Origin of the sequence: Herbaspirillum autotrophicum (assembly GCF_001189915.1) — a bacterium.
In the GTDB taxonomy this organism is placed as follows: Bacteria; Pseudomonadota; Gammaproteobacteria; order Burkholderiales; family Burkholderiaceae_D; genus Herbaspirillum; species Herbaspirillum autotrophicum.
On record NZ_LFLS01000001.1, the window covers coordinates 1 to 115343 of the forward strand.

Annotated in this window: 99 protein-coding genes and 6 tRNA genes (1 of these 105 running past the window's edge); 49 read left to right on the top strand and 56 right to left on the bottom strand. The window is 58.7% G+C overall.

Annotation, left to right across the window (positions count from 1 at the left end):
* Window positions 1–198 precede the first annotated feature (198 nt).
* The 3 genes from AKL27_RS00005 to AKL27_RS00015 all read left to right on the top strand — a co-directional run bounded on the left by AKL27_RS00005 (window position 199) and on the right by AKL27_RS00015 (window position 4103).
* Window positions 199–1239: a MerR family transcriptional regulator gene (locus tag AKL27_RS00005; RefSeq protein WP_050460534.1), complete on the top strand. Its 1041-nt coding sequence runs from the start codon at window positions 199–201 to the stop codon at window positions 1237–1239.
* Between the two features lie 19 nt (window positions 1240–1258).
* A complete protein-coding gene (locus AKL27_RS00010; RefSeq protein WP_050460535.1) occupies window positions 1259–2710 on the top strand; it encodes a carotenoid oxygenase family protein in 1452 nt (483 codons plus the stop codon).
* A 175-nt stretch (window positions 2711–2885) separates the two neighbouring features.
* Window positions 2886–4103: an HNH endonuclease gene (locus AKL27_RS00015; protein ID WP_050460536.1), complete on the top strand. Its 1218-nt coding sequence runs from the start codon at window positions 2886–2888 to the stop codon at window positions 4101–4103.
* Between the two features lie 104 nt (window positions 4104–4207).
* Here AKL27_RS00015 and AKL27_RS00020 read toward each other — a convergent pair whose 3' ends face one another.
* On the bottom strand, window positions 4208–6049 hold the full coding sequence (locus AKL27_RS00020; protein ID WP_083438779.1) for a TRAP transporter large permease: 1842 nt from the start codon (window positions 6047–6049) through the stop codon (window positions 4208–4210).
* A gap of 26 nt (window positions 6050–6075) precedes the next feature.
* Entirely contained in the window at window positions 6076–7140 is a 1065-nt protein-coding gene (locus AKL27_RS00025) for a TRAP transporter substrate-binding protein (protein WP_198155837.1), read from the bottom strand.
* Window positions 7141–7384: 244 nt separating this feature from the next.
* On the opposite strand from AKL27_RS00025, the gene AKL27_RS00030 reads away from it, so the two are divergent.
* The 4 genes from AKL27_RS00030 (at window position 7385) to AKL27_RS00045 (ending at window position 11248) form a co-directional block, all read left to right on the top strand.
* Window positions 7385–8305, top strand: coding sequence for a LysR substrate-binding domain-containing protein (locus tag AKL27_RS00030; protein ID WP_050460538.1), 921 nt, complete (start codon window positions 7385–7387; stop codon window positions 8303–8305).
* A gap of 314 nt (window positions 8306–8619) precedes the next feature.
* Complete coding sequence (locus AKL27_RS00035) at window positions 8620–9987, top strand: NAD(P)H-dependent oxidoreductase (protein WP_050460539.1); 1368 nt, start codon at window positions 8620–8622, stop codon at window positions 9985–9987.
* 8 nt (window positions 9988–9995) lie between these two features.
* The gene (locus AKL27_RS00040; RefSeq protein WP_050460540.1) at window positions 9996–10337 is read left to right on the top strand and encodes a putative quinol monooxygenase; all 342 of its coding nucleotides are present in this window, start codon (window positions 9996–9998) and stop codon (window positions 10335–10337) included.
* On the top strand, window positions 10334–11248 hold the full coding sequence (locus AKL27_RS00045) for an NAD(P)-dependent oxidoreductase (RefSeq protein ID WP_050460541.1): 915 nt from the start codon (window positions 10334–10336) through the stop codon (window positions 11246–11248). The genes AKL27_RS00040 and AKL27_RS00045 overlap by 4 nt, the downstream gene beginning before the upstream one ends.
* A 93-nt stretch (window positions 11249–11341) precedes the next feature.
* On the opposite strand, the gene AKL27_RS00050 is transcribed toward AKL27_RS00045, so the two are convergent.
* From AKL27_RS00050 to AKL27_RS00070, 5 genes are all read right to left on the bottom strand, one after another.
* Entirely contained in the window at window positions 11342–11917 is a 576-nt protein-coding gene (locus AKL27_RS00050) for a carboxymuconolactone decarboxylase family protein (RefSeq protein ID WP_050460789.1), read from the bottom strand.
* Window positions 11918–12123: 206 nt separating this feature from the next.
* The gene (locus AKL27_RS00055; RefSeq protein WP_050460542.1) at window positions 12124–12366 is read right to left on the bottom strand and encodes a hypothetical protein; all 243 of its coding nucleotides are present in this window, start codon (window positions 12364–12366) and stop codon (window positions 12124–12126) included.
* A 111-nt stretch (window positions 12367–12477) separates the two neighbouring features.
* On the bottom strand, window positions 12478–12960 hold the full coding sequence (locus AKL27_RS00060) for a GNAT family N-acetyltransferase (RefSeq protein ID WP_050460543.1): 483 nt from the start codon (window positions 12958–12960) through the stop codon (window positions 12478–12480).
* A gap of 41 nt (window positions 12961–13001) precedes the next feature.
* Window positions 13002–13574: a manganese efflux pump MntP gene (gene mntP, locus AKL27_RS00065; RefSeq protein ID WP_050460544.1), complete on the bottom strand. Its 573-nt coding sequence runs from the start codon at window positions 13572–13574 to the stop codon at window positions 13002–13004.
* A 308-nt stretch (window positions 13575–13882) separates the two neighbouring features.
* On the bottom strand, window positions 13883–15064 hold the full coding sequence (locus AKL27_RS00070; protein WP_050460545.1) for an MFS transporter: 1182 nt from the start codon (window positions 15062–15064) through the stop codon (window positions 13883–13885).
* A gap of 94 nt (window positions 15065–15158) precedes the next feature.
* Here AKL27_RS00070 and AKL27_RS00075 point away from each other — a divergent pair, with 94 nt between their 5' ends.
* The 4 genes from AKL27_RS00075 (at window position 15159) to AKL27_RS00090 (ending at window position 24883) form a co-directional block, all read left to right on the top strand.
* Window positions 15159–16040 carry a LysR family transcriptional regulator gene (locus AKL27_RS00075; protein ID WP_050460546.1) on the top strand — a complete coding sequence of 294 codons (882 nt, stop codon included), beginning with the start codon at window positions 15159–15161 and terminating at the stop codon, window positions 16038–16040.
* Between the two features lie 102 nt (window positions 16041–16142).
* A complete protein-coding gene (locus AKL27_RS00080) occupies window positions 16143–21953 on the top strand; it encodes an alpha-2-macroglobulin family protein (RefSeq protein WP_050460547.1) in 5811 nt (1936 codons plus the stop codon).
* Between the two features lie 122 nt (window positions 21954–22075).
* The gene (pbpC, locus tag AKL27_RS00085; RefSeq protein WP_408609744.1) at window positions 22076–24271 is read left to right on the top strand and encodes a penicillin-binding protein 1C; all 2196 of its coding nucleotides are present in this window, start codon (window positions 22076–22078) and stop codon (window positions 24269–24271) included.
* 150 nt (window positions 24272–24421) lie between these two features.
* Window positions 24422–24883: a hypothetical protein gene (locus tag AKL27_RS00090; RefSeq protein ID WP_050460549.1), complete on the top strand. Its 462-nt coding sequence runs from the start codon at window positions 24422–24424 to the stop codon at window positions 24881–24883.
* A gap of 113 nt (window positions 24884–24996) precedes the next feature.
* Here the strand turns inward: AKL27_RS00090 and AKL27_RS00095 are convergent.
* Window positions 24997–25081: transfer RNA gene (locus tag AKL27_RS00095), tRNA-Leu, on the bottom strand.
* Between the two features lie 225 nt (window positions 25082–25306).
* Between AKL27_RS00095 and AKL27_RS00100 the strand changes: the two genes are divergently transcribed.
* Entirely contained in the window at window positions 25307–26380 is a 1074-nt protein-coding gene (locus AKL27_RS00100; protein ID WP_050460550.1) for an FUSC family protein, read from the top strand.
* Window positions 26381–26407: 27 nt separating this feature from the next.
* On the opposite strand, the gene AKL27_RS00105 is transcribed toward AKL27_RS00100, so the two are convergent.
* Window positions 26408–26959 carry an NADPH-dependent FMN reductase gene (locus tag AKL27_RS00105; RefSeq protein WP_050460551.1) on the bottom strand — a complete coding sequence of 184 codons (552 nt, stop codon included), beginning with the start codon at window positions 26957–26959 and terminating at the stop codon, window positions 26408–26410.
* A 399-nt stretch (window positions 26960–27358) separates the two neighbouring features.
* A tRNA-Leu gene (locus AKL27_RS00110) sits at window positions 27359–27443 on the bottom strand.
* Between the two features lie 291 nt (window positions 27444–27734).
* Between AKL27_RS00110 and rnr the strand changes: the two genes are divergently transcribed.
* From rnr to cysE, 3 genes are all read left to right on the top strand, one after another.
* Window positions 27735–30245, top strand: coding sequence for a ribonuclease R (rnr, locus tag AKL27_RS00115; protein WP_050460552.1), 2511 nt, complete (start codon window positions 27735–27737; stop codon window positions 30243–30245).
* A gap of 6 nt (window positions 30246–30251) precedes the next feature.
* Window positions 30252–30989 (top strand): 23S rRNA (guanosine(2251)-2'-O)-methyltransferase RlmB, encoded by a 738-nt coding sequence (rlmB, locus tag AKL27_RS00120; RefSeq protein ID WP_050460553.1) that lies wholly within the window; start codon window positions 30252–30254, stop codon window positions 30987–30989.
* Window positions 30990–31149: 160 nt separating this feature from the next.
* Window positions 31150–31899, top strand: a complete 750-nt coding sequence (gene cysE / locus AKL27_RS00125) for a serine O-acetyltransferase (RefSeq protein ID WP_050460554.1) — start codon at window positions 31150–31152, stop codon at window positions 31897–31899.
* 79 nt (window positions 31900–31978) lie between these two features.
* Here the strand turns inward: cysE and AKL27_RS00130 are convergent, their stop codons facing one another.
* From AKL27_RS00130 to AKL27_RS00150, 5 genes are read right to left on the bottom strand one after another with little or no spacing between them, the layout of a single operon-like run.
* Window positions 31979–32791, bottom strand: a complete 813-nt coding sequence (locus AKL27_RS00130; RefSeq protein ID WP_050460555.1) for a UDP-2,3-diacylglucosamine diphosphatase — start codon at window positions 32789–32791, stop codon at window positions 31979–31981.
* 7 nt (window positions 32792–32798) lie between these two features.
* Complete coding sequence (locus tag AKL27_RS00135; RefSeq protein ID WP_050460556.1) at window positions 32799–33287, bottom strand: peptidylprolyl isomerase; 489 nt, start codon at window positions 33285–33287, stop codon at window positions 32799–32801.
* Window positions 33288–33320: 33 nt separating this feature from the next.
* Entirely contained in the window at window positions 33321–33887 is a 567-nt protein-coding gene (locus tag AKL27_RS00140; protein WP_050460557.1) for a peptidylprolyl isomerase, read from the bottom strand.
* Window positions 33884–35116: a L,D-transpeptidase family protein gene (locus AKL27_RS00145; protein WP_050460791.1), complete on the bottom strand. Its 1233-nt coding sequence runs from the start codon at window positions 35114–35116 to the stop codon at window positions 33884–33886. Before AKL27_RS00145 ends, AKL27_RS00140 begins: the two co-directional genes overlap by 4 nt.
* 29 nt (window positions 35117–35145) lie before the next feature.
* Window positions 35146–36369 (bottom strand): L,D-transpeptidase Cds6 family protein, encoded by a 1224-nt coding sequence (locus AKL27_RS00150; protein WP_157056730.1) that lies wholly within the window; start codon window positions 36367–36369, stop codon window positions 35146–35148.
* A gap of 269 nt (window positions 36370–36638) precedes the next feature.
* Here AKL27_RS00150 and cysS point away from each other — a divergent pair, with 269 nt between their 5' ends.
* The 4 genes from cysS (at window position 36639) to tilS (ending at window position 41211) form a co-directional block, all read left to right on the top strand.
* Window positions 36639–38057 carry a cysteine--tRNA ligase gene (cysS, locus tag AKL27_RS00155; RefSeq protein WP_050460558.1) on the top strand — a complete coding sequence of 473 codons (1419 nt, stop codon included), beginning with the start codon at window positions 36639–36641 and terminating at the stop codon, window positions 38055–38057.
* A 5-nt stretch (window positions 38058–38062) separates the two neighbouring features.
* On the top strand, window positions 38063–38716 hold the full coding sequence (locus AKL27_RS00160; RefSeq protein ID WP_050460559.1) for a DNA-3-methyladenine glycosylase family protein: 654 nt from the start codon (window positions 38063–38065) through the stop codon (window positions 38714–38716).
* A gap of 90 nt (window positions 38717–38806) precedes the next feature.
* A complete protein-coding gene (locus tag AKL27_RS00165; protein ID WP_050460560.1) occupies window positions 38807–39787 on the top strand; it encodes an acetyl-CoA carboxylase carboxyltransferase subunit alpha in 981 nt (326 codons plus the stop codon).
* Window positions 39784–41211, top strand: a complete 1428-nt coding sequence (tilS, locus tag AKL27_RS00170) for a tRNA lysidine(34) synthetase TilS (protein WP_408609745.1) — start codon at window positions 39784–39786, stop codon at window positions 41209–41211. The genes AKL27_RS00165 and tilS overlap by 4 nt, the downstream gene beginning before the upstream one ends.
* Before the next feature lie 99 nt (window positions 41212–41310).
* On the opposite strand, the gene AKL27_RS00175 is transcribed toward tilS, so the two are convergent.
* The 3 genes from AKL27_RS00175 to AKL27_RS00185 all read right to left on the bottom strand — a co-directional run bounded on the left by AKL27_RS00175 (window position 41311) and on the right by AKL27_RS00185 (window position 42265).
* Window positions 41311–41565, bottom strand: a complete 255-nt coding sequence (locus AKL27_RS00175; protein ID WP_050460561.1) for a hypothetical protein — start codon at window positions 41563–41565, stop codon at window positions 41311–41313.
* 83 nt (window positions 41566–41648) lie between these two features.
* Entirely contained in the window at window positions 41649–41903 is a 255-nt protein-coding gene (locus AKL27_RS00180) for a hypothetical protein (protein WP_050460562.1), read from the bottom strand.
* A gap of 89 nt (window positions 41904–41992) precedes the next feature.
* Window positions 41993–42265: a hypothetical protein gene (locus AKL27_RS00185; protein ID WP_050460563.1), complete on the bottom strand. Its 273-nt coding sequence runs from the start codon at window positions 42263–42265 to the stop codon at window positions 41993–41995.
* Between the two features lie 345 nt (window positions 42266–42610).
* On the opposite strand from AKL27_RS00185, the gene AKL27_RS00190 reads away from it, so the two are divergent.
* The 4 genes from AKL27_RS00190 to AKL27_RS00205 all read left to right on the top strand — a co-directional run bounded on the left by AKL27_RS00190 (window position 42611) and on the right by AKL27_RS00205 (window position 46784).
* Complete coding sequence (locus AKL27_RS00190) at window positions 42611–43246, top strand: LysE family transporter (protein WP_050460564.1); 636 nt, start codon at window positions 42611–42613, stop codon at window positions 43244–43246.
* A gap of 158 nt (window positions 43247–43404) precedes the next feature.
* Window positions 43405–43863, top strand: a complete 459-nt coding sequence (locus tag AKL27_RS00195) for a GNAT family N-acetyltransferase (RefSeq protein WP_050460565.1) — start codon at window positions 43405–43407, stop codon at window positions 43861–43863.
* A 43-nt stretch (window positions 43864–43906) separates the two neighbouring features.
* Window positions 43907–45400, top strand: a complete 1494-nt coding sequence (gene pdxR, locus AKL27_RS00200) for a MocR-like pyridoxine biosynthesis transcription factor PdxR (RefSeq protein ID WP_050460566.1) — start codon at window positions 43907–43909, stop codon at window positions 45398–45400.
* Window positions 45401–45563: 163 nt separating this feature from the next.
* A complete protein-coding gene (locus AKL27_RS00205) occupies window positions 45564–46784 on the top strand; it encodes a benzoate/H(+) symporter BenE family transporter (RefSeq protein ID WP_198155838.1) in 1221 nt (406 codons plus the stop codon).
* Window positions 46785–46886: 102 nt separating this feature from the next.
* Here the strand turns inward: AKL27_RS00205 and AKL27_RS00210 are convergent, their stop codons facing one another.
* The gene (locus tag AKL27_RS00210) at window positions 46887–47180 is read right to left on the bottom strand and encodes a PsiF family protein (RefSeq protein ID WP_050460568.1); all 294 of its coding nucleotides are present in this window, start codon (window positions 47178–47180) and stop codon (window positions 46887–46889) included.
* A 165-nt stretch (window positions 47181–47345) separates the two neighbouring features.
* The gene (locus tag AKL27_RS00215; RefSeq protein ID WP_050460569.1) at window positions 47346–47741 is read right to left on the bottom strand and encodes a lysozyme inhibitor LprI family protein; all 396 of its coding nucleotides are present in this window, start codon (window positions 47739–47741) and stop codon (window positions 47346–47348) included.
* A 185-nt stretch (window positions 47742–47926) separates the two neighbouring features.
* On the opposite strand from AKL27_RS00215, the gene AKL27_RS00220 reads away from it, so the two are divergent.
* The 3 genes from AKL27_RS00220 (at window position 47927) to AKL27_RS00230 (ending at window position 51388) form a co-directional block, all read left to right on the top strand.
* Complete coding sequence (locus AKL27_RS00220; protein ID WP_050460570.1) at window positions 47927–48280, top strand: hypothetical protein; 354 nt, start codon at window positions 47927–47929, stop codon at window positions 48278–48280.
* Window positions 48281–48390: 110 nt separating this feature from the next.
* Complete coding sequence (locus AKL27_RS00225) at window positions 48391–50892, top strand: ABC transporter permease (protein WP_050460571.1); 2502 nt, start codon at window positions 48391–48393, stop codon at window positions 50890–50892.
* A gap of 94 nt (window positions 50893–50986) precedes the next feature.
* Complete coding sequence (locus AKL27_RS00230) at window positions 50987–51388, top strand: group II truncated hemoglobin (RefSeq protein WP_083438755.1); 402 nt, start codon at window positions 50987–50989, stop codon at window positions 51386–51388.
* Between the two features lie 73 nt (window positions 51389–51461).
* On the opposite strand, the gene metC is transcribed toward AKL27_RS00230, so the two are convergent.
* The 7 genes from metC to AKL27_RS00265 all read right to left on the bottom strand — a co-directional run bounded on the left by metC (window position 51462) and on the right by AKL27_RS00265 (window position 58182).
* The gene (gene metC, locus AKL27_RS27440) at window positions 51462–52649 is read right to left on the bottom strand and encodes a cystathionine beta-lyase (protein ID WP_050460572.1); all 1188 of its coding nucleotides are present in this window, start codon (window positions 52647–52649) and stop codon (window positions 51462–51464) included.
* Between the two features lie 72 nt (window positions 52650–52721).
* Entirely contained in the window at window positions 52722–54305 is a 1584-nt protein-coding gene (locus AKL27_RS27445; protein ID WP_050460573.1) for a rhodanese-like domain-containing protein, read from the bottom strand.
* Window positions 54306–54363: 58 nt separating this feature from the next.
* Window positions 54364–54945: a cysteine dioxygenase family protein gene (locus tag AKL27_RS00245; RefSeq protein ID WP_050460574.1), complete on the bottom strand. Its 582-nt coding sequence runs from the start codon at window positions 54943–54945 to the stop codon at window positions 54364–54366.
* A gap of 82 nt (window positions 54946–55027) precedes the next feature.
* The gene (locus AKL27_RS00250) at window positions 55028–55786 is read right to left on the bottom strand and encodes an amino acid ABC transporter ATP-binding protein (RefSeq protein ID WP_050460796.1); all 759 of its coding nucleotides are present in this window, start codon (window positions 55784–55786) and stop codon (window positions 55028–55030) included.
* 58 nt (window positions 55787–55844) lie between these two features.
* Complete coding sequence (locus AKL27_RS00255) at window positions 55845–56537, bottom strand: amino acid ABC transporter permease (protein ID WP_050460575.1); 693 nt, start codon at window positions 56535–56537, stop codon at window positions 55845–55847.
* Between the two features lie 3 nt (window positions 56538–56540).
* Complete coding sequence (locus AKL27_RS00260) at window positions 56541–57227, bottom strand: amino acid ABC transporter permease (RefSeq protein ID WP_050460798.1); 687 nt, start codon at window positions 57225–57227, stop codon at window positions 56541–56543.
* 121 nt (window positions 57228–57348) lie between these two features.
* The gene (locus AKL27_RS00265) at window positions 57349–58182 is read right to left on the bottom strand and encodes a transporter substrate-binding domain-containing protein (protein WP_050460576.1); all 834 of its coding nucleotides are present in this window, start codon (window positions 58180–58182) and stop codon (window positions 57349–57351) included.
* A gap of 290 nt (window positions 58183–58472) precedes the next feature.
* Between AKL27_RS00265 and AKL27_RS00270 the strand changes: the two genes are divergently transcribed.
* Complete coding sequence (locus AKL27_RS00270) at window positions 58473–59348, top strand: LysR substrate-binding domain-containing protein (protein WP_269749164.1); 876 nt, start codon at window positions 58473–58475, stop codon at window positions 59346–59348.
* 472 nt (window positions 59349–59820) lie between these two features.
* Window positions 59821–61308, top strand: coding sequence for a DNA recombination protein RmuC (rmuC, locus tag AKL27_RS00275; protein WP_050460578.1), 1488 nt, complete (start codon window positions 59821–59823; stop codon window positions 61306–61308).
* Here the strand turns inward: rmuC and AKL27_RS00280 are convergent.
* From AKL27_RS00280 to AKL27_RS00305, 6 genes are all read right to left on the bottom strand, one after another.
* A complete protein-coding gene (locus AKL27_RS00280) occupies window positions 61305–62720 on the bottom strand; it encodes a coniferyl aldehyde dehydrogenase (protein WP_050460579.1) in 1416 nt (471 codons plus the stop codon). The genes rmuC and AKL27_RS00280 overlap by 4 nt on opposite strands.
* A 7-nt stretch (window positions 62721–62727) precedes the next feature.
* Window positions 62728–64014 (bottom strand): molybdopterin molybdotransferase MoeA, encoded by a 1287-nt coding sequence (moeA, locus tag AKL27_RS00285; RefSeq protein ID WP_050460580.1) that lies wholly within the window; start codon window positions 64012–64014, stop codon window positions 62728–62730.
* Window positions 64011–64625, bottom strand: a complete 615-nt coding sequence (gene mobA / locus AKL27_RS00290; protein WP_050460581.1) for a molybdenum cofactor guanylyltransferase MobA — start codon at window positions 64623–64625, stop codon at window positions 64011–64013. Before mobA ends, moeA begins: the two co-directional genes overlap by 4 nt.
* The gene (moaA, locus tag AKL27_RS00295; protein WP_050460582.1) at window positions 64625–65734 is read right to left on the bottom strand and encodes a GTP 3',8-cyclase MoaA; all 1110 of its coding nucleotides are present in this window, start codon (window positions 65732–65734) and stop codon (window positions 64625–64627) included. Before moaA ends, mobA begins: the two co-directional genes overlap by 1 nt.
* Window positions 65731–67080 carry a chromate efflux transporter gene (gene chrA, locus AKL27_RS00300; protein ID WP_050460583.1) on the bottom strand — a complete coding sequence of 450 codons (1350 nt, stop codon included), beginning with the start codon at window positions 67078–67080 and terminating at the stop codon, window positions 65731–65733. Before chrA ends, moaA begins: the two co-directional genes overlap by 4 nt.
* 227 nt (window positions 67081–67307) lie before the next feature.
* Window positions 67308–70259, bottom strand: a complete 2952-nt coding sequence (locus AKL27_RS00305; RefSeq protein WP_050460584.1) for an Rne/Rng family ribonuclease — start codon at window positions 70257–70259, stop codon at window positions 67308–67310.
* A 687-nt stretch (window positions 70260–70946) separates the two neighbouring features.
* On the opposite strand from AKL27_RS00305, the gene AKL27_RS00310 reads away from it, so the two are divergent.
* From AKL27_RS00310 to AKL27_RS00330, 5 genes are all read left to right on the top strand, one after another.
* The gene (locus AKL27_RS00310; RefSeq protein ID WP_050460585.1) at window positions 70947–71975 is read left to right on the top strand and encodes an RluA family pseudouridine synthase; all 1029 of its coding nucleotides are present in this window, start codon (window positions 70947–70949) and stop codon (window positions 71973–71975) included.
* Between the two features lie 68 nt (window positions 71976–72043).
* A complete protein-coding gene (locus AKL27_RS00315) occupies window positions 72044–72703 on the top strand; it encodes an HAD-IA family hydrolase (RefSeq protein WP_050460586.1) in 660 nt (219 codons plus the stop codon).
* Between the two features lie 10 nt (window positions 72704–72713).
* Complete coding sequence (locus AKL27_RS00320) at window positions 72714–73097, top strand: Rieske (2Fe-2S) protein (RefSeq protein ID WP_050460587.1); 384 nt, start codon at window positions 72714–72716, stop codon at window positions 73095–73097.
* Between the two features lie 65 nt (window positions 73098–73162).
* Window positions 73163–74161, top strand: coding sequence for a S49 family peptidase (locus AKL27_RS00325; protein ID WP_050460588.1), 999 nt, complete (start codon window positions 73163–73165; stop codon window positions 74159–74161).
* 89 nt (window positions 74162–74250) lie between these two features.
* Complete coding sequence (locus tag AKL27_RS00330) at window positions 74251–75021, top strand: alpha/beta hydrolase (protein WP_198155839.1); 771 nt, start codon at window positions 74251–74253, stop codon at window positions 75019–75021.
* A gap of 18 nt (window positions 75022–75039) precedes the next feature.
* On the opposite strand, the gene AKL27_RS00335 is transcribed toward AKL27_RS00330, so the two are convergent.
* Complete coding sequence (locus AKL27_RS00335) at window positions 75040–75792, bottom strand: SAM-dependent methyltransferase (RefSeq protein ID WP_050460799.1); 753 nt, start codon at window positions 75790–75792, stop codon at window positions 75040–75042.
* A 275-nt stretch (window positions 75793–76067) separates the two neighbouring features.
* On the opposite strand from AKL27_RS00335, the gene AKL27_RS00340 reads away from it, so the two are divergent.
* Entirely contained in the window at window positions 76068–77525 is a 1458-nt protein-coding gene (locus tag AKL27_RS00340; protein WP_050460590.1) for a Ppx/GppA phosphatase family protein, read from the top strand.
* 3 nt (window positions 77526–77528) lie between these two features.
* Here the strand turns inward: AKL27_RS00340 and AKL27_RS00345 are convergent, their stop codons facing one another.
* The gene (locus AKL27_RS00345; RefSeq protein ID WP_050460591.1) at window positions 77529–78350 is read right to left on the bottom strand and encodes a nucleotidyltransferase domain-containing protein; all 822 of its coding nucleotides are present in this window, start codon (window positions 78348–78350) and stop codon (window positions 77529–77531) included.
* 139 nt (window positions 78351–78489) lie between these two features.
* Here AKL27_RS00345 and AKL27_RS00350 point away from each other — a divergent pair, with 139 nt between their 5' ends.
* From AKL27_RS00350 to AKL27_RS00365, 4 genes are all read left to right on the top strand, one after another.
* Window positions 78490–79401 (top strand): LysR family transcriptional regulator, encoded by a 912-nt coding sequence (locus AKL27_RS00350; RefSeq protein WP_050460592.1) that lies wholly within the window; start codon window positions 78490–78492, stop codon window positions 79399–79401.
* A 130-nt stretch (window positions 79402–79531) separates the two neighbouring features.
* A complete protein-coding gene (locus AKL27_RS00355; protein WP_050460593.1) occupies window positions 79532–80728 on the top strand; it encodes an acyl-CoA dehydrogenase in 1197 nt (398 codons plus the stop codon).
* A gap of 9 nt (window positions 80729–80737) precedes the next feature.
* The gene (locus AKL27_RS00360; RefSeq protein ID WP_050460594.1) at window positions 80738–82006 is read left to right on the top strand and encodes a CaiB/BaiF CoA transferase family protein; all 1269 of its coding nucleotides are present in this window, start codon (window positions 80738–80740) and stop codon (window positions 82004–82006) included.
* Window positions 82007–82205: 199 nt separating this feature from the next.
* Window positions 82206–83531, top strand: a complete 1326-nt coding sequence (locus tag AKL27_RS00365; protein ID WP_408609747.1) for an MFS transporter — start codon at window positions 82206–82208, stop codon at window positions 83529–83531.
* Window positions 83532–83611: 80 nt separating this feature from the next.
* Here AKL27_RS00365 and AKL27_RS00370 read toward each other — a convergent pair whose 3' ends face one another.
* Window positions 83612–85270, bottom strand: coding sequence for a peptide chain release factor 3 (locus AKL27_RS00370; RefSeq protein WP_050460595.1), 1659 nt, complete (start codon window positions 85268–85270; stop codon window positions 83612–83614).
* Between the two features lie 241 nt (window positions 85271–85511).
* On the bottom strand, window positions 85512–86987 hold the full coding sequence (locus AKL27_RS00375; protein WP_050460596.1) for a DUF3300 domain-containing protein: 1476 nt from the start codon (window positions 86985–86987) through the stop codon (window positions 85512–85514).
* Between the two features lie 262 nt (window positions 86988–87249).
* Here AKL27_RS00375 and AKL27_RS00380 point away from each other — a divergent pair.
* From AKL27_RS00380 to AKL27_RS00395, 4 genes are all read left to right on the top strand, one after another.
* Window positions 87250–87326: transfer RNA gene (locus AKL27_RS00380), tRNA-Pro, on the top strand.
* Between the two features lie 153 nt (window positions 87327–87479).
* Window positions 87480–87556: transfer RNA gene (locus tag AKL27_RS00385), tRNA-Arg, on the top strand.
* 287 nt (window positions 87557–87843) lie between these two features.
* Window positions 87844–87920, top strand: a tRNA-Pro gene (locus AKL27_RS00390).
* Window positions 87921–88025: 105 nt separating this feature from the next.
* Window positions 88026–88102 (top strand) — tRNA-Arg (locus tag AKL27_RS00395).
* On the opposite strand, the gene AKL27_RS28580 is transcribed toward AKL27_RS00395, so the two are convergent.
* Together AKL27_RS28580 and AKL27_RS00400 are read right to left on the bottom strand one after the other, a co-directional pair.
* The gene (locus AKL27_RS28580; RefSeq protein WP_269749165.1) at window positions 88090–88221 is read right to left on the bottom strand and encodes a hypothetical protein; all 132 of its coding nucleotides are present in this window, start codon (window positions 88219–88221) and stop codon (window positions 88090–88092) included. The two genes, AKL27_RS00395 and AKL27_RS28580, sit on opposite strands and share 13 nt — an antisense overlap.
* Window positions 88222–88281: 60 nt before the next feature.
* Complete coding sequence (locus tag AKL27_RS00400; protein WP_050460597.1) at window positions 88282–90408, bottom strand: TonB-dependent siderophore receptor; 2127 nt, start codon at window positions 90406–90408, stop codon at window positions 88282–88284.
* Window positions 90409–90554: 146 nt separating this feature from the next.
* On the opposite strand from AKL27_RS00400, the gene AKL27_RS00405 reads away from it, so the two are divergent.
* The 5 genes from AKL27_RS00405 (at window position 90555) to AKL27_RS00420 (ending at window position 95372) form a co-directional block, all read left to right on the top strand.
* Entirely contained in the window at window positions 90555–91637 is a 1083-nt protein-coding gene (locus AKL27_RS00405) for a PstS family phosphate ABC transporter substrate-binding protein (RefSeq protein WP_050460598.1), read from the top strand.
* 15 nt (window positions 91638–91652) lie between these two features.
* On the top strand, window positions 91653–92699 hold the full coding sequence (locus tag AKL27_RS00410; protein WP_083438756.1) for a PstS family phosphate ABC transporter substrate-binding protein: 1047 nt from the start codon (window positions 91653–91655) through the stop codon (window positions 92697–92699).
* Between the two features lie 487 nt (window positions 92700–93186).
* A complete protein-coding gene (locus AKL27_RS00415) occupies window positions 93187–93828 on the top strand; it encodes an outer membrane beta-barrel protein (protein ID WP_050460600.1) in 642 nt (213 codons plus the stop codon).
* A 73-nt stretch (window positions 93829–93901) separates the two neighbouring features.
* Window positions 93902–94213: a hypothetical protein gene (locus AKL27_RS26970; protein ID WP_232310850.1), complete on the top strand. Its 312-nt coding sequence runs from the start codon at window positions 93902–93904 to the stop codon at window positions 94211–94213.
* Window positions 94214–94412: 199 nt separating this feature from the next.
* Window positions 94413–95372, top strand: a complete 960-nt coding sequence (locus AKL27_RS00420) for an aliphatic sulfonate ABC transporter substrate-binding protein (RefSeq protein WP_050460601.1) — start codon at window positions 94413–94415, stop codon at window positions 95370–95372.
* 61 nt (window positions 95373–95433) lie between these two features.
* Here AKL27_RS00420 and AKL27_RS00425 read toward each other — a convergent pair whose 3' ends face one another.
* The 11 genes from AKL27_RS00425 to prfB all read right to left on the bottom strand — a co-directional run bounded on the left by AKL27_RS00425 (window position 95434) and on the right by prfB (window position 107579).
* Window positions 95434–97053, bottom strand: coding sequence for a rhodanese-like domain-containing protein (locus tag AKL27_RS00425; protein ID WP_050460602.1), 1620 nt, complete (start codon window positions 97051–97053; stop codon window positions 95434–95436).
* A gap of 39 nt (window positions 97054–97092) precedes the next feature.
* Window positions 97093–97824 carry an ABC transporter ATP-binding protein gene (locus AKL27_RS00430; RefSeq protein WP_050460603.1) on the bottom strand — a complete coding sequence of 244 codons (732 nt, stop codon included), beginning with the start codon at window positions 97822–97824 and terminating at the stop codon, window positions 97093–97095.
* 40 nt (window positions 97825–97864) lie between these two features.
* Entirely contained in the window at window positions 97865–98692 is an 828-nt protein-coding gene (locus AKL27_RS00435) for an ABC transporter permease (RefSeq protein WP_083438758.1), read from the bottom strand.
* Window positions 98693–98694: 2 nt separating this feature from the next.
* A complete protein-coding gene (locus AKL27_RS00440) occupies window positions 98695–99687 on the bottom strand; it encodes an aliphatic sulfonate ABC transporter substrate-binding protein (protein ID WP_050460604.1) in 993 nt (330 codons plus the stop codon).
* Between the two features lie 145 nt (window positions 99688–99832).
* On the bottom strand, window positions 99833–100768 hold the full coding sequence (locus AKL27_RS00445; protein ID WP_157056731.1) for an amino acid ABC transporter substrate-binding protein: 936 nt from the start codon (window positions 100766–100768) through the stop codon (window positions 99833–99835).
* Window positions 100769–101133: 365 nt separating this feature from the next.
* The gene (locus AKL27_RS00450) at window positions 101134–101922 is read right to left on the bottom strand and encodes a MetQ/NlpA family ABC transporter substrate-binding protein (protein ID WP_050460805.1); all 789 of its coding nucleotides are present in this window, start codon (window positions 101920–101922) and stop codon (window positions 101134–101136) included.
* Window positions 101923–101990: 68 nt separating this feature from the next.
* Window positions 101991–102653 (bottom strand): methionine ABC transporter permease, encoded by a 663-nt coding sequence (locus tag AKL27_RS00455; RefSeq protein ID WP_050460605.1) that lies wholly within the window; start codon window positions 102651–102653, stop codon window positions 101991–101993.
* Complete coding sequence (locus AKL27_RS00460; protein ID WP_050460606.1) at window positions 102650–103660, bottom strand: methionine ABC transporter ATP-binding protein; 1011 nt, start codon at window positions 103658–103660, stop codon at window positions 102650–102652. The genes AKL27_RS00455 and AKL27_RS00460 overlap by 4 nt, the downstream gene beginning before the upstream one ends.
* Before the next feature lie 212 nt (window positions 103661–103872).
* Window positions 103873–104511 carry an outer membrane lipoprotein gene (locus AKL27_RS00465; RefSeq protein ID WP_050460607.1) on the bottom strand — a complete coding sequence of 213 codons (639 nt, stop codon included), beginning with the start codon at window positions 104509–104511 and terminating at the stop codon, window positions 103873–103875.
* 283 nt (window positions 104512–104794) lie between these two features.
* Window positions 104795–106345, bottom strand: coding sequence for a lysine--tRNA ligase (gene lysS, locus AKL27_RS00470; RefSeq protein WP_050460608.1), 1551 nt, complete (start codon window positions 106343–106345; stop codon window positions 104795–104797).
* 129 nt (window positions 106346–106474) lie between these two features.
* Window positions 106475–107579 (bottom strand): peptide chain release factor 2 gene (gene prfB, locus AKL27_RS00475; RefSeq protein WP_157056732.1). Its coding sequence is split into 2 segments (ribosomal slippage): window positions 106475–107497 and window positions 107499–107579, totalling 1104 coding nucleotides; the frame shifts between segments, so codons are not numbered across the junction.
* 181 nt (window positions 107580–107760) lie between these two features.
* On the opposite strand from prfB, the gene AKL27_RS00480 reads away from it, so the two are divergent.
* Complete coding sequence (locus AKL27_RS00480) at window positions 107761–109722, top strand: PhoX family protein (RefSeq protein ID WP_083438761.1); 1962 nt, start codon at window positions 107761–107763, stop codon at window positions 109720–109722.
* A 311-nt stretch (window positions 109723–110033) separates the two neighbouring features.
* Here the strand turns inward: AKL27_RS00480 and AKL27_RS00485 are convergent, their stop codons facing one another.
* Entirely contained in the window at window positions 110034–110759 is a 726-nt protein-coding gene (locus AKL27_RS00485; protein WP_083438762.1) for a type II toxin-antitoxin system HipA family toxin, read from the bottom strand.
* A 350-nt stretch (window positions 110760–111109) separates the two neighbouring features.
* Between AKL27_RS00485 and AKL27_RS00490 the strand changes: the two genes are divergently transcribed.
* Window positions 111110–111835 (top strand): hypothetical protein, encoded by a 726-nt coding sequence (locus tag AKL27_RS00490; protein ID WP_157056733.1) that lies wholly within the window; start codon window positions 111110–111112, stop codon window positions 111833–111835.
* Here the strand turns inward: AKL27_RS00490 and AKL27_RS00495 are convergent.
* The 5 genes from AKL27_RS00495 to AKL27_RS00515 form a co-directional block, all read right to left on the bottom strand.
* Window positions 111777–112571 carry an amino acid ABC transporter permease gene (locus tag AKL27_RS00495; RefSeq protein ID WP_083438763.1) on the bottom strand — a complete coding sequence of 265 codons (795 nt, stop codon included), beginning with the start codon at window positions 112569–112571 and terminating at the stop codon, window positions 111777–111779. The two genes, AKL27_RS00490 and AKL27_RS00495, sit on opposite strands and share 59 nt — an antisense overlap.
* A gap of 17 nt (window positions 112572–112588) precedes the next feature.
* The gene (locus AKL27_RS00500) at window positions 112589–113332 is read right to left on the bottom strand and encodes an amino acid ABC transporter permease (protein ID WP_050460610.1); all 744 of its coding nucleotides are present in this window, start codon (window positions 113330–113332) and stop codon (window positions 112589–112591) included.
* Window positions 113325–113957, bottom strand: coding sequence for a cysteine dioxygenase family protein (locus AKL27_RS00505; RefSeq protein ID WP_157056734.1), 633 nt, complete (start codon window positions 113955–113957; stop codon window positions 113325–113327). The genes AKL27_RS00500 and AKL27_RS00505 overlap by 8 nt, the downstream gene beginning before the upstream one ends.
* Before the next feature lie 104 nt (window positions 113958–114061).
* Window positions 114062–114877, bottom strand: a complete 816-nt coding sequence (locus AKL27_RS00510) for an ABC transporter substrate-binding protein (protein ID WP_050460612.1) — start codon at window positions 114875–114877, stop codon at window positions 114062–114064.
* A gap of 148 nt (window positions 114878–115025) precedes the next feature.
* On the bottom strand, window positions 115026–115343 hold the 3' end of the coding sequence (locus AKL27_RS00515) for a LysR family transcriptional regulator (RefSeq protein ID WP_050460613.1). Its footprint extends 630 nt past the window's final position; only the last 318 of its 948 coding nucleotides appear in the window; its start codon lies off the right edge, out of view; it ends in the stop codon at window positions 115026–115028.

Consider the following 115343-nt stretch of genomic DNA (forward strand, 5'->3'; position numbering starts at 1 on the left):
CGCCTGCGCGGCTCACGGCGGGGCTCGAAGGGATTCGCTTGCAAGCGAATCGGCGGCCCGCAGAATGTGGGCGAGCCCCATCATTCTCCGTCCATGCAAATCCCCTCGAATGCAAATCTTTCTGCATATTCATTTCAAATCCCCTTGACCCTCTCGTAACGTCACAGTCTATGATCGCTGCAACTGGAGGAGCGAGACATGCAGTTCAAGATTGGCGAGTTGGCGCGACGTAGCGGACTGAGCGTACGCGCGCTGCGACATTACGATGACATCGGTTTATTGAAACCGTCGGCACGGGCCGCGAGCGGATACCGCCTGTATGGCGCCGAAGACATCGCGCGTTTGTATCGGATACAGGCGTTGCGGCGGCTGGAGGTATCGCTGAAGGATATCGCGCTGATGCTTGACGATGACCCCGACGGATTGCGTGATGCCGTGGCCCGGCAATTGTCATCGCTGGCGCAGGAAATTCGTCAGGCGACGGCATTGCAAGCGCATCTCACTGATTTGCAACGTCAGTTGGAAGCCAGCACCGCACCGACGGTCGATGATTGGCTGACGGCGCTGGAGAGCATGGTCACCGGCGCGAAGTATTTCAGTCATGACGAGTTGACCAGGCTGAAGACGCAACGTGCTGCGCCGACCGCCATGCGCCAGCGCGAGAAAGCCGCGTTGAGCGCAGATCTGAAACACATGCTCGATACCGGCGTGGCACCGGAAAGCCGCGCCGCCATGAGTCTGGCCTGCCGCTGGATTGAGTTGCTGCTGGAAGAAACGCAGGGCAATGAAGCCATGCTGATGAAGCTGCACGCCATGCACTGGCATGAGCCGGCACTGCATGCGCTGACCGGGATCGATCAGGCCGGCATCCAGTTCATCGCGCACGCCATGGCGCACAGCCGGCTGAATTTGTATGCCGCCTATTGCAGTCCCGAAGAGATGGCAGTGCTGCGCACTCATTACGTCAATCAAACCGATGCCTGGCCGCCGCTGATCGGCGCGATGCGCGACGGCATGTTGCGCGGCCTGGCGCCCGACAGCGCTGAAATACAGGTGCTTGCGCGACGCTGGCAAGCACTGTCGCTGGCCAAGGCCGGCGGCGATCTCAAGCTGCATGCGAAATTGCAGCACGCATTTCAACAGGATGCGGCACTGCGTCTCGGTTCCGGCATCGACGCGCCCCTGATGGCCTATGTCGGCGCCGCCATGCGCAGTTTGCAACTGCACGATACCAATTAAAAAACACACAGAAAAGCCCATGCACCCACCGCCGCCTGCGACACAGCATTTTTTCACCGGCAACTATGCCCCGATCAATACCGAACACGATATACCGCTGCTCGACGTCAGCGGCCACATTCCTGAAGCATTGTCCGGCGCGCTGTACCGGGTCGGCCCCAATCCACAATATGCGCCGCGCGACGACAACTACCACTGGTTTTCCGGGGATGGCATGGTGCACGCATTTTTCATCGCCAACGGCCAGGTTTCCTATCGCAACCGCTGGGCTCGCACACCCAAATGGGAACTGGAACATCAGGCCGGGCGGGCGCTGTTTGGCAGCTTCGGCAATCCGGCCACCAGCGATCCCGTCGCGCTCGGCAATCACAGCGGCACCGCCAATACCAGCATGGTCTGGCATGGCGGCCGTTTGTTCGCACTGGAAGAATCGCATCAACCGTTCGAACTCGACAGCCAGACGCTGGCATCGAAAGGACATCAAAGTTTTGACGGGCAAATCACCAGTCGTTGCACCGCGCATCCGAAAGCCGATCCCGCTACCGGCGAACTGCATTTCTTTGCCTATTCAGCTGAAGGTCCCGGCACCACCGGCATGCTTTACGGCGTGCTGGATCAGCATTGCAAGGTGCGCAGCCTGCAGGCTTTCGATGCCCCCTATGCCAGCATGATGCACGACTTCATGTTGACGCAGAAACATGTACTGTTCCCCGTCATGCCGCTGACCATCAGCGTCGAACGCGCCATGCAAGGCAAGCCGCTGCTGGCGTGGGAAGCCGGCAAGCGAACGCATGTGGGTGTATTGCAGCGAGGGCAGCCGGTCGAGACGTTACGCTGGTTCGACACTGACGCTTGCCACGTATTTCATGTCATGAATGCCTGGGATGACGGCGAAACTGTCGTCGCCATCGTGATGCAGGCCGAAGTCGCCCCGGGCTTGCCCGACGAGCAGGGCAAACCCGGTGATCCGCAAGCCATGGCAGCCCGTCTGTGTCGCTGGACCTTTGATCTCGCCAGCGCTGGCCGGGATTTTCAGCGTGAGTATCTGGACGATCTGGTCGCCGAATTTCCGCGCATTGACGAGCGCTACACCGGCAGGCGCAATCGCTACGGCTTTTATATTTGCCACGCCAGCGCATGCCCCAGAGACGACGCCGAAAGCATCCTCTACGACAGCCTGGCCCGTTTCGATTTCGACACCGGCCAGCGGCAGATCTACACACTACCGGCCGGCGACGTGATCTCCGAACCGGTGTTTGTGCCGCGCGCCGACGATGCGCCTGAAGCTGACGGCTGGCTATTGGCGGTGGTGTGGCGTGCCACAGAGAACCGCAGCGACTTGTTGATCTTCGATGCCACGGATATCGCAGCAGGACCGCAAGCGCTGGCGCATTTGCCGCATCGGGTGCCGTTTGGGTTTCATGGGAGTTGGCGGAGTGGCGAGGCTGCTACGGGTGGTGCCAACATTTGAATACACCTCCATTCGGCACTATATCAATGCTCGCTATGGCGGGCATTTTCAATTGCGGCGTTGCTATGGTTATTAGCGCCGGATTGATAATGATCAATTCTCGTCAATTTAGTTACTAATACTAGAATTTATTTGGCATTATCTAGGCTCTGATTTCAACGATAGCCACTACGTGATGACCACCTGGATTTTTCAAGGCAATCCATCCATTTTCGATTTCGCTGCGTATCTGCAGTCAACGCCGGGAGCAATCACTTGGTTCGTCGAGTCGGATGCGACAGAGATGCGCTGCGGCGATAGTGTTTTTCTGTGGCGTTCCGAAGGCGTAGGGGAGAATGCCAGCGATGCGGGCGTAGTCGCTTATGCTGAAATCATCTCAGATGTATCGCTGATGCCCGAGGAGCCAGAGTCGGTGCAATTTTGGAGAGACACGTCGAAGCTGGGTATTGCACAGTCGAGAGTATGGCTAAAAATCATTCGTGCAGCGAAATCAAAAGAGGTCTTAAAACAGGAGTGGTTGCGTGAAGATACGCAATTAAAAACCATGCTGGTCTTGAAGCAGCCGGTTGGTGCCAATAGCAAGTTGACGCAGATCGAAGCAGATCGGCTGCAGAAAATGTGGTCCCGGGTCGGGCAGAATTGGAATCGTAGCGAATCAATTGCGGGACTGTGGGCGTATGTGGAAACCTACGGCAAAGCCGTTTCTCGATTAGCTGGTTCGCCTGTTGATAAGGTGTCGGTGTTGACTGGACGCGCAATCAGTGGCGTCTATAACAAGCTCATGAATTTTCGCAGTATCGATCCACGGGACCCGCGCAAGGGCATGTCTGGCGCGGGGCAGATGGATCGTGCGGTATGGTCCGAATTCTTTGATGCGACGATGCAAACACTGGACGACGCAGCTATTCGAGCCGAATTTGAGCGTTTGTGGGGAGTACTTCCGGCCGCTGCCATTGATGTCTATGCAGATCAACGCGCAGAGTCAGAAGTGTTTGGCGCGGAAGTCGAGAAATTGCTTACTCGTAGTTTGGCGTCGCTCATGGCTGCCTATAACAGACAGCGTCAGCAGCCCAAAGTAAGAAGCGATGGCAAACCAAAAACACGGACTGGGCGTACTACCTTGTATGACCGTAATCCCTTGGTGGTCGCGATTGCGAAGATGCGGGCCGAGAGTCAATGCGAGGTGGCAGACTGCGCGCACGATCTATTTATCGATGCCGCTGGCCAGCCATATTGTGAAATTCATCACATCAATCCGCTTTCCGAAGGCGGCGCGGATGATATTGAAAACGTCGTCTGCGTATGCCCGGCACATCACCGCGAAGCACATTTCGGCAAGAATGCGCAGGCACTTCGAGTCTCCTTTTTTGAAATGCGTGCTAAAGCCCGATAGGTTCTTCCAGCCGAGGTACAGAATCTTACGAAAGAAAAAAGCCGTTCAGTTTTTAGCTGAACGGCATTTTTCTTCAAGCAAGTATTTGCTTCACCACCTCACCATCAAAGAAACCCAATAGAAATCCAGGGAATGAACGTAATCGCAATCAAGCCCAGCAACAGCATCCCCAGATACAACCAAATCCGCTTGAGCGCCACTTCCGGTTTGACTTCGCCGATGATGCAGGCGGCGTAGTAGCACAGGCCGAACGGTGGGGCGAAGACGCCGAGGCCCATGGCCAGGATGACTACCATGGCGTAGTGGATTTCATGGATGCCGAGCTGGCGCGCAATCGGGAACAGCAGCGGGCCGAACAGGACGATGGCGGGGATGCCTTCGAGTACGCTGCCGAGTACGATGAAGGCCACAATCGAGACCAGCATGAAGCCGGTAGCGCCGCCGGGAACCACGGTCATCAGTGCTGCCAGGTCATGGGAAAAGCCTGATTGCGTCAAGGCCCAACCCATGGCGCTGGCGGCGCCGACGATGAACAGGATCGCGCCCGAGAGTGCGGCGGTCTGTACCAGAATCGGCAGGGCCATGTGCCACTTCAGGCTGCCGCGATAAATGATCAGGCCGACGATCAGCGAGTAGGCAATGCCGATGGTGGAGACTTCGGTGGCGGTGGCGACGCCTTCGACTACCGCGGTGCGGATCACGAACGGCAGCAGCAGCGCCGGCAGGGCAATCGCGAACGTCTTGAGCACCGTTTTGAGTGGGGCACGCTTGGTTTCGACGTGATCCTTGCCGGCACGCCACCAGGCTACTACCGCCAGCACGATGGCGAGTACGAAGGCCGGCAGGATACCGGCGGTGAACAGCGCCGCAATCGAAATGCCGGTGACCGAGGCAATCGCGATCAACACCAGCGACGGCGGGATGGTTTCACTCATGGCGCCGGACGCGGCCAAGAGCGAAATCAGTTCGCTGTCTTGCATGCCGCGCTTGCGCATTTCGGGAAACAGGACCGGCGCCACGGCCGCCATGTCGGCGGTCTTCGATCCGGAAATGCCGGACACCAGCAGCATCGCACCGAGCAGTACATACGACATGCCGCCGCGCACGTGGCCGACCAAAGAGGCCAGGAATTCCACCATCACCCGCGCCAGTCCGGTGGCATGCACCAGTTGCCCGAGCAGCACGAACATCGGTACTGCCAGCAGAATCAGGCTGCTCATGCCTTCATCCATGCGACCGACGACGATCACGACCGGCGTCGAGGTGGTCGTCAGCAAGTAGGCACAGGTGGCGATGGCAAAGGCGAAGGCAATCGGTGCTCCGGCCATGACTGCTGCACCCAATACGCCGATAAAGAAGATCGGCAATGCGCTCTGGCCCATCGCCGTCAGCACTGGCGCGCCCAGATAACAGGCGCCGGCAATCACTGCCAGCAAGGCGCCGACAGTCAGCATGTCGCGCTTGTCGTGGTGCATCAGCCGCAGTGCGCAACTGATGAAGGCAATGATGAAGCCGACCGGCAATGCCAGTGCGCGTACCGTGCCGCTCCAGCCGAGCGCCGGGGTTTCGACGAAGCCCTGGTCTTCGACATAGTCGAAGCTCGGATGCAGCACGATGGCCAGCAGCACGGCGGTGATTCCGACCGCCAGCGTTTCGGTCCAGGCTTGCGCCCGTGGCGACAGCTTGGAGACGAAGAAGGTCAGCCGCATATGGCAAGAGCGTTGTACCGCCAATGCGCTGCCCAACATCGCCAGCCACAGGAACAGGATCGAGGCCAGTTCGTCGCTCCAGATCAGCGAACTGTGAAATACCGAGCGCGCGATAATGCCGACGAACAGCAGCACCACCTCGGCCACCAGCACGCTGGCAGTCACCACCTCGACCGACTTTTCCAGCCATTGCTGGATGCTGGTCAGCAGGTGGCCGGCGGGGCCTTTGAATGGCATCGGTGCGCTCATGCTGTGGGCGGCGCTCACGACATTTTTCCTACAGTGGCCTCCAGCGCAGCCCATGGCGCGGCGCCGAACTTGTCGCGCCACTCCTTGTAAAAGCCGGCGTCAGACAAGGCTTTGCGGAAAGAGTCGCGATTGGCCGTTTCGAAAATGATGCCTTTCTTGCTCAACTGGTCTTTGAGGGTGGCGTTGAGGTGGTCGACATCGGCCCGTTGTTCCATGTTGGCGCGGTCGAATTCGCGCTGCACGATTTTCTTCAGGTCGTCCGGCAGATTGGCCCAGGCGCGGCGGTTGCCGAGCAGCCAGAACGGGTCCCAGATGTGATTGGTCTGGCTGATGTATTTCTGGACTTCATACAGCTTGCCGGCTTCAATCGCCACCAGACCGTTTTCTTGACCGTCGACCAGCTTGGTTTGCAGCGCGGTATACAGTTCGTTGAAATTGATCGAGGTCGGATTGGCGCCGAGCGCCTTGAACAGCGAAGTGAACATCGGCGATACCGGCACCCGGATACGGTAGCCCTGCAAGTCGGCCGGGGTCTTGATCGGTTTCGAGGCCGAGGAAATCTGGCGGAAGCTGTTGTCGCCGGCTTTGGCCACCGAAACGAAACCGCTCTTGTCGATCTGGGCCCGGATCAGTTTGCCTAGTTCGCCATCGACGCTGCTCCAGACTTGCTGATAATCGGAATAAGTGAAACCGACGTTGGTGATCGCCGTCAGCGGCACCACGGTCGACAGCACCGAACCGGCGATGTTGAGAAATTCGACGCCGCCGGAACGCACCTGGGTCAGCAGATCGGTATCCGAACCCAGCTGGCTGGCCGGGAAGAAACGAATATCGACGCGTCCGGAACTGGCTTCGCGGATGCGGTCGGTGGCTTGTTTCAGGCGGGCATTGATCGGCTGGTCGAGCGATTGGCCGGTCGCCAGTTTGTAATTGAATTCGGCGGCGCGGGCCGGACCCGACCATACGGTAAACAACGGCAGCGCCGCGGCGGCCGTCAACAGACTGCGGCGGGTGGCGGATGGCGGATTCGACGACAGGGTCGATGGTGAAGCGCCGCGTGGCGGTTTGACTGGTTTCATGCTCTGGTCTCCAATTTTTATAGGTCAGTATCCGGCGCAGGGGCCCGATGCTGGCGTCCGATATATCCGGTGCAGCCCTGATCGGCTGCAGCAACCGGATAAGCCGACACCGGTTGCTGACGAGTTTTACCTTACCTTCTGCGAGGCTGAGTGCGGTCTCGGTGATTGAATGTAAAAGCTTTGTTGGTGAAGTACAATTAATTTATTTTTCTCTATCGTGTAGAAAATTTAAAGGGTTGCTGCCATGTACCTGCCGCTTCGCTCCATCAGTGTATTCAACGCCGTTGCCCGTGCCGGCAGCATTTCCAGTGCCGCCGAAGAACTCAATGTGACGCCGTCGGCGGTCAGCCAGCAAATCCAGGCGCTGGAAACCCATCTCGGCACTTCCCTGATGGTCAAGGTCGGGCGCGGCGTGGCGCTGACCGAAGCGGGTGAGCGCTACTTCTCGATGATCGCCGAAGAAATCGACCGCATTTCCGAAGCCACCCAAAGCATCCGCGGCTTGCGGCCGGTCACCTTGCTGACGGTGCGGGCCACGCCGACTTTGTCGAGCAAGTGGCTGTTGCCGCGACTGCGTTCATTTCTGGATGCCAATCCCGACCTCGAAGTCCGTCTCAACGGCACCAATGAAGTGACCGATTTTACGCGCGAAACGGTGGACGTTGAAATCCGCCATGGCCGTGGTCAATGGCCCGGTTTGTACACCGAAGGCTTGACCGAGGAATGGTTTTTTCCGGTGTGTCGGCCCGATTATGCGGCCGCCGCCAGCCTCGATGCGACCGAAGTGGCGCAGCACCGCCTGATCCATTCGGTGAAGTCGCAGGTGCAGTGGCCATACTGGTTTTCGATGAGCAAGGTGACGCCGCCGAACCAGATCCGGCGCGTGCTGTTTGACCGCAGCCATATGGCCATCGACGCCGCTGCCGATGGCATCGGGCTGGCGCTGGAAAGCAGCCTGATGATGTGGCGCGAACTGCGCGAATGCAGTCTGATTTGCCCGGTACGCAAACCACCGAGGATTTCCCAGACCACGCAATGGATTGTCTGTCCGGTCGATCACTTGCGCAAAAACAAAGTCAGCCTGTTCATCGATTGGCTGCGGGCAGAGGTGGCGCAATGGCAGGCGGAGCAGGCGCAACAGGTGCAATTGCCGTTTGCGAAGTAGACCGGTATGACCCGGCCGCCCATGGTATGGATTAGAAAAACTAAGTTGTTTGATCGTAAATGTTAATTGTTTTAACAGGACGCGCTGAGTAAACTTTTTACACGCATCGGGTCAGTGCAAGCTGCAAGAGAAGCAGTTGATCCGCTGCGCAAGAGTCTGTCGTCTGGTAGTTGCCTGAAGGTTGCGCCGGTGTCTGCATGACCCGGTGAACCCGGCAGGCAAGGCGGCAATTTCACGCTTCCGGCATCGCACCCAAAGCCTAAAACGCGAGAGACAAGTGCGATGCCCTCTGTTAATGACATGAAGGATCAATAATGAATCTGTACAGCTTGCTGCGTGAACGCGCGGCCGCCGGCCGCCCGGTGCGCGTCGGTCTGATTGGCGCCGGTAAATTCGGTTCGATGGTGCTGGCCCAGGCGCAACACATTGAAGGCATGCACATTGTCGGCGTCGCCGATCTCAATGTGGAAAAAGCGCATGCCGCGCTGCAACGGGTGGGCTGGGCGGCTGACAAATACCAAGCCAAAACCCTCGGCGATGCGGTCAAGAAGGGCACCACCTGCGTGCTGGAAAACGCAGCGGCGCTGGCCGAGTGCGACGAAATCGAATGCATCATCGAAGCCACCGGCCATCCGATTGCCGGCGTGCGCCATGCGCTGGCCGCGATTGAGGGCGGCAAGCATGTGGTGATGGTCAACGTCGAAGCCGATGCCATGTGCGGTCCGCTGCTGGCGGCACGCGCCAAGGCCAAGGGCGTGGTGTACAGCATGGCGTATGGCGACCAGCCGGCGATCATTTGCGAATTGGTGGACTGGGCGCGCTCGTGCGGTTTTGAACTGGTCTCGGCCGGCAAGGGCATGAACTTCGAACCGCGTTATCGTTATTCGACACCGGATACGGTGTGGGGCTTTTTCGGCTGGACCGATGAAGAAGTGGCGGCCGGCGACTTCAATCCCAAGATGTACAACTCGTTCACCGACGGCACCAAGGCGGCGATTGAAATGGCCGCCGTGGCCAACGGCACCGGCCTCGATTGCCCGGACGATGGCCTGGCATTTCCGCCGACCGGTTTGCATGATCTGGCCAGCGTCTTCCGGCCGGCCGCCGATGGTGGTCGTCTGGCGCGCAGCGGTCTGGTCGATATCGCCGCCAGCCAGGAACCGGATGGCCGCGAAGTCTTCAACAATATCCGCTATGGCGTGTTCGTCACTTTCAAGGCCCCGACCGAATATGCGCGCGCCTGCTTCAAGCAGTATGGCTTGCTGGTCGACAAGTCGGGTTGGTATGGTTCGATGTGGCGGCCATTCCATCTGATCGGTCTGGAAACCAGCATCAGTGTGCTGTCGGCGGTATTGCGCGGCGAAGCCACCGGCTGCTCGAAGGAATTCCGTGGCGATGCCGTCGCGACCGCCAAGCGCGATCTGAATCCGGGTGAAATGCTGGACGGCGAGGGTGGTTACGCGGTGTGGGCCAACGCCATTCCGGCCTCCAGGAGTCTGGCCGTGGGCGCGTTGCCGATTGGTCTGGCGCATAACGTCAAGCTCAAGCGCGCGGTCAAGAAAGATGCCGTGGTGCGCTTTGAGGATGTCGAGTTGGCGCATGATCTGGATGTGGTGGCATTGCGGCAGGAAATGGAGCGTCATGCACGCACCAATCCGGGCGGCAGCATCTTGTTGCGCTAGGAGTGACGATGACGAATGCCAGCGCGGTATCTGTGGCACCTGCCGCATCTGTCTTCGTCGTGATTGCCGAGTTCGAGGTCAAGTCCGCCGCGCTGGCGGATTTCCTCGCGCTGGCGCATGACGACGCCCACCATTCGGTGACTGATGAAGCCGGATGTCTGCAATTTGACGTAGTCTGTTTTCCCGATTCGACGCGCGTGCTGTTTTATGAAATTTACCGCGACCGCGCCGCGTTCGATGTCCATCTGAAGACGCCGCATCTGGAACGTTTCAGAGCCGGTTTCCCGGCCTGTATCGAACGCGAATTGCCGGTGCGCTTCGGCTTTCGGGATGGCGGAGCAGTGCAATGACGGCGCCGCTGACCATCGGTTTTATCGGCACCGGGATCATGGGGTTTCCGATGGCGCGCCATCTGGCGCAAGCCGGCTACCGGCTACAAGCCTGGAACCGGACGCCGCACAAAGCTCAGCGGCTGGCGGCATCCGGGGTAACGGTTGTGGCTGAAGTGCAAGAGGTGGTGCGCGCTGCCGATGTGTTGATTTGCATGCTCAGCTCCGGTCCCAGTTGCGATGAAGTGCTGCTCGGTGAGCAGGGCTTGATTGCTGCCATGCGGCCCGGCGCATTGCTGATCGTGATGAGTTCGATCCCGGTCGAAACTGCGCGCCATCAGGCAGTACAGGCGACGTTGCGTGGCATCGCCTATATCGATGCGCCGGTCTCGGGCGGTGAAAAGGGCGCGACGGAAGCGACGCTGGCGATCATGGCCGGCGGCACCCCGCAGGCATATGAACAGGCGCGTCCGGTGCTTGAAAAGATGGGCCGTCCGACCCACGTCGGACCAGCCGGTTCGGGCGAGCTGGCCAAGCTGGTCAATCAGATGATGGTCGCCAATACGATTGCCAGCGTGGCCGAAGCGCTGTTGCTGGCGGAACGCGGCGGCGCCGATCCGGCCAAGGTGCGCGAAGCCTTGCTCGGCGGTTTTGCCGACTCGACCATCTTGCGCCAGCATGCCTTGCGCATGATCGCCGGTGATTTTGCACCGGGCGGGCCGGCGCGTTATCAGGTCAAGGACACCAGCACGGCGATCCGTTTCGCGCACAGCGTCGGACTCGATTTGCCGATGCTGAATCAGGCTGACCAATTGTTCGCCGCCATGCTGGAACATGGCGACGGCGATCTCGATCACAGCGGCATCATTCGCGAATTGCGGCGGCATAATCAACTGGCGGTGTGCGTCAGCAGCACTGCAGCAGTACCGTAGTGCAGCGGCGCAGCAGATGGCGATGTCTGCATTCCTGAAAAGCCAATGCCCGCATCGGCGGGCATTGGCTTTGTGCGCAAGCGCCAAGCAGAATTACTTCACGAACGGCTTCAACGGTGCGACCTTGGTATCCGGATTTTCGGTCCGCACGCCATTCATGATGATCGCCAAAAAGTTGTAGTAACCGTTGACGCCCAGCATGTCGATGACCCCGGTATCGCCAAAGCGGGCCTTGGCACGGTTATAGGTGACGTCAGACACGCCCTTGTTGGTATTGATCTCGGTCGAGAAGTCATACACGATCTGCTCGTCCTCGCTCATGCCCTGCGGTGTGCGGCCATCGGCGATGGCATCGATGACTTCTTGCTTGATGCCGACCTTGAGCGCAATCGGCTGATGCAAATACCATTCGACTTGCTGGGTCCAGTGCCGCGCCACGATCAGGATCACCAGTTCCGACAGCTTGGTGCCGATGGCGCTCTTGTAGCGCAGGTACTCGCCCATCTTGGACGAGCGGTCCATCAGCTCGGGACTGCGCAGCAGCGGAATGAACGGACCATACAACGCCTTGCGCGGACCATCGATGATGTCCTGTGCCGCCTTGCGTTGGGCGTCGTTGAGCTGGTCCATCGCCGGTATCGGCATTCTGTCTTGCGCGTTGACTTGCATGCAGACGCCGAGCAGGCACAACAAGGACATCAGTTTCAGTATTTTCAAGCTACGTCTCCCAAGGATTGATTGTCATTATTGATGTCGCCTCTGCTTGCCGGCAGTTGCGCGCATCGATATTACTCTCAATCGCGAGGGGGATTTACCATTTCTTGCAACGGTAAAATTGCATCTTGACCGGTTGCGGCCTGATGCACTGGATTGCTTCAAGCCAGCGATACCACGACCTTCTTGTCGATGCCGCGCTCGCGGACATGGATGGCGGTGGAATAGGGCTGGCGCTGGTGGCCGGCGGCGAGAATTTCCGGCACGTTGATGCCTTTGTGGGTCAGCGCGCGCAGCGCCGTGCCGGGCATCAGCAGATTGAGCAAACGCAGCAGAAAGAACGGTACCGTAAAGGTCGTCTCGTGTTTGCCATCAATGAATTTTTCGATTTTTACGGTTGCCATTGCCAGCCCTCGATGCGATGCAGAGCAGCGATTCTAGCAGCGTTTCTGCTGCATTCTGCATGGCTTGCAAGAATGACAATGCGGGGTGCGCCAGACGTCAGTCCGTTCGCCTCATCTTCCGTCATATTGCATCGGTACAAAACAAATGCCGTTTTTCTCGGCCTCAGGACCCGTCGCGATAAAGCCCAGGCGCTCATACATGGGGACCGCAAACACCGATGAATTGACGCTGAAACCACCGGCATGGCCGTCATTTCCGGCGGCGTCGCGGGCGTGTTGCCACAGGGTGCGGGCGACGCCTTGCCCGTGCAGTTCCGGCGCGACAAACAGATGATGCACGTGGTGCCGTGCCGGCAACTGACGCAGTGCGATGACTCCCGCCAGCGCGGGGTTGCCGCCATGGCTGGCGACGTAATAACGGCAGGCCGGATTGTCGATCAGAGCGCTGATCGCAGCCGGTGTGACCGATGCCAGAAAGGCCGCCGCGCTGTCGTGTGTCGGGTCGGGCACGAAGTAGCCCGCCAGCGCGTTGATCAGCGCGCTGATGTGCCCGGCCTGTGCGGGCCTGGCTGTTGCAATGTGTAACGAGGGCATGATGGTTAAGGTGTGATTGATGGTGTGTGGCGCTGCCGGTGTCAGGCCGCGCCGCTCAAATGTTCATAGAGTATCGTCGCGCCGACGCCGATCAGGACCAGCCCGCCGATCATTTCGGCACGACGGCCGATGAGTTTGCCGAGCAGGCGTCCGAGCATGATACCAATCGTGACCATCAAGGTGGTGGCCAGACCGATGGCCAGCGCCGCTTCGATAATGTTGACATTGACGAACGCCAGTCCGACGCCGACCGCCAGCGCATCGATACTGGTGGCGACCGCAGTCAGCGCCAGCATCATGAATGACTGTTGCTGCGGCTTGGCATCGGCATCGGGCTGTTCTGCTGCCAGTCCGACCCAGATCATGCGCAAGCCAAGACCGACCAACAGCACGAAGGCGATCCAGTGGTCCCACTCGGCGACGAAGGTGGAAGCCATGGAACCGATGGCCCAGCCGATCACCGGCGTGATGGCTTCAATCACGCCAAACAGCAAACCGATTCTGAGCGCCTGAAAAAGATGCGGACGTTGCAGGGCGGCACCCTTGCCGATGGCAGCAGCGAAGGCGTCAGTGGACATGGCGAAAGCCAGAAAAACGATAGCGGCGAAGTTCATGAGGGGATTTCCGATCGGGCAGGCGTCAACGACACAGCCGTGCGCCCGAACTTTGCACGGCCATATCGTTGGTCTCGCCAACCATCGTGCCCGTGACAGGCGCTGGCTACCAGTACCACGACCGCAGTTGAATGCCGTCGATGATGTTGATACTGGCTCTCCCGCATTGCGCGGAAGCAGGCTACTCCCCAAAGAGAGTCGCCATTGTAAAGGGATATGGCGACCAGCGCAGCGAAGTTTTCATGTTGTCGAATCCTTGCAACGCTGGCCCGTGAGCGGTTGCGGCAGCCGCTCTGGAAACTACGGTGTCAGCAAGCTTCGGCGGCCATGCTGTTGCGGCGCGCAGCCTGACGGCGATCCAGTTGCCAGCTGATGGCTGCCACCGCCAGACCGCTGGCGGTAACCAGTGCCGCTACCCACGAGACAGCATGCAAGCCGGGACCGTGATCGATGGTGACACCGCCGAGCCAGGCACCGAGTGCATTGCCGAGGTTGAAAGCGGCGATGTTGGCCGACGATGACAGGTTCGGTGCGCCAGTGGCTTTTTCCAATACCCGCATTTGCAGCGGCGGCACGGTGGCGAACGCGGCCATGCCGAGCAGACCGACCGTGATCACGGCGGCGATGCGGAACTGGCTGGTCCAGGAGAACAAGACCAATACCGCCGCCAGCAATGCCAGACTGATCATCAGGGTCGGCATCAGATACTTGTCGGCAAACTTGCCGCCGAGCAGATTGCCGATCACCAGACCGACGCCGAACAGCAACAGGATCGGCGACACGGCAGCAGCCGGGAAGCCGCTGATATCGGTCAGAATCGGCGCGATATAGGTGAATGCGGTGAACACGCCGCCGAAACCCAGCACTGTCATCAGCAAGCCCAGCATCACTTGCGGCCGTGCCAGCACGCGCAACTCATGACCGAAATCGGCTTCTTGCTTGCTGTCCGATTTCGGCACCAGCCAGGCAGTTGCCAGCAACGCCACCAGACCGATCACGCTGACCGCCCAGAACGTGGCGCGCCAGCCGTAGGCTTGACCGAGCCAGGTGCCGAATGGCACGCCCAGTACGTTGGCGACGGTGAGGCCGGTAAACATCAGGGCGATGGCGGACGCTTGCTTGTCCTTGGCGACCAGACTGGTGGCGACCACCGAGCCGACGCCGAAGAACGCGCCATGGGCAAATGATGCAATCACGCGGGCGATCATCAGCGTGGCGTAATCGGGGGCCAGCGCACAACCGAGGTTGCCGATCACGAAGATCACCATCAGGCTGACCAGCAAGGTCTTGCGCGGCAGCTTGCCGGTGGTGGCGGTGATCAGCGGGGCGCCGACGAACACGCCGAGGGCATAGCCGGTGACCAGCAAACCGGCGGCCGACAAGGTCACGCCGAGGTTGACGGCGACTTCCGGCAACAAGCCCATGATCACGAATTCCGTGGTGCCGATGGCGAATGCGCTGATGGTCAGCGCCCAAAGTGCAATTGGCATAAAGCCTCCAAATTGAAGAAGGTGCCATTGTGCCCGTCTATTTTGTTGAGAAAAATACCGGTAAAATCAAAAAATATTTGATTTGGAGTCAACAATGGCTATGCAATCGGATGAATTGCGCATCTTCATCGCCGTGGTCGAAGCCGGTAGCCTCAGCGCTGCTGCCGAAGCCCTGGAGCAAACCACGTCCGGTGTCAGCCGCGCCTTGTCGCGGCTGGAAGAAAAACTCGGCACCAGTTTGCTGACGCGCACCACGCGCCGCATGGAACTGACCGAAGAAGGGCAGGTATTTCTGGAGCAGGCGCGCGATATCGTGGCCGCCATGGAACGCGCCGAAGATACGATTCGCATCCGCAGTCAGAAACCAATTGGCAAATTGCGGGTCGATGCTTCGGCGCCGTTCATGTTGCACTGTATCGTGCCGCATGTCGGCGCGTTTCGTGAGGCCTATCCCGAGATTGAACTGGAATTGACCACCAATGACCGTTTCATCGATCTGGTCGAGCAGCGCACGGATATTGCGATCCGCATCGGCGAATTGCAGGATTCGACCTTGCATGCCAAGTCGCTGACCTCGGCGCGGCTGCAATTGCTGGCCAGTCCGGCGTATTTACGCCGCCATGGCCATCCGAAAAATGTGGCGGCGCTGGCACAGCATCAGTTGATCGGATTTACCCAGCCCGACAATCTGAATCACTGGCCGTTGCAATATGAGGAGGGCGACCGTTATCCGGCGCAACCCGCGTTGCGCGCCTCAAGTGGCGAGACCATCAGGCAATTGGCGTTGCACGGACAGGGCATTGCCTGCCTCTCCAACTTCATGTCGGATGAGGATGTGGCGCAAGGCCGCTTGATAAAAGTACTGGAAAAATCACATACGGCCTATCGCCAGAAGGTACATGCCGTTTATTATCGCAATACGCAATTATCCAGACGCATCAGTTGCTTCCTGGATTTTCTGCAAGACAAGCTTTGACGCCGGACCAAGCAACCGGTGGCAAGCAAAAAGCAGCAAGCAAGACTGTCGCAGCAATTAGCGATAACAACGAATAACACATAACAACGTAGTGGAGCAGGAATGAATTTGACTCGCCCGACAGCATATCTGGCCTTGGCCGCAGCGATTTTTGGGGGAATGGCGCAGAGCGCCGCAGCGGCCAGCATCACCGCTTTTTCACCGCAGGGCGAGGTGGCCCAGATCCGGCAGGTAAGAGCGACGTTCTCGGAAGCGGCAGTCAAATTCGGCGATCCCAAGGCCGGTTCGCCGTTCGATGTCAATTGCGCCGTCGCCGGTACCTCGCGCTGGGCCGACGACAAAAACTGGATTTACGATCTGGAAAAGGATTTGCCGGCCGGCACGCGTTGTTCATTCACGCTCAAGCCCGGCTTCAAGACGCTGGCCGGCAACGTGCCGGCTGGCAAGAGCACGTACCAGTTCAATACCGGCGGCCCGGCCATTATCCGCAGCCTGCCGTACAGCGACAATATCGAAGAAGATCAAGCCTTCATCCTGGTGCAAAATGGCGCCGCCACCCAGGCCAGCATTCGCGCGCATCTGTATTGCGAAGCGGAAGGCATCCATGAACGGATTCCGGTCAAGTTCGTGGCAGATGACATGCGCAAGGCCTTGCTCAAGCAATTCGAGCCGCAATCCGATCCGGCCAATGTGACCATCGTGCAGTGTCAGCAACGGCTGCCGAATGACGCGGCGGTCAAGCTGACCTGGGATCGCGGCATCATGACGCCGTCCGGCATCGCCACCTCGCAGCCGCAGACCCTGACCTTCCACGTACGCAAGGAATTTTCCGCCAGTTTCAGTTGCCAGCGTGAAAACGCCAATGCCGCCTGCTCGCCGATCTTGCCGGTACGCCTGACGTTTTCGTCGCCGGTGTCGCGCAAAGTGGCCGAGCAAATCGTGCTCAACGGTAAAAGCGGCAAGATCAAACCTTCGTTTGATGCCGATGACGACAAAGACCTGACCTATGGCGTCAAATTCAAACCGCCGCTGGCAGAGTTGTCTGACTTCACGATCAGCCTGCCATCCGGTTTCAAGGATGACAGCGGGCGTCCGCTCAGCAACGCGGCCATGTTTCCGCTGACGTCGCGTACTGCCGACTACCCGCCGCTGGCCAAGTTTGCCGCAGCGCCGTTCGGCATCATCGAACTCAATGCCGATGCCGCGCTGCCGGTGACCCTGCGTCGCGTCGAAGCCGGCCTGATGGTGCGCGGTGTCGATGGCAAGGCTGGCCCGGGCAAGGTGGCCAATCTGAAAATCGACAGTGATCGCGGCATCATCGAATGGATGACCAGGCTGAACCGCTTCCATGAACGCTGGGGCAGTGGCGACAAGAAACAGATCGACTCGCGCAGCGTCAGCTTGCTGACCAAGGAGCCGGGCGTCAAAGTGTTGAACCTGCCGGCCTTGCCGGAAGCCAAGGATGGCGAACGGCCGTTCGAAGTGGTCGGCATTCCGTTGCAAGAACCGGGTTTCCATGTGGTGGAACTGGAATCGCAAAAACTCGGCGCGTCGTTGCTCGGCAAACCGGTGCCGATGTATGTGCGCACCAGCGCGCTGGTGACCAATCTATCGGTGCACGTCAAGCTGGGCCGGGAGAACGGCGCAGTGTGGGTGACCACGCTGGACAATGCCAAACCGGTGCCGGGCGCCGAGGTGCGCATCTCCAATTGCAAGGGCGATGAAATCTGGCGCGGCAAGACCGATGCCCGTGGCATCGCCATGCTGCCCAAGCCGCTGGAAGATGAATGCCGCAACAATTATGTCGATGGTCGTATCAGCGGCTTTTTCGTGAGCGCCCGCAAGACCGATGAAAAAGGCCGCGCCGATATGGCGTTTGCGCTGACCTCGTGGAACGAGGGCATCGAATCGTGGCGCTTCAATTTGCCCACCGACCGTTCGCAGACCGCGACCGTGCGGGCTCATACGATTTTTGACCGCACCTTGTTCCGCGCCGGCGAGACCGCGTCCATGAAGCATGTGATCCGGGCCCAGAACATGCAGGGTTTCAGCCTGCTCGACAGCGACAAGCTGCCGACCCGGATTCGCATCATTCATCAGGGCAGTGGGCAGGAATTCCAGTTTCCGCTGGCATGGCGGGGACAAAAGAATGCCGAAACCGTGTTTGCCATTCCCAAGGACGCCAAGCTTGGCGTCTATGACGTGATCCTCGATCGCGGCCGGGTGAAGGGGAGCGACAGCAGCGATGACGGCGAAGGTCGCGGCTATTACGGCGGCAACAGTTTCAACACCGGTAGTTTCCGCGTCGAAGAATTCCGCCTGCCCTTGATGCAGGGACGCATTACGCCGCCCAAAGGCGTGCTGGTGGCACCCAAGGAATTGCCACTCGATGTGCAGCTCAATTTCATCAACGGCGGCGGTGCTTCCGGTCAGACGGTGCGCGTGAGCAGTTTGTTGCGCAGTCGTTCGGTCAGCTTCCCGGCCTATGACGGTTTTTCATTCAGCAGCAATGAAAGCAGTACCTACGATGAAGAGGGCAACCGCATCGTCAGTGAAAACGATCAAAAAATCGTCGCTGATAAATTGCCGGTGACGCTGGACAAGAATGGCGCCGGCAAGACCACCATCAAGTCCTTGCCGGCGCTTGCCAGCGCCAAGGAATTGCTGACGGAAATGACCTACAGCGATCCCAATGGCGAAATCCAGACGGTTTCCGGTGTGACGCCGGTGTGGCCGGCAGCAGTGGTGGTCGGTCTCAAGTCCGGCAGCTGGGTGTCGGTGAAGAAGAAAACCACCTTGACCGCGGTCGCACTCGATACTACCGGCAAGCCGCAGGCGGGCGTGCCGATTGAAATCACTGGTCGCGCATTGCAAACCAATTCGCATCGCAAGCGCATGGTCGGCGGTTTTTACGCCTACGAAAATTCGAGCACGGCGACCGATCTCGGCAAGCTGTGCTCGGGCAAGACGGATGACCACGGCATGCTGTTTTGCGATGTGTCGCTGACCGAAGCCGGCAATGTCGAACTGACCGCCAAAGCCAAGGATGCCAAGAGCAATGTAGCGACGGCGGTGTCGTCGTTGTGGGTGACGCGTCAGGGTGAGTTGTGGTTCGCGGGTGAAAATCAGGACCGTATCGATATCCTGCCGGAAAAGAAAACCTATCAGGCCGGTGAAACCGCAATCTTCCAGGTGCGCATGCCATTCCGTTACGCGACTGCCCTGGTGGCGGTCGAGCGCGAAGGCGTGATCGATACCCAGGTGGTGCAACTGAACGGGCAAGACCCGACCATCAGCGTGCCGGTCAAGGCCGCTTACGGACCCAACGTGTTTGTGTCGGTGCTGGCGGTGCGCGGTCGCATGCGCGAAGTGCCGTGGTATTCGTTCTTTACCTGGGGCTGGAAAGAACCGCTCAACTGGTGGCATGAATTCAAGGAATATCAGGCTCCCGGCACCATGGTCGATCTGTCCAAGCCGGCCTACAAATTCGGCATCGCGGAAATCGCCGTCGGCAACGCCGCGCATACGCTGAAGGTGGCGGTGACCAGCGACAAGCCGACGTATCCGATCCGGGCCGTGGCCAAGGTCAATGTCCAGGTCACGCTGCCGGATGGCAAACCTGCCGCTGGCGCCGTGGTGGCATTGGCCGCAGTCGATGAAGCCTTGCTGGAACTGGAACCGAACAACAGCTGGAACCTGCTGGGTGCGATGTTGCAGCGGCGCAGCTATGGCGTGGAAACCGCGACCGCGCAAATGCAGGTGGTCGGCAAACGCCATTACGGCAAGAAGGCGACGCCGGCCGGCGGCGGTGGCGGCAAGTCGCCGACGCGCGAATTGTTCGACACGTTGTTGCTGTGGAAACCGAATGTGGTGCTGGATAACAATGGCCGCGCGCAAGTCGATGTGCCGCTCAATGATGCCTTGACCGCCTTCCGCATTGTGGCGGTGGCCGAGAGTGGCGTCAGCCTGTTCGGCACCGGTACGGCCAGCATCCGGTCGACGCAGGATTTGCAAATCATTTCCGGTTTGCCGCCCTTGATTCGTGAGGGCGATCAGTTCAGCGCTGCCATCACGGTGCGCAACACCACCACCCGCAACATGCAGATTCGCGCCAGCGCCAAGACCACTGGTGCCGGCGCTGCCGACAGCGGATTGCCATTGCCGGATCGTGATGTGGCGATTCCGGCCGGCGAGTCGCGTGAAATCGTGTGGCCGCTGACGGTGCCGCTCGATGTAACGCAACTGACCTGGGATATCAATGCACAAGAGCAGGGTGCCGGTGCGGCTGCCGTCAAGGATAGCCTGCGCGTGACACAAAAAGTGGTGCCGGCAGTACCGGTAACGGTGCAGCAGGCCACTCTGTTCCAGCTCGACAAGGCGATCTCGCTGAATGTGGCGCAACCGGTCGACAGCGTGCCGGGTCGCGGTGGTCTGAACATGTCACTGAAGCCAAGTCTGAGCGGCGGCAGTGAAGGTTTGCGTCGTTACTTTGCCGAGTATCCGTTCTCCTGCCTGGAGCAAAAGACCTCGCGCGCCATCGGCTTGCATGACGACGCCATGTGGCAACGGATTGTCACCGAGTTGCCGACCTATCTGGATGCTGATGGTCTGGCGTATTACTTCCCGCCGAGCGAATCCAATGCGCGGCGCGGCAGCGATACGCTGACAGCGTATTTGCTGGCCGCCACCAATGAAGCCGGTTACGTGATCCCGACCCAAAGCCGGGACAAGATGCTGGAAGGTCTGGCCGCATTTGTCGATGGCAAGGTGATGCGGGATTTCTGGTCGCCCAAGAAAGATCTGGACGTGCGCAAACTGGCAGCATTGGAAGCCTTGTCGCGCTTCAACCGGGTGCAACCGGGCATGCTCGGTTCGATTCAGATCAATCCGAACCAGTGGCCGACCTCGGCAGTGCTGGACTGGATTTCGATTCTGCAACGGACCACGGCCATTCCGGAACGCGACAAGCGTCTGGCGGAAGCCGATCAGATCGTGCGTGCGCGCTTGAATTATCAAGGCACGCGCATGGGCTTTTCCAGTGAAGAAAGCGATTACTGGTGGTGGCTCATGGCCAGTGGCGATACCAATGCCAGCCGTCTGATTCTGGTGATGCTGAATAATCCGGCATGGCGCGACGATATGCCGAAGATTGTCAGCGGTGCCATCCAGCGTCAGCAGCGCGGTCATTGGAGCACCACCACGGCCAACGCCTGGGGCAGCATCGCACTGGATAAATTCAGCAAGAAGTTCGAAACCGAAAAGGTCACCGGCAGCACCCGCGCCGCAGTCGAGCCGGGCAGCGCGGTGCAGACCCATGCATGGAGCGGTGCCGGCGCCAATGGCGGCAAGCTGCAATTGCCGTGGCCGCCGGCGGGGACGCAAGGTGCCGTAAAGTTCACGCAAGAAGGTAGCGGCAAGCCGTGGATCACGTTGCAAAGTCTGGCGGCAGTGCCGCTCAAGACCGCGTTCTCGAGTGGTTACCGCATCACCAAGACCGTGACGCCGATTGAGCAAAAGCAAAAGGGCGTATATACCCGTGGTGATGTCTTGCGGGTCACGCTCGATATTGATGCCCAAACCGATATGTCGTGGGTGGTATTGAGCGATCCGGTGCCGGGTGGCGCCACCCTGCTTGGCTCGGGACTTGGCCGCGATTCAGCCATTACGCGCAGCGGTGAAGATGACGGCCGTTCGCGCGGCGATGCCTGGCTGGCCTATGAAGAGCGCAGCTATGAAGCCTATCGGGCATATTACGAACGGATGCCGAAGGGCAAGAGCAGCATTTCCTACACGGTGCGTCTGAACAATGCCGGTGAATTCAACTTGCCGCAGACCCGGGTCGAAGCAATGTATGCGCCGGAAATGTTTGGCGAGTCGCCGAATCCGAAGATGAGCGTCAAGGCGGCGCAGTAACGGCTAGTGGTATGCAGCAAACGCGGCCCGGTCTGATCGTCAGGTCGGGCCGCGTTGTCTGGATGACGAAATGCAGCAGTACAGATCATCAGTGAACCATCAATGAATTACCAATGAACCACATGCAGTTATCCAAAGCAGTACTCTCAGCGCTGTTGGCGCTGAGCTTGTTGTGGGCCGCACCGGCCAAAGCGGTACCGAGTTTTACCGAAGTGCAGCAAAATTTCCGTTCGTCCGAAGCCAGCCTGTATGACCGGCATGGCGTACTGATCCAGCAGATGCGCCTGAATCCGAATGAGCGGCGCCTGTCGTGGATCAGTCTGGAAGATATTTCACCCGCCTTGCGCAATGCCTTGATTGCTTCCGAAGACCGGCGCTTTTATCTGCACGGCGGCGTCGATTGGAATGCCGTGGCGGCGTCGGCCTGGGGCAATTTGTGGAATACCAGAACGCGCGGCGCCTCGACCTTGACGATGCAACTGGCGGGCTTGATCCACGATGACTTGCGGCGCAAATCGTCGGCGCGTTCACTCAGTCAGAAAATCTCGCAGGCCTTTGTAGCTCAGGCGCTGGAGCGTAACTGGCGCAAGGATCAGATTCTCGAAGCCTATCTGAATCTGGTTAGCTTTCGCGGCGAACTGGTCGGCGTGCATGCGTTGTCGCGCGTCATGTTCGGCAAACATCCGAGCGGTTTGAATCAGGGCGAGGCAGCAATTGCAGTAGCCTTGATTCGCGCGCCCAACGCCAAGCCGGCCAAGGTCAGCGAACGCGCTTGCGCGATTCTCAAGGATCAAAAAGCGCCGCAGGAATGCAATGGTTTGCAGGGCCGCACCGAACTGGCGCTGGCGCGCGCTTCGTCCAAGGCCGAGTTGTCTGGCGCGGTGGCTGACGGTGCGCCGCAACTGGCGCCGCATCTGGCGCGCAAATTATTGAAGCAAGCCGGGCAACCGGTGCGCTCGACATTGGATGCCGCGACCCAGCGCTTCGTCAACGATGCCTTGCGCCGGCAATTGTCAGCCTTGGCCGATCGCAATATTGAAGATGGCGCGGTAGTGGTACTCGATAACGCCAGCGGCGATGTGCTGGCCTGGGTTGGTTCCAGCGGCTCCTTGTCGGCGGCGGCACAGGTGGATGGCGTGGTCGCCTTGCGTCAGGCCGGTTCCACGCTCAAGCCGTTCCTCTATGAACTGGCGATTGAAAAGAAATGGCTGACGGCTGCCTCGCTGCTCGATGATTCGCCGGTCAATCTGGCGACCTCGGCCGGTTTGTATATTCCGCAAAACTACGACAAGCAATTCAAGGGGTTGGTCAGCTTGCGTACCGCACTCGGTTCTTCGCTCAATATTCCGGCGGTGCGGACCTTGGTGATGGTATCGCCGGAACGCTTCTTTCAGCGCCTGCAAAACCTCGGTTTCAATTTGCGCGAGCGCGGTGATTATTACGGCTACAGTCTGGCGCTGGGTAGCGCCGACGTCAGTTTGCTGGCGCTGACCAATGCTTACCGGGCACTGGCCAATCAAGGCAGTTTCAATGGCGTGCGCACCAGCAGCACCGATGCGCGGGTACCGGCACGACAAATCATGGATGGCGCCAGCAGTTTCATTGTCAGCGACATACTGGCCGACCGCAGCGCCCGCGCGCGCACCTTCGGTCTGGAAAGTGCCTTGTCGACGCGCATCTGGAGCGGGGTCAAGACGGGTACTTCAAAAGACATGCGCGATAACTGGTGCGTCGGCTTTTCGGATCGCTATACGGTCGGGGTCTGGGTCGGCAATGCGTCGGGCGAACCGATGTGGGACGTTTCCGGCGTCACCGGCGCGGCGCCGGTCTGGCAAGAGGTGATGCAATATCTGCATGCGCAGCAGCCGGCCCATGCACCGCTGAAACCCTCCAATGTGAGCGCGCAGCCGATTACCTATCAAGGCAATCTGGAAGCGCCGCGCACTGAATTCTTTTTGCCGGGTACCGAGCAACAGGTCATCAGTGTTGCCCACACCAATGACATCGTGCCGCAAATCACCTATCCGACGCCGGGCATGCTGGTGGCGATTGATCCCGATATTCCGCCCAACCGGCAGCGCATGCACTTCGCGGCACAAGGCGTGCGCGATGGCGTCTGGGTTCTCGATGGCAAGCCTTTGCCGGTGGTGAAGGGCAAGAAAGCGGCCGCCGATCTCGGTTATGACTGGATGCCGTGGCCGGGCCGACATTTGCTGGTATTGCAGGATCGCAAGGGCAAGGTGCTGGATCAGTTGCGCTTTGAAGTGCGCGGGGCGGTGTCCAAACCACCGGCTGCGGCGCGCAAGGAAAAGAAATGAGACGGCATGTTGAACACGGGAAATGTTTTATTGGCAATTCGTGGCGACTTGCCGACACTGAAGCCAGCCGGGTTTGACATGGGCATCACATTTTCCGGCGCAGGACTATAATCGGCGGACGTACCATTCAGTACTTTCGGGGCGATCAGCATGGCACTTACCGGCATTTCACAAGCAACCGACCCGAGCGCGGGTTACTTGCCCTATGTGCCGCCCGCTACCAACGTCAGTCAGGCTGACGCCGGCACCGTCAGCGATGCGGTCGATCTGGCCGGCATGGCCAGCATTGTTTCCGGTTTCGGTAGCCGCAATACCGGCGGCGGCACTTATAACGCCGTCGGTTTGCTCAATGCGATAGAGAAGGCCGGGCAGCCATCCTCGGCGACGCCAACGATTCCAGCCGTCGGTCAGGATTCACTCGATGCCGCGGTAGTCGGCAGCTTGTCGGATTCGTCGACGGCATCTGGCATTTATACCCCCACCGGCGAGTTTCAAAACCTGTCGTCGTCGACCACCCAAAATTATCAGGCATTACTCAATGCGAATCCGGACCTGGCATCGGTATTCGGCAGCGACTCGCTCGACAGCGGCATCATCAATACCTTTGCCTGAACCAGCAGCGGGCAGGCGGGGGCGATTCCCCGGTTCCTCCAACACGCAGACAACAAAAAACCCGTTTAAACGTAAAGTTCAAACGGGTTGATGTTTGCTGCCATTTCTAATGCTGGTGCCCACGGAGGGACTCGAACCCCCACACCTTGCGGCACATGGACCTGAACCATGCGCGTCTACCAATTCCGCCACGTGGGCCTGAAAGGATGCAGAGCAATTGCACTGCACTTCCGACGGGCTGAATAATACTTCTATTGCGAACAGCGGTCAATGAAAGATTCTGTCTGTCATCAAAATGTTTGTGACCGGTTCGCGGCCGTCATGGATGCGGTTACCATGCCGTGAGAGAAGTGCGGTAACAGTTAACTAAAACAAACGCATTCTGCATCTCCAACTTCACACCAATATTTTGGTTTTAATGCGATGGCAAACGATCCTGAATCTTTTTCGCCGTTTTCCTGGCGTCATTGGCTGCGCAGCATTTTCCAGTTGTCGGCCAGTCCGTGGCGCTGGATGGTCGGTCTCGAAGTGGGCATCGCGTCGCTGTTGTTGCTGAGTCTGTTTACGCTCAGTGGCTATCAGCCGCTCGGTTTGATTGCCACGCTCGGATCGTTCACCGGTTTGTATGGCGGCGCCTTGCGCCGGATTGATCGCATGCGCCTGTTGCCGCTGGTCGGCCTCGGTTTCATCGTGGCCTCGGCGGTTGGGGTTTTGTGTGCCGGCAGTATCTGGGCCACGGTCGCTTGTCTGATCGTGATGACGGCGCTGGCGTGCGCGGTAGCGCTGGGCTGGGGCCTGGGGCCGCCGGGGGCGATGCAGTTCGTGCTGGTGGCAGGCATCAGCGGTCATATGGTGGCGGCCTTGCGCAGCGAGGGCGGGCCGCCGGTATTCTGGATTCCATTGCTGGTCGCGGCCGGTGCACTCTGTTCTTATCTGGTGGCGATGGCGCCGCTGCTGTTGCCGGCGGTGCGCGCCAAAGGCGTCAGCGGCAATACGCTGCGCCAATTGTTTCCGCAATGGCGGTTCAGTCCGGAAACGCGCATCATTTTCCGGCGCGTGATGGTCTCGGTGACGCTGGCCAGCGCCATCAGTTTGCCGTTGGGCATTGACCGCATTTATTGGGTTGTGGTGGTGGCCGGCGTGGTGCTGCAAGTCAGTCATGCGGCGCGCGTGTCGATTGTGCGGGCGGCCAATCGGGTGCTGGGAACCGCGCTGGGGTTTCTGGTGTTCGGTCTGATCTTGTGGCTGCAACCGGGCGCCATGTGGCTGGTGCTGGTGGTGGCCTTATTGCAGGCGGCGGTGGAAGTGGTGGTGGCGCGCAATTATGCGCTGGGTCTGATCTTCATCACGCCGGTGGCATTGACGATTGTATCGGCGGCGCATCAGGTAGAGCCGGCGTTGATCATGCGTGATCGTTTTCTCGATACGCTGCTGGGAGCGGTGATTGCGATTGCGGTATTGCTGGCAGATAAATGGCTGGAAAGCCGGCGCCGCTGAAGTCGCGGCGCCGGTGACGGCGGAAAATCAGCCGGCGTGTTTCTTGACCCAGGCGACATAGCGGTCCATCCAGCCTTGCAGGAATTTCTGGCTGTCCGGACCGATGTTGCCGGCGGCGTCGAACAAGCCATCCTTGACGTGAATGAAGGCTTCCGGTTGTGCCAATGTCGGCACATCGAGGTAATTCAGCACATTGTGCAAATGCTGCTGCGCCAGTGCGGTGCCGATGGCGCCGACCGAGGCACCGAGCACACCGGCCGGCTTGCCTGACCAGGCGTTCTGGCCGTAGGGGCGGGAAGCGTGGTCGATGGCGTTTTTCAAGACGCCGGGGAAAGAGCGGTTGTATTCGGGGGTGACAAACAGCAAGCCTTGTGCCGCCGTGATGTCAGCTTTCAGGCGTTTGACGGCAGCGGCCTGGTTGCTGTCGTCATCCTGGTTATACAGCGGCAGGTCGCCGATTTCCAGTTGCTTGAAAGTGAATTCCGCTGGTCCGAGGCGGGCAATGGCGGTGGCCAGTTTGCGATTGAATGAGTCTTTGCGAAGGCTGCCGACGATGACGGCGATTTGATAACTGCTCATGTTGATTCCTTATGAGAGTAAACACTGCGGAGGGGGATGGCGCGGATCAATTCTACTGTATCTGCCAGATGCATACATGGCATGGCGCTCTGCGCATCATGGCAAATGTTGCCGCAGTACGGCCGCGCAGTAAAGGCGAAGCAGTAACGGGAAGAACGGTACAAAGGAAAACAGTGCAGGGAAAATGCTGAGGTGCTGCCGGGGAGGGGGAAGCGAAGATGGTCAGTTCAGTGCATCCTCCGGTCAGTACTGGCATAACAACATGCCGACTGCTTGGTAGTTCCGGAAGTGCCTTGAATGATTGAAGCGTTGCAAACAAGACATCAACAACGCAATCCGGATGATTTCGGATCAAGCATCGATTGTTGCGATCATTTGCAAATTTCTCGCGTAGATTGCTGGTGCCCACGGAGGGACTCGAACCCCCACACCTCGCGGCACATGGACCTGAACCATGCGCGTCTACCAATTCCGCCACGTGGGCAATAACGCGAAAGACCGAGATTATAGCCCAATCCAAAGGGAAGTCAATCAATTCTGCGATTCGCTGCGTATTTATTTTCAGCGTGCTGCATCGCAGCTATTCAGTCTGCCGGTGACCGGTCGCCAGTTAGGTAAATAGCAGCAACCTCCGTTACACTAGGGCCTGTTGCCTTGTCTTCGTCGTTTGTCGCCCTGGTGGCGCGAGGTCGATTCAAAGGCAATAGCGGGAATAGAGTCCCGGGGCCGCATGTTCCGGCGATACTGATGAACAATCACTTACCCAATTACACTTTTGAGCCAATTTCCATACTCGATTCCAAGCCGCGAAGAAATTCTCGGTCTCCTGCGCACCTCATCCGGACCGCAAAACGCGTTGACACTGGCTGCCTCTCTCGGCGTCAAGCCTGAAGAAATGGATGGCCTGACGCGTCGTCTGAATGCAATGGAGCGCGATGGTCAGATCAAGCCGGATCGCGGCGGCAATTATCAGTTGACGCATTCCCCCAGTTTTATCGAAGGCCGCATCAGCAGCCACCGCGACGGTTACGGCTTCTTGCTGACCGAAGACGGCAGCGGCGACATCTTCCTGCCGGAAAAGGAAATGCAGAAAGTGTTGCACGGCGACCGGGTGCAGGCGCGCATCATCGGCACCGACCGTCGCGGCCGTCCGGAAGGCACGATTGTCGAAGTCATCTCACGTGCCAATACCCATGTGATCGGCCGTTTGCTCAATGAAAACGGCGTCTGGGTAGTGGCCCCCGAAGACAAGCGCATCGGTCAGGATATCTTGCTGGCGGGACCGCCGGGCAAGGCCAAGACCGGTCAGGTGGTGAGTGTGCAACTGACCGAACAGCCATCCCGTTACACCCAGCCGGTGGGCAAGATCGTCGAGATTCTCGGCGACATCGACGACCCCGGCATGGAAATCGAAATTGCCGTGCGCAAATACGGCGTGCCGCATGAATTCTCGGAAGCCGCCAAGAAGCTGGCCGCCAAGTTGCCGGGCGAAGTACGTGCCGCCGATCTCAATGAACGCGTTGATTTGCGTGACGTGCCGCTGGTCACCATCGATGGTGAAGATGCGCGTGACTTCGATGATGCCGTCTATTGCGAACCGGTCAAGATCGGCCGTACCAACGCCTACCGCCTGATCGTGGCGATTGCCGACGTCAGCCATTACGTCAAGCCGAACGATGCACTCGATGTCGATGCGCTGGAACGCAGCACTTCGGTGTATTTCCCGCGCCGCGTGATTCCGATGCTGCCGGAAAAATTGTCGAACGGCTTGTGTTCGCTGAACCCGGATGTGGATCGCCTGACGCTGGTGTGCGATGCCGTGATTACCGCCAAGGGCGAAATCAAGGCCTACCAGTTCTATCCGGCAGTGATTCACTCGGCCGCGCGTCTGACCTATACCGAAGTGGCCGCGATCCTGACCAACACCAAGGGGCCGGAAGCCGCCAAGCGCATTGCGCTGGTGCCGCATCTGCTGCACCTGAATGAAGTCTACAAGGCGCTGCTGCAAGCGCGTCACGCGCGCGGTGCGATTGACTTCGAAACCACCGAAACCTATATCGTCTGCAACGCCGCCGGCAAGATTGAAAAAATCCTGCCGCGCACCCGCAATGACGCACACAAGGTCATCGAAGAATGCATGTTGGCGGCCAACGTGTGCGCCGCCGATCTGTTGCAGCGTAACAAGCATCCCGGTCTGTACCGGGTGCATGCCGGACCGACCAAGGAAAAGCTGACGCAACTGCGTACCTTCCTCAAGCAGATCGGCCTGCATCTGGGCGGCGGCGATACGCCAAGCGCTTCCGATTACGCCGAGCTGATGCCAAAGATCAAGCCGCGGCCGGATGCCTTGCTGATCCAGACCATGCTGCTGCGCTCCATGCAGCAGGCAGTCTACGCCCCGGAAAACATCGGTCACTTCGGTTTGTCGTATGAATCGTATGCCCACTTCACCAGCCCCATCCGGCGCTACCCCGATCTGCTGACGCATCGCGCCATCAAGGCGATTCTGCAAGGCAAGCGTTACGAGCCCAAGGGCATCGAAATGGGCGGCCTCAACACCATGATTTCACCGGCGGCGCGCAAGATGCAGGCGCAAGCCAAGGCCGATGACAAAGCCAATGGCCGTACCACCAAGAAAGCCGACAGCGGTGTCGCCATCTGGGAAGCGCTCGGGATTCACTGTTCCGCCAACGAACGGCGTGCCGACGAGGCGTCGCGGGATGTTGAAGCATGGCTCAAGTGTTATTTCATCCGCGACAAGCTCGGCGAAGAATTCACCGGCACCATTTCCGGTGTCGCCACCTTTGGTATTTTTGTGCAACTGGATGCCTTGTATATCGAAGGCATGGTGCATGTGACCGAACTCGGCGCCGATTACTTCCAGTACGACGAAGCGCGGCATGAATTGCGCGGCGAGCGTACCGGCATCCGTTATCAGCTGACGGACCGGGTGACGGTTCAGGTCAGCCGCGTCGACCTCGATGCGCGCAAGATCGATTTGCGTCTGGTGACCGAGCCGGGTATCCATACCTTGCTCAAGAATGAAGCGCGTCGTGCTGACAATGCACAGCAGGCGCGTAACGGCGCAGGCAAAGCCAAGCCCGGCGCTGCCGGTGCCGGCAAAGCAGGCGCCAGGGCGGCACCGGCCGCCGCCAGCAAGACTGGCAAAACCGGCAAGGCTGTCAAGCCGACCCACGCTGCGCGCACCAATTCGGGCGCCAAGCCTGAGCTGGAAAAGAAGCGGGCAGCAAAAGGATTTTCCAGACCCAGCAAGAAGAAACGTTAAGAGAACATGAAAAGTAAAATGATTTTTGGCTTCCACGCCGTCACCTCCCGTTTGCGTCACGAGGCGTCGTCGGTGGAAGAAATTTACGTCGATGCAGAGCGTCATGACCGCCGCATGCTGGACTTGATCCATGCTGCCAAGGCGGCCAATGTGCGCATCATCCAGGCCGATGATCAGCGCCTGTCGAATATCGTCGGCACCCGTCGTCATCAAGGCGTCGTGGCCAAAGCCGGCGAAATTTCGCTGGCCCGCAATCTGGATGAATTGCTGGATGCAGTCGATGGTCCGCCATTGTTGCTGATTCTGGATGGCATTACCGATCCGCATAATCTGGGTGCCTGCCTGCGCGTGGCCGATGGTGCCGGTGCGCATGCCGTGATTGCGCCGAAAGACCGTGCCGTCGGCCTCAATGCCACGGCGGCCAAGGTCGCCAGCGGTGCTGCTGAAACCGTGCCTTACATCACCGTGACCAATCTGGCGCGCACCATGCGCGACCTGAAAGAACGCGGCGTGTGGCTGATCGGTACCACCGATGATGCCGACAAAGATCTGTATGAAGGTGATTTCTCCGGCCCGACCGCACTGGTCATGGGTTCCGAAGGCGAGGGCATGCGCCGTCTGACGCGTGAAACCTGCGATGTGCTGGTCAGCATTCCGATGTTCGGTTCAGTCGAAAGTCTCAATGTTTCCGTGGCTTCCGGGGTTTGTCTGTACGAAGCCCGCCGCCAGCGTCTCCCCAAGTAACGATAAATACCTGCGATCAGCGGGCAGAATCAAGGTCCTGAAGCGACCTTCGGCGACTTTTGATTCTGTGCGGCAAGACGTTTTGCAAATGTTGCGACATTCTGCAGGACGCGCCGTAACCGTTTAAGATTGCACTTCTCCGCTTTTACGCCAGATTGTTATGTTCAGCAGAATTCGTGAAGACATTTCCAGCATCATTGACCGCGATCCCGCGGCGCGCAATGCATGGGAAGTCCTGACTTGTTATCCCGGCCTGCATGCCGTCGTCCTGCATCGGGTAGCACAATGGTGCTGGCTCAGTGGCTGGAAATGGCTGGGGCGTTTCATTTCGCAACTGGCGCGCTGGTTTACCGGGATTGAAATTCATCCGGGCGCCACCATTGGCCGGCGCGTGTTCATCGATCACGGTTTTGGCGTGGTGATCGGTGAAACCGCAGAAGTCGGCGATGATTGCACCATCTATCAGGGCGTAACACTCGGCGGCACGTCGCTCAACAAGGGCGCCAAGCGGCATCCGACGCTGGGCCGTGGCGTGATCATCGGCGCCGGCGCGCAAGTGCTGGGCGGGTTTACGGTCGGCGATGGCGCCAAGATCGGTTCCAATGCAGTGGTCGTCAAGGAAGTGCCGCCGGGTGCCACGGCAGTCGGCAATCCGGCACGCGTGGTACTGAAGTCGCCGCAGGATTCGCGCGAGCAGGCAGCGGCGCGCCTGTTTGCTGCTTACGGCGTGACTCCCAATGGCGACGATCCGTTGTCCAAGGCCTTGCATGGCTTGATCGATCAGGCGGCAGCGCAGGAGCATCAGATGGAAGTGATTCTGGCGGCGCTGAAGTCGGCCGGCATTGGTTGCCAGCGTCTGACCGAGCAGGATAAATTCAACCCGGAACAATTGAACAAACTGGTGGAATAGGGCGCAGCATGACCACGCCGGACGTAAAAAAATCGGTCGCCCGTAATGAGGCGACCGATTTTTTTTGTGCCGCATAGTGCTATTCGGCGACTGGCGGCAGTTCGTTGCCGTCGCCGTCGAAACGATGCAAGACGCCGTCGCCGGTGATGCTCATCCAGCCGCCGCGCACCGGTGCCACGTCATATTCCCAGTCAGGCAAGACATAGCGCAGGCGGCGGTCATCGCCGCTGCCGCAGATGTGGCAGGCTGGCCGGTGGGTGTGGCCGTGAATCAGGATGCGCGAACCGGTTTGCTCGAACAGTGCAGTGATGGCATCGGGGTTGACATCCATGATGTCGTAGTCCTTGCTCTTGTTGGCTTCCTGGCTGTTCTTGCGTACCCCTTCGATAATCGCCTTGCGCTGTGCCAGCGGCATCGCCAGAAATTGCTGTTGCCACGCCGCTTGCCGCACCTGGGCGCGAAACGCCATGTAGGCCACGTCGTCGGTGCATTGCGCATCGCCGTGGGCCAGCGTCAGCTGGCGTCCGGCAATCGTCACTACTTGCGGATCGTCGAGGAATTGCAAGCCGGCGGCCGCTGCAAATTCCTGGGCCACCAGAAAGTCGCGGTTGCCGCTGATCCAGAACAGCGCCACGCCGCTGTCGCTCAACTGCCGCAGCGCGGCCACGATGTCATGGTTGTACGGCGTGACCAGATCATCGTCGCCCGCCCAGTATTCGAAGATGTCGCCCAGCAGATACAACTGCGACGCATGGCGTGCCTGCGCTTGCAGAAAGTCATGAAACGCTTGCGTGGTCAGCGGCAGTTCGGCGCGCAGATGCAGGTCGGAAATAAAAAAAGCAACCGTGCCAGGCAGCGGTTGCGTTTTTTGGATTGATGTCGCTGTGGTCATCCGGGAATCAGATTACTTCAGCCTTTTCGATGATCACATCTTCCACCGGCACATCGGCAAACATGCCGGAGCGGGTGGTTTTGACGGCCTTGATCTTGTCGACCACGTCTTTGCCTTCGGTCACGGTGCCAAACACACAGTAACCCCAGCCATCCTGGCCCGGATAGTCAAGGAAGCTGTTGTTCTTGACGTTGATGAAGAATTGCGCCGACGCCGAGTGTGGCGCCGAAGTGCGGGCCATGGCCAGCGTGTACGGCTCATTCTTGAGGCCGTTCTTGGCTTCGTTTTCGACTGGCTCGTTGGTGGCCTTTTGTTTCATGCCTGGCTCGAAGCCGCCGCCCTGCACCATGAAACCGTCGATCACGCGATGGAAGATGGTGCCGGTGTAGTGACCCGAATTGACGTAGGCCAGGAAGTTTTCGACTGTCTTCGGTGCTTTTTCAGCTTCGAGTTCGACAGTGAACGTACCGTGATTGGTGGTGAAGAGGACAGCCATGAGAATCCTTTGTTGGATGTTGAAGAAATATTGTTACTTGACCAGTGTCGCCGATTCGATCACCACCGGTGTGACCGGCACGTCGCCGCGCCCGGTCCTGACCTGCCTGATCTTGTCTACCACTTCAGTGCCTTTGACCACCTTGCCGAATACGGCATAACCCCAGCCATCCTGGCTTGGGTAGTCGAGCGGGGTGTTATTGGCGACATTGATGAAGAACTGGGCCGTGGCCGAATGCGGATCGGAGGTGCGGGCCATGGCGACAGTATAAACCGCGTTTTTCAAACCGTTCCTGGCTTCATTCCTGATCGGCGGCGAAGTCGGCTTTTCGCGCATGTTCTTGTCCATGCCGCCGCCCTGAATCATGAAGCCGTCGATGATGCGATGGAAGATGGTGCCGTTGTACTGGCCACTCTTGACGTAGCGCAAGAAATTGTCAACCGTCAGCGGGGCCTTTTCGGGATTCAGTTCGAGCTCGATGTCGCCCATGCTGGTTTTCAGCAAGACGTGCGGCGCATCGGCGGCGCTGGCCAGCATGGCGCTGGCGGAGAATGTGAGTGCTACGATGCCTTGCATCAATGTACGGCGAGAAATCATCAGGCGTTACCTTCGTAAATAATTTTCCATTGCGAGCCTTCCTTGACCCAGTACTGGCGTTTGCGGACGGTGTTCTTGGCCTTGCCGATCGAGGCTTCCTGCACGAATGTGCTGACGATCATGTCTTCGCGTCCCGGATAGCGGAACAGGCTGACGTCGCGCAGTTTGACATTCGACAGGCGGGCGCCGTTCAGACTTTTTTGCTGGCGCTGATACCAGGTGCTCAGGCTTTCGCCGAGACTGGAGCGGAAGCTGGCCGAATAATTGGTCAGCAGCTTGTCGGCGTCGGGGCTTTCCATATCCTGCTGCCAGCGGTCCAGCAACTTGCCGGCGGAATTGCGTTCCTGATCCCATTCGGCGCGTTTGATGAATTGCACGTTGTCGCTGATGACCACCACTGTCTTGCCGACTTCGGCGGTGGCGTACAGGCTTTGCAGATCCGGGTTGGCCAGTACCACGCAGCCGTCAGACGACAACGGCGGGCGGCTGAAATTGTCGGACGGCGTGCCGTGCAGCCAGATGCCGGAGCCGCTGCGGCCGTTGCGCTTGTCCCATTCGTTGGGATAATTGATCGGCAGCGCGCCGGTGCCATAGAAATCGGGCAGCTTGGGGCCGGGAATGCGGGCGTTGACGTAATACACGCCGAGCGGTGTGCGCTGGTCGCCTTCCTTGGCCTTGTTGACGCCGTAACGACCCTGCGACACATAGTAGTCGGTCATGAACTTGAGCTGACCACCCTGATTTTCATAGACATACAGGCGTGAGCGGGTGGTGTCGACCACCAGCACATTCTTCTGGTCTTCCGCCATTTGCAAGACCGGGCGCGGGATCATGGCCGGATCCGGGCGTTCCTGCAAAGACTTCAGGCGCACCATGGCTTCAGCGCGCAAATCTTTGAGCTTGTCAGTGTGTCCGTCCGGAATCGCGCCGAAGTTGCGTACCGGACGCGCATGCATCAGCAACAGATCGCCACGCACCAGATGGCCGAGGCGGAAATTCGGATAAGCGGCCACCAGGGCGTCGGCCTTGGCTTGTGCCTGTTGCAGGCGGTTGCTGCCGAGATCCTTGTAGACCTCGATCAGCAAGGCTTCCGGATCAGGCTTGTGACTCTGGATCGATTGTTGCGGCAGCGCCGACGACGAGGCGGCAGCGCTCAGTGGCAAGCCGCTCAGGCTCGCCAGCAGCAGCGCACCGAGCAATGCCGGCGCATGCCGTGCAAACGGCGTCGCCATGGTTGTCGTGAAAGTTGCTTTGCGAATCATTACCCTCCCGAGCGCTCCTGTTTGATCTGCCACTTGCTGCCTTGCTTGTTGAGGATCAGCGTCTTGCGGCTGTTGACGGTGAGGCGATTCGAATTATATATCTGACGGAAGCGGACAGTCGCAGTATTGCCCTTGATGCTGACTTGCGGGCTGTCGACCTTGACGCTGATATGACCCTTTTCCTCGATCCGGGCGCGGCGTTCGTCCGCCCAATCCTTGCGCGACTCGCCCTTGGGTGTCTGGAAGTCGCTGGCGTAATGACCCAGGTAGTTCTTGACGTCCATGTCGCTCCAGGCTTTGGCCCAGTTGTTGACCACTGCCAGCACGGCAGTCTTGTCCTGCTCGGCTTCGGACCTGGATGGCTTGTCGCTGCCCTTGGCCGGTTTTTCAGGTGCTTTGTCGGCAGGCTTTTCGGCCGGTTTCTCCGCCGGCTTCTCGGCGGGCTTTTCAACCGGCTTGGTTTTTTCCGGCTTCCTGACTGGCTCCGGCGGCGGTGCGACTGGTTCCGGCTTCGGCGCAGGCACCGGGTCCGGTTTGCGTTCCGGGACCGGGGCAGGTGCCGGCGCGGGTGTCGGTGCCGGTGGTGTCACGATGACGGGTGGCGTGGCCGGTTTGACCGGCGTGGCACTGGCCAGCTTCGGTATGGTGCCGCCGGTCAGATTGCCGCCCAGTGTTTTCACCAGTGTCAGTTTGGGCGGCGGTACGCTGTTGCCGGCATTGCCGCTATCAATCTGCAACGCCTTGTCATAGGCCTGGCTGGCCAGCCTGGCGTAGACGTCACCGAGATTTTCGAGCGCCGTGGCGTAAGTCGGATTGGTGCGCATCGCCATGTCCAGCGTGGTGCGCGCCTTGTCGTACTGACCGTTGGCAGCGTACAGTACTGCCAGATTGTTATACGGCTCCGGCAGATCGGGGAAGTCTTCGGTCAGTTTGCTGAAGATCGCAATTGCTTCGGCTGACTTGTTCTGTTCTGCTAAGATCAGGCCTTTGGTGAAACGCATCTGGGCATCGCGCGGATGTTTGGCCAGTACGGCGTCGGTTTTGGACAGGGCAGCGGCATATTGTCCGGAACGCATCAGTTTATTGATGTCGGCAGCTTCGCCGGCGATGGCGGGAGGAATACACAACAGGCCCAACAGGCCGGATAAAATAACGGTCTTGCTCAACATGCCACGCAAAACAACGCGGGAGGTGTATTGAGATGCAAGGAGCATGGTTTTCATCAATGCTATACTCGGGCGAAAAGACGCATTTTATCAAAGAAGGACCATAAAAAGGGTTTTGACGATCGTGTTGCATTCATGTCTGCATTCCTGTCGGTGTCGATGTCTGCGTTCATGTTCACGCCCATGTCGTATACCGTAAAAAAACAAGCAGTATCGCTGCGAGCCTGATCGCTGCTGAAGCATGAGGTTGCATCCCGGAAGCGGGGGCAGATTGTTGACGTAACGCCCGCAACCGCGCATCGCCGTAAACGCATATTTTCCCATTCATGAGCACTCTGAAAATCTACAACACGCTGGCGCGTGATAAGCAGGTCTTTTCCCCAATTGAAGCGGGCAAGGTTCGCATGTATGTATGCGGCATGACCGTCTACGACTATTGCCATCTCGGGCACGCCCGCGTGATGGTGGTGTTTGATGTAGTGCAACGCTGGCTGCGCAGTTCCGGTTATGCCGTCACGTATGTGCGCAACATTACCGACATCGAAGACAAGATCATCCGGCGCGCGCAGGAAAACAATGAAAGCATCGCGCAGCTGACGCAACGTTTCATCGATGCGATGGATGAAGATGCTGCCGCCCTCGGTGTGCAAAAGCCCGATCTGGAACCGCGCGCGACTGCTTACGTCCCGCAGATGCTGGACCTGATCAGGAAGCTCGAAAACAATGGCCTGGCGTATCAGGGCACCGATGGCGACGTCAATTACTCGGTGCGCGATTTTCCCGGTTACGGCAAATTGTCCGGCAAGTCGCTCGACGATTTGCGCGCCGGCGAACGGGTTGATGTCAGCAGCGGCAAACGCGATCCGCTCGACTTTGTCCTGTGGAAAGCGGCCAAGGCCAGCGAGCCGGTGGAAGTCAAATGGGATTCGCCATGGGGCCAGGGGCGGCCGGGGTGGCATATCGAATGCTCGGCCATGTCAGGTGACCTGCTCGGTGAACACTTCGACATTCACGGTGGTGGTCAGGATTTGCAATTCCCGCATCACGAGAATGAAATCGCGCAGTCGGAAGGCGCGCACCGGCATCCTTTCGTCAACTACTGGATGCACAATGGATTTGTGCGGGTGGATAACGAAAAGATGTCGAAGTCGCTGGGGAATTTCTTCACGATTCGCGATGTGTTGAAAAAATACGATCCGGAAGTGGTGCGGTTTTTCATTTTGCGGGCGCATTACCGCAGTCCGCTGAATTACTCCGATGCCCATCTGGATGATGCCCGTCTGGCGCTGGCGCGCTTGTATACCGCGCTCAAGGACGTGCAGCTTGCTAGTGTTGCGGTGCCGGATGTAAATAACGCTTACGGCTTGCGTTTTGCCGAAGCAATGAACGATGATTTCAACACGCCGGTGGCGATTGCGGTATTGTTCGAGCTGGCCAATGAAGTCAATCGCAGCAAATCCCCGGAACTGGCAGCACAGTTGCAGGCACTGGCCGGCGTGATCGGCCTGTTGCAGCGGCCGCCCGAAGATTTTCTGAAGGGCCGCACAGCCGCGGCTGGCAGTGATGCCGACAGCGCAGCAGAGACCTGTACGGAAGCAGGAATAGAAGCAAAGATTGCCGCGCGCAGCGCTGCAAAAAAAGCAAGGAATTTTGCCGAAGCGGATGGCATACGAGCTGAACTGGCCGCAGCCGGAATCGTGCTCGAAGACAAGCCGAATGGGCTAACCGAGTGGCGTAGAGGCTGAGGACGATGATAATAAAAAGTATTGCCGAGGAAGATACGGTAGTGACCGTGCCCGGTTATTGGGAAGAGGCGAAGGCCGAGCTGATGAAGCGCGACCGCATCATGCGCAAGCTGATTCCGCAGTTTGGCGATTTGCAACTGACGGGCCGGGGTGATGCGTTCACCACGCTGGCGCGTTCGATCATCGGCCAGCAGATTTCTTCCAAGTCGGCGCAGGTCATGTGGCAACGTTTCCTGGAAGCATGCCCCAAATGCACGCCGCTGCAGGTGATCAAGGCCGGCAATGAAAGTCTGGCGGCCTGCGGGTTGTCCAAGCGCAAGTCGGAGTACATCCTCGACCTGGCCAATCATTTCAAGGCAAAAACCGTCCATCCTGACAAATGGACCGAGATGGCCGACGAAGACGTGATTGCCGAAATGCTGCAAATTCGCGGCATCGGACGCTGGACAGCCGAGATGTTTTTGATATTTAATCTGCTGCGCCCGAATATTCTGCCGCTCGACGACCCCGGGTTGCTCAAGGGCATCAGTGACAGTTATTTCTCCGGAGAACCGGTCTCGCGCAGCGATGCCCGCGAAGTTTCTGCCAACTGGGAGCCGTGGCGCACGGTTGCCACCTGGTACATGTGGCGCAGCCTGGACGCCGAAACGGTCAATTAATTTACACCCCGGGCACTTGCCGACATGCAGTCGGATGCGGCGCGGCTGCTATACTGCCGAATGGCTGGTGCTTTTGTAAAAAGGAACACGATGAGTAAATCGACAACGACATTTCTGGGCTTTGAACAAGCCATTGCCGAGCTGGATGCAAAAATCGAAGAATTGCGATTTGTGCAAGATGACTCGGCAGTCGACATCTCGGAAGAGATCGAGCGGCTGGTCAAGAAAAGTCAGCAACTGACCAAAGATATCTATGCCAAGCTGACGCCATGGCAAGTGTCGCAGATTGCACGTCATCCGCAACGTCCTTATACGATGGACTACGTCAACGAAATCTTTACCGATTTCCACGAATTGCACGGTGACCGCAGTTACGCCGATGACCTTTCTATCGTCGGTGGTCTGGCCCGTTTCAACGGTCAGGCTTGCATGGTGATCGGTCATCAAAAGGGGCGCGACACCAAGGAACGCGCCTTGCGCAATTTCGGCATGCCGAAACCGGAAGGCTATCGCAAGGCGATGCGCCTGATGAAGGTGGCCGAGAAATTCAATTTGCCGATCTTTACCTTTGTTGATACCCCGGGTGCATTCCCCGGCATCGACGCCGAAGAGCGCGGACAATCGGAAGCCATCGGTCACAACCTGTATGTCATGGCCGAACTGAAAGTGCCGCTGATCGCGACCATCATCGGCGAAGGCGGCTCCGGCGGCGCGCTGGCGATTGCCGTCGGCGACTCGGTACTGATGCTGCAATATGCAACGTATTCGGTGATTTCGCCCGAAGGTTGCGCATCGATTCTGTGGAAGACTGCCGATCGCGCTTCCGATGCGGCTGAAGCGCTGGGTCTGACGGCACATCGTCTGAAGGCCATGGGCCTGATCGACAAGATCGTCAATGAACCACTGGGCGGCGCCCATCGTGATCCGAAGCAAATGGCATCGATGCTTAAGCGTGCACTGGCCGATACGCTGCGTCAGTTCCAGGGCGTCAAGACCAAGGACCTGATGGCGGCACGCCATGAAAAACTCATGAGCTATGGCAAGTTCAAGGAACTCAATTCTTCTGAATGAGCAATCTCACTGGCGCCGGTTCGCCGGCCCGGCATAGCGTGCATCAGCTCGACGAATTATTTGTACAGGCAATGACGCGCTTGCAAGGCGCTGCATTGCCTGTTGTCGTTGCGGCCGATGTGACACCGGCATCGATGGCGGTCGCCTACAGCGGCGGCCTCGATTCTTCGGTGCTGCTGCATCTGGCGCATGCCTGGGCGCAACGCCACGGCATCACGCTGCATGCCTTTCACGTACACCATGGATTGAGTCCGAATGCCGATGCCTGGTTGGCCCATTGCCGTCAGGTCAGCAGCGCATTGGCTGTCTCTTTCGATGTCCGGCATATCGATCTGAACGCGCGTGACAATGTTGAAGAAGCGGCGCGCATCGGTCGTTATGCAGCACTCGGCGAGATGTGTCGCCAGCATGGTGCGACCACGCTGCTGACTGCGCACCATCAGGACGATCAGGCCGAAACCGTGTTGCTGCAATTGTTGCGCGGCTCCGGGGTGGCCGGTATGTCAGGCATGGATCAGGCCAATACTGCACCCGCTCTGCTCGGCGATCCGACGCTGGTGATTGCCCGGCCCTTGCTGGCCGCTTCCCGTGAAGAACTGGAAGCCTGCATCGCCGAACGTCAGATTGCCCATATCGAAGACGAATCCAATCACGATCCGCGTTATGCGCGCAACGCCTTGCGACTGCAAGTGATGCCGGTATTGGCGCAATGTTTTCCCGGTTATCAGGAACGCTTTTCGCGTGCCGCCCGCCATGCGCAATCGGCGCAACGCTTGTTGATCACACTGGCGCAACAAGATCTGGCGGCGTGTCTGCAAGGCGAGTATCTGAGCTTGCCGGTATTGCGGCAACTGGATCCGGACCGGATTGATAATTTGTTGCGCTACTGGTTTGGCACGCGCCACTTGCGGATGCCATCAGCGGCGTGGTTGCTGGAATTGCGTACGCAATTGCTGGAAGCGAAAGAAGACGCGCAATTGTGCGTGACCCATCCGGCCTGTCATATCCGGCGGTATCGTGAACGCGTATTTCTGACGCCCAGAAGGGCGCCGCCCGATGACGATCTGGGACCGCAGCCATTTGTCTGGGACGGCGCTGCCAGCATGCACTTTCCGGCATTCGGCGGCACCCTGTATGTGGAGCCGGCCAGCACCGGCGTCAGCCGTGAGTGGTTGCGTCAGCAAATCCTGACTATCGTGCCGCGCAGCGGCGGCGAAAAATTGCGGCTGGCGGTCAATCGTCCTGCCAAGAGTTTGAAATATCATTTTCAGGCAGGCGATGTCCCGGCCTGGGAGCGTCCTTATTTGCCTATCGTGTTCGTCGGTGAACAGCTACTGTATGCCGCCGGCATCGGCATGGATTGCCATGCCAGTGACAGTGGCGAGGGGCGTGTCATATTGCGCTGGCAAGCCGATCTGCAATAGCGCTGTCACTGTTTTCATTTTCGTTGCACGCAAAAAAACTGCCGCTCAGATTATCTGTGCGGCAGTTTTTTTTGATCGCGCTCAGTGCTGGCTGGTGTATTACTTGGCTGCTGGTGCTGGTGTTGCGGCAGGTGCTGCCGGTTTTGCTTCGGCAGTCTTGTCAGCCTTTTTCACGGTGCTGTGCTTGGCGGTCTTGTGCTTGGCAGCGTGTTTGGTGCCGGTCTTGGCTGCATCAGCCTTGGCCGCGGCAGGTGCCGGCGTTGCTGCGGGTGCAGCGGCAGTGCCGGTTTGGGCGAACACTGGCAGCGCCAAAGCGGACAACAAAGCGATTGCGACGACGGATTTCGAGTTCATGGTAATTCCTTTAAAGAGTGGGGCACCGTGATGGTGTTTTGCCGCAGGCTTGATTCAAGCCTGCTGGCGTATGACGGAACGGATTACTTGCTTGCTGCTGGTGTTGCGGCCGGGGTGGCAGCTGGTTTTTCTGCAGCGGCCTTGTCCGTCTTTTTCATGGCGCTTTGCTTGAGTGTCTTGTGCTTGGCGGCATGCTTGGTGTCGGTCTTGGCAGCGTCAGCCTTGGCAGCGGCCGGCGCCGGAGTTGCCGCAGGTGCGGCAGCAGCACCGGTTTGAGCGAATACTGGCAGAGCCAACGCGGACAACAGAGCGATTGCGACGACGGATTTCGAGTTCATGGTATTTCCTTTGCAAGGTTGATTCATTCTACTGCTGTGGCGACGCCGGCTTCAATGCGGCGTCGCGCGATCTGGTGTGGCTGCGCTGCTTACTTGGCTGCTGGTGCCGGTGTTATGGCAGGGGTAGTGGCAGCAGGTTTTTCTGCGGCCGACTTGCCAGCTTTTTTCGCAGTGCCGTGCTTGGCAGTCTTGTGCTTGGCAACGTGTTTGGTGGCGGGCTTGGCGGCATCGCTCTTGGCTGCGGCGGGTGCTGCTGCAGGTGTTGCCGGAGCAGTCGAAGCTGCAGGAGTGCCGGTTTGGGCGAATACTGGCAGGGCCAAAGCGGACAACAGAGCGAGTGCAACGATCGATTTCGATTTCATGATGTTTCCTTAAAAGAGATGTTCACCTTGGCGGTGTGTCTCGGCGCTGGCTTGAGTGCTGCGCCTTACTACCATTAACGACGCTGCCGGCAATGCGACGACACGGAAGTGTTTCAAAACCTGACAGAGTTGTAAGCAAATATATTCGGCGCGGAAACATGTCAACGCGCACCATGCGCGAGGGTGACCGATGCGATCAGCAAGCACCTGATCCATGCATGGCATCGCGCAGGTTCAAGCTGCGGATACTGATCTGTAAAGCGGTCGCCGGTGACGCACAGCATCGGTGTGCGATTAAATTTATAATGCTGCTTTCCTGTTTACCAAATACGCAGAAAGTGGTTCATGGCATTTGAAACCTGGTTGGCTTTTTTTCTTGCAGCATGTCTGATTGCGATTTCTCCCGGTTCGGGCGCAGTACTGTCGATGAGTCACGGACTCAGTTACGGCGTGCGGCGCACCAGTGCCACGATTCTCGGACTGGAAATTGCACTGGTGGTGATTCTGGTGATTGCCGGCGCCGGCGTCGGCTCACTGCTGGTGGCGTCGGAAGCGGCATTCAACACCATCAAGGTATTGGGCGCGGGCTATCTGATTTATCTCGGTTGGTCGCAGTGGCGGGCGCCGGTGCACATTGATGCGCAGCGCAGTACCGCACTGGTGGCGCAAACCTCGTGGTGGCGTCGTTGCATGACCGGCTTTCTGACCAATGCCACCAATCCCAAAGGCATTGTGTTCATGGTCGCGGTGCTGCCGCAGTTCATCAATCATGAGCAGCCGCTGTGGCTGCAACTGTTGCTGATGGCGATCACCATGGTGGTGGTCGATCTGGTGGTGATGCATGGCTATGCCTTTGCTGCCAGCCGCATGCAGCGTTTTTTCCGCGATGCGCGTGCCGTGAAGATGCAGAACCGGTTTTTCGGCGGCGTCCTGATGCTGGTCGGTGCCGGTCTGTTCTTTTTCAAGCGCAGCCAGCCGTGACCGAACCCGATTGACCGGTTGCGGCGGACGATCCGATGCAAGTGGCCTGCCGGCCCGGCATCAATTGGTTGGTTCTGCATCACCCTGGCGATCTACCATGGCATGGATTTGAGAATGAAGAATTCTCAAATCCATTTTAACTTTTGGAAGAGAAACAGATGAACGCTGATCAACGCGCTGTGGCCGTGCGGGCCATTGAGGAAAATGATTATGAACAATGGTTGCAGCTGTGGCTGGCTTATCAGGATTTTTATCAGGTCACACTGAGCGAACAGATTACGCACGCAAGCTTCAAGCGTTTTCTGGATCCGGATGAACCGGTATTTTCTGCGGTTGCGGTGCAAGATGGCCAATTGTCCGGTTTGGTAAATTCGGTTATTCATCGCTCGACATGGTCGATAGCGGATAGTTGTTATCTGGAAGATTTGTATGTGGCTCCGGACATCCGTGGCGCCGGCACAGGAAGAGCGCTGATTGCATGGGTGCGGGAATTTGCCCGGCAACGTCAGTGCGCGCGACTGTACTGGCACACCCATGCGACCAATCAACGGGCCCAGGCACTCTACGACCGGGTTGCCCAGCGTTCGGGTTTTATCGAATATCGCATGGATTTGTAATGCACCTGAGCCGGATGAATCGCGGGCGTGCAAGTGCCATGACATGACAAGCAACTTCGAGCTGGATAGCCTCAAGATAAGCATGGCCGACCCCAAACTGGCGTCGCTGGAATTGCGTGTCCGGGTGCAGCGGGCACTGCGTCAGCTGATTCGCGAGGGGCGACTGGCACCCGGGTGCCGGTTGCCGGCTACCAGAGCACTGGCGCAGTCTTTGCGCCTGTCGCGCGATACCATCGAGATGGCCTATGTGCAATTGCAACTGGATGGCTATCTCTGTCGACGCAAAGGTTCCGGTAGTTTTGTTGCTGACAGGAGCGGGTCGAGCTTGCTGGGTGCGGCCGTCGGTAAAAATCATTTGTCTGCATCGTTGCGACCGCAGCCACAGGCTGCGCCGGTGCTCAGCGCGCGGGGCGCAGATATCCTGGCCGGCGGCGGTGTGGCCGACCAACAGCAGGTTCGTGCTTTTGCTACCGGCTTGCCCGAAACCCGGACATTTCCCCTGGCTGTGTGGGAGCGTCTGCAGCGCCAGGTCTTGAAGGACTATCGGTCGAGCGTACTGTTGCATGGCGACCCGCAAGGTGCCGAACCGCTGCGCCAGGCGATTGCCGACTATCTGAATCTGGAACGCGGTGCCAGAGTGACAGCAGATCAGGTGCTGGTGTTGAGCAGCACCCGTCAGGCCCTGTTTTTGTGCGCCCAGATGCTGGTCGATGCCGGCGCCACCATGCTGATGGAAGATCCCGGTTACTTCGGGGCGCGCAAATCGTTCGAACTGGCTCAGCTCAAAATCGCACCGATTCCGGTGGATGCACAGGGTTTGCGCACTGATTTGCTGCGTGCCGACCGAAGCGGCGCCAACACCATTTACGTGACCCCCTCACATCAATATCCCACCGGTGCCACGCTGGCCCTGAAGCGACGGTTGGACCTGATTGCCTGGGCCGCAGAGCGTCAAGGCTGGATCATCGAAGACGATTACGATAGCCAGTTTCACTATGAAGGTGTGCCAACTGCCTGTGTACAGGGGCTGGATCAGTTTCACCGCACTATTTATCTGGGAACGTTCAGCAAGTCGCTGTATCCGGGCCTGCGCATGGGGTATATGGTGCTGCCGCATGAGCTGCTCAAGCCCATGCGCCATGCGCGCAGTATTCTGGATGGCCATACTCCGCAGATTGCGCAGCTGACGCTGGCCCGCTTTATGGACGGCGGACACTTTGCAGCCCATATCCGTGTCATGCGAAAAATTTATGCGCAACGCCGGGATGCCATGGCGGATGCGGTGCGACGCCGTCTGGACGGCATCGTGACGGCGCATTTGCCGCCGGGTGGCTTGCAGTTGCCCTGTCTGTTGACAGCAGGACGCACTGAAGCCGAGACGATCCGGCAAGCGGCGCGGGCGGGCATCCAATTGCCGGGACTCAGTCGTCTGTACGCCAATCCGCCAGCGACCGGCGGCTGGTTGCTCGGGTTTGCGGCACTCAGTCCTGAAGAAATCGAAGCGGCGATTCAGCGTCTGGAAAAAGCCATCAGATAAAGCCGGTACGGCAAGGGCAGTGCTGATTGCCGAATGGTCTGCCGCCTCCGCGTAAATTGGCCGGTCCGGGGCGCTGCTCCGGGAGATACGCTGTTAGCTGTCAGCAGGGATTTGAAGCGGTTTTTCCCTGCAACTTCCAACCTCTCTGCAAGGATATATCTGCGTGTCCCATTTACCCGCCAGCGCGCCACGAAAATTGCAAGCGCGCGACCTGATTGCGCCCGCCATCGCTGCGCTGATTTCGGTGATCGTCAATTACGGCGGCACCTTCGTTCTGGTGTTTCAGGCGGCGCAGCTGGCGCAATTGAGTGCCGCCCAGACCGCCTCCTGGGTATGGTCGGTGAGTATCGGCGTCGGCCTTACCGGCGCCTGGCTGAGCTATCGTTACCGGGAACCGATCATTACCGCCTGGTCCACGCCGGGTGTTGCCTTCCTGGCGACGGTCATGCCATTGACGCCATATGGCGAAGTGATCGGGGCTTACGTCATTTCCGCTCTCGGCTTCATCTTGCTGGGTTTGTCGGGGGCGTTCGAGCGTCTGGTGCGCCTGATTCCATCTGGTATTGCTGCCGGCCTGCTAGCCGGCATCTTGCTGCAATTCGGCGTCAATGCATTCGGTGGCGCCGCTGCCGACCCGTTGCTGGTGCTCGTGCTGCTGATTTGTTATGCGGTGCTGCGCCGTTTCACGTCACGCTATGCGGTAATCGGGATGTTGTTCATCGGCATGCTCATGCTGCTGGCGCAGGACAGGATCGACATGCGGACGGTGCACCTGACTCTGGCGATGCCGGTTTTTGAGATGCCGCAGTTTTCGCCCGGCTCCTTGTTGGGAGTTGCACTGCCGCTGTTTGTCATCACGCTGACCGGGCAGTATATGCCGGGCATGCTGGTGTTACGCAATGACGGCTTCAAGACGAGCGCCAATCCGATCCTGACCATCACCGGACTGGGTTCGCTCATCATGGCGCCGTTCGGTGCCCATGCCTTCAATGTCGCGGCCATCACGGCGGCCATCTGTACTGGCAAAGATGCGCATGAAGATCCGTCGAAGCGCTATCTGGCCGGTCTGGCGTGCGGTGTGCTGTACGTCACGGTCGGTATTTTTGGGGTTACGCTGGCGAGCCTGTTCATGGTGTTGCCGCGTGTTTTCATCACTACGCTGGCAGGGCTGGCTTTGCTGGGCGCCATCGGCGGCAGTCTGAGCCATGCCATGGCCGATGCCCGGACCCGCGAAACGGCCCTGATCACGTTTCTGGCCACGTCGGCCAATGTCACCATGCTGGGTGTGGGCGGGGCATTTTGGGGACTCATCGCGGGACTGGTGGTGCATGTGCTGATCCATGGCGGACGCAACAGGCTTGCGGAAACGTCGGCTGCCGATTGAACCATGCCGGTTGGCCTGTGTGGCAAAAAAAAGCCACGTCGGACCTCTCCGGCGTGGCTTTTTACTGGCTGAAACAGACTGCGCAGACTGAGATATCCGGTTTCAGGATTTGTCTTTTTTCAGGCACTGGCTCATGAAGGCCTTGCGATCATCGCCTTTTTTGCCGGTCGCATCTTTGTTGCACATCTTCATCTTGTCTTGTTGCGTCATTGGCGCAGCGGCGGCCGGTTTGTTGGACAGGCAGTCTTTCATGAAGGCTTTGCGTTCGTCGCCTTTTTTACCGGTAGCGTCCTTGTTACAGGAAGTCATCTTCGATTGTTGAGCGGTTTCAGCCATGGCTGCCGGGCTGAGCAGAACCGGAGCGATGAGGGCGATTGCAGCGAGCAGCTTTTTCATAAGATTCTCCAAGAATGGAATACCGGGTTGCGCGGCGGGAATAATGGTGTCCTTGCGAACAAGTGCATTACAACACGGAAGATAACGTCTGCCAATTCGTCTGCGTTGACAACTGTTCCCCGTAGTTTGCTGCGGAAGCCCGGTCAAAGCGCGCTCCATCCCGGCTTAATGCGGGCAATTGCTGTCGCCTTGGGCACAATTGGCCAGTTTATTGAGCTCCAGCGTGCGTGAGCGGGTCTTTTCTGCCAGGCAACTTTGCAGCGCCATGCTGTGCAGCGAACCGCCGGTGCTGCTGACGCTGTCGAACTTGCACGCCAGATCGCGGTACTTGATCCAGGCCAGCTGCACGTCGCGCAGCTGATTCTTTTGCTGGGTATTGAGTTTTTCCCGATAGGCAAGATATGTGGCATTGAGATCGCTGTCAGCCTGATTGAGCGCCTCGGCGGCGCACTGATTCATCTCGGCCTGGGTTTGTGCCTGATCGCAGCCGGCGGCGTAACTGTCGAGACCGATGGTTGCCAGAACGACAGCAACAAACAAGCGGCGGCAGGTAACTTTCATTGTTCTTTCTCCAAAACTTTTCATGGTGAGGGGAATCCATCTGTTGCGCATGCGCTGAACAGGCAGATCGCCGATAATGCGGTGTTGGCATCTGTTCAAGAATTGCGGCGCCGCTGGCACCAGATGTTTCTTGAATAAGATTCTTAGAAGGTGAATCGTCAATTGAGTTCTACAGGAGGTTAAAGATGCCCATCAACTGGATTGCTGCAGTCAAACTGATACCGTGGGCCGATGTCGTGCAGGCCACGCCGACAGTGGTGCGTGGCGCCAAGGACTTGTGGTCGCGTACCAAAAAATCAACTGCCGCCAGACCGAAAGACGATGGCATGACAGTGGTGCCCGACAGTCTGCCACATTTATCGGCGCGGGTCGGGCAGCTGGAGTCGGAACAACTGGAAGCGAGCGCGCTGATCACGGCGCTGGCCGAGCAAAACGCACAACTGGTGGCGGCGCTCGATAATCTGCGCACCAAGATCAAGATCTTGCAGGCGCTCGGCATTTTGCTGACGCTCGGTGGTATTGCCTTGTATTTGCGCTGACACCGGCGCTGAACATCGCGGCCATAGTGGCAATAGCGGGCAGCGTTGACAGATTCTTCCGCCTCTAACCGAAGCCGCTCAACCGGCCTTCAATCAATCTCAGGGATAGCATGGTTTTATTTTCGTTGCGGATGACGCGTCGCGACTGGCGTGCCGGTGAATTGCGGTTTTTGTTGCTGGCCTTGATCGTGGCGGTAGCGGCATTGTCGTCGGTCGGCTTCTTTGTCGATCGCATGCGCGCCGGTCTGACCCGCGACGCTCATCAATTGCTCGGTGCCGATTTGCTGGTCGGTGCCGATCAGGCGCTGGACCCGGCCTGGCTGCAACAGGCCGGACAACAAAAGCTGACTACTGCGCAGACCGTGGTGTTCCCGAGCATGGCGCTGGCCGGCAGCGGGGACGCTGCACGCTCGATTCTGTCATCGATCAAGGCGGTCTCGGATACTTATCCGTTGCGCGGCGATCTGCGTATCGCCGACAGCAGCAATGGTGCGGACCGCCTGGCGGCCGGTGTGCCGGCAGCGGGTACCGTGTGGGTTGATCCGAATATCTTGTCAGCGTTGCAGGTCAATGTGGGCGACCAGCTCAAGCTCGGTGACCGGCAATTCCGGATCGCGGCAGTGATCGCAGTCGAACCGGATCGCGGCAGCGCCTTTGTCAATTTCGCACCGCGCGTGATGTTGTCGCTGGCCGACCTGCCGTCCACCAATCTGGTACAACCCGGTTCGCGCGTGACGTACCGTTTGCTGCTGGCCGGTGCACCGCCCGCCGTCAACGCCTATCAGCAGTGGCTGCAAAAGAATATCGATGACGCCAACCTCAAGGGCGTACGCATTGAGTCACTGGAATCGGGCCGTCCCGAAATGCGTGCCACGCTGGACCGGGCGCAGCAATTCCTGTCGCTGGTCGGCTTGTTGTCGGCGATGCTGGCGGCGGTCGCCGTGGCGATGGCGGCCCGTCGTTTCATGCTGCGTCATCTGGATGCCTGCGCCATGTTGCGTTGTTTCGGCATGACGCAATCGCAAGTCACGGCGATGTATCTGATCGAATTTTTCATCGTTGGCCTGATCGGCAGCGTGCTTGGCATAGTGCTGGGATTTGCCGCACACTTTGCCTTGCTGTCATGGCTGGCGCGTTTCTTCGCCCACGAATTGCCGCCGGCCAGTTGGCTGCCGGCCGTGCAAGGCGTGGCGACCGGTTTGTTGCTGGTGATCGGCTTTGCCTTGCCGCCGATTCTGCAATTGCGCAATGTGCCGCACAACCGCGTGATCCGGCGCGAACAGGATGCACCCAAGGCCATGACGTTGTTCAGCTATGGCTTGGGTGGCGCGGCATTTATCGGCTTGTTGCTGTGGCAGGCGCGCGATCTCAAACTGGGCGCAATGACGGCTGCCGGTTTCATCGGTGGCGCCGCCTTGTTTGCGCTGGTGGCGTGGGGCTGCCTGCAAGGCATGCAAACGATTCGCGGTGTGTTTGACAATCAGGCCTGGCGTTTTGCCGTGACCGGTTTGCAGCGCCGTCCGGCTGCCGCCATCATGCAAATCGTGGCGCTGGCGCTGGGTCTGATGGCCTTGCTGCTGCTGACCGTGATTCGCGGCGACCTGATCGGTGCATGGCGGCAGGCGACACCGGCCGATGCGCCGAATCGCTTCGTCATCAACATTCAGCCAGACCAGAAAAATGCCGTCGAACAATTGCTCAGCAGCGGCGGCGTCAGTCAGGCGCGCCTGTATCCAATGATTCGCGGCCGGCTGGTGCAGATCAACGACAAGCCGGTCACCGGCGATACCTATCAGGAAGATCGGGCGCGACGACTGGTGGATCGCGAATTCAATCTGTCCACGATGAATACCTTGCCCGCGCAAAATACGATCAGCGCCGGCAGTTGGTTTGACGATACGACCCCATCGGCGTCGGTGGAAGAGGGCTTGGCGAAAACGCTCAATCTGAAACTCGGCGACAAACTGCAATTCGATATCGCCGGACAACTGGTGACGGTGCCGATTACCAGTCTGCGCAAACTGGAGTGGGGCTCCTTGCGCGTGAATTTCTTTGTCATCATCAATCCCAAGGCGATGAGCGACATGCCGCAAACCTGGATCACCGCCTTCAACTTGCCGCCGGGCGCTGCCTCGCTTGGCAATACGCTGGTGCGCGATTTCCCCAATCTGACGGTAGTCGATATCGCCGGTGTGTTGAAACAGATTCAGGACATCGTCGATCAAGTGATTGCCGCGGTCGAATTCCTGTTCCTGTTCACGCTGGCATCGGGCGGTCTGGTGTTGTATGCGGCGCTGGCCAGTACGCAGGATGAGCGGGTACGTGAAGCAGGATTATTGCGTGCGCTCGGTGCCACTCGTCGTCAGTTGCAACGTGCGCAGTGGCTGGAATTTGCACTGATCGGCGGTATTGCCGGCATGCTCGCAGCCACCGGCGCTGCTGCCATCGGCTGGGCACTGGCGCATTACATTTTCAATTTCGAGTGGAGCTTCAGCCCCTGGGTCTGGGTATCCGGCATCGCCATCGGCGCTTTGTGTGCATTCATCGGCGGCTGGCTTGGCTTGCGCAATGTGCTGGCGCGGCCACCGCTGCAAACCTTGCGTGAAATATAGAAGACCAGACCCGGAGAGCAGAAAGAACCGATAACAGGACCATGCCGACGCGCTGCCATCGGCATGGTTGCACCAATCTCATTACCTGCAAAACATGCAAATCGAAAATCCCAATCAGCCGACCGTCTTCGACATGATCGGCGGCGCCGAAAAACTGCGTGAAATGGTCGACCGCTTTTATGACCTGATGGACCTGGAACCGGAATTCGCGGGCCTGCGTTCCCTGCATCCGGCCACGCTCGACGGTTCGCGCGACAAGACCTACTGGTTTCTGTCGGGCTGGAGCGGCGGCCCCAATCTGTATATCGAGCAATTCGGCCATCCGCGCCTGCGCGCCCGCCACCTGCCATTTTCCATCGGCATTTCGGAACGCGACCAATGGCTGCGCTGCATGGCCTGGGCCATGGAAGAAACCGGTCTGGATGAAGCCTTGCGGGTACGGCTGATGGAGTCGTTTTTCCAGACCGCTGACTGGATGCGCAACAAGCAGGAATAAACGGTCATCGCCGCCGACGCCGGCCATTGCCGGCCCGGGTCAGTGCGGCGGCGGAGGGCGACATGAATTGCGTTTACTCACACGCCGCAAACGCCTGCGCCAGATCGGCGATCAGGTCTGCCGGATCTTCCAGTCCGATATGCAGGCGCACAATCGGATTGGCTTGCGACCAATCGGTGACGGTGCGGGTCGTGAGCAGATTGGAAATCGTGGCCAGACTTTCGAAACCACCCCACGATGCCCCGATGCCGAACAAGGCCAGTTGATTGACGAAGCGTGCCGCCATTGCCGCGTCATTGCGGGCGAACTCGAAGGATACCAGGCCGTTGGTGCCTTTGCAGTCGCGTTGCCAGATGGCGTGACCGGGATGATCCGGCAAGGCCGGGTTGTATACCCGCGCCACTTCGCTGCGCTGTTGCAGCCAATACGTGATCTGCAAGGCATGCTGCTGATGCATGGCCAGCCGGGCTGCCAGCGTGCGGGTGCCGCGCAACACCAGATAGGCATCGTCGGGGCTGACATTCATGCCGAAGGTGTCGGTCATGTGCGCCAGCGGCAGCCATGCTTTCTCGGTGGTGGTGACGGTGCCCATCATCACGTCGGAGTGACCGCTCAGGTATTTGGTCGCCGCCATGACGGAGATGTCGGCGCCCAGCGTCAGTGGCCGGTATTGCAGGCCTGAACCCCAGGTATTGTCGGCCACCAGCAGCCAGTCATTGGCGCGTGCCAGCACCGACAGCGCCGGCAGGTCGCACAATTCATAGACCAGCGAGCCGGGGCATTCGACATACAGCATTTTGGTGTGCGGCCGGGCGTGCTGCATCACATCGCTGCCATCGGCATTGAAGAAGCTGACTTCAATTCCGAACTGTTGCATGAAGGTGGCAGCAAAATTGCGTACCGGCTGATAGACGCAGTCAGCAATCAATACGTGATCGCCCGGTTTCAGATAGGTGGTAAAGACCATGGCGATGGCGGCCAGGCCGGTCGGAAACAGCTTGGTCCGGTAACCGCCTTCCAATCCGGTGATCACGTCTTCCAACGCGAAACCGGTCGGGTTGCCGCGCGCGCCATAGGTAAACAGGCGCTCCTCGTGGCGACGCGCGCGCATGTCGTTCAATTCTTCGACGCTGTCGAACAAGACCGTGGAAGCGCGCACTACCGGCGGGTTTACCGCAGTGCCGCCGCGATATGCCGGCGCGCTGCCACCTTTCAGAATGCGTGTCTGCGGTCGAAGTGTGGCGGGCAAAGGCTTGGACATGTTTTGCTTTCTAAATGGGAGTAGGGTGGCGACAGGTGGCGGCTGCTCTGGCATGGCAGCCGCCGCAGCCTTTCAATCCAGCTTGAAGGCAGCCAGTTCGCGCTGATCGAGCTGGGCCAGAAGACCTGTTTCCCATTGCAGGTATTGGCGTGCAGCGGCTTTGTTGCCGTCATGCCGGTCATGTACGAAGAACAGGTAGTCAATGCAATCGGCATCGGCAGGTTGTGTCGGGCTGCTTTCGATGGGCAGTTGCGCCGCCGTCCATGCCGCCATGCCGCCTTCCAGTTGCAGCAGTTTGACGTGCGGCGCACTGTCTGCGGCGCGCCATTCTGCTGCCACCAGTGCGGCGACGCCGTCTTCGTCGCTGACCAGCACCACCGTTTCACAGGGACCGGCAAAGGTTGCCAGCGCCGGCAAGCGCGAGCGGATGCCCCAGGTGGCGCCGGCGATGTGGGCCTTGCGATAAGACATGCTGGGGCGCACATCCATCACGCGCATGGCCGATGTCTGCAGTCCTGCCGCCAGTTGCGCGACGCTGATGGCGGCAGGTGCCGGCGGTGTCATGGTGGGCGTCGCCGGCATCGACAAGCCGCTGCGCAAACCGTCTTTCAACACGACCGCGTTATGTCCCAATTGTTTGAGCCAGCTCGCCACTACCGGTGCGCGGATGCCGTCGTCATCGAATACCACGATGCGCGCATGGCGTACGCCGATATACAGATCGGTTGACTGGATCAGTTGGCCGCCGGGTGCCAGTTGGGCGTGGGGCAGGCTGCCTGCGGCAAATTCGTCGGGCGTGCGGACGTCGCACAGAAATACCGAACTGCTGCCGTCGGCAATCCAGGCCGTCACTTCGTCAGCACTTGCCGTGGTCACCCGGTACTGATCGGCGACGCTGGCGCTGGCGCTGCGGGCGCGCTCTTTTGCCGCCTCTGACACGTGCTCCGGGTAGCGGCGCCGGCTGCCGTGTTCCAGTTCAAAGTCTTCCAGATACCAGCCCTGCGTCCCGTTTTCCAATGCCAGCACCGGATTGGGCAAGCCCAGATTGATCAGCGTCTGGGCGCCGATGATGCTGCGTGTGCGGCCGGCGCAATTGACCACGATGGTGGTGTCAGGGCGGTCGACCATATCGTGCACGCGATAGCTGAGTTCGCCGTTGGGACAGCAGATCGAGCCCGGAATGGTCATCTTCTGATATTCGGAAAACGGGCGGCCATCCAGCACCAGCACATTTTCACCGCGACGCAGCATGTCGAACAGCATCGGTGCGCTGACCGAAGGCGTATGCCGTGCATGTTCGACCAGTTCGCCGAAGGTCTTGGACGGCACATGTACGCCGGCGAACAGCGGATAGCCGGCAGCTTGCCAGGCGCGGGTGCCGCCGGCCAGTACATGGACCTCGCTGTAGCCGATGGCGATCAGACGTGTTGCAGCCTGCAGCGCGACGGTCTGATCGTCGTCATACACGACCAGCCGCACCGAGGTGCGCGGTGCCAGGCGCGGGGCATCCAGTTCCAGCCGGCTATAGGCCACGGGGATACCATAGAACAAATGGGCTTCGCCATATTGGCCTTGTTCGCGCACATCAAACAGGGCGATTTCGGCGCCGTCATGCAACCAGTTTTTGAGCGTATTGGGATCGACAAGTTTATGCATGATATAGCTTGGAAAATGAGTTAGTGATGCGGAGTGCTGCACGGTAAAGGCGCGCGGCTCAGCGGCGTGTCTGCACGCCGATGGCCATGGTTTGATAGCGGCCGGTATCGAGATCGAAGGCGATCCGCTCGGTCAGTGTTTCCAGAGCGCGGCCATACATGTGCAAATGGCGAATGGCGATGTCACCCATGATCTTGACCGCGTGGATATCGTCAGGCATCAAGGCGATTCCTTGTCCCGGGCTGACGACCACGGTCTGGTCCAGTTCCAGCGTGCCCACGCCCGGCACCTTGCCGTCATCCGTGCGGCGGTAGACGTAGTTGTGCTCAATCCCTTCGACCGCCGCGATACAGGCCCAGGTAGTGTGGTCATGCGGCACGATGCGTTTACCCGGCAGCATCACGTTCAGGTACAGGGCGTAGGAATGATCCGGATCTTCGTAAATCATGTAGCGGGCCTGCAATTCGCCATCGGCCGGTGCGGCGAACTTGTCGGCCGACCACAGATGCGTTTGCGCGGCGAGCGCTTCAACCGTATTCAGCACTTTGGCCAGCGAAGCGCGGGTAGTGCCTTCGTCGGCAATGGTTTGTTTGATTTGCGCGATGGCGGCGTCGACGGTGATGTTTTGTGGTGTGTTCATTTGTTTGTCTCTCGATTTGTCAGAAAGGTGATGGTGCGACGGTGGGTATCCTGTTTTTGCTGTGCTGTTGCGTGGTTGCCGGTCAGGCCGCCAGCGGCGACATGGTGCAGTCATGCGGGCGCACCACATCCTGCAGGAATTTGCGTGCGCGCGGATGCGCCGGATTGCTGAAGAATTGGTCCGGCGGTGCGTCTTCCAGCAGTTCGCCGTTGTCCATGAACCAGACCCGGCTCGACACTTCGCGCGCGAAACCCATTTCATGCGACACGATGATCATGGTCATGCCATCGCGCGCCAGCGATTGCATGACTTGCAATACCTCCGATACCATTTCCGGATCGAGCGCACTGGTTGGTTCGTCAAACAGCATCAATGCCGGTTGCATTGCCAGCGCCCGCGCAATCGCGACACGCTGTTGCTGGCCGCCGGAGAGATTTGCCGGCATGGCATCGATCTTCTTTTCCAGACCGACTTTCTTCAGCAGTTCTTCGGCGCGGGCATTGGCTTCATCGCGACTGAGACCCAGTACCTTGACCGGACCCAGCGTGAGGTTGTTGCGCACCGACATGTTTTGAAACAGGTTGAAACTCTGGAAGACGAAGCCGACGCGGGCGCGCAATTTGTTGACATCGAGATTGCGGGCGTAAATGTCTTTGTCTTCGAACAGAATCCGTCCGCCCTGGATTTCTTCCAGCCGCGTCAAGGTGCGGATCAGCGTCGACTTGCCCGAGCCGGAAGGGCCGCAGACCACGACCACTTCACCTTTGTTGATTTCCGCCTCGACGCCTTTCAGGGCGTGATAGTCGTCATACCATTTATCGATTTTTTCCAGCTTCAACATGAACAGCTCCTTGTAGATTGACACTGTCAATTCAACGATTGAATTCAAAAACCAAATCTCAGGCCATGCCGCGCGTGGTCTTTGCAATGCGGCGTTCCAGCAGGCCGGCAAAGCGCGAGATGAAAAAACACAGCACAAAGTAAAAGCCTGCGAGCACCAGATAGCATTCCAGCGGTTTGGTCAGTGTCATGGTGTTGACCTGCGCGGCTGAGTAAGTCAATTCCGGTACGCCGATCACATAGGCCAGCGAGGTTGCCTTGATGGTCGATACGAACTGGTTGACGATGGAAGGAATCATGTTGGTCAGGGCTTGTGGCAACAGCACGAAGCGCATGCTTTGCAGCCAGGTCAGTCCGGTCGAGCGGGCTGCTTCGTTTTGGCCGCCGGGCAAGCCTTCGAGGCCGGCACGCACTACCTGTGCCAGGAAGGCGCTTTCATAGACCACGATGGCGCACACCACGGTAGTGAAGCCGGAAACCTCGGCACCGACGATCAGCGGTACGCAAAAGTAAGCCCAGAAAATGATCAGCAGCAACGGGATGCCGCGTATCACGCGGGTCCACCATTGTGCCGCGAAGCGCAGCCAGGCGAATGAAGATAACAGCGCCAGCCCGATCAGGATCGCAATCGGGAACGACAGTCCCAGTCCCAGCACCGACAGAATCAGCGTCATTGCCAGGCCGCCCAGCGGGCCGTCGGGATACGCGCCGATCAGGAACAGCGGCAGATAGTTATGTAGAATTTCCAGCATGACTCAAGCTTTCCTGGTGTTGTGCTTGCTGAAATGATCAGCCATCAGCATCAGGGAAATCGTGCCGATCAGATACAGCACCGTGGCCACCAGGAAGATGTCGAAGGTGCGGAAGGTGGCGTTGTCGATCTGCTTGGTACGAAACAACAGTTCATGCACGCCGATGGCCATGGCCAGACTGCTGTTCTTGAACAGGATCAGGGTCTGGTTGAGCAGCGAGGGAATGGCAATGCGGATGGCTTGCGGCAAGATCACGTAGCGATAGCGCTGCAGGAAATTGAGACCGATCGAGCAAGCCGCTTCTTCCTGCGTGCGGGGTATGGCGCGCAGCCCGGAACGCAGATCTTCGGAAATGAAGGCGGCGGAATTCATCGCCAGTGCAATCACCGCGAAGATGAATTCGGTATTGCCGCTGTTGACCATGATGCGCAATGGTTCCGGCAAGGCTTGTGGCACCCCGAAGTACCAGATCAGGATCTGGACCAGAATCGGGACATTGCGGTGATACTCGACAAAGCCGGCCACCAGCAGTTTGAGCGCGCGGATGCCGGACGCGCGCATGATGACCAGGATCACGCCGGTCGCCAGCGCCAGCAGCGCCGACACGGCAAACAACTGCAGCGTCGTGAGTACGCCATCCCGGAGCAGGCCGAGGTAACCGTCTTCGGCCAGGAAGGATAAATCAAACATGGTCAGAATTTCCTGCAAAATGTTGCTGCAATCATTGCCAGAATAGTGGTCGTGTCAGTCGCGGCGAGGAACCGGCTGATCCCGCAACGGGATCCGCAGCTGCCAGCCGGTCGCCTCGTGTTTAGCCTGGATTGATGGCTTCAACCTTGTAGTCGCGCGTCATCTTGTAGCTGGAATTGGTGCCGAGCCATTTATCAAAGCTGACTTGCAGCTCGCCCGATTTTTCATAGGCTTGCAGGATCTGGTTGATCGCGGCCATCAGTGCCGGTTCGTTTTTGTTGATAGTGACGCCGACCCGTTCTTCGAAAATCGACGACGGCAAGAGCCGGTATTGTTCGCCGCCTTTTTGTTCGGCCTCACGCATGAAACGGGTCAGGATCAACTGGCCGGCCACCAGGCCATCGACCTTGCCTTGTTGCAGCGCCAGGAAGCCGGATGAAATGTCATGGAACGTCAGCATGCGCGAGTTGGGCAGCTTGGTGGCGCCGACCGCAGCGGAGCTGGAGCCTTCGCTGGCAGAGATTTTCTTGCCGGTCAGATCGGCGACGGTTTTGATTGGCGAACTGTCGCGCACCAGCACCTTGATCGGCGCCACGAAATACTGGTAACTGAAGTCGACCTGACTGGCGCGTGCCGGCATGTATGCCATGGCAGCGGCGAGGACGTCGACGCGGCGGGTCTTCAGTTCGGGAATGCGGGCATCGGTAGAGACTGGCTTGTGCTGCAGTTTGACGCCCAGGCCTTTGGCCAGTGCATTGCAGATATCGACATCGAAGCCGACGATCTGGCGGGTGTTGGCATCCGGGAAGGCATACGGTTCGCTGGCATTCTGGGTGCCGCAATTGAGACTGCCGCGGGCCTTGATGTCGGCCAGCTGATCGGCGTGCGCCATGACGCCGACGGTGCTCAACAACAGCGCGCATGCGGCGTGGCTAATTAATGCAGACTTCTTCATGGTGGTGTCCCTGTATAAAATTTACGCAAAAAACAAATTCAACGAATCGATATTTCCCGAATATTGCCAGGCGTTCTTTCTGCAATCCAGGGCTTCAGACTATCCAAGAATGACGGCATGAACAATTTAATTCTGCGCGTTAAAATATAAGAAACGTTTATGTTTTAATGTCACTATAGTGGTGCAAAATGCGGTTTTTATAGCGATTCATGCAATTTAACGCACCATTTTGTGCAGTGCGGCTAATTTGTTTTCAACAGGAATGAAAGGCTTGGATGCGAAATCTGGACATGGAGTTATTGCGTACATTTGTAGCAATTTCCGAATTTTCATCGTTTGCCGCCGCCGCTGATCAGGTGCATCGGACGCAGTCGGCGGTGACCCAGCAAATGCAGCGTCTGGAGGCGCAACTGGGCTTTGCCGTGTTCCAGAAAACCGGGCGCAGCAAGCAGTTGACGGCGCAGGGCAGCAAGTTGCTGGAGTATGCAATCCGGATTCTGGCGCTCAATGATGAGGCGCTGGGCATGCTGGATATGGATGACGTCAAGGGCTCGCTGCGCATCGGTGCGCCCAATGACATTGCGGAAACAGTGTTGCCTTCGCTGCTGGCGCGGTTTGCAAAAATCTATCCGCATTTGCGCATGGAAATCCATGTCGGCCGCAGCCCCTTTTTGATGCAGGCATTGCGCCGCGGCGAGATAGATCTGACCTTGTCGACGCGCAAGAGTGATGCCCATCCGGGATTTATTTTGCGTACATCGCCGACGGTCTGGTTATGTGCAACAGACTATGTCCACAATCCGGCCAACCCGATCAAGCTGGTGGTGGCGGATGAACCCAGTCTGTTTCGCGAAATTGCATTGCAGTCGCTCAAGGAAGCCGGGATTGCCTATCACATCAGCTATGTGGCGCCGTCGCTGGTCGGGATCAAGGCGGCGTTGCGGGCCGGTCTGGGCATCACGGCGCGCAGTATTGAAATGATCAGTCCGGAATTTCGCGTACTGGGAGAATCGGAAGGTTTTCCGCGCTTGCCGGATGTGAATTTCTTTCTGTATCTGCGCGATGAACAGGTCGGTACGATTGCCAAGATCGTGTTCGATACCTTGAGCAAAAGCAGTCATGATCACGGGCGCGCATTGTCTTCATCGCTGGCCGTTGCCAGTTGACCTGGCTGATCGCCGTTGCGATGTCCGCCCGCGGTTATTTGCTGCAATGCAATGGATCGGGGCGGAACTGGATATGGTCGAAAACGGAGTGCATTCATGAACAGAAGGAAACCGGATGCGGGCGATATGCATATCCTCTCAAGGCGTTCTCCCGATGAGCGGAATTGCAGATTCAGCGGGCATGGAAGCGGCGGCGTCTTTACAAAAACAACCAAAAACAATATCCTCCGGGCGCTCGCTGCAGGACTGGCTGCGATGGGGTTATAGTGGCGCGGGTAATGCAGCGGCCTGTGGCAGCGGCCTGTGCCCGGCCAGTCACGGCCGGGCCTCTGTATTTCCGGGATCGGCGTTATCCGCATGGGCAGTGGCTGAGGCAGGCGATGCCGCTGAGCTTGCATGGTGGTCAGCAGGCAGGGTCGGGCCGGTGCGGAAACAGATCAGACAAACAGCATAAATGCATGGAAACAAGTCAATGGAAATAACCCTGATGCAATGGATAGTGGCCGGCATGCTGGCGCTGGTGGTGGTATTGCAAATCGTGATCTTGCTGCGCGGTGCGCATGCAGCGGTACCGGAATTCGACATCGATACGCCGCTGGCCGGGCTGAAACAGGAGTTGCAGCGCCATCAGCAGGATTTGTCGGAGCGCAGCGAACGCGAATTGCGCTTGCAGATGCAAAGCAATGCACAAGGTGCGCGGCAAGAAATCAGCAGCAACTTCGGCCAGTTGCAACAAACGCTGGCGGCGCAGATGACCAGTGTGGCCACCTTGCAGAACAATCAGATCGACAGCTTTGCCCAACAACTGGTCAAGCTCAATGCGACCAATGCCCAGCAGTTGGACGGCATGCGGCAAGCGATGAATTTGCAGGCGCAGAGCAATCGTGAAGAACAGGGGGCATCGCTCCAGCGTTTCGGCGATACGCTCAATCAGACGCTGGCAGCGCTGACCGAATCCAATGCGCAGCGCATGGCCGAAGTACGCACCACGCTGGAGGCGCGCATCAAGGATTTGCAAACCGATAACGGGGCGCGACTGGAAGAGATGCGCAAGACCGTCGATGAAAAGTTGCATGCGACGCTGGAGCAGCGTCTCGGCGAATCTTTCAAGCTGGTATCGGACCGGCTGGAAAAAGTGCATCAAGGCCTCGGCGAAATGCAGCAACTGGCAATAGGCGTCGGTGATCTCAAGCGGGTGCTGACCAATGTCAAAACCCGTGGCACCTGGGGTGAGGTGCAGCTGGAAATGTTGCTGGAGCAAATGCTGACGCCCGAGCAATACGCCAAGAATGTGGAAACCGTCCCCGGCAGCGGTGAACGGGTCGAGTTCGCGATCAAGCTGCCAGGCACTGAAGACGGTGCGACGCCGGTGTGGATGCCGATTGATGCCAAGTTCCCGAAAGAGCAGTACGAACGTCTGGCCGAAGCTGCCGAACGCGCCGATGCCGATGGCGTTGCTGCCGCCGGCAAGGAATTGGAGCGGGCGATTCGCAATGAAGCCAAAACCATTGCAGAAAAATATCTGTCGCCACCGCTGACCACCGATTTCGCCATCCTGTTTTTGCCGACTGAAGGCTTGTATGCCGAGGTGATACGGCGTCCCGGCTTGTCGGATGAATTGCAACGCACGCATCGGATCAGCATTGCTGGTCCGTCGACCTTGTCGGCCTTGCTCAACAGTTTGCAGATGGGTTTCCGCACGCTGGCGCTGGAAAAGCGCTCGTCGGAAGTGTGGCAGGTGCTGGGGGCGGTCAAGACCGAGTTCGGCAAGTTCGGCGATGTGTTGGCGGCGACCAAAAATACGTTGGAGCGCGCCGCCAAGAATATCGAACAGGCCGAAACCCGCAGCCGGCAAATGGCGCGCAAATTGAAGTCGGTGGAAGCCTTGCCGAGCGAGGCGGCGCAGAAATTGCTCGGTGCCGATGTGCCGGATATCAGCGATGAAGCAGATACGGTTTAGCGTATCAGCAGCTTCATCAAGGCCTTGAACACGCGGCCGTAAGGTGGCAAAAACCAGCGCATCGGATTGAGCCGGCGCTGGCGAAATACCGGTTTCATATGCGACAAGCTGCGGAAACCGAATTCACCGTGATAAGCACCCATGCCGGAAGCACCGATGCCGCCGAACGGCAAATCATTTTGCGCAATGTGCAGCAACGTGTCGTTGATGCTGACGCCGCCGGCCACGGTATGCTGCAACACCTGATCGATGCGTTCCTGATCGCGTTCGAATACATACAGCGCCAACGGTCGCGGCCGCGCATTGATCATGGCAATCGCTTCATCGAGGCGGTCATAGCTGATCAACGGCAACAGCGGTCCGAAAATTTCTTCTTGCATGATGCGTGCCGTGGCCGGTATCGAGGTCAGTATCAGCGGTGGCAGGCAACGGCTGCCGGCATCGGCGGCCTGCGTGGCCAGCGGCGTGACGCTGGCACCTTGCGCCAGTGCATCGTCCAGCAAGGCTTGCAAGCGCGCAAAGTGACGCGGGTTGATGATGCTCGTGTAGTCGCTGTTGTTCTGTCGTGTTGCGTGGTTGAGCGCCGGATAGCACTGCGCCACGAACTTGCGTGCCGCCGTGATGAATTGCGCTTCCTGCCCGCGCGGCAGCAAGACGTAATCGGGGGCGATGCAGGTTTGGCCGGCATTGAGCAATTTGCCGCTCATGATGCGCGTTACCGCTGATTCGACATCGGCGCCGGGGCCGATGATGGCGGGTGACTTGCCGCCGAGTTCCAGCGTCACCGGCACCAGATTGTCGCTGGCGGCGCGCATGACGGCGCGGCCGGTGGCGGTGGAACCGGTGAACAGCAAGTGATCGAACGGCAAAGCGCAAAAGGCACGGGCGACCTCGGCGTCGCCATTGATCACGGTCACTTCATCGGGGGCCAGCGTGCTGTGCATCCATTGCGCCAGCAACGCGCCGAATGCCGGTGAATCCTCCGACAGCTTGAGCATGGCCAGATTGCCGGCGGCGAGCGCGCAGACCAACGGCGCGATGCTGAGCAGCAAGGGGTAATTCCACGGCACCACGATGCCGATCACGCCCAGGGGCTGCGGCAGCAATTGATTGCGGGCCGGTTGATACCAGAAAGAGGTGGCGCGCCGCTGCGGTTGCATCCAGCGCTGGCCGTGCGCCAGCGCATGGTCGATGGCTTGCAGGCAAGGAACGATTTCCAGCAGCTCGGTTTCATGCACTGAACGCTGACCGAAATCCTGCCCGATGGCAGCGGCAATCGCATGGCGCTGCGCCAGCAGCATGCTGCGCAAGGCTTGCAGCCGTTGCCTGCGCAGCGGCCACGGGGTTGTCAGTGTCGCGCGCGAGCGCGCATGCAGCGCCTGAAAACTCTCGTTGAGCGCGCTGGTCGTCATGACCGGCTCAGACCAGACCGTCGAACAACACGACCTGTACCAGATCGCCGCTGGCGACATTACCTTGGTCATCGTTGAGCACGACAATGCAATTGGCATCCGACATCGACCGCAAGATACCCGAGCCTTGTTCGCCGGTCAGGCGCACACGCCAGATGCCGTCGTCGTCAGCGCTGAGGATACCGCGCTGATATTCGGTACGGCCCGGGCGCTTGCGAATCGCCGAGCGCGAGACCACCTGCAGCCGCGGCAACGGCGCCTGTTCGGCCCCCATCATGTGCAGCAAGGCGTCGCGCACGATGAAGTAAAAGCTGATCATGACCGCCACCGGATTGCCGGGCAAGCCAAACAGATAGGCTTCCTTGTCGCCCGAGGCGATGCGCCCGAATGCCATCGGCCGGCCCGGACGCATGCCGATTTTCCAGAACGACATATCACCCAGTTGCTGCATGATCTGTTTGGTGTAATCGGCAGCCCCGACCGACACGCCGCCCGACGTGATCACGGCATCGGCATCTTCGGCCGCACGGCGGAATGCGGCTTCGAGTGCCGCCGGATCGTCATTGATGACGCCCATGTCGAGCATTTCGCAGCCGAGCCGCTTGAGCATGCCGTACAAGGTATAGCGGTTGGAGTCATAGACGCAGCCGGGTGTCAGCACTTCGCCGACCGAGCGCAATTCATCGCCGGTGGAAAAGAAGGCCACGCGCAGGCGCCGTTGCACCGCGACTTCCGCCACGCCGAGCGAAGCCAGCATGCCGATATCGGCAGGGCGCAGAATCTTGCCGCGCCGCAGGGCGGTCTGGCCGGTGCGCAAATCTTCGCCGGCACGACGCCGGTTGTCGCCGGTCTTGACGGCACCGGCGGGAATCGTGACAGCGCCGTCGGTGGCAGCGTGCGTCAATTCCTGCGGGATCACGGTATCGCAACCGTCCGGCATCACGGCACCGGTCATGATGCGCACACAGGTGCCGGCGCTGACGTTGTGTGCATAGTGCTGGCCGGCGTGAATGGTGGCGACCACCGGCAGCGTGCGTTCGCCGCTGGCGGGCAAGTCGTCGCCGCGCAAGGCATAGCCATCCATGGCCGAGTTGTCGTTGGCCGGGACGTTGATGCCGGACACGATATCCTGCGCCAGCACGCGGTCGAGGGCACTGCGGATCGCCAGTTTTTCGAACGTGGCAAGCGGCGGCACGAAGTCGTTGATGACTTGTCTGGCCTGGGTCACGCTCATGGCGTCCGGATCGTATCCGGACAGGCAACTGATGATGTCGGACAGGTTGGTGCGGGTCATTGCGTATCGGATTCCAGTTGATGCAACTCTTGCAGGGTATTGATATTGCAAAACGCCTGTTCGTCTGGGAAACAGACTTCTGCCGCCGGTACATTGGCAAACCAGCGATCCATTTTACGTTCGCCGGCCTGCAGATAGTGCGTCAGTTGCGGCAGCAGGCTGGTGTGCAGCAAACAAAACACCGGATGCCGGCGCGGCTGTGCCGGATCGCCGCTGACGGCGATGGCGGCATGCGGTGTCGCCGGCGTCAGTCCCGCACGCAGACGGTCGGCCAGATCCAGCGGCAAGAATGGCGAGTCGCATGGCACGGCCAACAACCATGGTGTCTGGCAGTGCGTCAGCGCCGCTTGCAATCCGGCCAGCGGCCCCGGGAAATCCGGTTCCAGATCGGTCCACAACGGCAGGCCGAAGCGCGCGTATTGTTCCGGATTGCGGTTGGCGCTGATGGCCAGTGACCCGACCTGTGCCTGCAGCCGGCGTATCGCATGCGCTACCAGCGGTTCGCCATGTAACTGTTGCAAACCTTTGTCGACCGCACCCATGCGCGTGCCGCGACCGCCGGCGAGGATCAGGCCGGTAATCTGCTGGAGGGCGGGTACCGGGTTTGCCATCAGCCGCCGATATACGACATTTCGACCTTGCGTTGCGTGCTGCTGGTCGGTTTTGCGGCGCTGCGCAGTTCAGAGTAGCGGTCACCGCGCTGGCGCCACAGCAGCGCAATCGCGGACGAAATCTCGGCATCGCTGCGGGCATCGCGCAACAGCGCGCGCAAATCATGACCGTCGGTGCCGAACAGGCAGGTGTAAATCTTGCCTTCGGTGGACAGCCGGGCGCGACTGCAATCGCCGCAAAAGGCGCGCGTGACGCTGGAAATGACGCCGATCTCGCCGCTGCCATCAACATAGCGCCAGCGCTGCGCGGTTTCGCCGGCATAGTTGGCATCCACCGGTTGCAGCGGCAAGACGGCATTGATGCGCCGGATCACTTCTGCCGATGGCACCACTTCATCCATGCGCCAGCCGTTGGAGCTGCCGACATCCATGTATTCGATGAAGCGCAAGATGTAAGGCGTGTCCTTGAAGTGCCGCGCCATGCTCAGGACTTCGTGATCGTTGAGCCCTTTCTTGACCACCATGTTGATCTTGATCGGACCGAGTCCGACCTGATGTGCGGCTTCGATGCCGCGCAATACCTGTGCGACCGCGAAGTCGACATCGTTCATGCGCTTGAAGTTGGCATCGTCGAGCGCATCCAGCGACACGGTGACGCGATTGAGGCCGGCATCCTTGAGCGCCTGCGCCTTTTGCGCCAGCAAGGCGCCATTGGTGGTCAGTGTCAGATCCAGTTCGCGGCCGTCCGGCGTGCGCAGTTCGCGCAGCATGGCAATCAGCCGCTCCAGATGTTTGCGCAACAGCGGCTCGCCGCCGGTCAGACGGATTTTTTCGACGCCATGCGCTACGAACAGGGATGCCAGCCGCGCAATTTCTTCGAAGCTCAGCAGCGAGGCGTGCGGCAGGAAACTGTAATTCTTGTCGAATACTTCCTTCGGCATGCAATAGACGCAGCGGAAGTTGCAGCGGTCAGTGACGGAAATGCGCAGGTCATGCAAAGGCCGCGCCAGACTGTCGGCAAGCATGCCGGTCGGCGTTTCGAGTAAGGCAGGGACTGTCGCCCCGACGACCTGGCGTTGGTCGAGAATGGAGATGATGCGCGTGTTCATGGTGACAGATAAGATAGCACGAGGCCGCATAATGCACAGCCGAGAATCAGTTTTATCGTTCCCGTACGGAAACGAAATACGGCGATGCAGGCCAGCGCGGTAATGGCAATGGCGACCCGGTCCCAGCGCGCCGGTGACAGATCGAGCCGGAACACGTGGTAAGCAAAAAACAATGCCAGGCTGATGATGACGCCGACCACCGCCGCCGTGATCGCATTCAGCGGTGCGGTCAGCCGCACATCGTTGCGGGTGGCTTCGATCAGCGGGCCGCCGGCGAAGATGAAAATGAACGAGGGCAGGAAGGTAAACCAGGTGGCGACACAAGCGCCGGCGACACCGGCCAGCAGCAATTGCCCGGTGCCGAACAATTCCGTGGTCCAGCCGCCGACAAAGCCGACAAATGCGACGATCATGATCAGCGGTCCGGGCGTGGTTTCGCCGAGCGCCAGACCATCGATCATTTGGGTCGGCAGCAACCAGTGATAGGTCTCGACCGCACCCTGATAGACATACGGCAGCACCGCATAGGCGCCGCCGAAGGTGAGCATGGCGGCCTTGGTAAAGAACCAGCCCATTTGCGCCAGCGGACTGTGGCTGCCGAACACTGCCGCCAGCGCGGCCCATACCAGCGCCCCGAGCGCGATACCGGTGATGGCGGTACGCACCAGCCGCGACCATGAAAAACGGGCGTGCCCGGGCGTCGGCGTATCGTCGTCGATCAAGGCCAGACCATTGGCGGCACTGGTGGCTGCATGCTGTGCTGCGGAAGCGGAAAATTGCGCCGGTCGCCAGCGTGCGCCGAGGATGCCGATCGCAGCCGCACTCAAGACGATCAGCGGGAATGGCACGCCGGCCACGGTAATGGCCAGCAGGGCAGCGGCCGCAATCAATATCAAGGCGGTGCTTTTCAGGGCGCGCTGACCGATGCGCCAGGCGGCACCGAGCACGATGGCGACAATCGCCGGCTTGATGCCATACAAGATGCCGGCCACTGCCGGTACGCTGCCGAAGGCCAGATAAATCCAGCTCAGCGCGATCAGAATCAATAATGACGGCAGTACGAACAGGGTGCCAGCGATGACGCCGCCAATGCCGCGGTGCATGAGCCAGCCGATGTATACCGCCAATTGGGTGGCTTCCGGACCCGGCAACACCATGCAATAGTTGAGCGCATGCAGAAAGCGCTGCTCGGAAATCCAGCGTCGCTTTTCCACCAGTTCCGTATGCATCAGGGCAATCTGGCCCGCCGGGCCGCCAAAACTGATGAAGCCGAGCTTGCACCAATAGCGGCTGGCCTCGGCAAGCGAGACAGCGGCAGGGCGTTGATGCAGGGGCACAGGTGTCATGGCGATATGGCTGGACGAGAAATGACGGGAAACGGGACGCTTGGGAGCATCCTCCTGGCTATCTTAGGGGATTGCGCCGCTGGTGGCGCAATACAGGTAGCTGCTGATGACAGTATTACAGACAAATGTCGGGACAAAAATGCGGACAACAAAAAAGGGAGTTTTCACTCCCTTTTTTGCTGGTTCATGCGACAGCCGCTTGCGCGGCATCGCATGAGGTCCGTCGGTCAACGACGCGTTTCGACTTGCTGCAGCGGTTCGTTCGACTGTTGCTGAGCCGGTTTGCGTTCACGCGGTACGCGTGGCGCAACGACGATCTGGGCGGCGGCTTCCTGGGCTGCACGCAGCTTTTCAGGATCGGTGCCGGCCAGTGTCAGTCCGGCTGAGGCCAGCATGTCTTGCAACGCTGCCGAAGTCTTGGCGGCCGGTGCGGTAGCAACCGGTGTCGCGACAGGGGCCGGCGCTGGCACTGGGGTCGGCGCAGCTTCCGGCAACAGACTGATCTGTTGTGGTTGCGCTGCTGGTGCCGGAGCAACGTCGACTGCCGGCGCTGCGGTTTCTGTCACTGCCGGTGCACTTGCTTCCACTTCCGCTGCCGGTGCTGCCACGACTTCTGCCACCGGGGCAGGAGCAACTGCGGGAGCAGGAGCAACTTCAGGTGTCACCTCGGCAGCAATAACCGGAGCAACAGCCTCAGCAACGACTGGTGTAACTTCAGCGGCCGGTGTTTCGGCAACGGTTGCGGTTGTCACGCTGGCAACTGATTCCGTTGCGGCCGGGGCGACAACTGCTGGTGCTGCTGGCTGAGTCGATTCCACGGCGTCGGCGGCGACTGCTTCTGTCGAGGCGTTGTCTGCCTGTTCCAGGCCTTCGCCATCTTCACCGTTGGCACCGTTTTCACCTGGTTCGCGTTCACGACGGTTGCGGTTGCGACCACCGCGACGGCGACGGCGGCGTGGTTCGCTGCCATCTTCGTTGCCGGCTTCAACCGGGTTGCCGCTGACTTGCGCGACTTCACCGTCAGCCGCTGGTGCGCTGATGACACCGGCTGCCAGTGCTGCTTCCAGTGGCAATGCTTCTTCCGGCTTGAGGTTTTCCTTGCGCTCTTCACGCGGGGCGCGTGGCGGACGTGGCTCGCGCGGCTCGTTGCGACGTGCTTCGCGGGCTTCGTTGCTTTCGCGCGGTTCACGGCTTTCGCGTGGCTCGCGTGGTTCGCGATTGTTGTCACGTGGTTCACGTGGTTCGCGCGCTTCCTTCGGTTCGCGTGGCGGACGCGGCGGGCGTGCCGGCTTGCCTTCGGTGGCTTCCGGCTTGCCGGACTCGTCACGGGCCTGACGCGGTGTGTCATCACGTTCGCCGTTGCGGCCATTGCGACCGTTACGGTTGCGCGGGCCGCGACCATTGCGGTCACCGTGCTCGCGTTTCTGCGGCGACTTGGCTTCCACCGGGGCGACGGCCGGAGCCGGTTCCACGGTTTTCTTGCGGAAGAAACTCCAGATCTTGCCCAGCAGGCCGGCTTCAGGTGCCAGGGTCGGCAGTGGTTCCGGTGCTTTGCGTTCCACGATCGGGGCAGGCTGATCAGGGGTGATGCCCTTGACCACGGCTTCCTGACGCGGCTTGACGTCTTCTTTCTGACGCTTGCTGTAACCGATATCGGTTTCTGCCGTTTCGGCCATGGCGTAGCTGGCCTGGGCATCGTCGAGGCGCGGATCGTCGTGCTTGATCCGTTCCATCTTGTAATGCGGGGTTTCCAGATGCTTGTTCGGGATCATGATGATCGTGACGCGATGACGCGTTTCGATCTTCAGGATTTCACCGCGCTTTTCATTGAGCAGGAAGGCGGCGACATCCACCGGCGCCTGCACGTGAATGGCGGCCGAGTTTTCTTTCATTGCTTCTTCCTGGATGATGCGCAGGACTTGCAATGCCGACGATTCCGTATCGCGGATGTGACCGGTGCCGTTGCAGCGCGGGCAGGTCACGTGGCTGCCTTCGGACAGCGACGGACGCAGACGCTGACGCGACAGCTCCATCAGGCCGAAGCGCGAAATTTTGCCCATTTGTACACGGGCACGATCATGATGCAGTGCATCCTTCAGACGCGATTCGACTTCGCGCTGATTCTTGGTGTTCTCCATGTCGATGAAGTCGATCACGATCAGACCGCCCAGATCGCGCAGACGCAATTGGCGGGCTACTTCATCGGCAGCTTCGAGATTGGTGTAGAACGCGGTGGTTTCGATGTCACTGCCGCGGGTGGCGCGGGCCGAGTTGACGTCGACCGAAACCAGTGCTTCGGTGTGATCGATCACGATGGCGCCGCCGGATGGCAGCGGTACGGTACGCGAGTAGGCGGTTTCGATCTGGTGTTCGATCTGGAAACGCGAGAACAGCGGCACGTCGTCGTGGTAGCGCTTGACCCGGTGCACCATGTCCGGCATCACGTGCGCCATGAACTGCTGGGCTTGCTCGTGGATGTCGTCGGTGTCGATCAGGATTTCGCCGATGTCAGGCTGGAAGTAATCGCGGATGGCGCGGATCACCAGTGACGATTCCTGATAAATCAGGAACGCGCCGGAACCGGACTGGCCGGCGCCTTCGATGGCGCGCCAGAGTTGCATGAGGTAATTCAGATCCCACTGCAGTTCATCGACATTGCGACCGATGCCGGCAGTGCGGGCAATCACCGACATGCCGCCCGGCAAGTCGAGTTTGTCCATGGTTTCGCGCAGTTCCTGGCGATCTTCGCCTTCGACCCGGCGCGATACGCCGCCGCCGCGCGGATTGTTTGGCATCAGGACCAGATAACGGCCGGCCAGCGAAATGAAGGAGGTCAGTGCCGCGCCCTTGTTGCCGCGCTCTTCCTTTTCCACCTGGACGATGATTTCCTGGCCTTCGCGCAGCGCTTCCTTGATGGAAGCATTGCGGACATCGATGCCTTCCTTGAAGTAGGTGCGGGCAACTTCCTTGAATGGCAGGAAGCCGTGACGTTCTTCGCCGTAGTTGACGAAGCAGGCTTCGAGCGATGGCTCGATGCGGGTAATCACGCCTTTGTAGATATTCGACTTGCGCTGTTCGCGTCCGGTCGCTTCGATGTCGATATCGATCAGTTTCTGACCGTCGACGATGGCTACGCGCAATTCTTCTTGCTGCGTAGCATTGAACAACATACGTTTCATGTTTTCACTCCGAGGCCCGAAGGCCATCTTCAGTGCCGCTCTTTCTAATTGAAAAGCGTCACAAGTACAGGGATGTACGCGGGAACGAAGTGATTGGGGGAGGGAATTGCCTTACTGTGGGGAGCGCTGCCTGACAGCGCTCATGCACAAGGGGGCGCGGATGTTGTCAACCGGAAAGCCGGGTAGCTCCGTATCCGCACATGTCGTTCCGCAAACGGCGGTCACGATGGCTGCGGACGGTAAGCCAGGTTGTTGAGCCAAACGAAGTATTATTCTAAAGGTTGGCAAATCGGCAATCGGGTTCTACAGCATCAACCGGCAAGCTTATCAACGAGCTTGCCAGACTTTTATCCTGATAATCCAAACAATTCTATTCGACATCCAAGTGCGTTATCCGATTGCAACTACGGTGCAAACTAGACTCGCGCAGGGGTGTTGCGTACACGTTTTTTTGGGTCCCCTCAAATCGTGCGCGGTGCAATTTTTGGCGGTCGACACGTGGCGTACTGCGTACGATGTGCATCAACTGCCGGGATTGGCACCGCGTATTGCGATTTTTAGTGTTCCCCTCCATCTAATTTGCAAATTAGCGAGGCTGACGGAGACGCCTCTGTGTAGAATGGTCTTTTTAATTCTTACACTATGTCGCCGGTTTTCTGACCAGCGTCGAGCGATTATATATTCAAAATGAAGGACTTAGCGAGATTTTCTGGGAAGGCGCCTGAAAAGGCCCCGAGTGCCGCGCCGGCCCAATCGACATCAGGTTCACCGCAAGTCCAGATGGTTACGATTTCGGAAGAAGAAGCCGGTCAGCGCATCGACAACTTCCTGCTGCGGGTATGCAAAGGCGTGCCAAAAAGCCATGTTTACCGGATCCTGCGATCCGGTGAGGTGCGCGTCAACAAGGGCCGCATCGATCAGACCTACCGGCTTGAAGCCGGTGACGTGCTGCGCATTCCGCCGGTGCGGATCGCCGAACGGCAGGCACCGGCCGCGCCCGGTGCCGAATTCAAGATATTGCTCGAAGACAGCTGTCTGCTGGTCATCGACAAGCCGGCGGGCGTTGCCGTGCATGGCGGGTCCGGTGTCAGCTATGGCGTGATCGAGCAATTGCGGGCGTCGCGCCCGGATGCCAGGTTCCTGGAGCTGGTACACCGGCTGGACCGGGATACTTCCGGGGTGTTGCTGCTGGCCAAGAAGCGTTCGGCGCTGACCAACCTGCATGAACAGATGCGTGACGGCGTCACCGACAAGCGCTATCTGACCCTGATTCACGGCGACTGGCAAAATGCGCGGCAACATATCAAGTTGCCGCTGCATAAATACAGTACTGCCGACGGCGAACGCCGGGTGCGGGTACAGGACGACGGCCAGGCCGCGCATACGGTGTTTTCGCTGCTGCGTCGCTATGGCGAATATGCCTTGCTGGAAGCGGAACTGAAAACCGGTCGCACGCATCAGATCCGGGTCCACTTGTCGGCCAGCGGGTTTCCGATTGTCGGCGACGACAAATATGGTGATTTCACGCTCAACAAGGCGTTGCAAAAGGCGGAAGGCGAGCGCATCGCCTTCAAGCGCATGTTTTTGCATGCCCAGCAGATCACCTTCACCCACCCCGACAGTGGCAAGAGCGTGACGCTCAAGGCGGCGTTGCCGCCGGAATGTCAGCGTTTTTTGCAAAGTCTGGAAAAAGTGTCGGCGGCGCAGGGTCAGTAACCCACGGTTGTCTGAATTGCACTGATAATGCCGGTAATCAATACCGGCATATTTTATAAAAGAGAAACATGGCAAGAAAACAATTCGACTTCATTGTCTTCGACTGGGATGGCACGCTGATGGACAGCACGTCCACCATTGTCCGCTGCATCCAGGCGGCAGCCCGTGATCTGGGACTGCCGATTCCCGATAAAAGTGCGGCGTCCTATGTGATCGGCCTGGGCTTGCAGGATGCCTTGCAGGCTGCGATCCCCGATGTCGATCCGAAATACTATCCGCGCATCGTTGAACGTTATCGTCATCACTATCTCGGGCAAGACAAGGATCTGACCTTGTTTGATGGCGTGCCGGCGATGCTCGATGATTTGAAGCAACAAGGCTATTTCCTGGCGGTGGCGACCGGCAAGAGCCGGGTCGGGCTCAACCGGGCGCTCAACAGCACCGGTTTGCTGTCCCGCTTCGACGCCACGCGTTGTGCCGATGAAACGTTTTCCAAGCCGCATCCGGCCATGTTGCAGGAATTGACGCGGGAACTGGGACAAGACCTGTCGCGGACCCTGATGATCGGAGATACTACGCACGATTTGCAGATGGCGATCAATGCCGGCGCCGGCGGCGTCGGCGTCGAATTCGGCGCCCATCCGGCCGAACAGTTGCGCGCGCTCAATCCGCTGTATTGCGCGGCGTCGATCCGCGATCTGCATCAATGGCTCAACGATAACGCTTAGGAGCACGAACATGGGCGACGCCGCAATTCCTGTCAGCATTCCTGTCTGCAATTCAGGCGACATCGCCGAAGGCGGCAAGGGCAAGCGTTTTGCAGTGTCGATTCATGGCGCGGATGCGTCCGGTTTTGTGATCCGCTACGGCGGTCAGGTGTACGGCTATCTGAATCGCTGCGCCCATGTGCCGGTCGAACTGGACTGGGCCGAAGGCGAGTTCTTCGAGTCCAGCGGGCTGTACCTGATGTGCGCCACCCATGGCGCGGTCTATGCACCCGATACCGGCCGGTGCGAAGGCGGTCCGTGTACCGGCGCGCGTTTGCGCAAGATTGAAGCGTTTGAAAAAGAGGGTCATATTTTCTGGTCGCCGGACGATTATGTGCGGCCGGCACCGGACTAGAAGAATCAGCAGCACTGCGACCGGGGCAGCGACGACACCGGTATTAACTGTAGAGTGAAAACCAAATGAGCAACCTTGAAAATCAAGATCCACAGCCGCCAAAAGCGGCCGAGCCGGTAGCCGCGGAACCGCGCGGCTGGGAACGTGATGTGCTGGAAAAACTGGCACTGTTTGCGGTAAAGGAGCAGCGTGCACGGCGTCGCTGGAGCATCTTTTTCAAGATTGCCGGTCTGGTGGTATTTGCCTTTGTGATCTGGTCGGCATTCAATTACACCAAGTCCGAAAGCGAACCGGTCGGGACCCATACCGCGCTGATCGAAATCAACGGCACCATCGAAGCCGAAGGTCGCGGTTCTGCCGGTGCCGTGATTCCGGCGCTCGACAAGGCCTTCGCTGCCGCCGATTCGGTCGGTGTGATCCTCAAGATCAACAGCCCCGGCGGCAGCCCCGTGCAGGCCGGCATGATCAATGACGAAATCACCCGTCTGCGCAAGGAATATCCGAAAAAACCGATCTATGTCGTGGTCGAGGAAATGTGCGCATCGGGTGGTTATTACATCGCGGTCGCGGCTGACAAGATTTACGTCAACAAGGCCAGCATCATCGGCTCGATCGGGGTGCTGATGGATGGCTTCGGTTTCACCGGTCTGATGGACAAGGTCGGCGTCGAACGGCGTTTGCTGACGGCAGGTGAGAACAAGGGTTTCCTGGATCCGTTCAGCCCGCAAAATCCGAAGCAAAAAGAATACGCATTGCAAATGCTGGGTGAAATTCATCAGCAATTCATTGACGTCGTCCGCAAAGGTCGCGGCGAACGCCTGAAAGAAACGCCGGATACATTCTCCGGTTTGTTCTGGCCCGGTTCCAAGGCGGTTGAGATGGGTCTGGCCGATGGCTTCGGCACGGTCGACAGCGTTGCCCGCGATGTGCTCAAGGCCGAAGATCTGGTTGACTACACCCAGACCGAAGGCTTGCCGGAACGTGTGCTGAAGAAATTCGGCGTGGCGGTCGGCAGCGGCGTGGCCAAATCGATGCTCAACAGCAACGTGCTGCAATTGCGCTGATCGCAGATTGATCGGATTGGTGGCGCCGGCCGCTTGGCGGCCAGTGCCGGCGGGGAGGGAATATGCGTTTGCAACGGATACTGCTGTTGATGACGTTCTGGCTCTGCGCCGCAGTTCAGGCGCAAATACGTGAACAAGTCGTAGACATCCCGACCCGCGACGGCGTTATGCAACGCTTCATTTATCTGACGCCGCCGCAACCGGTGGCGACCGTGATCCTGTTTGCCGGCGGTCAGGGCGGTTTGCAGATTTTTCCCAATGGCAGCATGGGGCGCGGCGAGGGTAATTTCCTGGTGCGTGCGCGTCGCTTGTTTGCCGACAGCGGTCTGGCGGTAGCAGTCGTCGATGCCCCTTCAGACCATCAGACGCCACCGTTTCTCGGTGGCTTTCGTCAAACTCCCGAACATGTGCGCGACATTCAGGCCGTGATGGCCTGGTTGCGGACGCAGGCGGCCATTCCGTTGTGGCTGGTCGGCACCAGCCGTGGCACGCAGTCGGCAGCGTTCATTGCCACCCGGTTGCCAGTTGATAAAGGTGGTCCCGACGGTCTGGTGCTGACCTCGACCATTTTGCGCGACAACAGTGGTCGCGCCGTGCCGCAGATGGAATTGCAGGATATTCGCATTCCGGTGCTGGTAGTGCATCACGAACAAGATGGCTGCAAGTTGTGTCCGTTCGGCGAGGTGCCGGCCTTGCTGAACAAACTGGGCGCGGCTGCGCGCAAGGAAGTTATCAGCTTCAGCGGCGGCCTGAATCAGGGCGATCCTTGCGAAGCCAAGGCCTATCACGGTTATAACGGGATTGAGCCGGCCGTGGTGAAAAGCATTGCCGACTGGATCAAGGCCGTTCCCAAGTCTTGATCCGGTGCGCGCCGAGGTTCAGCCGGCCAGCAACAGAAATACGCTGGGCTTCTTGTGAAAATCAGGCGCTTTGCCAGCGGCAATCTCGCTCTTCCATTTGGCAGCGCTTTGCGTCTTGACCGCTTCACTGGGCAGGGTCAGGTCGGTCGCCACGCAGATCAGTGTGCCGGGCTGGCAGGTGTTGCTCAAGGCTTCCAGCATGGCGCCGTTGCGATACGGTGTTTCGATTAGCAACTGGGTCTGCTTTTCTTGTCGCGAACGATCTTCCAATGCCTTGATGCGCTTCATGCGTTGCGCCGCATCGGTCGGCAGATAACCATTGAAGGCAAAGCTCTGTCCATTCAGGCCGCTGCTCATGATGGCCAGCAGCAGCGAGGAGGGGCCGACCAGCGGCCGCACCTGAATGCCGTGTTGATGCGCCAGACGCACCAGATTGGCGCCCGGATCGGCCACCGCCGGCACCCCGGCCTCTGAAATCAGCCCGGCATCAAAACCTGCCAGCAGCGGGGCCAGCAAGCCTGGCAGTGCGGCGGCATCGGTATTCACATTCAATTCGCTGATGTTGATTTCCTGCAATGGCCGGGCCAGCGGATGGGTAGTGTTGATCAGCTTCAGAAACGCGCGCGTGGTCTTGGCGTTTTCGGCAATGAAGTACTCCAGCCGCGCGGCCTGCGCCTGTACGGCGGCGGGCAGGATGGCCGTCAGCGTTTCAGGGGTGGTGCTGTCGGCCGGGCCGAGCGTGTTGGGGACAAGATAAAGAATACCTGGCATGGCGAAATAGATAAAATAGGGACTGGCGCCATTATCGGTGATAAATGCGGCGGCATTGCGCCTGTTTTGCACCCCGGACAATGTCTGATAACGGTCTGGAAAGCAGTTTGTAGTATGGATGTCATCAAACTGTCATGCCAGAGGATTATTGTGACGTTGTGAAGACACGGAAAAGCGTAAATAATTTGCGTATTTCGACGCTGGCTGCTTGTGCGCCGCGTGTCGCGCGCAGGTATCGTTGCGTTGCCCTGTTATACCCCATCGAGAGGGATTGAATGTTTGCAGCAGTAGATCTGGGTTCCAATAGTTTTCGTTTGCATGTCGGCAAACACGAAGGTGATGCGATTCGCGTCATCAAAAGTGCGCGCGACCCCATCCGTCTGGCTGCCGGGCTGGACAAGAATGGCAATTTGAGCGAGCAGGCAATTGCCACTGCCGTCGAATCGCTGGGCCGCTTTCGCGCCATCTTGCGCGATTACCATCTGGATGCGGTACGCGTGGTGGCGACCAATACCTTGCGCGTGGCCAAGAACGCACAGGCATTTTTACCGGCGGCGGAACGCGCCATCGGTTATCCGGTGGAAATCATTTCCGGTGAAGAAGAAGGGCGTCTGATCTATATGGGCGTGGCCGGCGCGCTGGCCTTGCCCGATGAAGAACGGCTGGTGATCGACATCGGCGGCGGTTCATCGGAAGTGATTCTGGGACGCGGCAGCGACATCCGCCGGGTCGAGTCGTTCGGCATTGGCACCGTCAATCAAAGTCTGGCTTTCTTCGGTGATGGTCGTATCGACGCCGCGTCCTTCGAGCGCGCGATCCTGTCGGCGCGTTCGCATGTGGAAGATGGCGCCATTCCATTTGGCGCCGGCAACTGGACCAGCGCTTACGGTTCTTCCGGTACCATGCGCGCGATTGCCGAAACCATTGCGCGCAATCGCATGGGCGATGGCCGGGTAACGCCGCAGAGCGTGGAAGAATTGAAGCAGCGACTGATCGCTTTCGGTCACGTCAGCCGCATTGAACTGGCGGGCATGAAGCCGGACCGGGCGGCCGTGATCATGGGGGGGCTGGCAGTGCTGATCGGCTTGATGCAAGAATTGAATATTGAAGTCATCAGTCCGGTGGAAGCCGGGTTGCGGCTGGGCGTGATGTGGGACTTGCAATTGCGCGCCACCCAGCGCGACCGTCGCGAGCAATCGGTTGATGATTACAGTCGCCGGGTACATATCGACAGCTTGCGCGCGCGCCAGGTGGCCGATACCGCATTGGGATTTTTCCAATTGCTGCGACCGGCCAATCAAGCCTATGCGCAATATCTGAACTGGAGCGCGCTGCTGCATGAAGCCGGTCTGATCGTGTCGCAAAGCAGCTATCACAAGCATTCCTCGTATCTGATTGCGAATGCCGACTTACCCGGTTTTACCACGCGCGAACAGCGCGTGATGAGCGCCATGATTCTGGGGCAGAAGGGCAACTTGCGCAAAATCGGCGAAGCCCTGACCGATGCCGACTTTGCCAAGGCGGTGCTGGCGTTGCGGCTGGCAGTGATGTTCATGCACTCGCACATTACGCTCGATCTGGACCAGATTCGGGTCAAGATGAAAAGCCGTATCGAACTCGAAATCAAGCGCGACTGGATCAGCCATCACCCGACCGTGTCTTACTGGATGCAGAAGGAACAGGAGTGGTGGAGCGCGGCTGGTGTCGAGTTCACCATTCGCATCAACGGCTAAGCATCAGCGGCTGATCGCATCCCGGGTGTGGATGGCGCTTGCTTCCTGCGTCATCCAGTCGGAAAAACTGTGCAGTCGCCGGATGAACCCGGCGACTGCCGCATCCGGATTTTTCGCCTGTCTCAGGAAGAAATCGATCTCGGTTTTCAAGTGCGGGTAAGTCCCGGCAAATTGCAGCGCATATTCTTCCAATTCCTGCGGCCAGCCACGATCGTCATCGGTACGCAGCACATTGGTGGAGCGGATCAGTTTTCTGGATGCTTCCCGCTGCAGTCGCCGGATTGTCGCCAGTGCAGTGGTCTCGCCGGTCTCACTGATATCAGCGAGTCGTTCGGCATAGTTGTCGAGTGCCGCCGCGAAGTCGCCATTCACTGCCAGCGCAATCGCGCGCGATGGCTGCAAGCGTTCAAAGCGGGTCGACAGATCATTGCCCCACAAACAGCGGCAATGATGCTTCAGCCAATAGCCCCAACTGAACCGGTGCGCCGGCAACAGTACCCCGGCACGACTGCCGATATCAAAGTCGATCTTCACTACTTCCGGATGTCGTTGCTCCAGCGCCTGTCGTATGGTGTCGAGTTGTTCCTTGTCGGCTGACAAGGGCGGATGGTGCAGCACCAGGCTCAGATCCAGATCGGATTGTCCCGCGCGGGCCTTGCCGCTGGCAATGCTGCCGTAGAGGTAGATGCCGTCCAGCAGATCTGCTGCCTGCGCACTGAGCGTGTTGCAGGCATCGTCAATCAATGCGGCAAATTCAGGTTGAGCCGGCGCCTGCGGCGGCAGCAGGATGAAACCATCGGCATCGACTCCATCAGGCGTTGGCATAAAGAAGCGGGTTATCCGGGGAAAACCGTCACTGTAGCAGCTTGATCCCGGTTTGCCAGGGCTGATGCCGGTTCCGGCAATTGCCAATCTCGTCTAGTATGTGCATAAAAGTCATTCCAGAAAATACGGAGATGCTGCAATGCGACGAAAAATTCCCTCGACCCAGGCCATGGCGGTGTTTGAATCGGCTGCCCGGCACCAGAGTTTTACCAAGGCGGCCGAGGAAATGGCGGTAACCCAAAGCGCGGTGTGCCGGCAGATCGGCGGTCTGGAAGAGTTTCTCGGCCTGAAGCTGTTCCGTCGTACACGGCGTGGCGTGACGCTGACCGATGTCGGTCTCGGTTACAGCAAGCAAGTCAGCCTGCGGCTCGATGAAATCGAACGCGATGCACTGCAAGTGATGTCTGCCAATGGCCACGGTGAAACACTGGAGCTGGGCGTCATGCCGACCTTTGCCACCAAGTGGCTGTTGCCGCGGCTGCAATCGTTTCTCGATGCGCATCCGGGCGTGACAGTCAATCTGACGCCTCGGGTGCGGCCCTTTCTGTTCGATGAAACCCGGCTGGACGCCACGCTGTATGCCGGCGTCGCCAGTTGGCCCGGCACCGAAGGCATCTTCCTGATGCGCGAAAGCATGGTAGCGGTCGGCAGTCCGCAACTGATCGCGCCGCGCAAGACGGTTTCGGCCACGCAACTGTTGCGCCAGACTTTGCTGCAACAAACCACGCGCCCCTATGTCTGGCGGCAGTGGCTGGCGTCGCAGGGAATACAGGCCGAGAATGACCTGGTGGGACCGCAATTCGAATTGTTTTCGATGCTGACCGAAGCCGCCATTCTTGGCATGGGGGTGGCCCTGATCCCGCGCTTTTTGATTGAAGATGAATTGCGGCGCGGCTTGCTGACGGTGCTGGTGGAGCATGAATACCTGAGCGCGCAATCGTATTACCTGATTTATCCGGAGGGCAAGTCCGAGCGGCCGTTGCTGCGTGCGTTTCAACGCTGGTTGCAAGCGCAGGCCGACACCTGTGGCACACCGTCCGCGCCGGGCTGATATCAACAAGTGCGTTTTTCGCACAGATCAATGCAAACAAGTCGTTTGTTTGCTTTCGTACTAGTCTTTATATTTCCTGCAACGGCGCGTGTTTGCGCCAACCCGCTACTACTTAGACCTTGAGGCCGCCATGACCACATCCCATACTTCCCGCGCCAGCTTTCACTGCGACGATCCCTTGCTGCTCGACGGGCAGTTGACCGATGACGAACGGCAAGTGCGCGACGCCGCCCGCGCGTACTGTCAGGAAGCGCTGGCGCCGCGGGTACAGATGGCGTTCCGCAATGAAACGACCGATCCGGCGATCTTCCGTGAAATGGGCCAGCTGGGTTTGCTTGGTGCCACGATTCCGGAAGCCTACGGCGGTGCCGGCCTGAACTATGTGTCGTATGGCCTGGTGGCGCGTGAAGTCGAACGTGTCGACTCCGGCTATCGCTCCATGATGAGTGTGCAGTCGTCGCTGGTGATGGTGCCGATCAACGAGTTTGGCAGCGAAGCGCAAAAACAGAAGTATTTGCCAAAGCTGGCATCGGGCGAGTGGATCGGTTGCTTCGGTTTGACCGAACCCAACTTCGGCTCCGATCCGGGCGGCATGATCACTCGCGCCCGCAAAGTGGCTGGCGGTTACAGTTTGAGCGGCAGCAAGATGTGGATTACCAACAGCCCGATTGCCGATGTATTCGTGGTGTGGGCCAAAGATGACGCCGGCGATATTCGCGGTTTCATTCTGGACAAGGGCGCCAAGGGATTGTCGACGCCAGCCTTGCACGGCAAGGTGGGATTGCGGGCCTCGATCACCGGCGAGATCGTGATGGACGAGGTGTTTTGTCCGGAAGAAAATGCCTTTCCCGAGGTGCGCGGTCTGAAGGGGCCATTCACCTGTCTCAACAGTGCCCGTTTCGGGATCAGTTGGGGTGCGTTAGGTGCGGCGGAAGATTGCTTCCAGCGCGCGCGTCAATACACACTGGACCGCAAGCAGTTCGGCCGGCCCCTGGCTGCCAATCAGTTGATCCAAAAGAAGCTGGCCGACATGCTGACCGAAATCGCGCTCGGCCTGCAAGGTTGTCTGCGACTGGGCCGCATGCGCGAAGAGGGCAGCGCGGCGGTGGAACTGACCTCGATCATGAAACGCAACAGTTGCGGCAAGGCACTCGACATCGCGCGCGTGGCACGTGACATGCTCGGTGGCAATGGCATCAGTGACGAGTTCGGCGTGGCCCGCCATCTGGTGAATCTGGAGGTGGTCAACACCTATGAAGGCACGCACGATATTCACGCGCTGATCATCGGCCGCGCGATTACCGGTATTGCGGCGTTCTCCAACTGAGCGCCGCGCATGCCGATCGCATTCCATCAAGCCGCCGCGCCGGCTGACGAGGTCCGGCCGCCGCCGCTGAACGGTGTCCGGGTGCTGGACTTGTCGCGCGTACTGGCCGGACCGTGGGCCGGGCAATTGCTGGCCGATCTCGGTGCCGATGTGATCAAGGTCGAACGGCCCGGCGCCGGTGACGATACCCGTACCTGGGGGCCGCCGTATCTGCGCGATGAAGATGGCCGCGAGACGGCGGAAGCGGCCTATTTTCTGTGCGCCAACCGCAACAAGCGCTCGGTGACGATTGATATGTCCCGCCCTGAAGGGCAGGCGCTGATACGGCAACTGGCGCAACAGGCCGATGTGTTGCTGGAAAATTTCAAGGTCGGCGGTTTGCAGCAATATGGGCTGGACTATGCGCAACTGGCGGCACTCAATCCGCGTCTGGTGTATTGCTCGATTACCGGCTTCGGCCAGACCGGACCTTATGCCCGGCGTCCCGGTTACGATTTCCTGATTCAAGGCATGGGCGGCCTGATGAGCGTGACCGGTCGCGGCGCCGATGAAGTCGGCGCCGGTCCGCAAAAGGTCGGCGTGGCGCTGACCGATATCACGACCGGCCTGTACGCCACCATCGCGGTGCAGGCGGCACTGGCTGAACGTGAGCGGTCGGGACGTGGCCAGCATATCGATCTGGCCCTGCTGGATGTGCAGATCGCCTGCATGGCGAGTCAGGCTTCCAACTATCTGGCTGGCGGCGTGGTGCCGCATCGCATGGGCAACGCTCATCCGAATATCGTGCCGTATGCGGATTTCCCGACCGCCGATGGCGACATGATTCTGGCGGTCGGCAACGATCAGCAATTTGCGCGTTTTTGCGGCATCGCCGGCCACCCGGAATGGGCCGACGATCCGCGCTTTGCGACCAATCCGGCGCGCGTCGCCAATCGTGCCGTACTGGTGCCGCTGTTGCGGCAGGCGACAGTGATGCGCAGTACCGCCGAATGGATTGCCGCACTTGAAGCGGGTGGTGTGCCATGCGGGCCGATCAACCGCATGGATCAGGTCTTTGCCGATCCTCAGGTACAAGCGCGCGGCATGCGCATCGGATTGCCGCATCCGCTTGCCGGTACGGTACCGCTGGTGGCCAATCCGATTCGTCTGTCCGGTTCGCCGACGTCATACCGGCATGCGCCGCCGCTGCTGGGGCAGCACACCGGTGAGGTGCTCAGTGAGTGGCTCGGCATGGATGCGGCTGCGCTGGCCGCCTTGCAGCACAACCGGGTAATTTGATTCGCCGGCAGCGGCCAATCCACCTGAACCCTGAATCGAAACAATATTCTGCGCTGCACTGCGCGGCTGGCTTCGTGCAGCCGTTTGCGCTGAGTGCCTGATCAATCTGGTTGCTGCATCCATCTCATGCAGTCAGGACCTGCCGTAACAACAGTACGCAAAGTACAACGGCAACATCGAGGAGACAATAATGAACACACTGGCAGCAACACGCGACAGCAGCACCGGGCATCTGCCGGGCACCGGGGAACTGACTTTCGGCGGCCGCCTGCGCTCGATTTTCAGCGGTTCGGTCGGCAATCTGGTGGAGTATTTCGACTGGTATGTCTATGCTGCATTTTCCTTGTATTTCGCACCGAAATTTTTCCCGGCCGGCGACCAGACCGCACAACTGATGAATACTGCGGCGGTATTTGCCATCGGCTTTCTGGTACGGCCACTTGGCGGCTGGCTGCTCGGCAGTTACGCTGACCGCAAAGGGCGCAAGGCGGCGTTGCTGGTATCGGTCATGCTGATGTGTTTCGGCTCGTTGCTGATTGCCTGCATTCCGGGCTATGACGTGATCGGTTTCTGGGCGCCGGCGCTGTTGCTGCTGGCGCGCTTGTTGCAAGGCATCAGCCTCGGTGGCGAGTACGGCAGTTCGGCCACTTACATCAGCGAGATGGCCACGCCCAACCGTCGCGGTTTCTATTCCAGTTTCCAGTACGTCACCATCATCATGGGACAGTTGCTGGCGCTCGGTTTGCTGATCCTGTTGCAAAAGGTATTTCTGACGCAAGAACAACTGGCAGAGTGGGGCTGGCGCATTCCCTTTTTTCTCGGCGCGGTGATCGCATTGCTGGCAGTCTGGATGCGACGCAACATGGCGGAAACCGAATCTTTCAGCGAGCATCGCGCCAGTAGCAAGCGTCACAGCAATCTGCGCGAACTGGCGCGCCATCCGCGCGCGGTCATGACGGTAGTGGCGCTGACGGCGGGCGGCACGGTTTCGTTTTATACCTTCACCACCTACATGCAAAAGTATCTGGTCAATACCACCGGCTTCAGCAAGGACGATGCCACGCTGATATCGTCGATTGCGCTGCTGGTGTTCATGTTGTTGCAACCGCTGGTGGGGTTGATTTCGGATTTCATCGGCCGCCGCCTGATGCTGATTTTATTCGGCCTCGGCGCCACGCTGTTCACGGTGCCGCTGCTGACAGCGCTGGCGGCCAAGCAAAGCATGGGCAGCGCCTTGACCTGGTATTTGCTGGCCTTGGTGATTACCACCGGCTACACCTCGATCAATGCGATTTTCAAGGCGGAATTGTTTCCGGTGCATATCCGCGCGCTCGGGGTCGGCTTTCCGTTTGCAGTGACGGTGTCGGTATTTGGCGGTACCGCCGAATACCTGGCGCTGTGGCTCAAGAGTATCGGTCACGAAAGCTGGTTCTATTACTATGTCAGCGCTTGCGCCGCCATGTCGCTGATCGTGGCATTGTGCATGAGGGATACCAAGGCCCATTCGCAAATTGACCGCGACTGAGGCTGAACGCTGAGGCCACAATTGCTGCGCGCAAAAAAATGGCACGCCGTTGAGCGTGCCATTTTTGCTGTTGCCGGATGTCAGTCCAGCTTTGCCGCGTGTTCGCGGGTGGCGTGGAACACCACTTGCGGCCAGCGTTCTTGCGTCAGGCGCAGATTGACGCCGGACGTCGCCAGATACGCCAGATTGCCGGCCGCGTCATGCGCCAGGTTATGGCCGGCTGAAGACCGTTCGAAATCGGCCAGCATTTTCTTGTCTTCGCAAGTGACCCAGCGCGCGCTGCTGATGCTGGTGCCTTCAAACACGGCATCCACGCCATACTCATTGAGCAAACGGCTGGCCACCACTTCAAACTGCAGTACGCCGACCGCACCCAATACCAGATCGCTGTTATTGGTGGGCTTGAATACCTGGACCGCACCTTCTTCGCCCAACTGTTGCAAGCCTTTGTGCAATTGCTTGATCTTGAGCGGATTGCGGATGCGGGCAGTGCGGAAAAAGTCGGGTGCAAAATACGGAATGCCGGTGAACTGCAACAATTCGCCTTCAGAGAAACTGTCGCCGATCTGCATGTTGCCGTGGTTCGGCAAGCCGATGATGTCGCCGGCATAGGCTTCTTCCACCTGTTCGCGGCTGGAGGCCATGAAGGTCACCACCGACGACACTTTGATTTCGCGATTGAGGCGCAGATGCTTGAGTTTCATGCCGCGTTCGAAGCGCCCCGAGCAGACGCGCAGAAAGGCAATGCGGTCGCGGTGAGCCGGGTCCATGTTGGCTTGGATCTTGAACACGAAACCGGAGAACGGTGCTTCCACCGGTTTGACGGTGCGCACGGTGGCATCGCGGCCGCCCGGTGGCGGTGCCCAGTCCAGCAGGGCGTCGAGAATTTCGCGCACGCCGAAATTGTTGATGGCGGAACCGAAAAAGACCGGGGTCTGAATCCCGGCCAGGAAATCTTCCAGGCTGAACGGATGCGAGGCGCCATGCACCAGTTCGACTTCCATCTTCAATTGTTCGATTTCCAGCGGGAACATGCTGGCCAGCTTGGGATTGTCGATGCCCTTGATGATCTCGACATCGGCATTGGCGCGTTCTTCGCCGGCCTTGAACAACATGATTTCATCACGCAGCAAGTGATACACGCCGCGGAAATTCTTGCCCATGCCGATCGGCCAGGTGACCGGCGCGCACTGAATCTTCAATACCGATTCCAGTTCGTCGAGCAGTTCCAGCGGATCGCGGGTTTCGCGGTCCATCTTGTTCATGAACGTGATGATCGGCGTATTGCGCATGCGGCAGACATTGAGCAGCTTGATGGTCTGTTCTTCCACACCCTTGGCGGCATCGATCACCATCAGCGCCGAGTCGACGGCGGTCAGCACGCGATAGGTATCTTCCGAGAAATCCTGGTGACCCGGGGTATCGAGCAGATTGACCACATGGTCGCGATATTCAAACTGCATCACCGAGCTGGCGACCGAAATGCCGCGTTGCTTTTCAATCTCCATCCAGTCCGAGGTCGCATGGCGGCCGCTCTTGCGGGCCTTGACAGTACCGGCCAGTTGAATCGCGCCCGAAAACAGCAACAGTTTTTCGGTCAGCGTGGTTTTACCCGCATCCGGGTGAGAAATGATGCCGAAAGTACGACGGCGGGCGACTTCGCGCGCGATCAGTTCCAGCGGTGCTTTATTGGTCGGGACGGCATCGTCGCCGGCGGAATCGGGAGTGATATCTTGCATTTCGGGTCTGTCTGGCTTCAGGCAATGAGTCGGGCAATGGTGAGCGTCAACGCCGGCAACCTGCCTGCGTGACCCGAAACGTCGCAAAAAACAAAGGCTTGGACGATCCAAGCCTTTGTTTTTTCAGCATTTTAAAGATGCCGGGCGACGTTCCGAAAGCCGCGATTATAACGTATCCGGCTGCGCCCCAAGGCCGGCACGGGCAACTTTTGCCGCTGCCGGCCAGTTTCGGCGGATGTTGCTACCGGTCGCGCTCACGTCGCTCGCCGCCGCCTTGCGGTTCTGCGCGCTCAGGGCGTGCATGTTCGGCTGGCTGTGGTCGCGGCTGCGGCTGCTGTGCCTGCTGCGGCCGTGGCTCAGGGGCACGCGGGGCCTCTGGTGGCCGCACTGCGGCACGCGCCTGTGCTTCCTGCTGATGTTGCTGGCGTTGCATGTCCTGCTGCTGGCGGTGTTGCTGTTCCTGTTGTTGCCGCTGCTCCTGCTGACGTTGCCCGTTGGCACGTTGTTCGTTTTGCCGCTGCTCGTTCTGCCGTTGTTCGTTTTGACGTTGTTGATTCATGCGCTGTTCATTGGCGGCATTGGCGCGTGCTTCGGCTGCGCCGGCGTCATTGTTGCGTTGATTACGCTCGGGTCCCTGAGCATTCGGTGGCAATTGCGGCGCCGGACCGGCCGGGCGTGCTTGCGGTGCCGGTCCCGGGTTGCCCGGCGTCGGTTGCGGGCGGTTGCCACGATCTTCGTGATCGCGCGCAGGTCCGCCGTTCGGGCGCGGCCCCGGCGCCTGGGCTGACGGTGGTGCTTCAGGACGTCCCTGGCCGCGGTTTGGTCCCTGACCCGGGCCGTTGCCGATGCGAGGATCAGCGCCGCGTTGCGGGTAGCGGTTGTTGTGCTGCCAGACCGTTGGCCGGTTATTGCCGGAATTGTTGCCGATATTATTCGTCACGTTATTGGTGACATTGTTGATCCGGACGTTATTGATCAGGACCTGATGTTGCCGCCAGTCAGGACGGGCATCGTTGAATACCGAATGGATGATGCCGACGCCGGCGCCGAAGAAGATGCCGACGCCAATGCCAACACTATATTGCGGCGGACGATAGCGTGGGGGCGGCACCCAGTACACGGGCGGCCGGTCTGGCCACCACCAGCCGCCATAAATCACGGTCGGGTTGTAATAGGGCACATAAATGACTTGCGGATTCACCGATTCGATCACGATCACGCGTTCTTGCTGAAGAATCCGCTGCTGACCGTTCGATTGCAGATGGCCCGCCATTTGCGCACGCATCCGCAGGTTCTGTACGGTATCCATGACATTGGCCTGCTGCGATAAAAAGGCATTGCCGAGTTGCTGGGTCCAGTCCAGTTTATCGTTCATCATCGCCAGTACCGATGGAAACTGCACCAGCGATTTCACGCTCGGATCCCAAGGCATTGGCGACACGGCGCGTGCCAGGCCATCGCCTTGCAAACCGGGGCGGCTGTCAACGAAGCGCGCGGCTTGCACCACTTCCAGCGGATAGGTGGCCGCCATCAGTACCTGCGCCAGCAATGCATCAGGATACAGTGCTACCGGCGCCAGCATCTGATCGAGTTCTTCCTGGCTGTAAATAACCGGAGGCGGGGGCTGATTGTAATCCTGCGCGGTGGCGATGCTGCTCATGCCGGAGGCGAGGGCAAGGACGGTGCACGCGAGCCATGCGAGTCGGTTTTTTTTCATGGTGGTTCTCCTGAATTAGCGGCGAAGACACCGGTTAAAGTGCGACGCTTGTGCCGAGTATGATCCGGCCGCTGTGCGGGTCAAGGTGTAAGCGAATTGCAACGAGTGTTTCAGATAGACATATCCGGCCATGTTTATCGCGGCCGCCTATGAAAACAGGGCAGATTTTGTGCGGGTCACTTTTTTTGCCGCGTAAAAAATATAGGGAATTTCACAAGAAGTAGTTGACCGAATCACGTGGCCCGGATATTATCTTGCTTCTCGGAGTGTAGCGCAGCCCGGTAGCGCACCTGGTTTGGGACCAGGGGGTCCAAGGTTCGAATCCTTGTACTCCGACCAAAATTAAGCTGTAATGAACGGGCTGTCGAAAGACAGCCCGTTTTCATTTCCGCGACGGTTTTTCAATAAAATCCTGCATGTGTTTTGCAAGATACCAAAAAAAAGCTGCAAGCAAAGTTCAAGGCAGCGTTTCAAGCAGCAGCGTCTTCCGTTCTGCCCTTAGCTCAACCGGATAGAGCAATGGCCTTCTAAGCCATAGGTTAGGGGTTCGATTCCCTTAGGGCAGGCCACACCTCTCTCTGTTTTTCCATTTGTTCATTCATTGCCGTTCTCATGCATTCCTGTATGCCCGGAACACTTGCACAAGTGTCGGATACGGTTTCATGGCGCGATAAATTGCCGTCCAGTTCCCGCTGCAGAAAGTGATGCATGCGACGAATGTCCGGTCGGATCAGGCATTCGCCAGCGGTTGGACTTCGTTCCGGATTTCGCTGTGAGACGCTGCAGAAAAAATATCTGCGCAAAACCCGGATTTTGCTGTTGATCAGAATAGGAATTCTGGTATTATCTCGCTCCTCGGAGTGTAGCGCAGCCCGGTAGCGCACCTGGTTTGGGACCAGGGGGTCCAAGGTTCGAATCCTTGTACTCCGACCAAAATTAAGCTGTAATGAGCGGGCTGTCGAAAGACAGCCCGTTTTCATTTCCGCAGACCATTCAGGCACTGCCGCAGTCAACACGGCGTTGCCCTGATTTGCCGATCTGCCCTTAGCTCAACCGGATAGAGCAATGGCCTTCTAAGCCATAGGTTAGGGGTTCGATTCCCTTAGGGCAGGCCACTTTCCTCCATACCGGTTTTCATTTCCCGTTCTCCGCATCGTTTCTTCAGCGCCCGGCGTGAATCGCCGGCATGCTGTTCCATCGTCATGCCTGAACCGAAAACAATGAAGCCGCCCATCAGGCGGCTTCATCATTTGCGCGACCTGTTCAGATCACGCTGCACTTCATTGCGTACGCATTAAAAATCGAGGACCGCACGCAAAATGATTTCACGCGGATCGCCGAGCGACACATAGATGTTGCTACCCGATGAAGAGTAGTAAGTCTTGTTGAGCAAGTTCTTGACGTTGAGTTGCAGGCGCAGCAGCTTGCCGTCGAGCTTGGTGTCGTAGGAGGCGAAGGCATCGACAACCTGATACGGATCAAGTGTGAAAGTATTGGCGCTGTCACCGGCACGCGAACCGACGTGGCGCACGCCGGCACCGCTGCGCCAGCGACCGCCGTTTTCCATGCGATCAAAGTCATAGGTCAGGAATACTGAACCGCTTTGACGTGCGACGTTGGCCAGGGCATTGCCCTGATAACGCGTGTCTTCGACCACGACGGCATCGGTGTAGGCATAGGCGCCGATCACTTTTAATTGGCGCGTGATGTCGCCGGAAACATCCACTTCGATTCCGCGTGAGCGTGCCTTGCCAGCGGCACGTATTTGCGTGATGCCGTTAATTGGAGGGTCTTGAACCTGAACGTTGGTCTTGTTGATGTTGTACAGCGCGATAGTCGCCGTCACGCCTTTTTGCATATCGAATTTGGCGCCGACTTCGAAGGATTTGCCTTCTTCGGGTGGCAACGCCGTGATCACGGTGGCGATGGAGGTATTGGGCTTGAACGATTGCGCATAGCTACCGTACAACGCGACGCTGTCATTGATCTTGTACACCACGCCGGCGCGCGGAACGAGTTTGCTGCCCTCAACATCACTGCCGACGATGAACGGCCGGCCTTTGCCTGCCATTTCGGTATAGGTCTGGTAACGCAGTCCGGCCTGCACGATCCAGTGTTCATCGAGATGAATGGTGTCTTGGGTGAAGACCGAGTACGAACGCAGCTTGTCGGTCTGGTCGCTGTCCGGTGCGCTGACCGCAGTCGAAAAGGGCAAGAGACCATACACCGGATTGTAGACATTGAAGGTCGCGTTCGGATTGCCGCGAATCAGGTCGCGCCGGTAAATGTTGCTGTCTTCGGCATCGGCGCCGAATTGCACTTCATGTTTGGTCGAACCGAAATCCAGATTGCCACTCAAGACTGCTTGCCAGACGTGTTGCTGGCTGACGGCGCCACGTGTGCCGTCGGGGCGGCGGGTGAGAATGCCGGTGACCGGATTCAGGCTGACCGGACGTGCCTGGTAATCGTCATAACGATTGCGGTTGTAGCTGTAGGTAAGGTCAGTTTTCCATTGCTCATTGAAGCGATGCTGGCCTTGAATCGTGAAGAAATCCGAATTGCCCAGCGTGCGGTTGTAGGGTTCGTCGATGCGGCGGTCGCTGGGGATGGCAACCGGCTTTTTGGTGCGCAGATCGATGACCGTGCCGCGGTCGAAAGGTTGTTCGTAATCGGTATGTTCATACGAGATGCGCACGGTCGAATCGCGTCCGTACCACGCCAGTGAAGGCGCGATCACGGTTTGCTTGTCGCTGCCGAAGCTGCGCCAGTAGTCGTCGTTGCTGTAATCGGCGATCAGGCGATAGGCGAGGCCGCTGTCGCCGATGGGGCCGGTCAGGTCGAGCGAGCCGCCACCGCCGAAATTGGATTTGGTGCCGATGACCTGACCCTGAAAATTCAATTGCGGTTTCTTGGTCACCATGTTGATGACGCCGCCCGGGTCCATGGTGCCGTACATGATCGAGGCCGGTCCCTTGAGTACTTCGACGCGCTCGGTAGTGAAGGTCAGGTTGCGCGCCAGCACGGTGCGCACGCCGTCGCGCAGGATCGAGCCATCGCGGTTGAAACCGAAGCCGCGCTTGATCAGCGCATCTTGCGTGCCGCCCAGCGTGTTGGCCTGAGTGATGCCGCTGACGTTGTACAGCGCTTCATCGATATTGCGCACGTCCTGATCTTGCAGCACCTGCGCCGGTACCACGGCGATTGCCTGTGGCGTATCAATCAGCGCCGCATCACTGCGGGTGGCGGTGGTGGCGCGCTTCGGTTGATAGCCGCGCTCTTGGGCGCGCTCTTGAACGATGATGCCCGGCAACTGGGTTTCATCCTGTTTTTCAGGTGCAGTTGTCTGGCCGTGTGCGGTCGTAAACAGCGACATCAAAATGATGGCGCCGCCGGTGGTGCCGGTCTTTTTTATTCGTTTCATCTTCCCTTGATTCCGATTGAATATAGAATTTTTACGAATTATAAATGATAATCATTCTTGTTGTGGCGCTATAATCGGCCCGTTTGAAGATAGTGATGCTTCAGCGTCATTCCTTTTTGTCCACGAATAAATCTGATCAACCCGCCATGAAAACCTTCACTCATTCCCCTTCGCGTCTCGCACTGCAAGCGGCAGCGGTCAGCCTGATGCTGGCCGCAATCTCCGGGTTGGTGCCGGCGCAGGCGCAAGACATCGTCGTCGATGCGGCATTGCCGGCGTATCAGCCGCAGCCTGTCGCACCACCAAAAAACGGACGCGATGTGCGCTATGTCGCCGCCGACGGCAGCATCAAGATCGTCGGCGCCGATCATGCGCGTTTCGTCATCGAAGGGTTCAATGCGCTGTTCGTGCAAACGCATCCGGGTGTGCGTTTCAATCTGGATGGGCTCAAGGGCACGACCACGGTGATGCCGGCGCTGACGCATGGCACCACGCCATTCGGGCCGATGGGGCGCGGCTATAACCGGGTCGAACTGACGCCGTTCAAAAAAATCGTCGGCCGCGCTCCGGTGGAAATCCGCGTGGCGCATACGGCGACCGATACCTCGGCCCATCTGGCCACCGCGCTGGCGATATACGTCAACAAAGCCAATCCGCTGACGCAACTGACGACGGCACAGGTCAAACGCATTTTCACCACCGGCAGCCCCGACGGCAGTCTGTCGCGCTGGGGCCAGCTCGGGTTGACCGGTGACTGGGCCAACCGCGTGATTCATCCTTATGGCACGCCCGCGCATACCGGTTTCGGCTCCTACATGGGCAAGGCACATTTCAATGACCAGACCTACAGCCCGAACTACGAGCAATACGGCAATACCACGGCCATCCTGAAGCGCCTCGCGGCCGATCCGGCAGGTATTGCGTTCGCCGCAATCGGCAAGGAGGGCGGCGACCTGAAGCAGATCGCGATTGCCGATCATGAAGGCGGGTTCTATTCGAAGGGGGCGCTGGAAGATCTGCAAAACAATCGCTACGCTTACGACCGCTTTTTATATTTTTATGTGCGACGCGAGCCGCACCAGGCGGTCGATCCTTTCGTGAGGGAATATTTCCGTCTGGTTTTTTCAAAAGAAGGCCAGCAAATCATTGCTTCGCAAGTCAACGGTTATACCCCGTTGAGCGCGCAGGAAGCCGCCGCCGAACTTGCCAAACTTGATTCTATTGACTAAGCGGAACCGACCATCATGCATTCTTTCCTTCGTATCCCGTTGTTGAGCGCAGTCATCGCTGTGGCCGCGACCGCTGCCGTTTCGGCGCAAGCGACAAAAGCCGCTGCCCAACCTTATCAACCGCAAGCAGTGGCATTTCCTGCCGGCGCCGATTACATCGCGCCGGACGGCAGCATTTATATCGTCGGCAACGACGGCATGAAAGAGGTATTGATGCGCTTCAATGCCTTGTTTGCCAAGACCCATCCGGGCTTTCGTTTTTCGATGAAACTGGAAGGATCGTCAACCGCAATCGGTGGCATGACCGCAGGTGTTTCGGCATTTGCACCGATGGCGCGCGATGGCTGGAAAACCGAGTTGCTGGGTTTCAAGGAAGTGACCGGCTATCAACCCACCGACATTCACATCGGCTACTCCGGCTTCGGCCCGCGCAGCGGTGGCAAGACGCCGCCGGCGATTTACGTCAATCGCAGCAATCCGCTGTCCGGTCTGACCGTTGATCAGGTGACGCAAGTTGTCACCGCCGGTCATCCGCAAGGTGATATCACGCACTGGAAACAACTGGGTGTGAGCGGCGATGCCGGCCAGCGGCTGATTCACGTCTACGGTGTGCGCGACGATGGTGGCTTTGCCACTGCGCTGGCAGCGCGTCACATGCGCGGCCTGCCATTTACCTATCGCTACGAGGCGCTGCAAAACTATAAGGAAGTGTTGCAGGCGGTCGCTGCCGATCCTTACGGCATCGGCGTGACAGGTTGGATGGATGCGGCCAAGGTCAGCGATAAGGTAAAGCTGTTGCCGCTGGCAGCACAGCCGGGCGGGAAATTTTATACGCCGGCCTATGCCGATGTGCGCGCAGGTCGGTATCCCTATTCGGTGCCGTTGCGGATGTATGTCAACCGGGCACCGGGCCAGCCGCTTGATCCGTTCGTGAAGGAGTATCTGCGCATGGTGTTGTCGCAGGAGGGCCAGGCCATCATCGCCGCACAAAAGAATTCGGAAGAGGGCTATGTGCCGCTCGATGATGCCGCGCTGGCCGTATCGTTGAAACAACTGGATTAAGCTGCAGGCAGTTGCTTGCCGGTCTGACACGCTGCCGCTGCCCGAACATGATTCCGGCAGCGGCAGCGTGTCAGATTTTTTTTGCGCCGGCATGCCGGGTTCTGCGTGGTGGCATGTCGTTTCTTCCTATCCGCCGCCGCGTTATCAGCACGCGTCATATCTCATTTCCTGATCATTTTCAGTTCGTAATGCAGCCCCTTTCCGGATTCTCGCGAGTTCGCCGCAGGCCTTGCCAGTAAAGGAATTCAGCTGGTTGTCAGTGTATCAGCGCGGGTGCTTTTTGTAGCGCCGTGTATCAGATGGCGGGTAGCCGTAATCAGTTGTAAAAAACATGTTTTGTGCTGTTCTTCAGTCCTACATTGCAGCTTGTCGGTTCTCCATCCTCTCTCCCGGCAACGCAGGCCGTAGTGCAAGCAGAGGGTTTTGATAGGCACCAACTTACGTCACGCAAGTTGATTCAAGACCGTTATCTCTCAAAGGAATCAGCATGAAAATCAAGACCGTATTATTCGCATGCATGGTGGCGTCGACCACTTCAGTGTACGCACAGGATATGTATGTGGTGGGCTCAGTGGGCCAGTCCAGATACAGCGGCGATGGCGCCGGCGCAAGCACCTTCGACAACACGTTTGCCAACAATGGCGCCGCGGTGCAGTCCTCGGGTGTCAGCAATACCGACACCGCGTTCAAACTGTTGCTCGGCTATCAGTTCAATCCCTACTTTGCGGTGGAAGGTGGGTACGTCAATCTGGGGCAGTTGAGCTATAACGGCAATTTTGCCGACGGGACCGGCTCCGGCACGCTCAAGAACGACGGCGCCGTGATCGATGCGCTGGGTATCTATCCGCTGAGCAATGGCTTTTCGGTCTTTGCCAAAGGCGGCTTGTATTACAGCAATACCACGCTCAACCTGGCGTCCGGCGCACCGTCGGTCGGCGGCGCATATACGTATTCAGGCAGCAGCAACAGCACCAACCTGAATTACGGCGTGGGACTGTCGTATGCGTTGACGCCGGCATTCAGCGTGCGCACCGAATATGAGCGTTTCAACAATGTCGGCGATACCACTGTCACCGGCGGCAGAAGCAATGTCGATCTGTGGTCGGTCGGCCTGGTCGGAAAATTCTGATTCATCCTGACGGCAATCGGATGATGCAGCAGGTCAGCGATTGCCGTTGGCTTTCTTATCGTGAAAACGCAATATGGCGCGAGCTGCGTTCCGTGAGCCATCATGGCCGACAGCGCTTTCTCAAGTTCGAGTTCTATCTTTTCTATCTTCTGATTTTCTTTTCCCTGATTGTGCCCGCCGCCATTTTCGGCACCTTGCTGTTGCGTCGTATGCTGGCGCGTTCGGTGTACTGCTGCTGGTGCTGTTGCAAAAACTGGCGTTGCCGGCCAGAACATCGCTGCCGGCGATGGACGACAAATTCTTCAATTCGGAAATGTCGGTGTCGTTGTATCTGTTGCCGATATTTCCGGGCGGGCTCGGAAGCAATGTGATTTCCCACATCTGATCCGCCATCTGCGCGACATCGAGGATCGGTTCGACCGCGAGCAGCCGGGGCATTGGCATTGAACAGCAATGGCGAACGGCGGGGCGTCATCAAGCTGTGGTCAATGCAATATTTTTGGTATATCAACAGACAAAAAGCTTCGTTCGCATGCGCACCACGCAATCCTATACTTTTCTGTTTTGTCACCGGAGGAGTTGTAATGAGTGCAGTAATCTGGAAGCGACGTGTGTTGCTTGCCGTGGCGTTGGCGAGCTTGTCGTTTGGTGCTGCGGCACAAGAAGTGAAGGAGATTCGCGTCGCCTTGCAAAAGGGTGGCCTGCTGGCAATTGCCAAACAGCGGCAGGTGCTGGAAGAGGAATTCAAACCGCTCGGCATCAGCGTCAAATGGTATGAATTTGCCTACAGTAATCCTCTGCTCGAAGCCTTGAATGCCAATCAGATCGATTTCGGATCGTCCGGCAGCGCACCGCCGATCTTTGCGCAAATCGCGCGCGAGAATCTGGTGTACGCGGCTACCCAGCCAGCCGGTCTGAACAGCGAAGGCATTCTGGCCAAGGAAAATTCCGGCATCAAGAAGCTGGCCGATCTCAAAGGCAAACGTATCGGTGTGGCCAAGGGCACCAGTTCGCATCATTTTCTGGTCGCTGCGCTGGACAAGGCGGGCATCAAACTGGATGAAGTCAAGATCGCCTATCTGGCCCCGGCTGATGCCACGGCGGCGTTTGATAAAGGTGAAATCGATGCCTGGGTGGTCTGGGATCCGTATCTGGCGATTGCCGAAAAGGTTCACCATGCACGCAACATCACCAAAGACAGTCGTGTCGTCTATTCAAATAATTATCTGATGGCCAATCGCGAGTTTGCAACCAAACATCCGGAATTGCTCAAGCGCATCACGGATCGTCTGATTGATATCGGTAAATGGGCGGAAGCCAATCGTCCGCAACTGGCGCAATTGCTGACGGATCAGACCGGAATTCCGCTGGATATTGAACGCATCGTGGTGGATCGGGGCACGTTTGCCATCAAGTATCTGGATGACGGCATCGTGGCGCAACAGCAGGATGTGGCCAATCGCTTTGCCGAACTGGGACTGGTGCCACGCAAGGTGGAAGTGAAAAAAATTGTCTGGAAGCCGGGTCAGCCGGTGGGGCAATAAAGAGAGGCAAGTCAGTGCACTGGTGGCGTCACCGTTGAAGTGACGCCGCCAATGTTGCGCATCAGTTGGCTGCAAACAGCGCGAAGCGCACCGTTGTATCGCTGATCACGCGTGCGCTGAAGGTCTTTTCCCATTGCAGATAATCGACCCAGGCTGCATTGCGGCGCGGACCGAAGATGCGCATCACCGAATTCCAGTCGTCATCAAATGGCGTCAGCAAATCCTCGTTCGCATAATGCGCCTGCAATGGCTGGCCGCTTTGCTGCCAGCCTTGATTGCCGTTCTGCAGCCAGGAAATTGCCTGTTGCGGCCAGCGCGCAGCGGCATCTTGGGCCGCGAGTTGCGCGGCGATACCGTCGGTGGAAGTGAAAACCAACTGGCGTGGCGCAGGGATAATGGCGGTCAGCGGCGTCAGTGAGGCCGGCAGCAGAAAGCGGGCGCCGGGTATATGTGCGCGTTCAAAATCGATGCTGGGACTGACATCGACGATGTCGGCTGCATGCTCGCGATACAAACGCAAGAGTGCCGCAGCGGTGATCGGTGTTGCCGTGCCCGATGCGGCAGCAGTCTCCGGTGCAGGTGCGGGCGCCAATGCTGCGGGAGTAAGCGTGTCGTCCAGAATATAGATTTCCGCCTGATTCAATTGCGTCAGCCAAAAGGCGGTGACTGTTGCGCGCAAGCGATGCGGATCGTCGATCAATACGATGCGGGCATTGCGGGTGCCAATGACATTTTCGAAATGCATCAATAATTGCCCGCCGGCGATGGCACGCGCGATGGAAATGTCCGGTTGGTCGGTGCTGCCGGGACGCAGGTCGAAGACATACAAGCTGCGGTCGCCGGCTTCCCGCAAATGACGCAGGCCGCTGGCATCAATGCGGCGCAAATCGTAACGCGTGCGCAAGTCACTGGCCAGACGCGCCAATTCGGCGTCGGGCAGGGCCGGAATATCATCTGCCGCTGCGGCCTGTTGTGTTACTGCGCCGCCTTGCAACGCCCACGCCATGACGCCGTCTTCGACGAACACGGCCTGATCTGTCAGTCCCAGCAATCGCAATGTGGTGGTGCCGATGATGCCGCGCGTGCGGCTGAAACAATTGATGGCCCACAGATGTTGCGGATCGCGCGCGGGAAAATGGCGCAATGCCAGCTCGGTGCCGGGATAATTGCGGGCCCCGGCAATCGACAGGAATTCGTATTCGTTACGCGGACGTGCATCAATCACGGTCGTGCTCAACCCCTGTTGTTGCCGTTGCCGCAATTCTTCCACCCGCAAGACCGGAGTGCGGTAGTGTTGCCGCACGATATCGCCGAAAGCCTTGATCAGGGTGTTATAGCCATCGATCACCGGCAGGCCTTGTGCGATCCAGCTTTGCAAGCCGCCCGCCAGACGCCGGACATCGGTATAGCCGAGGCGTTGCAGCAATTGCGCCGCGCGCACAGCGTGGGTACTTTCGGGGCCCCCGGCGCCGTCATTGTCGTCGATCACAACGATGGCGGTAGTGCGGCGCGGCACCAGTTGTGCGATGCGCTGCGCCAAGGTACTCAAGGCGGCATGGCGCGCCAGGTTCAGGTGCGCCTGATTGAAGAACCGGGCCTCTCTGACATCGAGTACTGCCAGCTCTTGCGTATCTGAAAGCTGCTGTTGCAAGGCATGGGCGGAAATGGTGTGGTCTGACATAGGAAATCTGAAGAAAATACCGGAGGATTGAAGCTGAATTCAAATCGCATGCGCGTCGTACAACTCCGCCAGCGCTACTGCCTTGAATTCGCGCAGCCGGTCATCGGTACGGTTGCGTGGATAGGGCAGGTCGACGTTGATGGTGGTGCGGATATTGCCGGGCCGGCTGCCCATTACCAGTACGCGCTTGCCGAGGTAGAGCGACTCGTCGATATCGTGGGTCACCAGCAGCAGTGAGATGTCGTGAATGCCGGCCAGGCTCAGCAGCAGGTCTTGCAGCTTCATGCGGGTAAAGGCATCGACGGCGCTGAACGGTTCATCCAGCAACAATACGCGCGGGCGCGAGTAGAGGCCGCGCGCAATAGCGACACGTTGCGCCATGCCGCCGGATAACTGCTTGGGCAGTTTGTCTTCCCAGCCGGCCAATCCGACTTCTTTCAGCAATTGCGCGATCCACACCTGATCGGCTTGGTCGCCATCGGCAAAACCGACGTTTTGCGCCACGCTCAGCCATGGCATCAGGCGCGGTTCCTGAAATACGAAAGCAACGCCGCCGTTGCGTTGTTGCGTCAGTGCCGGGGCGCGTGTGACAGAACCGTTGAAATCCTGATCGAGGCCGGCGGCGATGCGCAACAGCGTGCTTTTGCCGCAGCCGCTGGGGCCGAGCAGGGCAACGATGTCATCTTCTGCCAGCGCCAGATCGACACTGTCGAGGATGGTTTCGCCGCCGAAGGCTTTGCGTCTTACTTTGATGTCGAGCAAGGTACTCATGCCGGGTTTCCTTATGTCTTGCGGTAGTGCAGAACTGGTGTCAGGCCGGATCGCCGTTGAAGGCATCGCGCCAGGCCAGGCTGCGGCTTTCCCAATACTTGAGCAGGGAATCGGTAATCTTTCCCATGACGGCCAGCGTCACGATGGCCACCAGCACCAGATCCGGCCGTGAGACTTCACGGCCATCGGTGAGCAGGTAACCGATGCCTTGCGTGGCGGCCAGCAATTCGGCCGCGACCACGCACAACCAGGCCATCGATAAACCATTGCGCAAGCCGGTGAACAGATAGGGTTTGGCGGCCGGAATGAAAATCCGGCGGATCAGTTGCAGCCGGCTGAAGCCATACATGGCGCCGACTTCAACCAGTTTGCGATCAACATTGCGGATGCCGGCCACCAAATTCATGTAAATCGGAAAGAACGAGCCGATGGCAATCAAGGTGATTTTGGAGGTTTCATCAATGCCGAGCCAGATCAGCAGCAGCGGTACCCAAGCCAGACCGGGTACCGCGCGCAAGGCTTGAAAGATGGGTTCGATATAGTCTTCGGCCAGACTGCTGAGTCCGACCCAGGCGCCAAAGATCAGTGCCAGCACGCCGCCGATGGCAAAGCCGGCGAATACCCGCAAGGTACTGGCATTGATGTGTCGCCACAGCGGGCCTTCGGCGAGTTCGGCCAGGGTCGTCAGCAACTCGCTGGGACGCGGCATCAGATAGCCGGGAATCCAGCCCCAGCGACCGGCGATTTCCAATGCTGCCAGCAAGATCACTGGCAATACCAGTCCGCGCACGCGCTTGGGCAAGCGCAGCGGACCGAAGCCGAATGCCGGCCGCGGGACTTTGTGCAAGGTGGCGCCGGCGCGGGACATGCCTATTTCTCCGCCACGACTTCCGTCGCGATGCGGGCATCGATCAGGGAATTCAACGGACCGTCAACATCGGCGTTGCGACGCAGAATGCCGTCTTTTTGCAGCAGCGGCACTACCGGCTTGATGGCATCCAGATGCGCCGCACCGGGTACCGGACGGCTGAAGTCGTAACGCGCCAATTGCAGTTCGATCACGTTGGCCGGCAATTTGGTTTCTTCGGCAATCAGTGCGGCCGTCGGCTTGGGATTGGCGATAATCCAGCGCCGAGCGCGTTCATATGCCTTGAGTACCGTGCGCACTGCTTGCGGATGGTCGTTGAGGAAGCTTTCGCTGGTATTGAGAAATGCCGCCAGACCGAAGGCCGGGTTGCGATAAATGAAGCGTGCACCACCAGCCTGAGCGCCGGCCATGTGCGGATCGAGACCGGCCCAGACATCAACCCGTCCTTGCTCCAGTGCGGTGCGACCGTCCGGATGTTGCAGATGGACGATTTCCACATCGGATGGTTTCAGGCCATTGGCGTCCAGTGTGCGCAGCAGGAAGAAGTAAGGATCGGTGCCTTTGGTGGCGGCAATTTTCTTGCCCTTGATATCGGCCACGTTGCGGATCGGCGAATTGGCTTGCACTACCAGTGCACTCGGTTCGGCCCACAGATAGCTGTAGACGGTCCTGACCGGTTGTCCGTTGACGCGGGCGACCAGCGCCGAAATGCTGGACGTCAGCGCGAAATTGGAAGCACCGCTGTTGAGGAATTCGAGTGAGTTGTTGCTGCCGCGTGAGAAAACCCATTGCACGGTGGTGCCCTGCGCCTTGAACGCTTCTTCCAGCCAGCCATTGCGTTTGATCACCAGACTTTCGGGCGAATAGTAAGCGTAATCGAGTTTGATTTCCTTGAGCGTCTGGCTGTGGGCCGCCGGCGCGACAGCAGCGACGGTGGCAAATGCCAGCAAACTCAGGCCGAGCAGGGAAGCGATTTTTTTCAATGGCGATGACATGGCGGTTCCGGATCGATGAAGACAAGCAGATCATCGTAAGTGCAAATCTCAGCCGGGGCAAAGACCGTTACCGCATATTCATGCGCAATTTATGCATGACGACCGGGCGCAGGAGCGTGATCGCATGGTCCTGCTCATCAGTTCATCAATTGGTGACCTTGTCGCTGGGGTAGCGCAGCAAGTCGCGCAGCAAATGACTCATCGGCATGTTGAACAGATTTTGTTGCTGCACGGCCGGTGGCATGAACCAGCGATCATAAATTTTCTTGATGTCGCCGCGATACGCCAGCTTTGCCATCTGACGGTCGACCATCTGCTTGAACGCCGGATCATCCTTGCGCATCATGATGGCGTAGGCTTCCACCGATAACGGCGTGCCGGTGATCAGATATTTGCCGGGATCGGTGGTGTGCCGCATCACGGCGGCGTGCAGCAATACTTCATCCATCACGAAAGCGTCGGCCTTGCGCCGGTCCAGCATGTCCAGACATTCCTGGGTAGACAACATCTCGGTGATGGATTCAGCGAGCGAGCCCACCAGCGTACGCTGGTTGATCATGTTGACCATGCCATTGCCCTTTTGCACCACGATCTTGTGATTTTGCAGATCGCTCCATTCTCGTATCGACGAGTCGGCCCGCACCAGCATGCGCACGCTGGTAAAAAAATGCGGAATGGTGAATGCCACTTTCTTGCGTCGTTCCGCGGTATTGGTAGTGACGCTGCATTCCAGATCGGCCTTGTTGTCGAGCAGGGCATCGACCCGGTTGTTGACATTGACCGGCCAGTATTTGACCTTGAGTTCGCTCAGACGCAGCTCTTCCCGGATACCGTCGGCAATCCGGTTGCACAGTTCAATCGCATAACCTTTGACCTGACCGCCCGGTTCCACCATGGCAAATGGCGCTGTGCTGTCGCTCAGGCCGCCCATGAAGGCGATGACGATGGTTTTGCTGTCGGTGATTTTCTTGATGGTGTCGGCGGCCATGCAGGTGCTGGCAGGCAGGCACAGGACGGCAGCCGCGACACAGTGCAGCAATGGCAACGACAGCCAGCGGATGAGGTGATAGGAACAGTGCATTTCAGGTCATTGCATCCCGTGTTGACGATGATGAATCTATGACGCTGAATTTTCTGCTTCAATTGCCAAAATGGGGGGGCCGTTTACGGCTTTTTGGCAAATTGTGGGATTAACTGCGTTTTACGCGATGCCGTTGGTGAATAAATATGAGGCCGGACCAGACGGAGTTGTCGCTGGTTTTTTCGATAAGAAATTTTTCTGATTTCAAATGGAATTAACTGGCGCGCGCATCTAATGGAAGTTTTGTTGCGGGGTGCTCAGGCCATTCGATACAGGTTGGTGGCATCGTATGAAGCATGTCGGGCAATGACTGCCCGACATATTCCGTTTCCGTTGTCAGAAAATCAGGTTGGCATGTGCCGCAATCAGAATGCCGGCACGACTGCACCCTTGTACTTGTCCTGAATGAATTTCTTGACGGCAGGCGAATTCAGCGCGGCAACCAGTTTCTTGATGGCCGGGCTGTCCTTGTTGTCTTCGCGTGCCACCAGCAGATTGGCGTAGGGCGAATTGGCATCTTCGATGAACAGCGAATCGGTGACCGGATTGAGCTTGGCTTCAATGGCGTAATTGGTATTGATCAGCGCGACATCGACCTGATTCAAAACGCGTGGCAAGGTGGCGGCTTCGAGTTCGCGGAATTTGAATTTTTTCGGATTATCGACGATGTCTTTTTGGGTCGCCGAAATATTGTTGATGTCCTTCAGTTTGATCAGGCCATTGCGTGCCAGCAGCAGCAGGGCGCGGCCGGAATTGGACGGGTCGTTGGGAATGGCAATCGTGGCGCCGTTCGGAATGTCGGCCGCTTTTTTGTATTTCAGCGAATAGGCCGCGAACGGTTCGACGTGCACCTTGGCGACCGCAACTTCGATATCGTTCTTGTGGTTCTTCTTGAACTCTTCCAGGTACGGGCGATGCAGGAAGAAGTTGCCGTCTACCTGTTTTTCATTGGTCTGAGCAGCGGGCTGGACGTAGTCGGTGAATACCTTGACTTGCAGATCGACGCCTTCCTTGGCCAGGGTCGGCTTGATGAACTCCAGAATTTCGGCGTGCGGTACCGGCGTGGCGGCGATCACCAGTTTGTCGGCAGCATGGGCGGCAGCCGCAAACAGGCTCAGGGAGGCGGCGAACAACAGCGAGAACTTGCGTGACATGAACAACTCCTTTGCGAGAAATGAAATCAATAACATCGATACTTCAACAGGCAGCACCAGCCGGTAAGCTATTTACGCGTAAAGTGCAGCACCAGCCGGTCACCGAAAAATTGCAGCAATTGCACCAGTACCACCAGCACCGCCACGGTGACGATCATCACCTCGGTCTGGAACCGCTGATAGCCGAACCGGATCGCCAGATCACCGAGACCGCCGCCGCCGATCACGCCTGACATGGCGGCGTAAGACATCAGGGTGATGGCGGTAATGGTCACCGCCGCCAGCAGGCCGGGCAAGGCTTCCGGCAGCAGTGCGCCAAAAATGATCTGGTGCGTTTTGGCGCCCATGGCCTGACAGGCTTCGATCACGCCGCGATCAATTTCGCGCAAGACGTTTTCCACCAGGCGCGCGAAGAACGGAGCGGTACCGATCACCAGCGGCGGGATTGCCCCCTCGACGCCAAGCGAGGTGCCGACCAGCAGCAAGGTCACCGGAATCATCACGATCAGCAGAATCAGGAACGGTACCGAACGCAAGACATTGACCACCAGCGACAGCAACAGATAAACGCCGCGCTGCGCCAGCAATTGGCGACGCCCGGTCAGGAACAGCAGAATGCCGAGCGGCAGGCCGATCAGTATCGTAAACAGCAGTGACAGGCCGGTCATGGTCAGCGTTTCCAGCGTGGCTTGCCAGATGTCGCTCCAGTCGATTACCGAGAAGTCGATCATTGCAGCACCTCGTGACGAATGCCATGGTGGTCGAGGCTGGCAAATACCTGCACGATCTCGTCGGCGCTGCCATTGAGTTCGACCAGCAACTGGCCGTAAGGGGTGTCCTTGATACGGGCGATGGTGCCTTGCAAGATGGTAATGCTGGCGGCGCTGACAGCGGCGATATTGCTCAGGATCGGCTGATAGGTAATATCGCCGACGAAGGTCAGGCGTACCAGCTTGCCGTTGAACTGATCGGCGCGCAGCATCAGTTGGGTATCGAAGCTGTTGCTTTCTGCCACCAGGCTTTGGGTGACCGCATGTTGCGGATGCAGGAAGACATCGGTGACATTGCCGCTTTCGACGATGCGCGCATTGTCAATTACGGCAACGCGATCACAAATGCTGCGGATGACCTGCATCTCATGGGTAATCAAGACAATCGTCAGGCCCAGCTTGCGGTTGATGTCGAGCAGCAGATGCAGAATCGATTGCGTGGTTTCCGGATCCAGCGCCGAGGTGGCTTCGTCGCACAACAACAGGCGCGGGTAGTTGGCCAGCGCGCGGGCGATGCCCACCCGCTGTTTCTGGCCGCCCGACAATTGCGCCGGATATTTGTCGCGATGCGCAGACAAGCCGACCAGTTCCAGCAATTCGTCGACGCGGGCTGCACGTTCGTGGCGACTGTATTTACCGGTGATCTTGAGTGGCCAGTCGACATTGGCAGCAACGGTTTTGGCATTGAGCAGGTTGAAGTGCTGAAAGATCATGCCAATGCGTTGCCGCAGTTGATGCAGGCGGGTGCTGTCGAAGGTGGTGATGTCTTCGTTTTCAATGAAGATCTGTCCCCGGGTAGGACGTTCGAGCAGATTCAGGGTGCGGATCAGCGTGCTTTTACCGGCACCCGAGCGTCCGATGATGCCGAATATCTCACCGCTTTCGATAGCCAGATTGATATCCGAAAGGGCAACGACATCGTGATTGTCAACCTGATAATTTTTATGTAAGTGCGCGATGCGAATCACGATAACTGTGGTCCAAGGCTGAATTCAGAACAAGTTTAGCAGAGCCCGCTTAGAAGGCGTATGCATAAATAATTGGATGCTTATGCAGTATGGGCATATGAAATTGCTGCCATTTGCACCGTTGTCAGGCAGCAAAAAGCCGTAGCCATCTGCGGATGACTACGGCTGCTGATTGCCTGATGGCAGGCGCCGATGGTGTGCTGCCGTGGCGATCAGCCGCGTGCGCTCAGATGACCATTGACGACGCGGACCTGATCACCGACGCGCCAGCCTTCCGAGGTTTGCGGGAAAGAGCGGACGCTGCCGTTTTCCATTCGGACATCCACCACATACGAAGTGGTGGTACGGCTGCGCTTTTCTACTTCATTACCGGCAAAGCCACCGCCGAGGGCGCCGGCCACGGTAGCCAGCGTGCGGCCGTTACCGCCGCCCACCTGATTGCCGAGTACACCACCCAGCACGGCGCCGGCAGCAATCCCTACGCCGCTGGCCTTCGGTGTGCTTTGCACGGCGCGTACTGCCTGGATTTCACCGCAGGTCGAGCACGATTGCACGACCGCCGGTGCCGGGCTGTTATAGCCACTGTAATTCGATTGCGGTTTGCTGCGCACGCGCGCCGGTGCCGGTTCGTTGCGCGGCGCCAAAGGTGCGGTGACGGCGGCGGCTGGTGTGTTGGCATTGGTGTCGCTCAGTGCGGCAACTTGCTGGGGCGCGGCAGTGCTGTGCGAAGTGGGCAGCAGGCCGGTAATGGCGGCGACGCCGGTCAGACTGACCAGAATCACGGCTACCGCAGCAGTTGCCAGCAGCGGATGAATGCGGTTCGACGTCGTCGTGATATTCGCGTTTTCCATGATAAGCCTCTTCCTGTTGTTGTATGAGAAGGATTATCAATGGCAGACCGCTTCATAAAAAGCATGATCGTGTGTCAGTTGTAAAAACTTGTAAGGAATGCCTTGCAACAGATAATCTGTCCATGAAAACGACCAATACATTGATGCGGTTTCGGCAACTACTGCGGGTAATCGTCGCAATATGTTGTCATGCGGGGTTTCAATGAAAAAGGCCGGCGCATTCCACCGCGCCGGCCTTCTCATTTTTTTACCGTCATCCGTCCGGATAACGGTGGTGTCAGGCTCAGTCTTCGCGGCGCAGATGCGGGAACAGGATCACGTCACGGATGTTGGGTGAATCGGTGATCAGCATCATCAGACGGTCAATGCCGATGCCGCAGCCGCCGGCGGGCGGCATGCCGTATTCCAGCGCGCGAATGTAGTCGGCGTCGTAATACATGGCTTCTTCGTCGCCGGCATCCTTGGCGGCGACTTGTGCCTGGAAGCGTGCGGCCTGATCTTCCGGATCATTCAACTCGGAGAAGCCGTTGGCGATTTCGCGACCGGTGATGAACAGTTCGAAACGCTCGGTGATGCCGGCGACGGTATCGGAAGCGCGTGCCAGTGGCGATACTTCCACCGGATAATCGACGATGTAGGTCGGGTTCCACAATTGCGATTCGGCAGTTTCTTCGAACAGCGCCAGTTGCAGTGCACCGATGCCGGCGTTGGCCAGCGGCGCCTGATCGGCCTTGACGCCGAACTTCTTGAGTTCGGTCCGCAGAAAGGCGATGTCTTGCAATTGCGCGTCCTGATAGTCAGGCGCGTATTTCTTGATGGCGCCGACGATGGTCAGGCGTTCGAACGGCTTGCTCAGATCCAGTTCACGACCCTGATAGGTCAGGGTGGCGGTACCGTGGGCATCCATGGCGGCCTGACGGATCACGGCTTCGGTGAAGCTCATCAGCCATTGATAGTCGACGTAGGCGGCATAGAACTCCATCATCGTGAATTCCGGATTGTGACGCGGCGACACGCCTTCGTTACGGAAGTTACGGTTGATTTCGAATACGCGGTTGAAGCCGCCGACCACCAGACGCTTCAGATACAGTTCCGGTGCGATGCGCAGGAACATTTGCATGTCCAGCGCATTGTGATGGGTGATGAACGGCTTGGCCGCGGCGCCGCCGGGAATGGTGTGCAGCATCGGCGTTTCGACTTCCATGAACTCATTCTCTTCCATGAAGCGGCGGATCGACGACATGGCAGCAGTACGGGCCTTGAACGTGCGGCGTGTGTCTTCGCTCATGATCAGGTCGACATAACGCTGGCGATACTTGGTTTCCTGATCGGACAGGCCGTGGAACTTGTCCGGCAGCGGACGCAGCGACTTGGTGATCAGGCGCAGGCTGGTGACCTTGACCGACAGTTCGTTGGTCTTGGTCTTGAACAGCAAACCTTCGGCGCCGATGATGTCGCCCAGATCGTAATGCTTGAAGGCGTCATGGGTTTCGATGCCGCTGACGTCATTGGTGATGTAAAGCTGGATGCGGCCGTCGGCGAGGGCGCCGGACGCGTCCTGAATGGTGGCGAAGGACGCCTTGCCCATGACGCGCTTGAGCATCATGCGACCGGCTACCGACACTTGCACCGGATTGGCTTCCAGCTTTTCGTTATCGAATTCGTCGTAGGCGGCGTGCAGTTCCGAAGCCTTGTGTTGCGGCCGGAAATCATTCGGGAAGGCCACCCCGCGGGCGCGAATCGCAGCCAGTTTGGCGCGGCGCTCGGCGATGATGGAATTTTCCGTTTCCTTGTCGTTGGCTGGCAGTGCGGCGTTGTCGTTTGGCGTGGTCATGGGATTGAGAATTCTTCAGTAATCAGCAGGAATAAGTGCACGGTAATACGTCGCGCGAAGGCGGCGTGAGGCAATGCGGTGAGGCAGTATTGCCGGCGGCGACGCCGAAGCGCCGGCCGCCGTTGCAGATCAGACGCCCTGTTTCAGCGAAGCCGCGATGAAGCCATCGAGGTCGCCATCCAGCACGGCCTTGGTGTTGCCCATTTCAAAGTTGGTGCGCAAGTCTTTGATGCGGGACTGGTCCAGCACGTAAGAGCGGATCTGGTGACCCCAGCCGACATCGGTCTTGGAATCTTCCAGCTTTTGCTGCTCGCTCATGCGTTTGCGCAATTCCAGTTCGAACAGCTTGGCTTTCAGCATTTCCCACGCTTCGGCGCGGTTGCGGTGCTGGCTGCGGTCATTCTGACATTGCACCACGATACCGGTCGGCGCGTGCGTGAGCCGGACTGCGGAGTCGGTTTTATTGATATGCTGTCCACCGGCGCCGGACGCGCGATAAGTATCGACGCGGACATCGGCCGGATTGATGTCGATATCGATCGAATCATCCACTTCCGGATAAACGAACAGGCTCGAGAACGAGGTGTGGCGACCGTTGGCAGAGTCGAACGGCGACTTGCGCACGAGGCGGTGAACCCCGGTTTCGCTGCGCAGAAAGCCGTAGGCGTATTCGCCTTCGACCTTGATGGTGGCGGTCTTGATACCGGCTACTTCACCGTCGGACTGTTCCAGAATTTCGGTCTTGAAGCCCTTGCGCTCGCAATAGCGCAGGTACTGACGCAGCAACATGGACGCCCAATCCTGCGCTTCGGTACCGCCGGCACCGGCCTGGATGTCGATGAAACAGTTGTTGGGGTCCATCGGATTGTTGAACATGCGGCGGAATTCCATGCCTTCAACGATCTCGCGCAGCTTCTCGGCATCGGCTTCGATGGCGACCAGCGTGTCTTCATCCTTTTCTTCGCGGGCCATCGCGAACAGGTCGCGCGTATCCGCCAGCTCGCTGTCAATCTTGATCAGCGTATGGACAATGTTTTCCAGCGATTTTTTTTCTTTACCGAGGTCTTGCGCCCGTTTCGGGTCGTTCCAGACTTCCGGGTCTTCCAGTTCAGCGTTGACCTGGTCGAGTTTCTCTGACTTCACATCGAAGTCAAAGATACCTCCGAAGTTCTACTGCACGCACATTCAGGTCGTCCAGCAGGGATTGGAGGGAATTTAGGCGTTCTGCTTCCATGATGATTTCTTTGGCATTCAAACCTCGCATTATACAAGACTGGCGTGGTGAATTTACGCGTCACGCGCTTGTCATTTTTGGCGGTTAGGCTTTTCGCCTTGTCAGTACTTTGTCAGCAACACATTCTGTGTATTGTCTTTTGGCAATATTCAGGGCCTTACCGCACCAGGAGCCCGTTTCAATGAAAAATACCGCACCCCTTGCCCATGCCTGCGCCACGTCCGATGAGCAGTCCCAGCCTCAGCTGCAGCGTCGCCATTTGCTGAAACTGTTGTCCAGCGCACCCTTGCTGCCGCTGACGCTGGGTCCGGCGGCCTTGCTGGCCGGTTGTGCCGGCGCCGCGACCGACCCCAACCGCAGCGGCTTTGCCGGTGCCTCGTTCAGCCATATGGCAGCGCCGACACTGGCCGATCCGGCGGCGATGGCAGCCACTACCGTGGCGTCCAGCCTGGAAGTGCAATTCAACGACGGCGCCCGCCAGCGTTATCAATTGGCCTATCAGCCATTCTTCATGACCGGTGAAATGGTGCCGGATGGCAAGGGCGGCAAGGTGCTGGCCGGCGGTTATTACGATATCCACGGACAACCGATCATCGACCGTTCGCTGCCGGGCAAGGAACGTCATTTCTTCTCGGACTGCCCCGATGGTTCGTCCTTGCTGCAACTGGACCGCGCCACCGTGGCCGGCATCAAGGGCAATGCCGTATTTGCCGTGGTGCAATTCGAATACACCACGCGCGACCAGAAACAAGCCGCGATGTACGGCCAGTTGCCGTCGCCGATTGCAGTGCTGACGCTGGATCAGGATCCGGCCACCGGCAAGCTGACGCTGGTCAAGTATCACAATGTCGATACCTCGGCCGTGCATGGCTTGTGGATTACCTGCGGTGCCAGCCTGTCGCCATGGAATACCCATTTGTCGAGCGAAGAATACGAACCGGATGCGGCCGCGATTGCTGCCAACGTGCAATTCCGCGCCTTCAGCCAGAATTTGTATGGCGCGCCGGACAAGGCCAATCCCTACCATTACGGCCACTTGCCGGAAATTACTGTCAATGCCGACGGCAGCGGCAGCGTGGTCAAGCATTATTGTCTGGGCCGCATTTCACACGAACTGGTGCAAGTGATGCCGGACCGCCGCACCGTGTTGATGGGGGATGACGCCACCAACGGCGGCCTGTTCATGTTCATTGCCGACCGCGCCGAAGATTTGTCGGCCGGTACGTTATACGTGGCCAAATGGCACCAGACTTCCGGTGTCGGCCCGGGCGCCGGCAACCTCAGCTGGATCAAACTGGGCAGCGCTGCCAGCGCCGAAATTCAGGCCATGGCCGACAAGCTGACCGCGTCCGACATCATGGAAGTCCGCACCAGCGACCCGCAAGACGCGTCCTGGACCAAGATCCCGTTCGGCGGCAAAAGCAACTGGGTCAAGCTCAAGCCAGGCATGGAAAAGGCGGCGGCGTTTCTGGAAACCCATCGCTATGCCGCCTTGCGTGGCGGCAGTCTCGGTTTTACCAAAATGGAAGGCACCACCGTCAATGCGCGCGACAAGATCGCCTACTCGGCCATGTCGTATGTACAGACTTCCATGCTCGACGGCTCCGGCGATATCAAGGTGCAAGGGCCGAAGGCCGGCGCCGTGTATGCCTTGAATCTGCGCGGCGGTCAGCGTGATGAGAGCGGCACCGCCCTGGTCAGCGAATGGGTACCGGTTGATATGGCGCCGCCGCCGGCACTGATCGGTCAGGATTTGAAACAGCCGGATGAACTTGGCAATCTGGCGCACGCCGACAAGATCGCCAATCCCGACAACATCAAGTTCTCGGAAAAATTGCGCACGCTGTTCATCGGTGAAGACAGCGGCATGCACGTCAATAATTTCCTGTGGGCCTATAACGTCGACAGCAAACGCCTGTCGCGCATCCTGTCATGTCCGGCCGGGGCCGAATCGACCGGTTTGCATGCGGTCGATGAAATCCACGGCTGGACCTACATCATGAGCAATTTCCAGCACGCCGGCGACTGGGAAAAGGGTTTGCACGACAAGGTCAAGGCCCAGCTCGACCCACTGGTGCGCGCCAATTACAATGACCGCTTCGGTGCTACGGTCGGTTATCTGACCGGGGTGCGGCTGAGTTAAGCGGGCCGGCAGCAATGCTTGCCGGCTGGACAGATTCAGATGGAAAAACAACGGCAGCGGCCAGTATTTGGCGCTGCCATATTTTTTTATTGCGGCTGTTTGTTTGAGACTCGTGGCCGGGTTTGGCGGCTGACATCGTATCGCGGATACCGTCGCGAAATGACTGATGCACACGCTTACGAGGCGCCGCTTGTGATTGCTTTCCTGACGTCTTTATCTGTGGTGTATAGGGTTGAATCGTATTACGCGGAATTACATAAGATCGCGTGCTGCAACGACGATGAGAAAGCAGATTTCATTATGCTTTCCGGTCACGACATTACACCGCGCGCCAGCGGCAGCGAATTCAGGCGATCCTCAATTTCCCGGCGGACGGCGTGCGGGACTTCCATTTCCCTCAGCGCCTTGGGCCAGTGGTCTTTAGCAAGCGAAACCGTTTGCGTGACAGCTGCTTTGGCAATGCGTTCGGAAATTCCTGCTTGCCTGGCGATGGCGGCATACCTGTCCCGGGTTTCTTTTCGCTGCAATGCGTCGATGGCGACGTTGGTGCCGAAACCTCGGAAGCCCGGCAGTGCCGACATACAGACGATATCGTAAGCCGGAGACAGTTCAGGGCTTATGCCATTGGGATAGAGCACACTGAAGCTCTTCAGGTGTGCATCCGGGTTACCGATGAGCGTATTGACAACCTGCCGGACAAAGAACTGACGTACATCCTCGATGCCTCGCGTGCTGAAGCGATCCAGTATTTGAATCAGCTTGACGAATTGTTTTGCACCTGAATACTTTTGACCGGGCATCAGTGTCAGCAGTTGACAGGCATCTTCCATATGCACAGCACCATCAGGACCGCGGTCGAATCTGTCCACCGCCAAAAAGCGTGTGTCGGGACCCAAAGCGATCACGAGTTCCGGGTAGTCTGTCATCGTGCTCATGGGGGCTGGCTGACATTGTGCGACGTTGACCCCGGCCAGGCCGGCCAACATATCCATTTTCAAGATTGGGGGGAGTGCTTCGACTGGCTGTTGATCAGGCATTTGATAACAGAACGGGAGTCGTGTCGAAGCCGGCAGGGATATCTTGCGCAGTGATTGGTCCGCACAGCACCTGTCTCAAGCCCCTGCTTACTGTTGGGGGGCACGAGGCGACAGCTTGCGCTACAGAAAAAGTGCGTGAATGCAATCTTTTCGAAACAGCGATTGCCAGAACGCATTTCATCCATACCGCACTCGCGGTTATTGATGAAATACGTCCTGAATACGGTGAAGTTACTTGGGATTGAGCTTGTGGCCGCAGTGAGACCCAATTTCGCATCGTTTCAGCGGTGCATGTAATTCAGGTAGTTGAACCGATTTTGAATTAAGCTGGTCTCATCGACATGAAAATAATGAGACCAATGGCTTCGCCCCTCCTGTTGATTGCTGCCACCTTGTTGTTGACTGCCTGTGCTTCGGCGCCGACGCCGCATGGCGAGGTCAAGGGGGCGCCGACCAGTGGCAGGGAAATGGGGCAGTCCGACACCAACCGCATGGCGACGCTGGCCATGCGCGATAACCTCGATAGCCTGTATCGCCTGATGGACAAGTTGTACCGGCGCAATCCGGCAGAATGGAAAAAGACCGCCGTCACGCGCGAAGATGCGATACGACAGGTACGGTTTTCCATCGAGCGGCGGCAGACCTGGAATGATTTGCAGGGCAAGCATGATATTGCCGCCATGTCGCTGTCGCTGGCACCGGATTTCAAAGCCGACCGCGTTGCGGCCTTCATTTACGCCACTGCCGACATGATCGTGACTGCGCATGGCGGCAAGACTGAGTTTTATCTGATCGATGGTCTGGACGCCCAATTCCTCTACAACGCGGCGCGCAATATCGAGATCGCTTCCTGGATGCTGGCCACGCGCCGTACTGCGAATGGCCAGTTGTTGCTGTTGTCGGATGAGATCAACAGCGGCGAACGCAATCTGAGCTTTGAGCGGGAATTCGGCAAGATCGTCGGCCGGCTCGACCTGATGGCCGAATTCGTGACGGAGAAATATCGCCGCGCCGGTATCAGCTACGTACAGAATCTGCTGGGCGGTTCGTTCCTGCAATTCCTGCCGGTGCGCTGACGCGGAATTGCTCCCGGCGCTGTTGTTCGCTGCGGCGCAGACGCCGTGCCGCAATCGCTGGTGGCTGAAAGTAGCGCGCCAGTTGCGCGGCAGAAATGTCGAGGCTGGAACACAGAATGAAATAGATGGCGCCGACAAACATGAAAATCTCGGCCGGATAAATCATGACCCGGCTATTCACTTGTGCCGCCACGAACGACAACTCGCCGACGCCGACGATATAAGCCAGCGAACTGTCCTTGATCAGCGTTACCCATTGGTTGACGAAGGACGGCATCATCATTTGCAGTGCCTGCGGCAAGATGATGTGGCGCAACACTGCCAGCCGTGGCAAGCCGAGCGACAGCCCGGCATCCCACTGACCGCTGCGCACGCCCTGAATGCCGGCACACACCGAGTGCGCCAGATAAGCCGCGCCAATCAGCGACAGCGCAAACATGACCGACAGAATACCCGGCACATCGATGCCGAAAGCAATCGGCAGCAGAAAGTAAGTCCAGAAAATCAGCATCAAGACCGGAATTGCCCGGAAAAATCCCAAGACCAGCATCAGTGTCGTGTTGACGGCACCGCGCGTCATCGCCAGCGCGATGCCGAGCACGGCGCCGAGCAGCGCCGAAATCACGGCCGAACCGAGGCTCAGGATCAAGGTCAGCGCGGCACCGCCAAGCGGGCCATCGGGATAGGCGCCCCACAGCAGGTAGGGCAGATTTTCAGTCAGTACGGACAGTTCCATGGCGGGATCTCGGATTCTCAGTGACCGTGCCGCGCGCGGCGGCGCAGCAGATATTGGCCGACCACTTCCATCACGGCGATGGACGTGATGTACATCAGCGTGGCGATGCCGAAGGCTTGAAAGGTCTTGAAGGTTTCTGCTTCGACCTGGCGCGAGGTGTACGACAGTTCGACCAGACCCACGCCCATGGTCAGTGAGGTGTTTTTCAGGATATTCATGTATTGCCCGAGTAACGACGGCGTGGCGATACGAACCGCTTGCGGTAAGACGATGTAGCGCAGCGACTGCCAGCGCGTCAGTCCCAGCGCGGCCGCGGCCAGTGCCTGGGTGGTGGCGACGCCGCGCATGCCGGCGCGGATTTCTTCGCTGACATAGGCGGTGGAATACAGAATCAGGCCGAACACCGCCGCCACGAATTCGAACGAAGGCCAGGTCAGCGGGATAAAGCCGAACAAATGGATGCGATGGACGGCATTGAGCCATTCCATGGTGCCTTCCGGAAACAGGCTGGGAAAGCCGAAATACCAGAACAGCAATTGCACCAGCAGCGGTGTGTTGCGGAACAGGGCGATGTAGGCGGTGGCCGGCCAGGCCAGCAACCGCAGCGAACTGGAGCGCGCGGCGGCCAGCAGAAAACCGAGCAGGGTGGCGACGATGGCGGTGATGACGGTGACGAACAAGGTCATCTGCAAGCCATTGACCAGCCAGCCGATATATTTGGGTGCCAGCATCTGGGCGCTCAGCGCGTTCAGGTCAAGCATGGCTGGCAGCCGTCAACGATTGCGGCGGCAGTACCAGCGGCTTTTCGGTTTGCGGCCAGGAACTGCCATCGGCGGCATTGAAGTCGCGCCGGCGCGGCAAGTCCAGCAAGCTGTGACCGTACAGATGCAAATGCTTGATGGCGCGTTCGCCGGCGATGGCGATGCTGTGAATCTGGTCGTGCGTGAAACAGGCGCTTTGGCCGGGGCCGACGCTGAAGCGCCGGCTGATCTGCAGGCCGGACTCCGGTGCCGTGCCGGACTGCCATACGGTATTCGGTTCTTCGCCTTCGATGCCGGCAATCACGGCCCAGGTCGAATGATCATGCGGCGGCGTGCTCATGCCGGGTGCGGGGCGGTACAGGTACAAGGCGTTGTTGAGATCGTCGTCTTCCGACAGCAGGTACAAGGTTTCTGCCACGCCTTCATCCGGTCCGGGGAAATGCGCGTCAGGAAACAGTCCGCCCAGTGCCGCCAATTGTCGCAGACAGGCCGCGACCTGTTCCAGTTGCTGTGGCGTCGGTTCCAGTGCGGCGCCGATGATGGCGCGTATTTGCTGCATGGTGGCCGCGACTGCAGTGGTGCGTGTCTGTGTCAGGATGTCAGCAGGGGGGCGGGAAGTAGTCATGATGGCAAAGTATGCAGCTGGCAGCCGGCCGCCTGACGGCGGCCGGTTCTGGTGTTGCATGAGGTTGAGGTGACGGTGTGAATCGTCGTGCTTACCGGTAGTGATTATTTTTCGCGCAGCTTGGTATCACCGATCTTGAACAGACGTGGCAACGGCGACTTGCTTTGCGGACCGAACCACTTGTCGTAGATCTTCTGTGCCGTACCGGTCTTTTCCAGATCGCGCAGCCAGTCATTCAGATACGCCACCAGACGGGTTTCGCCCTTGGGGATGCCGATACCTTCATATTCTTCCGAAATCGCGAAGGCCGGAATTTCATATTTCTGCTTGTCCGGCAGGCTGGCCAGAATCGCGGTCAGCTTGGAGCCATCCTGGCTGAAAGCCTGGATATTGCCATTGCGCAGCGCGGCCAGACCGAGCGGAGTGTCGTCATACAACACCACTTTGGTATCCGGATACTTTTCGCGCAATGTGGTTTCCATGGTCGTACCCTTGTCGGTGCCGACGCGCAGATCCTTGAGTTGCGAAGGATCTTTCAAGACCCCTTTCTTGACCAGGAACTGCTGGCCCGAAGCGAAGTAAGGAATACTGAAATCGATGACCTTGGCGCGCTCTTCGGTGATGGTGAAGTTGGCGAACACCAGATCGACCTTGTTGGATGTCAGCAGCGGTACGCGGTTGGCCGGATTGGTTGGCACGATCTCGACCTTGACGCCGAGTTTCTTGCCGAGTTCATAGGCGTAGTCGATATCCAGGCCGACGGTCTTCTTGGTGGTGGCGTCGATATAGCCGAATGGCGGATTGCCGTCAAAGGCAGCCACGCGCAGTACGCCGGCTTTTTTGATGTCATCCAGCTTGTCGGCGTTGGCAACGCCGGCCAGCAAGGTCAGTCCGATAAACAATAATGCATGCCGTTTCATCTGTTGGTTCCCTTGGTTATTTGCTTGAAATTATTGGTAAAGTGCAATGTTGATGAGGAGCGCCGGCGGCGCTGGTACAGCAATACTCAAGCGTGCGGCACTTGCTGCGTGCGGCATGCTGAAGATAGAAAGAGCGGAGCGTCGTCATTCAATTTTCCTCGCACACCAGCAAGCCGCCGACGTGTTTGGGGATGATCTTGCGGATCTCCGGAATCACGTTGTCGCGCAAGACATCGCGCATGCGCTGCAATACCGTGTGCGCCACTTTCTCATATTCGCCGGTGCGCACGATCAGATACAGCGTGCGTTGCAGCTTGTCAGCCAGCGGCCGCACCGTAATGCCTTCCAGATGCGAGCGTGCCTGCAACAGATGCAAGGGCGTGGTGATGCCCCAGCCCATGCCGCTGGCGACCAGTCCGCACATGACTTCCGAGGTTTCCACTTCGATTCGCTGCCGCAGTTTGAT

Bases quoted from the DNA above. Each gene is read 5' to 3' on its own strand.
- chrA (WP_050460583.1), bottom strand. From the start codon at position 67,080: ATGACACCTGTGCCCCTGCATCAACGCCCTGCCGCTGTCTCGCTTGCC.
- AKL27_RS00100 (WP_050460550.1), top strand. From the start codon at position 25,307: ATGGCAAACGATCCTGAATCTTTTTCGCCGTTTTCCTGGCGTCATTGG.
- AKL27_RS00045 (WP_050460541.1), top strand. From the start codon at position 10,334: ATGACGGCGCCGCTGACCATCGGTTTTATCGGCACCGGGATCATGGGG.
- AKL27_RS00220 (WP_050460570.1), top strand. From the start codon at position 47,927: ATGCCCATCAACTGGATTGCTGCAGTCAAACTGATACCGTGGGCCGAT.
- AKL27_RS00165 (WP_050460560.1), top strand. From the start codon at position 38,807: ATGAGTAAATCGACAACGACATTTCTGGGCTTTGAACAAGCCATTGCC.
- AKL27_RS00260 (WP_050460798.1), bottom strand. From the start codon at position 57,227: ATGTTTGATTTATCCTTCCTGGCCGAAGACGGTTACCTCGGCCTGCTC.
- AKL27_RS00040 (WP_050460540.1), top strand. From the start codon at position 9,996: ATGACGAATGCCAGCGCGGTATCTGTGGCACCTGCCGCATCTGTCTTC.
- AKL27_RS00270 (WP_269749164.1), top strand. From the start codon at position 58,473: ATGGAGTTATTGCGTACATTTGTAGCAATTTCCGAATTTTCATCGTTT.
- AKL27_RS00345 (WP_050460591.1), bottom strand. From the start codon at position 78,350: ATGCCAACGCCTGATGGAGTCGATGCCGATGGTTTCATCCTGCTGCCG.
- AKL27_RS00315 (WP_050460586.1), top strand. From the start codon at position 72,044: ATGGCAAGAAAACAATTCGACTTCATTGTCTTCGACTGGGATGGCACG.
- AKL27_RS00015 (WP_050460536.1), top strand. From the start codon at position 2,886: ATGACCACCTGGATTTTTCAAGGCAATCCATCCATTTTCGATTTCGCT.
- AKL27_RS26970 (WP_232310850.1), top strand. From the start codon at position 93,902: ATGGCGCGAGCTGCGTTCCGTGAGCCATCATGGCCGACAGCGCTTTCT.
- AKL27_RS00400 (WP_050460597.1), bottom strand. From the start codon at position 90,408: ATGAAACGAATAAAAAAGACCGGCACCACCGGCGGCGCCATCATTTTG.
- AKL27_RS00060 (WP_050460543.1), bottom strand. From the start codon at position 12,960: ATGCCCTCGTTACACATTGCAACAGCCAGGCCCGCACAGGCCGGGCAC.
- AKL27_RS00335 (WP_050460799.1), bottom strand. From the start codon at position 75,792: ATGCCAGGTATTCTTTATCTTGTCCCCAACACGCTCGGCCCGGCCGAC.
- AKL27_RS00210 (WP_050460568.1), bottom strand. From the start codon at position 47,180: ATGAAAAAGCTGCTCGCTGCAATCGCCCTCATCGCTCCGGTTCTGCTC.
- AKL27_RS00020 (WP_083438779.1), bottom strand. From the start codon at position 6,049: ATGCCATTCAAAGGCCCCGCCGGCCACCTGCTGACCAGCATCCAGCAA.
- metC (WP_050460572.1), bottom strand. From the start codon at position 52,649: ATGTCCAAGCCTTTGCCCGCCACACTTCGACCGCAGACACGCATTCTG.
- pdxR (WP_050460566.1), top strand. From the start codon at position 43,907: ATGACAAGCAACTTCGAGCTGGATAGCCTCAAGATAAGCATGGCCGAC.
- AKL27_RS00150 (WP_157056730.1), bottom strand. From the start codon at position 36,369: ATGAAAACCATGCTCCTTGCATCTCAATACACCTCCCGCGTTGTTTTG.
- AKL27_RS00265 (WP_050460576.1), bottom strand. From the start codon at position 58,182: ATGAAGAAGTCTGCATTAATTAGCCACGCCGCATGCGCGCTGTTGTTG.
- AKL27_RS00010 (WP_050460535.1), top strand. From the start codon at position 1,259: ATGCACCCACCGCCGCCTGCGACACAGCATTTTTTCACCGGCAACTAT.
- pbpC (WP_408609744.1), top strand. From the start codon at position 22,076: ATGCAGTTATCCAAAGCAGTACTCTCAGCGCTGTTGGCGCTGAGCTTG.
- AKL27_RS00255 (WP_050460575.1), bottom strand. From the start codon at position 56,537: ATGCTGGAAATTCTACATAACTATCTGCCGCTGTTCCTGATCGGCGCG.
- AKL27_RS00025 (WP_198155837.1), bottom strand. From the start codon at position 7,140: ATGAAACCAGTCAAACCGCCACGCGGCGCTTCACCATCGACCCTGTCG.
- AKL27_RS00510 (WP_050460612.1), bottom strand. From the start codon at position 114,877: ATGAAACGGCATGCATTATTGTTTATCGGACTGACCTTGCTGGCCGGC.
- AKL27_RS00405 (WP_050460598.1), top strand. From the start codon at position 90,555: ATGAAAACCTTCACTCATTCCCCTTCGCGTCTCGCACTGCAAGCGGCA.
- AKL27_RS00195 (WP_050460565.1), top strand. From the start codon at position 43,405: ATGAACGCTGATCAACGCGCTGTGGCCGTGCGGGCCATTGAGGAAAAT.
- AKL27_RS00090 (WP_050460549.1), top strand. From the start codon at position 24,422: ATGGCACTTACCGGCATTTCACAAGCAACCGACCCGAGCGCGGGTTAC.
- AKL27_RS00185 (WP_050460563.1), bottom strand. From the start codon at position 42,265: ATGAAATCGAAATCGATCGTTGCACTCGCTCTGTTGTCCGCTTTGGCC.
- AKL27_RS00495 (WP_083438763.1), bottom strand. From the start codon at position 112,571: ATGGAACTGTCCGTACTGACTGAAAATCTGCCCTACCTGCTGTGGGGC.
- AKL27_RS00215 (WP_050460569.1), bottom strand. From the start codon at position 47,741: ATGAAAGTTACCTGCCGCCGCTTGTTTGTTGCTGTCGTTCTGGCAACC.
- AKL27_RS00075 (WP_050460546.1), top strand. From the start codon at position 15,159: ATGGCTATGCAATCGGATGAATTGCGCATCTTCATCGCCGTGGTCGAA.
- AKL27_RS00355 (WP_050460593.1), top strand. From the start codon at position 79,532: ATGACCACATCCCATACTTCCCGCGCCAGCTTTCACTGCGACGATCCC.
- AKL27_RS00505 (WP_157056734.1), bottom strand. From the start codon at position 113,957: ATGACTACTTCCCGCCCCCCTGCTGACATCCTGACACAGACACGCACC.
- AKL27_RS00415 (WP_050460600.1), top strand. From the start codon at position 93,187: ATGAAAATCAAGACCGTATTATTCGCATGCATGGTGGCGTCGACCACT.
- rlmB (WP_050460553.1), top strand. From the start codon at position 30,252: ATGAAAAGTAAAATGATTTTTGGCTTCCACGCCGTCACCTCCCGTTTG.
- AKL27_RS00135 (WP_050460556.1), bottom strand. From the start codon at position 33,287: ATGGCTGTCCTCTTCACCACCAATCACGGTACGTTCACTGTCGAACTC.
- AKL27_RS00435 (WP_083438758.1), bottom strand. From the start codon at position 98,692: ATGTCCCGCGCCGGCGCCACCTTGCACAAAGTCCCGCGGCCGGCATTC.
- AKL27_RS00330 (WP_198155839.1), top strand. From the start codon at position 74,251: ATGACGTTCTGGCTCTGCGCCGCAGTTCAGGCGCAAATACGTGAACAA.
- cysE (WP_050460554.1), top strand. From the start codon at position 31,150: ATGTTCAGCAGAATTCGTGAAGACATTTCCAGCATCATTGACCGCGAT.
- AKL27_RS00310 (WP_050460585.1), top strand. From the start codon at position 70,947: ATGAAGGACTTAGCGAGATTTTCTGGGAAGGCGCCTGAAAAGGCCCCG.
- tilS (WP_408609745.1), top strand. From the start codon at position 39,784: ATGAGCAATCTCACTGGCGCCGGTTCGCCGGCCCGGCATAGCGTGCAT.
- AKL27_RS00370 (WP_050460595.1), bottom strand. From the start codon at position 85,270: ATGCAAGATATCACTCCCGATTCCGCCGGCGACGATGCCGTCCCGACC.
- AKL27_RS00305 (WP_050460584.1), bottom strand. From the start codon at position 70,259: ATGAAACGTATGTTGTTCAATGCTACGCAGCAAGAAGAATTGCGCGTA.
- AKL27_RS00450 (WP_050460805.1), bottom strand. From the start codon at position 101,922: ATGTCACGCAAGTTCTCGCTGTTGTTCGCCGCCTCCCTGAGCCTGTTT.
- AKL27_RS00245 (WP_050460574.1), bottom strand. From the start codon at position 54,945: ATGAACACACCACAAAACATCACCGTCGACGCCGCCATCGCGCAAATC.
- AKL27_RS00050 (WP_050460789.1), bottom strand. From the start codon at position 11,917: ATGCAAGTCAACGCGCAAGACAGAATGCCGATACCGGCGATGGACCAG.
- AKL27_RS00420 (WP_050460601.1), top strand. From the start codon at position 94,413: ATGAGTGCAGTAATCTGGAAGCGACGTGTGTTGCTTGCCGTGGCGTTG.
- AKL27_RS00030 (WP_050460538.1), top strand. From the start codon at position 7,385: ATGTACCTGCCGCTTCGCTCCATCAGTGTATTCAACGCCGTTGCCCGT.
- AKL27_RS00490 (WP_157056733.1), top strand. From the start codon at position 111,110: ATGAGACCAATGGCTTCGCCCCTCCTGTTGATTGCTGCCACCTTGTTG.
- AKL27_RS00320 (WP_050460587.1), top strand. From the start codon at position 72,714: ATGGGCGACGCCGCAATTCCTGTCAGCATTCCTGTCTGCAATTCAGGC.
- AKL27_RS00325 (WP_050460588.1), top strand. From the start codon at position 73,163: ATGAGCAACCTTGAAAATCAAGATCCACAGCCGCCAAAAGCGGCCGAG.
- AKL27_RS00035 (WP_050460539.1), top strand. From the start codon at position 8,620: ATGAATCTGTACAGCTTGCTGCGTGAACGCGCGGCCGCCGGCCGCCCG.
- AKL27_RS00230 (WP_083438755.1), top strand. From the start codon at position 50,987: ATGCAAATCGAAAATCCCAATCAGCCGACCGTCTTCGACATGATCGGC.
- AKL27_RS00350 (WP_050460592.1), top strand. From the start codon at position 78,490: ATGCGACGAAAAATTCCCTCGACCCAGGCCATGGCGGTGTTTGAATCG.
- moeA (WP_050460580.1), bottom strand. From the start codon at position 64,014: ATGACCCGCACCAACCTGTCCGACATCATCAGTTGCCTGTCCGGATAC.
- AKL27_RS00175 (WP_050460561.1), bottom strand. From the start codon at position 41,565: ATGAACTCGAAATCCGTCGTCGCAATCGCTTTGTTGTCCGCTTTGGCG.
- lysS (WP_050460608.1), bottom strand. From the start codon at position 106,345: ATGACCACGCCAAACGACAACGCCGCACTGCCAGCCAACGACAAGGAA.
- AKL27_RS00440 (WP_050460604.1), bottom strand. From the start codon at position 99,687: ATGTCATCGCCATTGAAAAAAATCGCTTCCCTGCTCGGCCTGAGTTTG.
- mobA (WP_050460581.1), bottom strand. From the start codon at position 64,625: ATGGCAAACCCGGTACCCGCCCTCCAGCAGATTACCGGCCTGATCCTC.
- AKL27_RS00280 (WP_050460579.1), bottom strand. From the start codon at position 62,720: ATGACGACCAGCGCGCTCAACGAGAGTTTTCAGGCGCTGCATGCGCGC.
- AKL27_RS00430 (WP_050460603.1), bottom strand. From the start codon at position 97,824: ATGAGTACCTTGCTCGACATCAAAGTAAGACGCAAAGCCTTCGGCGGC.
- AKL27_RS00225 (WP_050460571.1), top strand. From the start codon at position 48,391: ATGGTTTTATTTTCGTTGCGGATGACGCGTCGCGACTGGCGTGCCGGT.
- AKL27_RS27445 (WP_050460573.1), bottom strand. From the start codon at position 54,305: ATGCATAAACTTGTCGATCCCAATACGCTCAAAAACTGGTTGCATGAC.
- AKL27_RS00180 (WP_050460562.1), bottom strand. From the start codon at position 41,903: ATGAACTCGAAATCCGTCGTCGCAATCGCTCTGTTGTCCGCGTTGGCT.
- AKL27_RS00360 (WP_050460594.1), top strand. From the start codon at position 80,738: ATGCCGATCGCATTCCATCAAGCCGCCGCGCCGGCTGACGAGGTCCGG.
- AKL27_RS00145 (WP_050460791.1), bottom strand. From the start codon at position 35,116: ATGGCGACGCCGTTTGCACGGCATGCGCCGGCATTGCTCGGTGCGCTG.
- AKL27_RS00455 (WP_050460605.1), bottom strand. From the start codon at position 102,653: ATGATCGACTTCTCGGTAATCGACTGGAGCGACATCTGGCAAGCCACG.
- AKL27_RS28580 (WP_269749165.1), bottom strand. From the start codon at position 88,221: ATGGGCGGCTTCATTGTTTTCGGTTCAGGCATGACGATGGAACAGCAT.
- AKL27_RS00190 (WP_050460564.1), top strand. From the start codon at position 42,611: ATGGCATTTGAAACCTGGTTGGCTTTTTTTCTTGCAGCATGTCTGATT.
- mntP (WP_050460544.1), bottom strand. From the start codon at position 13,574: ATGAACTTCGCCGCTATCGTTTTTCTGGCTTTCGCCATGTCCACTGAC.
- AKL27_RS00375 (WP_050460596.1), bottom strand. From the start codon at position 86,987: ATGAAAAAAAACCGACTCGCATGGCTCGCGTGCACCGTCCTTGCCCTC.
- AKL27_RS00160 (WP_050460559.1), top strand. From the start codon at position 38,063: ATGATAATAAAAAGTATTGCCGAGGAAGATACGGTAGTGACCGTGCCC.
- AKL27_RS00340 (WP_050460590.1), top strand. From the start codon at position 76,068: ATGTTTGCAGCAGTAGATCTGGGTTCCAATAGTTTTCGTTTGCATGTC.
- AKL27_RS00480 (WP_083438761.1), top strand. From the start codon at position 107,761: ATGAAAAATACCGCACCCCTTGCCCATGCCTGCGCCACGTCCGATGAG.
- AKL27_RS00005 (WP_050460534.1), top strand. From the start codon at position 199: ATGCAGTTCAAGATTGGCGAGTTGGCGCGACGTAGCGGACTGAGCGTA.
- AKL27_RS00070 (WP_050460545.1), bottom strand. From the start codon at position 15,064: ATGCCAATTGCACTTTGGGCGCTGACCATCAGCGCATTCGCCATCGGC.
- AKL27_RS00485 (WP_083438762.1), bottom strand. From the start codon at position 110,759: ATGCCTGATCAACAGCCAGTCGAAGCACTCCCCCCAATCTTGAAAATG.
- cysS (WP_050460558.1), top strand. From the start codon at position 36,639: ATGAGCACTCTGAAAATCTACAACACGCTGGCGCGTGATAAGCAGGTC.
- AKL27_RS00055 (WP_050460542.1), bottom strand. From the start codon at position 12,366: ATGGCAACCGTAAAAATCGAAAAATTCATTGATGGCAAACACGAGACG.
- AKL27_RS00250 (WP_050460796.1), bottom strand. From the start codon at position 55,786: ATGTTGAAGCTGGAAAAAATCGATAAATGGTATGACGACTATCACGCC.
- AKL27_RS00425 (WP_050460602.1), bottom strand. From the start codon at position 97,053: ATGTCAGACCACACCATTTCCGCCCATGCCTTGCAACAGCAGCTTTCA.
- AKL27_RS00130 (WP_050460555.1), bottom strand. From the start codon at position 32,791: ATGACCACAGCGACATCAATCCAAAAAACGCAACCGCTGCCTGGCACG.
- moaA (WP_050460582.1), bottom strand. From the start codon at position 65,734: ATGAACACGCGCATCATCTCCATTCTCGACCAACGCCAGGTCGTCGGG.
- rmuC (WP_050460578.1), top strand. From the start codon at position 59,821: ATGGAAATAACCCTGATGCAATGGATAGTGGCCGGCATGCTGGCGCTG.
- AKL27_RS00500 (WP_050460610.1), bottom strand. From the start codon at position 113,332: ATGCTTGACCTGAACGCGCTGAGCGCCCAGATGCTGGCACCCAAATAT.
- AKL27_RS00465 (WP_050460607.1), bottom strand. From the start codon at position 104,511: ATGGAAAACGCGAATATCACGACGACGTCGAACCGCATTCATCCGCTG.
- AKL27_RS00410 (WP_083438756.1), top strand. From the start codon at position 91,653: ATGCATTCTTTCCTTCGTATCCCGTTGTTGAGCGCAGTCATCGCTGTG.
- AKL27_RS00080 (WP_050460547.1), top strand. From the start codon at position 16,143: ATGAATTTGACTCGCCCGACAGCATATCTGGCCTTGGCCGCAGCGATT.
- AKL27_RS00105 (WP_050460551.1), bottom strand. From the start codon at position 26,959: ATGAGCAGTTATCAAATCGCCGTCATCGTCGGCAGCCTTCGCAAAGAC.
- AKL27_RS00445 (WP_157056731.1), bottom strand. From the start codon at position 100,768: ATGCACTGTTCCTATCACCTCATCCGCTGGCTGTCGTTGCCATTGCTG.